General features: G+C 41.7%; 77 protein-coding genes, 1 tRNA gene and 1 pseudogene. 6 read left to right on the top strand and 73 right to left on the bottom strand.

Annotated elements, in window-relative coordinates; genetic code table 11:
* Positions 1–79: 79 nt before the first annotated feature.
* From lanM to ACTNES_RS01730, 3 genes are all read right to left on the bottom strand, one after another.
* A complete protein-coding gene (gene lanM, locus ACTNES_RS01740; RefSeq protein WP_441038404.1) occupies positions 80–2,431 on the bottom strand; it encodes a type 2 lanthipeptide synthetase LanM in 2,352 nt (783 codons plus the stop codon).
* A gap of 433 nt (positions 2,432–2,864) precedes the next feature.
* A complete protein-coding gene (locus ACTNES_RS01735; protein WP_441038403.1) occupies positions 2,865–3,038 on the bottom strand; it encodes a two-peptide bacteriocin subunit PneA2 in 174 nt (57 codons plus the stop codon).
* A gap of 10 nt (positions 3,039–3,048) precedes the next feature.
* Positions 3,049–3,282 carry a two-peptide bacteriocin subunit PneA1 gene (locus ACTNES_RS01730; RefSeq protein WP_441038402.1) on the bottom strand — a complete coding sequence of 78 codons (234 nt, stop codon included), beginning with the start codon at positions 3,280–3,282 and terminating at the stop codon, positions 3,049–3,051.
* A gap of 368 nt (positions 3,283–3,650) precedes the next feature.
* Between ACTNES_RS01730 and ACTNES_RS01725 the strand changes: the two genes are divergently transcribed.
* Positions 3,651–4,088 carry a plasmid mobilization protein gene (locus ACTNES_RS01725; protein ID WP_441038401.1) on the top strand — a complete coding sequence of 146 codons (438 nt, stop codon included), beginning with the start codon at positions 3,651–3,653 and terminating at the stop codon, positions 4,086–4,088.
* Positions 4,060–5,712, top strand: coding sequence for a relaxase/mobilization nuclease domain-containing protein (locus ACTNES_RS01720; RefSeq protein WP_441038400.1), 1,653 nt, complete (start codon positions 4,060–4,062; stop codon positions 5,710–5,712). The genes ACTNES_RS01725 and ACTNES_RS01720 overlap by 29 nt, the downstream gene beginning before the upstream one ends.
* Positions 5,713–5,784: 72 nt before the next feature.
* Here the strand turns inward: ACTNES_RS01720 and ACTNES_RS01715 are convergent, their stop codons facing one another.
* Together ACTNES_RS01715 and ACTNES_RS01710 are read right to left on the bottom strand one after the other, a co-directional pair.
* On the bottom strand, positions 5,785–6,414 hold the full coding sequence (locus tag ACTNES_RS01715) for a hypothetical protein (protein WP_441038399.1): 630 nt from the start codon (positions 6,412–6,414) through the stop codon (positions 5,785–5,787).
* Positions 6,415–6,437: 23 nt separating this feature from the next.
* Positions 6,438–6,680, bottom strand: coding sequence for a hypothetical protein (locus ACTNES_RS01710; protein WP_441038398.1), 243 nt, complete (start codon positions 6,678–6,680; stop codon positions 6,438–6,440).
* A gap of 241 nt (positions 6,681–6,921) precedes the next feature.
* Between ACTNES_RS01710 and ACTNES_RS01705 the strand changes: the two genes are divergently transcribed.
* Entirely contained in the window at positions 6,922–7,863 is a 942-nt protein-coding gene (locus ACTNES_RS01705) for a hypothetical protein (protein WP_441038397.1), read from the top strand.
* 52 nt (positions 7,864–7,915) lie between these two features.
* On the opposite strand, the gene ACTNES_RS01700 is transcribed toward ACTNES_RS01705, so the two are convergent.
* The 60 genes and pseudogenes from ACTNES_RS01700 to ACTNES_RS01405 all read right to left on the bottom strand — a co-directional run bounded on the left by ACTNES_RS01700 (position 7,916) and on the right by ACTNES_RS01405 (position 79,864).
* Positions 7,916–8,773: a YodL domain-containing protein gene (locus ACTNES_RS01700; protein WP_441038396.1), complete on the bottom strand. Its 858-nt coding sequence runs from the start codon at positions 8,771–8,773 to the stop codon at positions 7,916–7,918.
* The gene (locus ACTNES_RS01695; RefSeq protein ID WP_441038395.1) at positions 8,770–9,000 is read right to left on the bottom strand and encodes a transposon-transfer assisting family protein; all 231 of its coding nucleotides are present in this window, start codon (positions 8,998–9,000) and stop codon (positions 8,770–8,772) included. Before ACTNES_RS01695 ends, ACTNES_RS01700 begins: the two co-directional genes overlap by 4 nt.
* Positions 8,997–14,171 (bottom strand): DUF3849 domain-containing protein, encoded by a 5,175-nt coding sequence (locus tag ACTNES_RS01690; RefSeq protein WP_441038408.1) that lies wholly within the window; start codon positions 14,169–14,171, stop codon positions 8,997–8,999. Before ACTNES_RS01690 ends, ACTNES_RS01695 begins: the two co-directional genes overlap by 4 nt.
* A 66-nt stretch (positions 14,172–14,237) precedes the next feature.
* Positions 14,238–22,409, bottom strand: a complete 8,172-nt coding sequence (locus tag ACTNES_RS01685; RefSeq protein WP_441038394.1) for a DEAD/DEAH box helicase family protein — start codon at positions 22,407–22,409, stop codon at positions 14,238–14,240.
* A gap of 18 nt (positions 22,410–22,427) precedes the next feature.
* Entirely contained in the window at positions 22,428–24,557 is a 2,130-nt protein-coding gene (locus ACTNES_RS01680) for a DNA topoisomerase 3 (protein WP_441038393.1), read from the bottom strand.
* Positions 24,558–24,652: 95 nt separating this feature from the next.
* Complete coding sequence (locus tag ACTNES_RS01675) at positions 24,653–25,315, bottom strand: CD1107 family mobile element protein (RefSeq protein ID WP_441038392.1); 663 nt, start codon at positions 25,313–25,315, stop codon at positions 24,653–24,655.
* Positions 25,302–25,646: a DUF4315 family protein gene (locus ACTNES_RS01670; RefSeq protein WP_441038391.1), complete on the bottom strand. Its 345-nt coding sequence runs from the start codon at positions 25,644–25,646 to the stop codon at positions 25,302–25,304. Before ACTNES_RS01670 ends, ACTNES_RS01675 begins: the two co-directional genes overlap by 14 nt.
* 17 nt (positions 25,647–25,663) lie before the next feature.
* Complete coding sequence (locus ACTNES_RS01665; protein WP_441038390.1) at positions 25,664–28,114, bottom strand: CD1108 family mobile element protein; 2,451 nt, start codon at positions 28,112–28,114, stop codon at positions 25,664–25,666.
* Positions 28,115–28,141: 27 nt separating this feature from the next.
* The gene (locus ACTNES_RS01660; protein ID WP_441038389.1) at positions 28,142–28,426 is read right to left on the bottom strand and encodes a hypothetical protein; all 285 of its coding nucleotides are present in this window, start codon (positions 28,424–28,426) and stop codon (positions 28,142–28,144) included.
* A 16-nt stretch (positions 28,427–28,442) separates the two neighbouring features.
* Positions 28,443–29,225: a class B sortase gene (gene srtB / locus ACTNES_RS01655; RefSeq protein WP_441038388.1), complete on the bottom strand. Its 783-nt coding sequence runs from the start codon at positions 29,223–29,225 to the stop codon at positions 28,443–28,445.
* Positions 29,222–31,759 carry a VirB4-like conjugal transfer ATPase, CD1110 family gene (locus ACTNES_RS01650; protein WP_441038407.1) on the bottom strand — a complete coding sequence of 846 codons (2,538 nt, stop codon included), beginning with the start codon at positions 31,757–31,759 and terminating at the stop codon, positions 29,222–29,224. The genes srtB and ACTNES_RS01650 overlap by 4 nt, the downstream gene beginning before the upstream one ends.
* A gap of 175 nt (positions 31,760–31,934) precedes the next feature.
* A complete protein-coding gene (locus tag ACTNES_RS01645; RefSeq protein ID WP_441038387.1) occupies positions 31,935–32,315 on the bottom strand; it encodes a PrgI family protein in 381 nt (126 codons plus the stop codon).
* 17 nt (positions 32,316–32,332) lie between these two features.
* Positions 32,333–33,205: a VirB6/TrbL-like conjugal transfer protein, CD1112 family gene (locus ACTNES_RS01640; protein ID WP_441038386.1), complete on the bottom strand. Its 873-nt coding sequence runs from the start codon at positions 33,203–33,205 to the stop codon at positions 32,333–32,335.
* 18 nt (positions 33,206–33,223) lie between these two features.
* Entirely contained in the window at positions 33,224–33,439 is a 216-nt protein-coding gene (locus ACTNES_RS01635; protein ID WP_441038385.1) for a Maff2 family mobile element protein, read from the bottom strand.
* A gap of 8 nt (positions 33,440–33,447) precedes the next feature.
* Entirely contained in the window at positions 33,448–33,792 is a 345-nt protein-coding gene (locus tag ACTNES_RS01630; protein WP_441038384.1) for a hypothetical protein, read from the bottom strand.
* Positions 33,793–33,866: 74 nt separating this feature from the next.
* Complete coding sequence (locus tag ACTNES_RS01625; protein ID WP_441038406.1) at positions 33,867–35,729, bottom strand: VirD4-like conjugal transfer protein, CD1115 family; 1,863 nt, start codon at positions 35,727–35,729, stop codon at positions 33,867–33,869.
* Positions 35,730–35,806: 77 nt separating this feature from the next.
* The gene (locus ACTNES_RS01620; RefSeq protein ID WP_441038383.1) at positions 35,807–36,325 is read right to left on the bottom strand and encodes a PcfB family protein; all 519 of its coding nucleotides are present in this window, start codon (positions 36,323–36,325) and stop codon (positions 35,807–35,809) included.
* Between the two features lie 23 nt (positions 36,326–36,348).
* Positions 36,349–36,498 carry a hypothetical protein gene (locus ACTNES_RS01615; protein ID WP_441038382.1) on the bottom strand — a complete coding sequence of 50 codons (150 nt, stop codon included), beginning with the start codon at positions 36,496–36,498 and terminating at the stop codon, positions 36,349–36,351.
* A 95-nt stretch (positions 36,499–36,593) separates the two neighbouring features.
* The gene (locus tag ACTNES_RS01610; protein ID WP_441038381.1) at positions 36,594–42,578 is read right to left on the bottom strand and encodes a SpaA isopeptide-forming pilin-related protein; all 5,985 of its coding nucleotides are present in this window, start codon (positions 42,576–42,578) and stop codon (positions 36,594–36,596) included.
* 79 nt (positions 42,579–42,657) lie between these two features.
* Entirely contained in the window at positions 42,658–42,783 is a 126-nt protein-coding gene (locus tag ACTNES_RS01605; RefSeq protein ID WP_441038380.1) for a hypothetical protein, read from the bottom strand.
* 346 nt (positions 42,784–43,129) lie between these two features.
* Positions 43,130–45,598 (bottom strand): hypothetical protein, encoded by a 2,469-nt coding sequence (locus ACTNES_RS01600; protein ID WP_441038379.1) that lies wholly within the window; start codon positions 45,596–45,598, stop codon positions 43,130–43,132.
* Between the two features lie 119 nt (positions 45,599–45,717).
* Positions 45,718–46,140: an RNA polymerase sigma factor gene (locus tag ACTNES_RS01595; RefSeq protein ID WP_441038378.1), complete on the bottom strand. Its 423-nt coding sequence runs from the start codon at positions 46,138–46,140 to the stop codon at positions 45,718–45,720.
* Positions 46,130–46,795 (bottom strand): sigma-70 family RNA polymerase sigma factor, encoded by a 666-nt coding sequence (locus tag ACTNES_RS01590; protein WP_441038377.1) that lies wholly within the window; start codon positions 46,793–46,795, stop codon positions 46,130–46,132. Before ACTNES_RS01590 ends, ACTNES_RS01595 begins: the two co-directional genes overlap by 11 nt.
* 160 nt (positions 46,796–46,955) lie before the next feature.
* Entirely contained in the window at positions 46,956–47,108 is a 153-nt protein-coding gene (locus tag ACTNES_RS01585; protein WP_441038376.1) for a hypothetical protein, read from the bottom strand.
* Between the two features lie 134 nt (positions 47,109–47,242).
* Positions 47,243–47,602, bottom strand: a complete 360-nt coding sequence (locus ACTNES_RS01580) for a helix-turn-helix domain-containing protein (protein ID WP_441038375.1) — start codon at positions 47,600–47,602, stop codon at positions 47,243–47,245.
* 157 nt (positions 47,603–47,759) lie between these two features.
* Positions 47,760–48,104: a DUF6050 family protein gene (locus ACTNES_RS01575; protein ID WP_441038374.1), complete on the bottom strand. Its 345-nt coding sequence runs from the start codon at positions 48,102–48,104 to the stop codon at positions 47,760–47,762.
* 1 nt (position 48,105) lies between these two features.
* The gene (locus tag ACTNES_RS01570; protein WP_441038373.1) at positions 48,106–49,314 is read right to left on the bottom strand and encodes a DUF6017 domain-containing protein; all 1,209 of its coding nucleotides are present in this window, start codon (positions 49,312–49,314) and stop codon (positions 48,106–48,108) included.
* Complete coding sequence (locus tag ACTNES_RS01565; protein ID WP_441038405.1) at positions 49,295–50,203, bottom strand: ParB/RepB/Spo0J family partition protein; 909 nt, start codon at positions 50,201–50,203, stop codon at positions 49,295–49,297. The genes ACTNES_RS01570 and ACTNES_RS01565 overlap by 20 nt, the downstream gene beginning before the upstream one ends.
* Complete coding sequence (locus ACTNES_RS01560) at positions 50,193–50,978, bottom strand: ParA family protein (protein ID WP_370810060.1); 786 nt, start codon at positions 50,976–50,978, stop codon at positions 50,193–50,195. Before ACTNES_RS01560 ends, ACTNES_RS01565 begins: the two co-directional genes overlap by 11 nt.
* Positions 50,979–50,994: 16 nt before the next feature.
* Positions 50,995–51,162 carry a hypothetical protein gene (locus ACTNES_RS01555; protein ID WP_441038372.1) on the bottom strand — a complete coding sequence of 56 codons (168 nt, stop codon included), beginning with the start codon at positions 51,160–51,162 and terminating at the stop codon, positions 50,995–50,997.
* Complete coding sequence (locus ACTNES_RS01550) at positions 51,149–51,616, bottom strand: DUF6075 family protein (RefSeq protein ID WP_441038371.1); 468 nt, start codon at positions 51,614–51,616, stop codon at positions 51,149–51,151. Before ACTNES_RS01550 ends, ACTNES_RS01555 begins: the two co-directional genes overlap by 14 nt.
* 224 nt (positions 51,617–51,840) lie before the next feature.
* The gene (gene lysS, locus ACTNES_RS01545; RefSeq protein WP_441038370.1) at positions 51,841–53,439 is read right to left on the bottom strand and encodes a lysine--tRNA ligase; all 1,599 of its coding nucleotides are present in this window, start codon (positions 53,437–53,439) and stop codon (positions 51,841–51,843) included.
* Between the two features lie 374 nt (positions 53,440–53,813).
* Complete coding sequence (gene greA / locus ACTNES_RS01540; protein WP_117676877.1) at positions 53,814–54,296, bottom strand: transcription elongation factor GreA; 483 nt, start codon at positions 54,294–54,296, stop codon at positions 53,814–53,816.
* Positions 54,297–54,562: 266 nt separating this feature from the next.
* Entirely contained in the window at positions 54,563–55,522 is a 960-nt protein-coding gene (gene dusB / locus ACTNES_RS01535) for a tRNA dihydrouridine synthase DusB (RefSeq protein WP_334303478.1), read from the bottom strand.
* 52 nt (positions 55,523–55,574) lie between these two features.
* On the bottom strand, positions 55,575–55,940 hold the full coding sequence (locus ACTNES_RS01530; RefSeq protein WP_291814615.1) for a DUF6145 family protein: 366 nt from the start codon (positions 55,938–55,940) through the stop codon (positions 55,575–55,577).
* Between the two features lie 38 nt (positions 55,941–55,978).
* Positions 55,979–56,782 carry a biotin--[acetyl-CoA-carboxylase] ligase gene (locus ACTNES_RS01525; protein WP_441038369.1) on the bottom strand — a complete coding sequence of 268 codons (804 nt, stop codon included), beginning with the start codon at positions 56,780–56,782 and terminating at the stop codon, positions 55,979–55,981.
* The gene (argF, locus tag ACTNES_RS01520) at positions 56,782–57,783 is read right to left on the bottom strand and encodes an ornithine carbamoyltransferase (RefSeq protein WP_441038368.1); all 1,002 of its coding nucleotides are present in this window, start codon (positions 57,781–57,783) and stop codon (positions 56,782–56,784) included. The genes ACTNES_RS01525 and argF overlap by 1 nt, the downstream gene beginning before the upstream one ends.
* A 36-nt stretch (positions 57,784–57,819) precedes the next feature.
* Positions 57,820–58,761 carry an SPFH domain-containing protein gene (locus ACTNES_RS01515; protein ID WP_441038367.1) on the bottom strand — a complete coding sequence of 314 codons (942 nt, stop codon included), beginning with the start codon at positions 58,759–58,761 and terminating at the stop codon, positions 57,820–57,822.
* A 2-nt stretch (positions 58,762–58,763) separates the two neighbouring features.
* Positions 58,764–59,198, bottom strand: a complete 435-nt coding sequence (locus ACTNES_RS01510) for an NfeD family protein (RefSeq protein ID WP_008707795.1) — start codon at positions 59,196–59,198, stop codon at positions 58,764–58,766.
* Between the two features lie 20 nt (positions 59,199–59,218).
* On the bottom strand, positions 59,219–59,992 hold the full coding sequence (locus tag ACTNES_RS01505) for a TrmH family RNA methyltransferase (protein ID WP_441038366.1): 774 nt from the start codon (positions 59,990–59,992) through the stop codon (positions 59,219–59,221).
* Positions 59,993–60,001: 9 nt separating this feature from the next.
* Entirely contained in the window at positions 60,002–60,655 is a 654-nt protein-coding gene (locus tag ACTNES_RS01500; RefSeq protein ID WP_022380134.1) for a potassium channel family protein, read from the bottom strand.
* Between the two features lie 74 nt (positions 60,656–60,729).
* Positions 60,730–62,124 carry a TrkH family potassium uptake protein gene (locus ACTNES_RS01495; RefSeq protein WP_441038365.1) on the bottom strand — a complete coding sequence of 465 codons (1,395 nt, stop codon included), beginning with the start codon at positions 62,122–62,124 and terminating at the stop codon, positions 60,730–60,732.
* Between the two features lie 3 nt (positions 62,125–62,127).
* Positions 62,128–63,126, bottom strand: coding sequence for a 6-phosphofructokinase (gene pfkA / locus ACTNES_RS01490; protein WP_441038364.1), 999 nt, complete (start codon positions 63,124–63,126; stop codon positions 62,128–62,130).
* A 74-nt stretch (positions 63,127–63,200) separates the two neighbouring features.
* The gene (locus tag ACTNES_RS01485; RefSeq protein ID WP_291807799.1) at positions 63,201–66,668 is read right to left on the bottom strand and encodes a DNA polymerase III subunit alpha; all 3,468 of its coding nucleotides are present in this window, start codon (positions 66,666–66,668) and stop codon (positions 63,201–63,203) included.
* Between the two features lie 138 nt (positions 66,669–66,806).
* Entirely contained in the window at positions 66,807–67,646 is an 840-nt protein-coding gene (locus tag ACTNES_RS01480) for a CvfB family protein (RefSeq protein ID WP_216460827.1), read from the bottom strand.
* Positions 67,647–67,670: 24 nt separating this feature from the next.
* Positions 67,671–68,075, bottom strand: a complete 405-nt coding sequence (locus tag ACTNES_RS01475) for an HI0074 family nucleotidyltransferase substrate-binding subunit (protein ID WP_216460828.1) — start codon at positions 68,073–68,075, stop codon at positions 67,671–67,673.
* Positions 68,062–68,364, bottom strand: coding sequence for a nucleotidyltransferase family protein (locus ACTNES_RS01470; RefSeq protein WP_216460829.1), 303 nt, complete (start codon positions 68,362–68,364; stop codon positions 68,062–68,064). The genes ACTNES_RS01475 and ACTNES_RS01470 overlap by 14 nt, the downstream gene beginning before the upstream one ends.
* A gap of 145 nt (positions 68,365–68,509) precedes the next feature.
* A complete protein-coding gene (locus tag ACTNES_RS01465; RefSeq protein WP_291807798.1) occupies positions 68,510–69,331 on the bottom strand; it encodes an alpha/beta hydrolase in 822 nt (273 codons plus the stop codon).
* A 129-nt stretch (positions 69,332–69,460) separates the two neighbouring features.
* Complete coding sequence (locus ACTNES_RS01460) at positions 69,461–70,153, bottom strand: L-ribulose-5-phosphate 4-epimerase (protein ID WP_291807797.1); 693 nt, start codon at positions 70,151–70,153, stop codon at positions 69,461–69,463.
* Between the two features lie 239 nt (positions 70,154–70,392).
* A complete protein-coding gene (locus ACTNES_RS01455; protein WP_291807796.1) occupies positions 70,393–71,103 on the bottom strand; it encodes an acyl-[acyl-carrier-protein] thioesterase in 711 nt (236 codons plus the stop codon).
* A gap of 74 nt (positions 71,104–71,177) precedes the next feature.
* Positions 71,178–71,858, bottom strand: coding sequence for a response regulator transcription factor (locus ACTNES_RS01450; protein WP_291814624.1), 681 nt, complete (start codon positions 71,856–71,858; stop codon positions 71,178–71,180).
* 164 nt (positions 71,859–72,022) lie between these two features.
* Positions 72,023–72,235, bottom strand: coding sequence for a hypothetical protein (locus tag ACTNES_RS01445; RefSeq protein WP_291808672.1), 213 nt, complete (start codon positions 72,233–72,235; stop codon positions 72,023–72,025).
* 130 nt (positions 72,236–72,365) lie between these two features.
* Entirely contained in the window at positions 72,366–72,521 is a 156-nt protein-coding gene (locus ACTNES_RS01440) for a hypothetical protein (protein WP_300334522.1), read from the bottom strand.
* A gap of 50 nt (positions 72,522–72,571) precedes the next feature.
* A pseudogene (locus ACTNES_RS01435) lies at positions 72,572–72,817 on the bottom strand (aspartate aminotransferase); the annotation flags it as partial.
* A gap of 220 nt (positions 72,818–73,037) precedes the next feature.
* Positions 73,038–73,292 (bottom strand): hypothetical protein, encoded by a 255-nt coding sequence (locus ACTNES_RS01430; RefSeq protein ID WP_441038363.1) that lies wholly within the window; start codon positions 73,290–73,292, stop codon positions 73,038–73,040.
* Positions 73,293–73,385: 93 nt separating this feature from the next.
* Positions 73,386–76,280 (bottom strand): MFS transporter, encoded by a 2,895-nt coding sequence (locus tag ACTNES_RS01425; RefSeq protein ID WP_441038362.1) that lies wholly within the window; start codon positions 76,278–76,280, stop codon positions 73,386–73,388.
* Positions 76,277–77,380 carry a hypothetical protein gene (locus ACTNES_RS01420; RefSeq protein WP_291808669.1) on the bottom strand — a complete coding sequence of 368 codons (1,104 nt, stop codon included), beginning with the start codon at positions 77,378–77,380 and terminating at the stop codon, positions 76,277–76,279. Before ACTNES_RS01420 ends, ACTNES_RS01425 begins: the two co-directional genes overlap by 4 nt.
* Positions 77,377–79,017 (bottom strand): PP2C family protein-serine/threonine phosphatase, encoded by a 1,641-nt coding sequence (locus tag ACTNES_RS01415; protein ID WP_291808667.1) that lies wholly within the window; start codon positions 79,015–79,017, stop codon positions 77,377–77,379. Before ACTNES_RS01415 ends, ACTNES_RS01420 begins: the two co-directional genes overlap by 4 nt.
* Before the next feature lie 65 nt (positions 79,018–79,082).
* Entirely contained in the window at positions 79,083–79,496 is a 414-nt protein-coding gene (locus ACTNES_RS01410) for an ATP-binding protein (protein WP_441038361.1), read from the bottom strand.
* Between the two features lie 65 nt (positions 79,497–79,561).
* The gene (locus ACTNES_RS01405; RefSeq protein WP_291808663.1) at positions 79,562–79,864 is read right to left on the bottom strand and encodes an STAS domain-containing protein; all 303 of its coding nucleotides are present in this window, start codon (positions 79,862–79,864) and stop codon (positions 79,562–79,564) included.
* Positions 79,865–80,149: 285 nt separating this feature from the next.
* On the opposite strand from ACTNES_RS01405, the gene ACTNES_RS01400 reads away from it, so the two are divergent.
* Positions 80,150–80,794: an orotate phosphoribosyltransferase gene (locus tag ACTNES_RS01400; RefSeq protein ID WP_216460842.1), complete on the top strand. Its 645-nt coding sequence runs from the start codon at positions 80,150–80,152 to the stop codon at positions 80,792–80,794.
* Between the two features lie 289 nt (positions 80,795–81,083).
* Here ACTNES_RS01400 and ACTNES_RS01395 read toward each other — a convergent pair.
* Positions 81,084–81,155, bottom strand: a tRNA-Gln gene (locus tag ACTNES_RS01395).
* Between the two features lie 438 nt (positions 81,156–81,593).
* On the opposite strand from ACTNES_RS01395, the gene ACTNES_RS01390 reads away from it, so the two are divergent.
* Positions 81,594–83,057, top strand: a complete 1,464-nt coding sequence (locus ACTNES_RS01390; protein WP_441038360.1) for a nicotinate phosphoribosyltransferase — start codon at positions 81,594–81,596, stop codon at positions 83,055–83,057.
* A 64-nt stretch (positions 83,058–83,121) separates the two neighbouring features.
* Positions 83,122–83,694: a M15 family metallopeptidase gene (locus ACTNES_RS01385; RefSeq protein WP_291808658.1), complete on the top strand. Its 573-nt coding sequence runs from the start codon at positions 83,122–83,124 to the stop codon at positions 83,692–83,694.
* Between the two features lie 81 nt (positions 83,695–83,775).
* Here the strand turns inward: ACTNES_RS01385 and ACTNES_RS01380 are convergent, their stop codons facing one another.
* The 7 genes from ACTNES_RS01380 to ACTNES_RS01350 form a co-directional block, all read right to left on the bottom strand.
* Positions 83,776–84,978: a metallophosphoesterase gene (locus ACTNES_RS01380; protein WP_291808656.1), complete on the bottom strand. Its 1,203-nt coding sequence runs from the start codon at positions 84,976–84,978 to the stop codon at positions 83,776–83,778.
* Positions 84,975–85,268: a putative ABC transporter permease gene (locus ACTNES_RS01375; protein WP_291808655.1), complete on the bottom strand. Its 294-nt coding sequence runs from the start codon at positions 85,266–85,268 to the stop codon at positions 84,975–84,977. Before ACTNES_RS01375 ends, ACTNES_RS01380 begins: the two co-directional genes overlap by 4 nt.
* Positions 85,234–85,545 carry a hypothetical protein gene (locus tag ACTNES_RS01370; protein ID WP_291808652.1) on the bottom strand — a complete coding sequence of 104 codons (312 nt, stop codon included), beginning with the start codon at positions 85,543–85,545 and terminating at the stop codon, positions 85,234–85,236. Before ACTNES_RS01370 ends, ACTNES_RS01375 begins: the two co-directional genes overlap by 35 nt.
* 11 nt (positions 85,546–85,556) lie before the next feature.
* Positions 85,557–85,805: a hypothetical protein gene (locus ACTNES_RS01365; protein ID WP_441038359.1), complete on the bottom strand. Its 249-nt coding sequence runs from the start codon at positions 85,803–85,805 to the stop codon at positions 85,557–85,559.
* A gap of 241 nt (positions 85,806–86,046) precedes the next feature.
* Positions 86,047–86,595 carry a stage V sporulation protein T gene (spoVT, locus tag ACTNES_RS01360; protein WP_216460847.1) on the bottom strand — a complete coding sequence of 183 codons (549 nt, stop codon included), beginning with the start codon at positions 86,593–86,595 and terminating at the stop codon, positions 86,047–86,049.
* 156 nt (positions 86,596–86,751) lie between these two features.
* Positions 86,752–90,093, bottom strand: coding sequence for an SNF2 helicase associated domain-containing protein (locus ACTNES_RS01355; protein WP_441038358.1), 3,342 nt, complete (start codon positions 90,091–90,093; stop codon positions 86,752–86,754).
* A gap of 104 nt (positions 90,094–90,197) precedes the next feature.
* The gene (locus ACTNES_RS01350; protein WP_441038357.1) at positions 90,198–92,222 is read right to left on the bottom strand and encodes a beta-galactosidase; all 2,025 of its coding nucleotides are present in this window, start codon (positions 92,220–92,222) and stop codon (positions 90,198–90,200) included.
* Positions 92,223–92,482: the final 260 nt, after the last annotated feature.

Genomic DNA, 92,482 nt, shown 5'->3' with positions numbered 1-92,482 from the left:
TTGTTTTTGACAATTCAATTATACCACATGCAAGTGATTTATGCCTTTTTTATGGGTTAAAATATTGATTTTTCAAGGTTTAGCACACCAAATGGTGTGGGAAGTTTGAGTTATTTATCATTTGCTCCAAAACATTATAAAAAAATTCAATAAGTTTATCGATTCTTGGCTGATTAATATATTCTTCTTTCATAAAAGATAGCGTATGGAAAATCCCAAATGCACCACCCAATCCTACATTTCTTTGTTTTACATAAAAGTCAAGCATGTCTGGTTTGCACCTTGACTCCATTATCTTTATAAGGTCATCTTGAAATTTTTTATCTTTTTCATAATAATGAGCAATCAGAGTAATCCCACCTATCCCATCATACAAATCAGTATCCACTAAGTCATAATTCCATTTGCCAAAATTGTTAAGAACCGGAGCAAACCACGTATATTCTTTAGCGATTTTAACTGCATAATTTTTAGCTTTCTCTAAATATGTAAAAACACAATGTTCGTTTTGCATATCAATTTCTTTATAAGCAATGTAACTGCCAATACATTTTCCATCTAAAATTAAGTTTTGATAATCCAATGCTAAATGAATAAAGGATTTTTGCCTCTCCCTACCATTAATACTTAAATTTTCGATGTTCTTTATCAATTTGCTATATGCGTTACATTCAAAATAATTGCTCTTTTCTTGGTCCATGTCATTATATATAGAATTACTGTCAGTATACCTATAAAAAAAGGGTATATCATTTCTTCGCATTCCATTTACTTCACTGAGCACTACAAACTCAGCATAGGCACTACTACTCCACATGTTTTCTAATATCTTTTCTCGATCTAACATGTCTGTTAAGTGTTCTGGGTGCGTAGAATGTTTCAAAATAGTATCATATTGATCTGTATTTCTTATAATATGTCTTACCCGAATACCAGCAAACTGCTTTATTATATTTTTGAAGGAAATGTCATCTTTAAATTCCAAAAACAGATCGTACACCTTTGAAAATCCCAATAAGATTTCATTAACATAATTTTTAATGTCTCTGGAATCTTCTTCTAAGAAAGGCAAATTTTTTGCTCCTTTAACTTGAACTCTTTGTTTTTCATACCGTGCCATATCAGTATACATATTTATTGGCAGTAAAATATCATCTACCACATATCCTTGTCCATTAATTGCACTAATATCTACACCTTCACTAACTTCATTTTGCCGAAGCCGACTCTCCAAAAGCAATGTTCTTTTTACGCTATCAAATTCATAATTAATTTTCTCATTTATAATTTCATCGTTAAAATTATTAGGCTGTTGTATGAAAGTCTCTAAGTCAATTAATACCGGATATTCTCCATGTGCTATTAAGTTTTCCATATGTAAGTCCGTAGCATTCAATATATATGAAAGTGCCAATATTTCTCCAAATCTTATATAAAAACAGTGTAGTTCATATTCTGTTTCACATACATTATGGTCTAAAAATTCTTCATAACCATGATCTTTAAAAGAAATACTTTTTAAACTCTTTAAAATCTCTAATTTTCCGGTCTTATTAAGAAAATCAATAAGACTATTATACACTTCATTGATTTTCAAATTTTTGGGTTTATAAACTATTTTTTTGCTATTAGCAAACTCAAGTATAGTAACTGTTTTACCAAAATTATGCGTGTCACCTATTCCCATAGACACCTTGTATAACACAAAATTCTTATTACTGATTCCAAATTTCTCTTTAAGAATTTCTTTATCGCTTCTTATATCAGCCCAAATTTTATTAATGTTATTTATAAATAATATTGATAGTTCTGTATAAAGCCTTGCAAGCACTATATATTTTTCAAAAAATTCTTCAAGAAACTCTATATTATCAAACAATGAAACAAAATATTTAAATCTCTCTGCGGAAGTGTTACCTTTTAGCTTTTGAGATTCTCTAAAATGATTTAGTTCCATTATCATTGCTTTATTTCCTAAATCCACTAGTTTTAATGTGAATTGATGCAAAATTCCGTTCAAGCAATCTTTTGTAAATTTAATTCCTGTTAAAGACTCCATTAATTTTTTTTCTACATATTTCACAAAATGTCTAACAATATAGTTAAACCCTTTGTCTTGACTCCAGAACGACTCTTCTTCATAAGGAATATCAGTATTTAATATTTCCCAATAGGCCCTGCGCCATGGATGGTTTTGTTCACTTTTTTCATACATTTCTACTATATCCTCATCCGGTTCTCTTACTACTGCATGAGAAAAAATTTTTCTGTCATATTGATTATATTGCATCATCTTTTGAAACTGCTCTTCTGACAAAAGACTCATGTCATTGCGCCACTGAATAAGCGCATCAGTATTTTCCTTTTCAACGATTCCATTTCCTTTTAAAATATTGTATCTTTCATTTATTGTTAATGATTTGTAAAACATTATTTCTCTCCTTTATCTTTTTATATGAACATTTATCAAAAGCAAAATCCCATTGATTTTATCGAACCTATCACTTCTGTATGATTCCCTGTATCCAATAAGCTTCCCTGAAATGAAGTTATATTTTCAATAAAAGAACCCGTATTGAAAGAGCAATTAGCCACTTCAAGACCAATATGTGTATTACCAATAAAAGAACCAGAAGGCACGCCAATCCAAAAACAAATATGATTTGTCCAAAATTACCAACCAGTTCACAGTTATTGTTTTCTATCAAATATACTGATAAAATCCAGTGTTTATTTGAATAATAGCTTTTGTTCTCCTTACCTATATGAAGTAGATTTCGCTTATCTGATTTTTATAAAAAGAACATGTCTAAATTTACTTAAACTTTAAACATGTTCTTTCATCAGCAAGCACTTAGTTTTTATTATTCTTTACACAAAATTGCTGTAGTCAAATATGAGCCAACGGCTGAAAATAAGGCACTACAAATAAATGTAGACTGAGGTGATATGCCCGAATCATCCCCACCATATATTTCATTCAGCTCGAAATATGAAAGTTCTCTCATACTTTCTCCTACTATATTTTTTTCACTCATTGCATGCCTCCTATCCCAAACACTCTTTATTATAAGAGACGATACCTGAAATTGCGGATAATGAAGCGCCAATACAAACTTTTGAACTATTTACCACTGACTTTGAAACCATTGAAATTGATTTAACAACCGAACAAGGAATGCCGGACATAGGTTCTGCCGTATCTGCTCCATAAATATTTTCTAATTCTTCCATTGATAATTCTCTCATACTGTTTCCACATGGATTAATCTTCTTAGCCATATAAATCCTCCCAAAAAATCATTTAAGTGCTTGCAGTAGTATTATATCCTATTGTTTAAAACAATTTCGATTTATGTAAGAATACCTTGTATTATTGTAATTTTTCCCGAAAGAGCAAGATTCGCCAGCGTAACTCAAAACTCACTTTGTGATTTTTGCTTACCCGGCAATCTTGATGGGGATTCCGCTCCCCATACCCTCAGATGACGCACATTTTTACAAATGTGCAAATTGGCTCCTGTCAAGAACAGTCGCAGCGTGATTGTAAGTATCACGAAAAATTCCAAAATATCTGTATTTTGTTACCAATGAGCATCTCCAAATCGGCTTATATATGAATACATTTCTTTTTTGAAAGGGATTATAAAATGGCAAGACCAAAGAAAGACAAAGAACTACGACACACTCATCACATCATGCTCCGTCTCACAGATACGGAATATGAAATTGTGGAAGAAAATGCAAAAGCCGCAAATCTTCCATTAGCCCAATATGCCCGTAAGCAGATAATGAATAAAAAAGTACTTGCAAAATATGAGATTGTGGCAGATCTGCCGGAACTAAAAAAACTGATTGCCGAATTTGGAAAAATCGGCAGCAATCTAAACCAGATTGCCCGTCACTTTAATACTGGCGGTATTCACTCACAGGAAATGAGAAAAACAATCAATCAGGGCATTGCTGATATTTATGAAATGAAATATGAAGTGCTGAAACTGGCCGGAGATTTTACCTCTGCCGCTGGAAATAGTAAAAATAAAACTGGAGAAAAATCAGATGGCAATACTGAAACACATAGCAAGTAAAAATGCAGATTACGGAGAAGCGCAGCGTTATCTGATGTTCCAATATGACGAGTACATGGGTAAGCCAATCCTTGATACAAATGGCAGACTAATTCCCCGTGAAGAATATTACCTGGACGGGATAAACTGTGATCCGTTCACTTTCGATATAGAATGTAAGGAACTGAACGCACAGTATCGTAAAAACCAAACATACGATGAAATCAAATCCCATCACTACATCCTCAGCTTCGATCCGAAAGACGCAGAAGAAAATGGATTGACTGGAGAGCAGGCACAGCAGCTCGGATTAGAATATGCAAAAAAAAATTTCCCTGGACATCAAGCACTTGTCTGTACCCACACAGACGGAAATAATGAAAGCGGAAACATCCATGTACATATCGTGATTAACAGTCTGCGGAAATTTGATGTGGAACGTCAGCCCTTCATGGAACGGTTATGCGATTCCCGTGCCGGATATAAGCATCACTTAACAAAAGATTATCTGATTCACCTAAAACAGTCCGTCATGGATATGTGCCATCGGGAGCATCTGAATCAGATTGATTTACTTACGCCTGCAGAAAAGAAAATAACCGACCGGGAATACCATGCAAACCGCAGAGGGCAGAAAAAATTTGATGAACGCAACAAAAAAATGCTTTCAGAGGGTATCACTCCACGGAAAACCAAATTCCAGACACAGAAGGACTTTCTCCGTACAGCGATTGAAGATTCCGCCGCTTCTGCCCACAATCTGAAAGAATTTCAGAAGCTGCTTATAGAAAGATATCATATTACCCTCAAAGTCAGCCGTGGCCGATTCAGTTATCTCCACCCGGATCGCAACAAACCAATTACAGGACGAAATCTCGGTACTTGTTATGAGGAAAACTATCTGTTCTCACTGTTTGAGAAAAATACAGAACGCCAAACATCTGGTAGTGCCGCAGAGCCGCCATTACCAGCCAATGACACATCTTCTGCTCCACTATTCTCTGAACTGGAAATCGAAGCAGAAATTCCGGATTTTATTTTTATCAAATCCGACCTACGTCTTGTCACAGATCTGCAACAATGCGTGAAAGCACAGCATAGTCAGGCTTATGCCCAAAGGTTAAAGCTGTCCAACTTACAGCAGATGGCAAAGACTGTCGCCTATGTGCAGGAACACGGATACAATACACCGGATGATTTACAGACAGCCTTCTCCGAAGCACAAACGCAGATGGCTGATATACGAAAAGCCCTGCGCTCCACAGAGCAGCGTCTAAAAGATATTAACGAGCAAATTCATTACACCGGACAATATCTGGCATACAAATCTGTTTACAATCAGTTTTTAAAATCTAAAAACAAGAAGCAATTCCGGCAGGAACACCAATCGGAAATTGTTCTTTATGAAACCGCCCGTAAAATTTTGAAAGAACGATCCGGCGGTGCAAAACTACCATCCATGAAATCACTAAAAGCAGAAAAAGAAAAGCTGGCAATCTTAAAGGACAGCCAATATAATATCTTCCAGAATCTGCGTTGCTACCAGAATGAATTAAAAACAGTCTGTGCCAATGTAGATATGATTTTAGGGAAGTTCCCTTCAAGACAGCAAACAGAAAAAGAAAAAAGTCAGGATATTTCTTAACCATCTCTCAAAAACAGCCGGAAAATATATCTTACCCCGGCTTTTTTTGTTAACATTATTAAATTCATTTCTTTACGGTAACGGCTGTGCTTCTGGAATTATGTTTATACCCTTGCTCTTTTCATTAACAACCTGGCACATTTCTTCAAATTTATGGTCTATGTACTTTTTCATTTCCTCTCTTGCCGATTCCATTGGTTCAAAAGAATAATAGGCTGGCTGTGCATCCTCTTCTCTGAACGGGCAGGGGAAAATATAAAGTTTCTTTGCTTCCGGCATATCTGTAAATAGCTGGAATATTTCATACGGCAGAATCTCCCCGCATACCAATACATCTCCTATATCTTCATAATAAATATAACCTTTATATACAGGCTCCCCCATTGCCGCAAACTGTCTTAACGCATTCATCCTGACTGCCTCAATTTGCGTACGGCATCCTACACGCCACCTTGTTTGCGGTGCAAGTTTTCTGTATATGCTGACAGCTTTCTCATCCTCATAAATATCATCGTTATAGTCATATTTATAATTTTCTGCCTTTATTTGTCCATACACGATAAGACTCGTAAAAAGTGCAAGGGAATCCAGATCAATATATACGGATTGATGTCCTCGTCCATGATAAGAACACAAAATTTCCCCAAGCCTGTCCATAACCTTCTTCATGATCTCAAATTTATCGTTGGTCTCTTTCCCCACTCTGCTACTACACTCCCCTGCTTTTACTCAATTTCATAATCTTCACTGTCATCCGCTTCCCCTGTCGTGCAGGTAAAACAGCGGTTCAATCCTGTAATTGCACTGCCGGCAGCCCAGATTGGAGCACCACAGACCATGCACTTTGCCCCGTTCTTTTTAGCCTCCAACGTCTCACGAAGATCTCTGACCAGCTCTTTTCTTTTATATCCTTTATTATTTTTGATTACCATGTCCGCAAATTTTTCAACAGAAATTGGCTGAAGCATACCACCACTCCTTCTCATTTGAATTTTATCTGTATCCGAAATCTGTAAACCTTGAATACAACATTATATTGCCAGAACCACATGGAAGTGTCAATCCCAAAACAGTTTTTCAAAACCATGGAATCCTTCCGAAAACTATGCTAAAATATAAGTACAGTATACAGGATATTCATTATCTCTTCCTTGTATTTTTTTCTTAACTGACTTATACTGAATCTATCATATATAGGGTGGTGGCTAAGTGAACATAGAAACAACGATCTCTAAAAATATCCGTACTGCTGGAAACAACTCAGATTATGATGCCGCCTGCAAGCGGCTGTTGTCCGAAAAGGTGATTCTCGCATGGATTATGAAGAATTGTCTGGAAGAATACCAGAATTGCGGTATAACCGAAATTGTAGATAAATATATTGAAGGAGAACCACAGGTTGCAGAAGTACCTGTTGCACCGGATGAAACAAATGCTGCGGAAAGCTCCATGATTAAGGGAACGCAGACCGAAGATAAAACCATGACAGAAGGAACCGTAACATACGACATCCGCTTTTTTGCCACAGCCCCAAGATCAGGGGAACTTATCCGTCTAATTATTAACGTGGAGGCACAAAACGATTTTTATCCCGGTTATCCACTGATCAAACGTGGCATATATTATTGCAGCCGTATGATTTCATCCCAGTATGGAACCGAATTTACTTCATCCCATTACAAAAACATTAAAAAAGTATATTCCATATGGATCTGCATGAATCCTCCAAAGTACAGGGAAAATACGATTACAGAGTATTCCATTACAGAAAAGAACCTGGTAGGCAATGCCAAAGAAAAAACCGAAAACTATGATTTAATGTCCGCTGTCATGATCTGTCTCGGCGGACCGGACAGCGAAAATTATACTGGTGTATTAAAATTACTTGATGTCCTGCTTTCCTCTGAAAAAGCCCCGGACGAAAAGAAAGAAATTCTCCATAACGATTTCAATATCGAAATGTCAAAAAATATGGAAAGAGAGGTGTCGCTCATGTGTAATTTAAGCCAAGGCGTTGTAGACCGTACTTTATTAGATGCTATACGCAATTTAATGGAAACAATGAAATTAACTGTTGAACAGGCTATGGCCGCACTGAAAATACCGGAAACAGAACAGCCTAAATATGCCTCTATGCTAAAAAATGAGTAACCGCAAAAGGGAAACCTGACCAATTAATGCCATCAGGTTTCCCTTTTTTATTTTATTTTCGTCTATGCTCCATATCCTCTGCCATATTCATCTGTGGCACAGACTTTCCACTGTGCTTTGCTATTTCTGCCTGCTTCAAATGCAGCCGATCTAACACAGAAATGCGCTGACCAATCTTTCTCGGTTTTGATGGCAGGTTATTCATTCTTCCATCAATCATGTTATAATTCTGTTCTTCCGTTATCTCTGCACTTCGCAGATACTCTCCGTTCTCATAAGACTTCTGCCAGTTTTCAAGAGGTGGCTTTTCCTGTTTTTGTGGTTCTGCTATGATTTGTACCGGATTCAGATATTCTTTAATCTGCTTTTGGACAGCCTCGTCAAAACCATTATATACATTGTCCACCACCAGTTTCCCATCTTCATCCAATACGACCCATGCTGCGTCGGAACCATAAGTAGTATGCTCCATCAGGAAGAATTCTTTTCCGTCTATGATGATACTGTCAAAGGCAAGCCAGCTTCCCTCTTTTCCTTCGATATGAAAATCTGTGGTATCAAAGGATATTAAAGCACTGGAAGAACCGTTTCGGAAAAATCCGGCTATCACAATAAAACCTTCCTTCTCCACATAATAAGATGTGATGACTCCCTCCTTGTTCAATACCAGCACATCACTGACACTAATGGAATGACCTTTAAAAGAACGGGGCGTCTGCTTCTGAAACTTCTGTTTTATACTTTCCGGTGTATCGTCCGGGTGAATTCGCCCAAGATATTTCTGCTCATAATTTTCATACCGAATCTGAATCTTATTTTTCTGCAATGTTTTATAAGAGCGAAAACGTATGTCCCGGTTTTCCTGCACTTCTTTTAGTTGATACAATGCAAATTGATTGATATCCATCATTCGTCCTCCGCTGATTCCTGTTTATACGGTTCCAAATCCAGTAAGGCGAACTCCTCATCAGACAGCTTCTCCATTTTTGCAAGTGTACTGTTCACAAGCGAAAGCATCTCTGCATCATCTTTCAGAAATGGAACCGCACTACGGATTTCCCTCATAGTCTGTTGTCGGTTCTCCATCTGGAACATAGCCATAATTAAATATTCATTCTCCTCAAACTTCACCATCATAATTCCTGTTCTCCCTTCTTATGCCCTTTCGATTTCTGCTCATCTTTATCCTGATTCTGTTCCATTAACCTTGCTCGACGCTCTCTTAGTGCTTTCAGGACAGATTCTTTTTTTCCTGTTCCTTTGGACGTAGAACTGTCCTTTTCCGGTGCTTTTTCCGGTGTTTTCTCCTGTTTTATTGGCTGCTCCTGAGATATTTCAGACACAACCTCCTTTTCAGCCATCTGCTGCTTTTGAGAAAGGATCTCTTCCAAATCAGAAATGGCTCCTTGTACTAATGGATGGTCTTTGTAATAGGGAACCAAGTCTATCAGATCTTTGGAAATCTTGTCTCCGGACATCAGCTCATATTCCCCATCATACATACTTCCATCCTCCAGACAAAAACCTATACCTTTCACACCATTCATTCTTTCGGATGGAATTTTCTCATATAACTCTACAGCTTCCTGCAGTGTCAGATTATCATGGTATTCACCCAGCACCGGAAATTCCATACATTCTGCCACATAGAAGGTGATTTTTGCATCTACTTTTTCCGTCTCATGCGCGATCTCTGCCCTGCCCTTTTCCTGTGCCTGTTCGATTCTTGCCAACAGTTTTTTTGCTTCCTCTACTACTTCCGGAAGATCGTCATTCTCGTCTGAAGCAATCTCTGCGACCCATTCCCGAATAGAATCTGCCTGTCCAGAAATAAGGTCAGAATAAATCTGTCTCACATTTTCTTTCCTGTCCTCAACAGAATCTCGATATTCATACAAATCATACTCCGATGAAAACTGGTCTATATCGGATGCCAGTTGCTGCAGTTCTTTATCATCCAAATACTTTTCCGCATCTTCCATAAATTTCTCCAATGTACCGGTCTTTTCTATAGATATGGGATTCACATCAACCGACAGTCCCGTAATCTTCATGCCGCTCTCATGCAGAATGTTGAAGAAGTCATCCTCCCGAATATTTCCGGTATAAGAAAGGACTACATCCACATCTGATGTTTCCTGATACAGACCTTCTCGTGTACGGCTGCCATAAACACGAGCGCCGAGCAGCCTGACTTCCTCTGAAAGTCCCATTTCTTCAATCTGTGCCTGGGCAAAGCAAAGTACCATTTCCTCTATATCATGTCTGCACTGCCTATTCAGCGAAGCTTCCCTTATACTGATCTGGGAAGTGGGTGTTATCTGATCTTCTTTCAGTCTTTCTTTTGCCGCCTGCAAAACATGTTTTTCCAGCTCATCATAGATAATCGGCTCACAATCCAATTTTCCCAGATCTTCATCCTTAAAGAGCCACCCTACAGCTTCTTCCATTGAAACATTCGTAACATCGTAGAACCTTCCCCCGATTTCGCGCCAATCACTATCATATACAACACTGTTGTATCCGTCCTGCACTTTTTGTATAGAAGCATATCCATATCCCGTTTTAAATGCAATCTTATCCTCTCCACTATTCATCAACCCTTTTAAAGCTTCAAAAGATTTCTGTGGGAAATATTCTGCCCGCTCTACTGTTTCCAAAAATCCCTCACATTCGATCACTTCGCAGGCATCCACGTAAGAACGCAGTTCATCTTCAAGAATCTCCTGCAAAGCATTTCGGAAAGAAAGTTCTGGATCTGAATATACCCCGCCATCCAACTCCTGGTATTCTTTATCGTAGATGGTATAATCATAACCATCCGATACCGTCTGGACAAAAAGATATTTTTCCTCATTAGCTATCCAGTAGACAACTTCCCTGTCATAACCTTCCAGATATAATTCTGCTCTTTCTAATGCTTTATTTGTTTCGGGGTTTACCCATTTCCCACTTAAAGAATTAAATGTAATATCCTCCAATTCCTCAATTCCGTTTTTGCAGGAGATCAATGTCATTCTTGACGGTGGCTGCTCTGTGCTTTCCATGCCGATCTGTTTATCCAGATGGTTCGGGAGCTGATGATATGCACTGATTGCTTCGTCTATATCATCAAAATATTGATAACTTCGTTCAGCTTTCACTCCATAGGCATCATTTACAACATAATACTGTGCAATAAAAGGCTGCTCTTTTTCTGATGCAATTTCTAATTCTGCTATCCTTTCTCTTGCCAGATCAATAAATCCGTCTAATACCGCAGGATGGCTTTCCACCACATAATCCAGATTGGCATCCACTCCCCGGTTCACATTTTCCGGAATGGGAATGTTCTTTGCCCATTCCTTATTTACTTGGGAGAACCGACCATCCCATGACTTCTCCTGCAAGGTACAGGCAAGAACAAAAGAAAGCCTTTCTGAACCATATTCTTCAAGAACCGGATTCACTGCATCATGGTTCAGGTGCATCCCATCAAAATTATTACTGATTGCCTCCTGAATAGCATTTTTACAGTCAATGTTCAGCTTACGGGAATCAAGGTATGCATCTGCTTCTCCATGTTCCATCGCATAGGTAAGATTATGTTGATACACTGGAAGAAAAGATTTCATCTCTTCATTCATTTCTTGCCTTTCCGGTCTCCATTCAATTCCCTTGCCAGCCAGAAACTCCCGGATTGCTTCCATTGCCCCCTGGTCAAATCCATGCTCCAGTTCCTGTGCCACCAACTCTCCATCTGAATTTAAAATGACAGCAGCAACGGAATCGCCAAATTCATTGTGACGCATCAGATAGAAAATTTCATTTTCTATTTCCATTTTGTCTACTGTGTGCCAGAGACCCTCATGCTGCTCAATCTCTACTCCCGTAGTATCAAGAGTAATGAGCGAATCTTCCCTTTTACGGTTCATCTCTGCCTCATGCATTCGCTGACGGACAAAATCCGGTAATTCACGGAATCCAAAGCTGTCCACATAGTATGCTTTTGTCTGGTTGTCTTTCTGGAGAATAACTACATCGCTGACAGAAAGGGAGTGTCCATAATATCCCTCCGGATGGTAAAGGTTAAACTTTTCATACAGGCTATCCAATGTGTCTGTCTCAGTGAGTTTCCCGCCATAAATAAAGGCGTAATCGCCACCATCGACCTCCATTCCATGTGAATTAACAAAATCCATACCCATAAACAGATACTCCCTGCCTTTTGTACTATCCTGAATCTGATAAATTCCATAGTATTCCTTGTCTCCCGAAAGAAGAATATCTTCATTTTCTCTAATGACAGCACTTTCCATGATCTCCAAATCTGTTTCTCTGTCTCTTTCCTGCATTTCATTCCGGTATTCCCGAATGGTCTGCATACCTCCAGAAAAATCAAGTCCAACACCCAAACGTAAAGAACCCTGTCCCGGTATTTCCATTGGATATGCTGTTAAAATTGTTCCTGCATGATTGACACCAACAGATTCTTTCACATAGAGCGGATAGCCCGGATCATAGCTTGCTCCCTGAAGCTCATAACGGTAAATCCCTTCCGGTAATGATGAAATGTCCACCCTTCCATTGGAAAAGAGTGCCGGTACATCAAAGAAATCCACTCCTTGGTATTTTTCTGCATCCTGCAGGTTTTCCAGTCCCTTTTCTCTTTCCTGCTGACGGTATCTATCCCATGTTTCTTTCTCAATGCCATAGAACTCATCCACAGTATCAAAATCTGCTTCATCATCCACGACTGCCTCAGTATCATCTGAATACAGATGGAATACTTCGCATCCATCCCGGAATAACTCCAAAGCCCTGTCTTTCGTCAATGGAAGCATAAGATTACTGGTATAACCAAACTCATACATTTCAGAAATGCCTACCATGCTGTCCGGAAGGGCATTTATCTCTTTCTGGGCAACACGCATGACATCATTCACTGCACGTAAATCCGGTGCTTCTATTGCTTCATGCATTTCAGAAATCAGTATCTTCGTGTCTTCCATGTTATTCAATTTAAAAGCATGATTCATTATCAATTTTCTTTCTTCCTCATTAAACAACATGGTCTCGCCATATTCTTCCCTTTTAATCAGCATCTCTGCCTGCTTTATTGCTGATAATTGCGAAGCTACCGTAACCCCGGTATCATAATCATATTCCAGATCATAAAAGTCTACCGGATACTCTGCTTCATACCCAATGGAATCATACCATGGGATAAGAACTGCATCTTTTTCCGAAAGGAAAGTCTCAATACCTGTTTTGTCCTGTTCGGGAATCTGATGATACTCCTCCAGTGCCTCCAATAACTGCTCTGCAGTCAAATTTGTGACAACATGATAACTGTACTCACTTCCCATCGACCCGGATATTTTTAAGATCAAATCATCTTGTTCCAGATGACTCTTTTCCTGACTAAGCTCTTTTTTCAATGAACGAAGCTGTTCTGTCATATCTTCGATAAAATCTCCCGCTGTCTTCCGGATAATATCCATAGATGCACGAAGTTCTTTCATTTCCTTTCCACTGCTCCAACCAGCAATATACGGGAAAGAATATTCTGATGAATCAAGACCAAAATGCTGGCACACCGTATAAGCGACACTCTCCGCTTCTACCTCTTTTGTCAGCCGGTCCTTTTCGATCCCCTGCTCCTGCATCAGTTCCCGGTCATGCAGCATCGCATGGGTGACTTCGTGGATTGCTGTTTTCATCGTCTGGCTTTCACTCATGCCATCCTTAATCACAATCTCTTTATCTACATTGTGATAATACCCATGTGATTCCCCTTCGATCTCTGCAAAACGGATGGGAACAGGGGAAACATTACGGATTGCTTCCATAAAAATATCAAAATCCGGAACACTCTCCGTCAGATCTTCTCCTCCCAAATCCGGTAAAGGTTCTCCGTCTGTCTGCGATATATCAAATACTGTAGCCACTTTAAATCTCGGAATAATATGCTCGATAATCTCCGTTTCAGGCTGTCCGTTCTCTTTCAGTATTGGCTCATTGGTCTCCGGATCAATCTTCTCCACCTCTTCTTTTTCTTTAATCGGTGCAGGAGAGATAATCTGAATCCCCTTCTCCCCACGCAAGACATGACGGTTGAATTTCTTCTGCCATGCCTGATACCCGGCAACCAATGTGGCATCCGGTTTCTGTAATGCAATCAGGAGAGTATTATTAAAACTGTAATTATGGAACTTTGCCATCGTCTTTAAATACTCCGTATAACGTTCAGACGTAAACAGTTCCTGCACTCCCTGTTCCAGCCGTTCGGTAATCTCCTTCAGCTGTTCTTCACGTTTATTTGCCATCATCTTTTCCTCCTTTTTTGAAAATATCCCGTCACATATACAGCCTGTGACGGGATAAATGTTGGTTTATAATTCCTGTTCTTTTGATTTTGCTTTCGTTTTTTTATGCTCCCTTTGTGACACTTCCGCCTGTTTTTCCCTTAATTTCATAAGGGCAGATGGTTTTTTCCTTTCGTCAGAAAGTCTGGACGCATCGGAAACTCTGCCCGCCAGATTGGAATAAGCTCTTGGTGCATCTGCAACCGCTGTTTCATCATCCATTCCCAGGGTTTCCGATGTCCCTTTTTCATCCATATTCAGCAAGGCATTTAATTCTGAAAGACGTTCCAGCTTCACAGCCAGTTCCTCTTCCTGTGCAAAAGGACGGGTTACTTCCTCTTTTGCTGTGGCAAGCTGTTCCTGTAATGTTTCCAGTTTCAACTGTGCCTCAGCAAGCTTCTTTTCAATACTTCCCAATGCATTCTGGATTCTGAGGATATTACCGGAAGCATCCTTTCCCATTTCAATGGTATGGCTGCACTGTCCTTTGATTGTCAGTTTGTACTGCTGATAGAAGGTATCATAACTTGAAACAAGGGAAAATCCCTGATATTCGCCAACCACACCCTCTGTATTGACCGCTTTTAGCCCTGCACAGGCAGCAATCAATGCAGTTCCGGCTTCTTTCCTGTCAGTGAAAGTCTTGCCACTGATCACCATGGAAAAATCTTCTTTGTCCTTTTCCAGAATAGGCTTTGCAGCCGCCATATCAGCTGTCAGACCGGCGATACGTTCTTTTGTAGATACGATCTGCATTGGATATGTCTTTGCAATATCTGTCTCCAGACGATAGATCTGACTGGTATGGTTTGCCTTCATCAGCTTTAACTTGCTGACCTGTATATCCAGATCCATCTTTTCCTTGATGTAAGGGTTTCCGGTAGCCAGTGCTTTAATCTCCGCATAAGAAAGTGCCGCATCATCTACATCTTCACAGGCTCGTACCGGGGATTTACTGGTCATGATCTGTGAAATGAATTTCTGCTTATTCTCTAAAATCTGCCACATGTACGAATCGAATGTATTTTCTGTCACATAACGAAAAATCTTTACCTTCGGATTCTGGTTCCCTTGCCTTAGAATACGTCCTTCCTGCTGTTCCAGATCAGACGGTTTCCATGGGCAGTCCAGATGGTGGAGGGCAATGAGCCTGTCCTGGATATTGGTACCGGCACCCAGCTTCGGTGTGGAACCCAAGAGAATACGCACTTCACCAGCTCTGACCTTTGCAAATAATTCTGCTTTTTTTGCTTCGGTTGATGCTTCATGAATAAATTTAATCTCTTCCCGTGGAATCCCTTTCTCCACTAATTTCTCCCTTACATCATCATAGACATTGAAGGAACCGTCGTTTTTTGGTGTCGATAAATCACAGAAAATGAGCTGCGTAGATTTCTGGTCGGATGTTTCCTGCCATATCTCAAACGCATTTGTTACACACCGGTTCACCTTGCTGTCATCATCATCCGGAAGCATATCATTCAAAAGCCTCTGGTCTAACGCACACTTTCTTCCGTCGTTGGTGATTTTGAGCATATTGTCTACTGTGGCATCTACACCCCCGTTCCGGACGATTTCTGCCCTTTCTGCAAAACCGCTCACCATCTCCTGCTGAATCTCACTCGGCTTTAATACTTCATTGATATATTCTGCTTCCGGTACAGGAAGGTTAAGCATATCTGTGGTCTGCACATCTGCTGTTTCCTTAAACAACGAAATAAGCTCCGGAAGATTATAAAAACGGGCAAACCGTGTTTTAGCACGATAGCCCGTCCCTTCTGGTGACAGTTCAATCGCTGTGACAGTTTCACCGAAAGAAGCTGCCCAGGCATCAAAATGTCCAAGTCCCATTTTTTGAAGTGTCCCATACTGCAGATAACGCATGATGGTATATAACTCCGTCATACTATTCGATATTGGTGTGCCGGTTGCAAACGTAACACCTTTACCTCCGGTAATCTCATCCAGATACTGGCATTTCATAAACATATCACTGCTCTTTTGTGCATCCGTCTGGGAAATACCCGCAACGTTTCTCATCTTTGTATACAGAAAAAGATTTTTGTAATAATGAGATTCATCTACAAACAGCCGGTCAACACCCAGCTGCTCAAAGGTCACTACATCATCCTTTCTCGTCTGGTCGTTTAATTTTTCGAGTTTGACTAACAGTGTTTTTTTCGTTTTTTCCATCTGTTTGACCGTAAAATGGGTGCCATCCTCATTAGCTGCATCCTCGATTGCAAATGTAATGTCTTCTATCTGGCGGTTGATTGTCTGGATCTGACGTTCTTTTGAAAGAGGAATCCTTTCAAACTGGCTGTGCCCTATGATGATGGCATCATACTCCCCGGTCGCGATTCTGGAACAGAACTTTTTCCGGTTGGCAGGTTCAAAATCTTTTTTTGTTGCAACAAGGACATTCGCTCCCGGATAAAGGCGTAAGAAATCATTTCCCCACTGCTCCGTCAGGTGGTTTGGCACGACATACAGACACTTCTGTGCTAAACCCAAACGTTTACTCTCCATACCGGCAGCGATCATCTCAAAAGTCTTTCCAGCTCCTACACAATGGGCAAGCAAGGTATTATCCCCATACAAAATATGGGCAATGGCATTTTTCTGGTGGGGCATCAGGGTGATCTCTGGTGTCATTCCCACAAACTGGATATGGTTTCCATCATATTCCCTTGGACGGATACTGTTGAACAATTCATTGTATGTCCTGCAGATGTCCTCCCTTCGTTCCATATCCTTAAAAATCCATTCTTTGTACGCATCCTTGATCATTTCCTGTTTCTGCTGTGCCAGCATCGTTTCTTTTTTATTCAGGACACGTTTTTCTTTCCCATCCTCTTCGACAGTATCATAGATTTTGGTATCCTTTAAATTTAGGGCATCTTCCAGAAGGCGGTAGGCATTTGCCCTTCCCGTACCATATGTAGAAGTAATAAGGGGATTTCCAAAATCCTGTGTCTTACCGGAAATATTCCATTGCCCGTTGATCTCCACATAAGTTACATTAATTGTCTTACCAAGGCGGTATCCCGGTGTATGAAAGATCTCACCCATAAACTGGTTGATGTACTCCGGCTTTATCCACGTTGCTCCCAGACGCACTTCAATCTCTGACGCATCCAGATCTTTTGGCTGTACCCGTTTTAATGCTTCGACATTGATTGCATAGGACTGGTCATTTGCTGCGGATGCCTCTGCCATTTGAAGCTTTTCACGCACATTCCCGGAAAGGTATTCATCTGCTGTTTCCCATACTCCATTCAGCGGATTTTTAAAAATGACTCCTGCCAGTTCTTCGGTAACTTTATCCTCCGTACTGTCCATGAGCTGTGCCATAAACGTAAGGTCAACCCTTGCCTTCTCCCCGATACAGACAGCAAGGGCTTCACTAGCTGTATCAACGGATGTGACCGGCTCTGCTTTTTTAATCGTTCTTTTTGTAAAGATGTCTGCTTTCCGTTCCAGATTTCCCTTATCATCCAGAATCTCAAGGGAAGATAACAGGCAATAACTGCTGTCCTGATTAAATGCCCTGCGGTTTGCATTGCTGCTGATCAGACCATACTGTGCGGTAAAGCTGTCATATACCTTGTTCAGTCTTCCCTGTACAGTACGGATTTCTTCCATACTTCCGTCATTCAACTGCAGGTTGATCAATTCCTGTGTGACATTCCGGATCTCTATCATGCCAAGTACACGTTCCGCTGTGACCTTTGGAAGCTCCACCAGATTCATTCTGGAATTTTCCCGGTAATACACTTTCCCTTCCACGTTTGTAAAACTAAAGTTCTTTACTGCCGGGTCAGCGGGAATTGACTGTATCACGTCCTCCAATTCCGAATCTTCAAGCTCCCATTCTTCAATGGTTCCGTGGATATGGCTCACAGCTTCTTTTAACTGGTCTGCCAGATTCACACCGGGAATTGCCTTTACTGTCACTTCCTGCTTTCCATACTGAGTACTTTCCGTTGTAAATTCTCCCAGCACCATCTCCGGATGTTTTGCGAAATAAGAATTGACCGTATAGCCTTCCGGTGTAGTTCCAAGTTCCACCCAATCCGGCTTTTCCAGTGAAATCCGGTCACGTTTCTGGAAAAACAGAATATCAGCAACCACCCCTGTATTTGCATTCCGTAAAAACGCATTGTTTGGAAGCCTTATCGCCCCAAGCAGGTCAGCCCGGTTTGCAAGATATTCCCTCACCGCAGGGTTTTGTTTATCCATCGTCCCACTGGAAGTCACTACTGCAACCACACCGCCCGGCCGTACAAGGTCAATGGATTTTGCGAGGAAATAATCATGGATCATAAAATTGTGGCGGTCATATTTCCGGTCAGTTACTTTATATGCCCCAAAAGGGACATTTCCAATCACGCAGTCAAAGAAACTCTCCGGATAATCCATTGTTTCAAATCCCTGCACCGCAATCTCGTTTTTCTGATAGAGCTGTTTCGCAATCCTTCCTGAAATGCTGTCCAACTCCACACCATACATTTTGGAAGCTGCCATACTATCCGGTATAAGTCCCATAAAATTTCCCACTCCACAGGACGGTTCCAGAATATTACCCTGCTTTAATCCCATATTCTCAAGGGCTTCATACATCGCATTGATTACGGTTGGTGAAGTATAAAACGCATTCAGGGTAGAAGACCTTGCAGCATCGTATTCTTCCGGCGTAAGAGTGTCATACAGTTCCTTGTATTCAGATGCCCAATCTGCATTATTTTTATCAAAAGCATTGGGAATACCACCCCAGCCCACATACCGTGATAAAATCTCCTGTTCCTGTGGTGTCGCAAGCCGGTGTTCTTCCTCCAGTTGTTTCAAAAGATGGATTGCATCCATATTTGCCCTGAATTTTGCTTTTGGTCCGCCTGCTCCAAGGTCAGTATCTGTAATACGGAAATTGACCCTCTCCCCTTCTTCCTGATGGATTTCAGTATCATTGGTTACCGGTGTATCTTCCTGTGGTTCTTCCGGAACCTCTTCCATTCCTTCTGAAAAATCTTCTAAAGGCAGATTCCGTTCCCTTCTCTGTACATTGATTTCCTCCGGTGTCATAACTGTTGCTGTCAGTTCATCTATTTCCCGCTGAAACCAATGTTTTTCATTGGCAGACATACGCTCCATGACATCTGAAATAAGCTGCATCTGTTCCGGGCTGAATGATGGATTCAACATCGGCTCAAGAGCCAGCTCTTTCTCTGCCGCAGTACGGATCACATCCAACTGATCAGCAGAGAAATCATCTCTGGTGACTCCTGTCATATCCATTGCTTCGGTAATTGCCCTTCCGGTTTCACTGGACAGCACATAATCCTCATAGATAAATCCATCCTCCCAGAGTTCTTTCGCCTCCTCAAATCTCCTCTGTTCTTCTTCCCCTTCCTGTTCCTGCTGTTTCAAATTCGGGGCATCCTTTTCCTGAACATTTTCATTTACACCAGGCTCAGAAACCTCAAATGTCTGTTCATTGGAATTAGAAAAAGCGGAAGTATCAAGAAAATCAAACAGGGATAACTGTCTTGTTTCTTTTACTTCCGCTTCTTTGTTTCTTGGTGGGAATAACGTATAGGTTCCTTCTGCATATCCATGGAGTTCCATAAGGAGCTGAGTTTTTTTCTCATAATCCTCAAAGTCCAAAGGTAGTTCCGACAAAGCTACATCCATTTTCCCCAGCAATTCTTCGGTTTTTTGTTCATCTTCCAACATAGGTACAATGTCTTTTCTTGACTCTTCCCAAAAGAAGTCCTCTTTAAATGGTCTTTCAATGTCTTTTGGAAGACGGACATAAAAGCTGATGACCTTGGATGCCATTTTTTCTCTTTCATAGGATGGCATTCTGGAATAATCCTTTGCTTTCAGGAAACTGTCATTATCAATCAGATACTGCACCCTTTTTGATACTGCAGGCCATTTCAAAAGCACCTCAGCATCCGGTTTTCCATAGCTTCCACGGGATAATTTCAAGCCTTTGGCACTGTAATCTGCATTGGAACGATCTGCCCCAGACAGTGCATGGCTCTGACCTCCTGTTCCATAGTGTTCTTTGAGAAAATCCGCTTTTTCTTTATCTGACTTGTCCTGGATAAAATAGGCATAAATGGTAAGCCTTCCATCAGAATAAGAACCTCCTCTTGCAAGGTAAGCATCTATTTCATCCTGTGTAATAAAAATCTCCTGTTCCTTCCACTGGAAACCTTCCCTTGCCTGATAGGGAATGGCTTCTTTTGCAAACTTTTGGAACCGTGCCAGAACTTTATCAGGACGATACATATGAAACCGCATAACGGAAGGGTCTGTTTCATATGCTTCCGCAAGTCCTTCCAGTCGCTCATTCAGTTCATCCAGATATTCCGGTTGCGTAATCAGTTTTTCGATCTTATCTGTCTTTTCCGGATAAACATAGCCAAAATCATTTTCTTCTCCAAAGACGATCTCTGCCACACCTTCCGCCATATCCCCATGCATATAAGCAAGTACCTGGGCATGTTCTTTTACTGCATTATCCCTTGCTGCATCCAGAACACTCTGCGGGGCATATTCTCCCTGATCCAAAAGCTGTTTCACTCTCGTGCTAATATCTTCCCAAGATAAAAAGGCTTTATCCAGTATCTGGTCATGTACTGTGTGTCCTACTGCTATCTGCATTCCCAGTTCATCAAACCAGACGGAATACTCTGTTCCATCAATCTTAAAGCCTTTCCCACCAGTGCCATACTCATTTTTCAAAAATTCCACGTAGTCTTCCAGCTCCTGTTCAATCATATAATTATAAATGATACGGAGCTGGCTTCTGTCTCTGTTGCTTCCGGTACGGAGCACTTCATCCACCACATCTGCAGGAATCGGTATCTCTCCTGCATAAAGTGCTGCAGCTCTCTCTTCTATGGAACGAATCTGCCCTTCAACAGACGGTAATTCGGGCAAAGATAAAGCAGAGGCTATATTCTCCTCTGCTTCGCTCAAATCCGGTTCTTCCTCTGTTAGCTGTATACCAATTCCTTCAGCACGCTTTCTTCTGCCATCGCTGTCAGATTGTTCATGTGTGCTGTCCATGCCATCTGGTCTGTCCTCTTGTCCGGAGCCGGGTATTTCTCCAGTAACCCTGTCATCAGAATCTCCATTCTCTCCTCTGCTGCTTTCTCGATCTCCAGCAGATGGCTGTTCAGTTTCCCCGTCAGCATCATGCTCTGATACCAGTTCTTCTTGTTCTCCTTCAGATATGTCCTCCGAAGCATCCCGTATTTCCCGATTGTCATCGGTTCTTCCTGTATGGTCAGGTTCGGGAACAGGTAATCCCCTTTTCGATGATATGTCAGTTCCATGTTCCGTTCCTCCTTCATTCTTTTCGCTTTCACGAATTAACGTGTTAAATTTATTATAAGGCATCCCTATGTCATTTGCAACCGTTTTCTGAATCTCTTCCATAGAAAACCTGCGGATTGTCCGCCCAATGTCCCGAAGCACCGGCTCAACGATCTGGCTGGTGGCATTCCCTAAAAACGTAAGAACAGACAAGGAATTAAAATCCGTGATACCGAAAAAATCCTCTTCCTCCAGATATTCCATAGGATCAAGTCCGCACCGTCTTGACAGGGTATAGAAAGCACTGTTCATCAGGAGATTGCGGAACTCTACACGGATGGTATCCTCATCCAGTCCTTCCAGAAAAGAATTTTCCAGTTCATACTCCAGCCCCTCTATAGCTTCTTCCAGATTTTCATCCGCCATATCAGCTGAGATCGACAGCAAAGCATTCTGAATGTCTGCACTGTCATCCCCCTCCAGACCATAAGTGTCGGTCAGATGGTCAAGAAGCGGCACTCTGTGCTGATCCTGTATCTGCCAAAGATAGGGTGTCCTGCCGCCACGCACCGGATGGGTGTCCGAAATATCAAATACATACCGTAGCCTTCTTCTCGGTCCGCTATCGTCTATTAGAGCGATTCCCTTTGCGCCACGGTTAACCCATCGGTTCATCTTCTCGTTCCATAATTCCAATTCAGCACAGGCTACGGCATCCGGGCGCTGTGCATGGATCAAGAGTGTATCAGAAAAAGAATACCGATATAACTTCGATGCTGTATCCAGATACTTCATCCAGTCCTGCGGAGAACGGCTGATTTCCTTTGCCTCATACTCAGCAAGACCAAGTATGTCATGTATTTTCGCCATAATAAAACCTCCCTGCTTTTATTTCCGGTTTCCTCTGCCGTACTTTCCTTTTGCTCTGCTTCCCTTATCTGGTGGGAACTCCAGCTTAAAGCTGATACGTCCGTCCACAATCTCCATCAAAAGGTCTGCTGTAAAGGTTTTCCCTGTTTTCTGCGAATAAAAATCTGTCACATGGGTACGCCCATCCTGTAGCAAATCCTCTGCCATCGGCTTATCTATCTCTTTCCGCATTCCAGAAAGATAGCGGTTCTCTTTCCATAGGGTAAAGGAACACTCCTGATTTCCACAGTAAAAATTCTTTTTCCCCTCATAGACCATACTTCCACAAACCGGGCAGATACCAATACTTTCTCTCGGATGAAAGCGGCTTCTCTCTTCTCCTGATATGGCATCGCATTCGGACAGCATCTGTTGTATCAGTTCTACAATTCCCTGCATAAATGCATGGCTGTCAAGCTCTCCTTTCTCTATCAGAAGCAGTTTATTTTCCCATTCCGCAGTCATAGCTGCAGATTTTAAATACTCCGGTAATACCCCTACCAGGTCAACACCATCCACAGTTGGCAGGATCTGTTTTCCTTTTCGGGCAGCGTATCCGGAAGATACCAGTTTCTCAATAATACTTGCCCTTGTTGCAGGCGTTCCCAGTCCTTTTTTCTCCGTATCCGCATCAAATTCTTTGTTTCCGGCTGTCTCCATGGCAGACAGAAGCGTATCCTCACTATAAGGCTTTGGAGGTGATGTGAAGTGCCGGCTCTTTTTTGCCCTGACAGGTGTAATCTCCATTCCCTCCGTCAGCCCTTTGGGTATGACAATTCCTTCTGTATTTTCCTCTTTTTCCGGTTCAGCAGACTTTTGAATGGATTTTTGGAAAGCACTGGCACATTTCTTGAAACCATGCTGGATGGTCACTTTTCCTTTCGCAGAAAATTTCTGACCTTCACATTCCACCGTAACTTCCGTTTCCTCATAAATGCAGTCCGGTGACACTGCCTGTGCCAGACGCTGGCCAATCAGGCGAAAAATATTCTGCTGCTTTACGGAAAGATTTCCAAATCCCTGTTTTATAATCTCCTTTGTCGGAAGAAGTGCATGGTGGTCAGAAACCCGGTCATTGTCAATGATTCTTTCTACATCCCTTCCTATCGAATCCTCATCCAAAAAAGGCAGCATCTCCGGCAGTTCATCCAAAAGCTCCCATACAGTCTGTTCCATGTCCGATGTGATATACTGGCTGTCAGTTCTCGGATAGGTCACCAGCTTATCTTCATACAATTCCTGCAGTTCATTTAAAGTCTCCTGTGCCGTATATCCGAAAAATCGGTTTGCTTCCCTCTGCAGAGTGGTTAAATCATACAACTTCGGTGGAGATTCCTTCTTCCTTTTCTTTTCCACCTTTGTCACTATCGCTGTTTTCCCTTGACATTTTTCTGCCAGTGCGTCAGCTTCTGCTTCCGAAGCAATACTCCCCGATACCACTAAAAGCCCATTGCCTTCCAGTGTCACCTTATAAAAGGCTTCTTTGACAAATTCGTCAATCTTTTTCTGACGCTCTACCAGCATGGCAAGTGTTGGTGTCTGCACACGCCCCACCACCAGACGCTTATAATATTTCGTGGTAAAGGCTCTGGTAGCATTCATCCCGATCAGCCAATCCGCTTTTGCCCTGCAGACCGCAGCTTTACAAAGATTTTCATATGCCCTTCCATTCTCTAAATGTTCAAAACCTTCCTGTATAGCACTATCCTCCATAGAACTGATCCATAAACGTTTTACTGGGAGCTTACTGCCAGACAAATCATATACCCGCTTAAAAATCAGCTCTCCTTCACGCCCGGCATCACACCCATTGACTATATACTCCACATCACTGCGGTTCAGGAGCATTTTCAGCACGTTAAACTGGTCTCTTTTTCCCTTTGCAACCGCAAGTTGCCACTGTTCCGGCAGGATGGGAAGGTCTGAAAATTCCCACTTCTCATATTTTTCATCATAAGCCTCTGGTGGAACATATTCTGCCAAATGCCCAAGGCACCAGCTTACGATCCATCCGTTTCCTTCCAAATACCCGTTCTTCCTCTTCCTTGCACCCAAAACCTTTGCCAGTGCTTGTGCCACACTGGGTTTTTCTCCTAATACTAAATACATCCTGTTCTCCTTTCTTCCTGATATGGAAAAAGACAGCCGGAATGTACCGACTGCCTTTTCCTGTTAATCTGTCTCCTCCAGCCATTTCACAGGCTTTATTCCTCTTCATCCTTGTCTGAATCTGATTCCTGATCCTCATTGATGTACGCACCGCCATCATAAAATTCCAGATCTTCTCCTTCCGCTTCTTCTTCCTCTTTCTTCGGTTTTACAACTTTGAAGTAATAGCCTGCGCCAATACCTCCGGCAAGTAAAAGGAAAACTGCGAGAAGAACACTTGTGTTCATACCACTGTTTTCTTTCTGCGGCTCTGTCTCCGTCTCTGGTTCTGTCTGTGCAGGTACCGTTTCTGTCTCAGGAATGACTACCTGCGGTGTCTCTGTCTCCGCTTCTGTTTCTGTCTCTCCAATGAACTCTGCCAGATCATTCTCATCAATCATGGACAGCATATATACATTTTCTGTATTGCTGGAACGGTCTAATACAAGAAAAAATGTATTTCCATTCTTTGTCTGGATAGTCAGAAACTGCTTCGTATCATCGTCCGTTTTATCATCTACAAGCTGCCCGTTTCCCGGCACAGAAAACGGCGTTGCTTCCGTCTGGGGCTGCATCTCCTCGACCACGGGTGCTTCTGTCTCTGGTACTGCCTCTGTCTGGGCAGATTCGTCCACATAGGCAAATGCTGTCATAGTTCCGGTAGATAAAATCCCAACTGTCACCATAAACAGCGCAAGCCACTTTTTAATTTTCTTCATCGTTCCTATCCTCACTTTCCGGTGCCCTGTCATACGGCACCTCTATATGTCCTGCCATATCCGGCAGTTCTTCTTCCCTGTTGATTTCTGCCGCAGTGCCGGGAGTATCCTCCCCGGCATACTGGAAGGACACGCTTCCATTCTGGATTCCGCTTAAAATATCCAGCATCCTGCGGCTGTCGAGCTTCATGGAACGAATGGATTTAATAATTTCCTGATTCTCCAACTGTTCCCGAAGCAAATTCAATTCTTTTAAATGCTCCTGCCATACGGCAATCTTTTCCTCGGTTTTCTGGATTTCATCCAGAACCCTGCTTAACTTCCTGCTCAATATTCCTGCCTCCATTTCTAATGAATCCTTCCAAATGCCATGAAATGCTGTTGCCAGTACGAAGAAGAAATACTTGTATACTGGATCGGATTTCCGCAATGAATCATCATATTGTTACCCACGTAAATTCCCACATGGCTGGCTCCCGGCGTATTATAGGTGCCCTGGAAGAAAATCAGGTCTCCCGGTTTCGCCTCTGACGGTGAAACATAGGAACAGCATCCCCGCAGACCGTCTGCAGTCTGTCTGCCCACGTTCCATCCATTTCCACAGTTATTGATCACCCAGCTCACAAAACCGGAACAGTCAAAACTGGTAGAAGGTGACGAACCGCCCCATACATACGGATACCCAAGATATTTCTCCGCTTCCCGGATCATATTGGCAAATTTCCGGTCTGACAATGCTTCTGCAGGAATGTCATAACCAAATCCACCGCCTCCATAAGAAGGCACATTGTCAAACAGGTAATCCCTGTTTCCAAGGGTAATGTTATAAATGTCGTACCGCTTTTCTTCATTTTCATCCATGCGACTCCGAAGCACTGCATCCAGATTGTGGTTCGTAAGTGACACATCAAGACGATTGACCTCATGGGTACTGGTCACTTCAACTTCTTGGCTTCCATTGCTGTCTGCTATGTATGCTTCCCATGTCTGGTGACCATGTGCGGACGCAGAAGCATGGTCTCCATAATAAACATCAAACTGCACACCGTACCGTGCAAAGTTCCCTGTGTCCTCCACTACATACTCCACACCGTTCATGATGATTTTCGTGCCCATCGGAACAAAAGGATTCGCAGCATCCACAGCGATGGTATGGTTTGCTGTCGGATACACACCGCTGGCCGTCGGACCTCCAGACCACACTCCACAACAGATGGCGCAGTTACAATATCCGCTGGTCACTACCTGCCCCAGAGATTCCCCTACCCGCACAGTCCTTGTTTCCGTTACGGTTTCCCTTGTACTCTCGGTGGAGATTCCATATTGCTGGCGAAAGATTTCTTCGACTTCATCCTTTACCTGTTCATAAGTAAACTCTCCATATTTTGCTGTAAAATAGGAGATCAGATGATAAGGATTATGGGATATTTCATCCACCTGATAACGGTACTCATCATATCCTGGATGTCTGGATTCCATGCTGTTGATCTGGGCATTGAGTGCATTTTCCAGAGTCTTGTAGGCATTTTCCACTGCATAAATGTCCTCATCCGTACTGGGATAGGTTGTCCCGACCACTGTAGTTGTACCTCCCTGTAGAAATGCAGAACAGCTTGAAAGGCTGGTAGCCGCCAACACAAACAGCAGGATTACTACTGTAGCCGTACCAAGAAGGCTCCGGTTCCGGCGGATGACCGCTTCCACCGCTTTTTTTGTTTTTACAAGGAAAGTCTGCGACGTCTGGATAGAAATCTGTGTTGCCTGCTCTCCCTCTTTTGCCGCCTGATATGCTTTTTTGTATCTCTGCTTCTGCCAGAAACGACGGATTGCACGTTTTTTCTCCTGTTCGATCTGAGCAGCTTGCTTTCCTGTGCTTTTCCCTGCCTCCTGTACAGTTTCATATTGCAGCCTGCTTTTTTGAGCCGCTTCTATGGAATCCTCCTGAAGACGTAAACCTTTTCTGTGAAGCCCACGGTTTGTCCTGTGTAAGGTATACCGTAGGGCATTTTCTGCCATCAGTTCCGCTTTGTGGGAGCCTTCCACCGCAGCATTGTCCTGTTCTGCTTCATGCCCTTTTCCATGCAAGTATACCGAGGCAGTACCAGCCGCCATGGATACAGCTTTTTTAGCCATGCCCGCTCCGGCTCCACGCACCATACCTCCTTCTTCATCACCGAAAGAAAGTCTTGATACTTTTTTCTGCTGTTCTTTCCGAAGCTGTTCCCGCCTCGTCTTTTGCTTTATTTCCTCACGGAATCCGTCCAGTGACTGTTCTGCCGCCTGCTGGTTCTCGCGGTATCTGCCACTTTCCTTCCTGCTGTCAGCTTCTTTGCCCTGCACTGCAGCCTGATTTTCCTTTTCTTTCCGTGCGAAAGTCTGCACCTGCTGTTTCTTTCGGTTATGGCTGATTTCTGCGGCAGCCTGTGCATACTGACTTCCCGACGGGTGTCCCCGGATTCCTTCCATCCGTGCGGAATGATCGGAAATTCCTCTCGGTGCTTCTGTTTCCTTATCATCTTCACCTGCGGACTGTTCCTGCATCCGGTTATCTTGATCTGTTTTTTTCAAATCCGAAACATACAACCTTCTCCTTGTCTGGGCTTCTGGCTCTTCTTTACGATGATTCCGGGAACTTTGAAAATCAATAGAATCAACTGCCTGTCCTGGCAGTGTCAGGCTTTCCCGCTCCCTCTGGCTGACCATGACAGATTCACGGCTTTGCAGATTTTCTTCCATAAGCCCTTCCCGGCTCATTTTCTTTACGGTTTTATCCCGTGCCCGGTATTCATGTTCTTGCATTGTCACCAACTCCTTTGATGCCCTGCATTACACCATCGGCTGTGCATACACTTCCCACTTTGCCAATGTTTCATCTGCCATCTCTCTGACTGTTTCCGAAAAGCAGTCGAATCCTGTCGGGAGCTTGCCGCCCTGCAGTTTTGCAATACGAAGGAAATCACACTGCAGATCTATGAGTGCTGCCAGATACAGCATATCGTCCATCAGATAACCGAACACTTCCTCGCCGTTTCCATCCTTTCCCATATCCAGAAGTATCTTTAATTCCTCCGGAAGATCTTTTTCATCAATATTTACAGTACAAATCTTCATGACAAATTCATCCTTTCTATGCTTTGATTTTTTTTGCTACCACTACCATCCGTCCATTTTTCTGTGAATACTCGCAGGTGGATAAAGTCAGGAGCTTATCCCCATAAACCGCTGTGATTCCGGTATCATAAATTGACCGTTTCCTTACAGCATCCACAAAGGACTGATACTCTTTCTCATTCTCTGCCTCCGCAAAAGCGTAATAAGCAAAATCTTTTCCCGTGTAAACGGGTGTACAAAATGCCGCCATGACCTGGTACGTCTCTTCCCCATGCAAGGTGTTATAAATGATCAGCGGATGTTCCTCATAAAAGTCTTGTTCTTTGTATCCTTCCAGTGCAGCAAACATCTTTCCGCTGTTCATGTGGTGTCCATAGATAATCAGGTTATCGCAGTTATCTGGATTGCAGGCTTCCGAGATAAAAAGACAGCCATTGGCGTTGTACTCTCCGTTAAAATCCCGTTTTAGATAATAATTTTCTTCCTCCGGGTGATACATGACCGGATAATCAATCATTGTTCCTTCAATGGTCAGCCATCCAATACAGTCCGGATTATCTTCGTGCAGTGCAAGAAGCCCTGCATCTACAACAGGAAAAGCAGAGCCACCACCGGGGATCTTCTTATTCTCCGGCAGCCGCCCTGCTTCATCACTTTCCTCTTCATAGATTTCTCTTAACTGCTCCTGCAGTGCATCATCCTTCTTTTCCTGTAATAACATCCCCATCAGTGAATAAAAGCTGATGGTAAAAAGGACAATGGAAAACATCATCAATATGCCTGCACCAAATCGTCTCATACTTGTCCTCTCCGATTTCCATTCGTTTCGTTTTTCTGCCCATTTTCCATCTCGGAAGGCTTCGTAGTCATCAGTTTATACAGACGCAAGGATTTATCAAATTTATCTTTGAATGGAATGATGGTGCTTCCATAAAAAATCAATCCTTCACCTTCTCCGCTGTTGGTCACATAGGACAACTGATGTGGGGAGATATTGAGCTGCTTCGCCAAAATCTGCCGGTCACCTGCAGCCTGATTGAGCATATAGATGAAATCAGAGTTTTCAAAAATATTTTCGATTTCCCGGCTTGCCAATAAATCTTTGATATTCTGGGTAATGCCCGTCGGGATACCGCCCCATTTTCTAAACCGCTTCCAGATTTCCACGGAATATGCTGCCGTCTGTTCTTCTTTTAAGAGCAGATGGAACTCATCTATGTAGTATCTGGTAGACTTATGAGCAGCACGATTGATGGTCACACGGTTCCACACCTGATCCTGGACAATGAGCATTCCCAGCTTTTTAAGCTGTTTTCCCAAGTCCTTAATATCAAAGCATACGATCCGGTTATTCAGCTCCACGTTAGTTCTATGGTTAAATACTTTTAAAGAACCATTTACATAGATTTCCAATGCAGTTGCAATACGTTGTGCCTGTACCTCCTTCTGCGCCCGCAAGCACTGGTATAAATCTCCAAGCACCGGCATATTTTCCGGCACTGGATTTTCAAAATATTTTTGGTACACAATCGGCAGGCATCGGTCAATTACTGACTTTTCTTCTGCTTCAATCCCGTTTCTGGAACCCATGATAAGTTCACACAGGGATAGGATAAAATCACTTTTAAAGCCCAGCGGATTATCATCATCCGAATAATCCAGATTGATGTCCATCGGATTGATATAGTCATGACTTGTGGGAGAAATATGGATAACCTGACCGCCAAGGGCATTGACCAGAGGATAATACTCTCCTTCCGGATCTCCGATGATAATATCGTCCTGCGTAGCAAAAAAGGCATTGGTGATCTCCCTTTTAGCCGAGAAGGATTTTCCGGAACCGGGGGTACCTAAGATCAGACCATTTGGATTTTTTAGCTTCTTCCGGTCAACCATAATCATGTTGTTACTGAGGGCATTCAGTCCGTAATACAGTGATTCCCCTGCCATGAAAAGTTCCTGTGTGGTAAATGGAACAAATATTGCCGTAGATGTAGTGGTTAGTGCCCGTTTAATCGGAATCAGGTTCAAGCCAAGCGGAATGCTGCTCATAAGTCCCTGTTCCTGCATGTAATCAAGACGGCGCAGGGAACAGTTATATTTCTGTGCGATACCCGATGTCTGGAACACCGCATTATCCAACTCCTGCTTTGTCCTTGCCGTATTCAGGAAAAGAACGGTCACAAGAAACATTCTTTCATTTCTCGACTGCAAATCTTCCAACAGCCTCTTTGCTTCTCCTCCGTATGTATTCAGGTCTGACGGGATAATGTCCATATCATATCCGGAACGTACCGCTTTCTTCTGTTCCTCTATTTTCATACGGTTAATATCTGTCACCTTGCTTTTTACAAGCTTGATCGCTTTCATCTGGTCTAAGGACTGGATATGCAGGTTCACAATCAGATTCCTGTCCATATCCAGAAACTCTGCCAACATCTTATCGGTCAGCTCCGGTGCCAGTATCTGCAGATAAGACACTGCACCGATGGTATTTCCCATCATAAAGTCCTTGCCGTTTTTAAATACAAAACTGGTAGGAGCAATAAAGTCCTTCGTTCCCAATCCGGTACGCAACACCTGATCATAAGAAAACTGAAACGGTACTTTTTCTTCCGGATTAAAGGTTTCATACAATACCTGCAGACGTTCCTCTCCATTCAGAGGATAAGCAGATACACCAAGTATCTTGAAATTGTTCAATATATCCGCCTCTATACGCTCCAGTTTCGGTTTTGCTTCCCTGATGTTGTCCGCTTCAATTCCAAACGTAATGTATTTCGTCCGAACCAGACCATTGTTTCCCTTTGCAAGCTGATTTTTCAGCATCTGTGCATACTCCATACGCACATCATCAAAAGCATCATTCTGTGGCTTGATCTGGATCACTGACTCAAATTCTTTCATGCTGCTGCGATGGTTGACAAAGGAAATCTGAAAGTGAATGGTACTGTCAAAGTAATTCAGAAAATCACACCAGTTCTCAAAAATCGCATTTTTATCCTCATTTTGCGCCAACTGATAATTAATATCGTAAAAACGGATGGTTTTGGAATAATATTTATCCTGAACCCTGCAGATGCCGTCTCTCGCCATTTCCCGGTAAGGAATGGACTTTTGTGCAGACAGCCGTTTTTCCTTTGCTTTCTTTTCCTCTGCCTTTGATTGCTGTCTGGGTCCGGAATTTTCTTTCACGGGGACACTTCTGGTTCCTTTTCCCGAACTTGAAGCACCCGGAACTGACTTTTTCTTCTTTGCTGCTTTCTTTTGTTCCCGGAGATTCTTTTTTTCTTCACGAGTCTCCCTCTTTTCAGCTTTTTTAGCAGCTTTTATCTCAGCCTTTTCCTGTTTTTTTCTTAGCTTCTCTGCTTTTTTCAAAGCTCTTTTTTCCCGTCGGGTAAGTTTCCGCTCTGGTCTGCGTACTCCTCTGCTCCTCTCCAAAACCTCATACCCCGATACCACAGGCAACTGCATATCTTCGGATGGCTGGGACTTTGCCCTGTCCTCCTCACTGTTTCTTTTTCTTTGCACGTCGATTTCCTCCTTTCTTTCCCTTTGGAATAGATTGTTTTTCCTGCATTTCATACAGATTTTCCAGTTCATACCTGCGGATAGATGGTTTCAGAAATTTTACGTTGATAATGTTCCAAAGTATTTTTTCCAGCGGCAGACCATCTTTTTCATACATGGCAAACATAAATGCAGGGAGCATAAGAATCACCATGCCAGTTGCCGCATTGCTTGTCCCGATATATCCTTTTGTCAGGAAATAAAAAGGCAGCCCAACAGCCGCCGCAATTACCAGGCAGATAATCTGCCTTTTGGTAAGGTTTAACACAACCTTGTTCTTCACTTTTGTTAAATCTTTTGGTACGGATACAAAAGCCAAGGCAAATCCCTCCTTCCTTAATGGGCATTAAAGATGGATTTCGACAGATTTCCCGTTTTCATCAAGCTGAAACAAAGAATTACGGTATATGCTGCCACTCCAAATAATGCCGAGTGCATATTGTCTGATATTTCAATGGTAGATATCAGCACTGCATAAATGCCGACGCACACCATCATAAAAAATCCCTGAAATCCGAGAGCCAGAAGCCCACGGAAGTAATTGTTTCCCACCTGCCCCCATTCCCGGTTGGACATGGTTGCAAAAGGGATCGGTGCAACCGATGTGTAGAGGTATATTTCAATCATACGTCCATAGAGAATGACTGTGATCAGCACGGACATGATTTTCATGCAAAGGCTGACCAGCAAAGTCTCCAGTGCCAGTATGACCAGCTCCCCGATCTCCATGGACTCCATCGCCGTGTTCATGGCATCCACCATGGAATCCACGTTGATAGCTGTCTGCGAGTTAATGACACCACCTGCCGCATTGACTACATGCTGACCAACATCAAAGACCGCCATCGCTATGGTAAAGGTATTGGTCACAAGATAGACCGCCACCCACATCTTGAAGAAATATTTGAAGAACATCCATGTATCAATCTCATGCATATTGTTCTTTTCTGTCAGCATGGTAATCAGCTCATAACACAAGACAAACGTGATAATCATACCTGCGATTGGCACAATGACCGAGTTCGACAGATTCTGTATCAGACTGAATATACTGCCGTTCCACCCCTGCGGGGTTTGTCCAACCTGTGTTGCGATCTCCCCTGTCTTTTCATTGACATCCGTGAACATCGTTGTCAGATTGGACGTTACCATCCCCGTCAGAAGCTCCCTCATCCACTCCTCGATTGCTTCAAAAATGCCATCGAACATGAGCGAATCCCCCTATCTTTATCCGAATAGTCCTCCGAGCAGGGGAACGAGCTGTGTTCCGATCAAAACAACACCGCCGCCCGCCATGAGCTGCTTGATTCCCTGTGACTTAGCACCGGGATTGTCATTACCATATCCTTCCAAAAGGTTGATTACACCCCACACAGCAAGTCCGGCACCAATTGCTACTACAAGCGTCTGCAAAATGTTGATTGCTGAAGTAAAAAACGCCATATTAAATGTTAAAACCCATAGCAGAAAACAGAAGAAAATCCCTCTGTCGCACAAATAAAAAAAGCCGCCGGATATTGCTCCGACGGTCCGCCATTTCTGTATGTAGTTTTTCTCCTTTCCGATTTTTTATAAATTTTAACTGTGCGATTGGCTGATTCCTCTGTCTGTACCGGTTCTGCCCGGATTGGTGGCCGGAAATATTTCCGACCAGCTATATGACCGAATCTTTCTACCTGATTTTGCGGCAGAATGGCAGTTTTTGACCAGCCTTCTGTCTGGTGAAAATAGTTTTTTCCATAAATGGCTTTCGTAAGTGTCCTTAACACCCATACTGCCTCCGTAAAAAAATCCATACACTCTCCTTTCCGACTTTGCGACATTGTGTCGCAAAGATCTTATACTTTACAGGCACCAAAAAAGAGCATTGCTACATGCCCTCACTGTTTTCGCCCATATCCTCATTTTCGCTTCCATCCACTTCAAACAGGTCAAACTCCTCTTTCATTCTGAGTTGAAGCTGATGCTTCATGTATGCCTCCACATCAAAGGCATTTCTCTTGTCATAATCCGATAGTTGTTTATATCGTTTATGACGGGTAATATCAAATTTGTCACTAAAAAACGGACGCACTCCTCGAAGCTGGAGGATACACTTATTTCCATCCATGACCGCCAGTTCATCCCTGCTCATCAGTTCTTTTCCCGTTTTCTGGTAATTCAGTCCATAAGAACGACTCTGCCCACGGGTATCAGAAGTATTGTATAAATCAATAGTTTCCTTTCCAAGCGTCTCTGAAATCTCCTTTAAGGTAGAACCTTCCTTTCCTCCAAGAAACAGCATGGTGTCGCAATTCCCCAATATGGTTTCTGCCGCATCCTTATAAATCGTCTTTAACTGGCTCTGGGACTGTAGAATAATAGAAGCGGATATTTCCCTGCTTCGTATGGTTGCAATCAGCTTGTCAAATTTGGGTATCTGTCCGATGTTGGCAAACTCATCAGCCAGGATCCGGACGTGGTAGGGAAGCCTCCCTCCATGTACATCATCCGCACGGTCACACAGCAGGTTGAATAACTGACTATACATGATCGCTACGATAAAGTTGAAAGTATCATCCGTATCAGAGATAATGACAAACATGGCTGTCCTCTGGTCTCCCAGCATATCCAGCTCCATCTCATCATAGCTTGTCAGCTCCCGCAGTTCTGCAATGTCAAATGGAGCAAGTCTTGCACCGCAGCTGATCAGGATTGATTTTGCTGTCTTTCCTGCCGCCAGCTTATATTTTTTATACTGACGCACCGCAAAATGTTCCGGCTTATCCTTTTCCAGTTCTTCAAACAGTTCATCCACCGCATTTTTAAATTCTTCATCGTCCTCCCTTGCTTCAGAAGCATTGATAAATTCAAGCAGGGTAGCGAAATTCTGTTCTTCCTCCGGAGCTTCATAATAGATGTAACCAATTAGTGCGCAATACAGAAGCCTTTCGGCTTTCACCCAGAAATCCTCGGAAGATTTTTCTCCTTCCCCTTTTGTATTGGCAATAATTGTATTGACCAGTTTCAAAATATCTTTTTCAGAACGTATATACATGAACGGATTATAATGCATACTTTTTTTGAAGTTAATGGTATTGAGAACCTTAATTTTATACGGTTCATACACAATCTTCCCATCCTTATCCCGTACTGGTTTCCCGTCTTTCATCTTTGGGGTACCTCTCTGCAGCATCTTTCCGCATTCCACCAAAATCGTCCCCTTCGGATCAGTGACCACATAACTGACATTCGGTGTCATCTGCATCAGGTTCGGCTTCACATAAAATCTCGTTTTACCAGAACCAGAACCGCCAATCACAATGACATTTTTATTTCTTGCATACTTTGGCTGCTTCGGGCGGCTGTTCATAGTCAATCGTTCCGTCTGTGTCAGAAGGATATTATTTTCAAATACAGGATCAATGAATGGTGCAATATCCTTCGGATTGCCCCACCGGGCAGAACCATACTCTTCCCCCTGCCGGTATTTCTTTGCATTCTTGCCTTTAAAATACACCAACAGCCTGACCAGCACAGTTCCAAGAACACCCGCCCCAAGGTCATACAGATGAAGACTGGGAACAGGATTTGCAAAAGCCAGTTGAAAATTCAAAAATAATACTCCAACTTTCTCAACCAGCGAATCTCCCATACAGTGACGGTATAACCACGCTACCCTATCCACCAGATAAAATACGATCAGATATGGGATATTTACCATTAACAGCCGCTTTTTATCTATCGGGGGCATCCTTCCTCTTATCTCAGAAAGCACTTTCTTAAATAAATCCGGGAATACGGCATCTCGTTCTTTTTTCTTCTTTTCGCTCAATGCTCCGGCCCCCGTTCTTTCTGTTTGGTCTTTTCCCTTTCTCTGTGTTTCGCCACACGTTCCTTAGCCAGTGCCAATCTCTTACGGATAGACGGCTTTTTGCTCTTTTGCAGTTGTTTCCCTGTATATTCTTTAAAAGCTGCGGTCATTACATCCACATCCTTCGCCTTAAAAAACACAAAATACCGGGGTGGAGAAACAGATGTATCTTTTTTCAGGCTAAAATCAATACTGTATTTCCGGGCATATTTTTCAAAGGATTTGATATTCCCATCCGTAATCTCTATATTGGAAAGCTGGCAGTTCTGCTTCATCAGCTTCTCCATGCTCTGTTTTCCGTGATAAACAGCTTCATTCTTTTCTTGCCTTTTATCTGCTGTCTTTTGCTGTGCCCTCCTGGTCTCCTGTTCCATTTTTGCAAGTGCCTTCAGCATTGCATTTTTTAATATTCTGGCGGAAATCTTCCCACCTGTGATACAGAGGGATACGATTTTCTCATTTACTTCATCCTGCATGATCATCACCTTCTTTCCTGTGATTATCTGCCTGCCTTTTCTCCATCATCCTTACCTTTCCGGTACAGTTCCTCCAGTCTCCTGTCCTCCTGTGCCCCTGAGAGGATACAGCAATACAAACCAAAAGACAGCACGGCAGCAAAAATTCCTATCCCAATCAATAATATTTTCATCAGTTCCACCTCTTTCATCTAAAAAGGGCATTCATGGAATACAACTGCAGACCACAAACACCCTTTTGATCAATTTTGATTACACTAATTCTTTCCTATTTTTTCTTCTTGCGAAGCAGTACAGCAGAACTGGCAAAACTGCAAAGTGCCAGTCCAGCCAGAATAAGCCACAGCATCATATGGCTTTCGTCTCCTGTTTTTGGTGTATCCGTTGTCGGTGTAGATGGAGTCTCGGATGGCTTTGCTTCATCCTTCATCACAACCTTCTGGATTTCCCCGGTATCTTTTACTTCAAATTTTACATCTTCTGCAATCAGATACCCTTCCGGAGCGGATTCCTCACGGAGCGTATATTCCCCGATTGGAAGCATTTCAATATAATGCGGCTTATCTGTGGAAGTCCAGCTTTCCACTACCTTACCATCTTTATCAAAAATTGTCAGTTTCGCACCCGGCAGCTCTTTCCCGGAAATATCCGTTTTGGAAATCTCGACTTTGGTCACATCGTCTTTCATTTCTACCTTCTGAACCTCTGCAGAATCTTCCACTGTGAATACAATGCTTTCGGCTGTCACATACCCGGCTGCTGGAAGAGTCTCTGTCATTGTGTATTTTTTGCCTGCCACAAGTTCTTTAATGATATGCGGCTCTTTACCGGAAACCCACTCGTCCACAATCTTTCCATTTTCATCTGTAACCTGCAGCTTCGCACCTTCCACTTCTTTTCCATCTGTCAAAGAAGTCTTTGTAAACTCGAACACCGTAGGTTCATCTTCAAAGGTAAATTCATAAGAAACCGTTTCTTTTTCTGCATCCTCATAGGTGAAGGTAAATTCCTGCACCTCATCGGTTGTAGCAAAGCCCGGTGCAGGTGCCGTTTCTTTTACCAAATAGGAAAAACCAATCGGAAGGTCTGCTTCAAATACCAGATTTCCATTTTTATCTGTCGCTTTCTCCTCAATCACTGTTCCTGCTTCCATGATCACCTTACCGTCTTTATTGGTAATATCATCCTTTGCACAGAGCGCAAATACTGCCCCTTCCAGTACACGGTCAGAATCCTTTTCTTTTTTCAGGACAGACACTTCCGCTTTCTGACGGTTGTTCTGCCAATCCGTGGAATAAGTAACCTCTGCCGTATCCTGGTCACGATAAGTCAGGTCAATCTCACGGATTTCCCCATCCAGCACATAACCTTCGGCAGTTTCTTTCTCTTTCACATAGTATTTTCCAAGAGGAAGTTCGCCAAGTGTAGCATATCCTGTATCGTCCGTAGTAATCGTAGCAACCAGATCATCTTTTTTATAATAATCTGCGCTCTCACCATCCGCAGCATGAATGTCTTCCAGAGCATATACCTCAAAGGTCACATCCTTCAGGGAACCGGAAACATATTCAAACAGATGTGAAATCCATCCTCCAACAGAATCCAGTACAGATACCTTGTCCAAAAATTCTCCTTTCTTATTAATGATAAGAAGTCCTGTCGGAACATCGTCCTTCATTTCTACTTTCTGGACGTTAGGTGTATCTTCCACCGTAAATGTGATCTCCTCTGCCTGCAGGTATCCATACGGAGCCAGTTCCTCACGCAAAATATAAGTCTCTCCTACCGCCAAACGTTTGATGATGTGTTCCTCACCTTTTACAGATTTCCATGTATCCACTACATTTCCATCTTTATCAAATACAGTCAGGGTTGCACCAGAAAGTTCCACTCCAGTAGTAATATCTGCCTTTATCACAGAAATCGTTGTCGGTTCATTTTTATACTCAGACATAAGGGAAACTACTTTTACATCCTGCCCCTGATAAGCTGCTACTACCTCAACTGTCTCACCAGAAGATACATAGCCTGCCGGAGCTTTCTGCTCCCTGATATAATATTTCCCGAACGGAACATCCAGAGCAAAGACCGCTTTTCCGCCTTTCCCTGTCACTGCCTCTCCAAGAAGCGTATCTGCCTTTACGATCATTTCGCCATGTGCCTGAATATCTTCTTTTGCGTAAAGACCAAACTCTGCGCCTTCTACCGTAACTTCTGTTTCCGCATCTTTTTTTACCACGGAAATTTCCACCTTTTGGCGGTCATTTTCAAAAACTGCTGTCTGTTTCACCACAGGAGTTTCCTGATCCGCATAAACAAAAGTCACAATCTGTGGGGTTTCATTCAATACAAAACCTTCCGGAGCTTTGCTCTCCACGATTTTATAGGAGCCAAGCGGCAGATTCTTTAACATAGCTTCCCCGTTCTGATCTGTGGTCAGTGTTTCCACCAGAGCATCTTCTGCATATTCCAGAATCCTGTTTCCTTCACTGTCTTTCTGGAAATCTGCCGTATAAATATCTTCTGCAGCATACACTTCAAAAACTGCACCTTCCAGATTTTCTGTTTTGTAACTGAAATCATTTTTAAATCCATCCAGCACTTCGCCCTGCTTCACAATCTGCAGTTCTCCCTTAACCGGATGGTTCTCATAAATAACTTCAATGATGGCATCCCCTGAAATCTCATCCATCTGGTACAGGGTATTGGAATCTACTGCCACCTCATAATAACTTTCATTCAAAGTATATCCATATGGTGCATGGACTTCCTCAATACGGTAATGACCAATCTTCAGGTTCTGCGGCAGCACCAGATACCCCTGTTCATCTGTAAAATAGGATTTATGTACAACTGTAGTCGGATAGGTAGTTACCTGCTCTACATATTTCCCATTATCCAGATCATAGACCTTAAATTCCGTATTTTTTGCCAGAACCGGCTTTTTCGTCTCATCATCCTGCTTTACGATTTTCAGCTTAGCTTCAAACTCATCATCCAGAAGGACTCTCCATACCTGCGGTGTGTTCGGCTTATGCTCTGTGATACGCACGATAAAATCGTCTACCGGAGTATAATTATGCGGTGTAGTTGTCTCACGGACAAGATAAGTGCCATATGGCAATGGGATACTGCAGGCATAACCTTTTTCATCCGTAAATATCTCAGTTGCCCCGTTTTCACCAATCACTACAGGAACTGCAGAAGCAAAATCATAACTTCCATCTTCCTTTGTATCGAGGCTGCTTACCTGATATGCAGTAAATCCCGCCCCTTCAAGAAGATCTGCGTCTGTCTTGCCGTTATTAGCTGCTTTGATAAGCTGGAACGGCTGCTTTTTCACCTGTTCCGGGGAAGTACAGCTTCTCTCCACCGTTGCCACAAGGTCCCCCTCATAACTGCAGGCCAGGTCATACTCTAATTCATCTGCCAGATACCCGACAGGAGGTGTGATCTCTTTCACATAATAATTGCCAAGATAAAGATTCTCCACAAATGCTGTACCATTTTCATCTGTAGTCAGTGTTGCTACTTTTTCTCCGGCTTTATAAACCACTCCAGTAGCCCCATCAGGATGTACGATGTCATTACGGGCATACAGACCGTAAACCGCTTTTTCCAGTGTTGCATCTCCCTGTGGTGTGTTCGTATTGGTTTCCTTATCTTTCTTCTGCAATGAAATCTTCGCATTGACACGTTTGTTGGTAAACGTATGGGAAAAAGCTACCACAGGCTCTTTGTCGTTGGTATAATCAAACCGGAAGGAATACACATCAGTGGTATTTCTCAAATACCCTTCCGGAGCCTGTTCTTCTTTTACCTCATATCCGAATCCAATCGGAAGGTCTGCAGTAAATGCTGCTGTTCCATCTTCTCCTGTCACCGCCTTTTCGATCAATGTACCCTTTTTGACGATGACCGTGCCATCCCATGCAGTAATATCACTGCCTGCATACATTCCAAAGATACCGCCATCCAAAGGATTCCGTGTATCCTGATCCAGCTTTTGTACAGTTACCTTTGCTTTCTGTCTGTCATTGGTAAAAGTTGTTTCTGAGAAAACCACCTCTACATTCTGTCCGGCATAGGACAGTGTAATTTTCTTTTCTTCTCCGGAATTATAAAAATTCTTCGGTGCCTGTGTTTCACGCACAAGGTAAGTTCCAAGATGCAGGTTTTTAAGAATCACTGCACCATTAGAATCTGTAGTCAGGTTTCCGTTTACCAGATCACCCTTCTCGTAAACCTGAGCACCGTATGCGGTATAAATATCCTCTCCGGCATAAACATCATAGACAGCTCCTTCCTGTCTACGGTTCTCATACCGGAATGTCACTCCGGCGTCTGTCACATCTGCTCCAGTCAGAACCTGTCCCTCTTTATAAACCGTCAGTTCTCCCAACTGTTCCTCATCGGGAACGGTTGTTGTTGCTGTCTGATTTGCCACCAGCTTTACATTATAAGCAGTGGTATTGATACGGTATCCTTTCGGAGCTGTAATCTCTTTTAAATAGACAGTATCCTGCGTTTTGACAATTTCAACAACGGATGCTCCGCTATTATCCGTTGCAGGCATCTGTGTAATAAGCTGTGTACAGTTTTTGTCACTGTAAATTCCAAACACCGCACCGGACAGCTTTGCATCCTGATGCTTAGAATCTACTTTGACTACTCCTACTTTTGCCAGTTCCAGCCATTTCACAGAAAAATCTACATATTTCTCATCTGCCACACCTTCACCAAATACCAGTGCCAGATCCTGTGTGGAACTTCCGGTTGTGATCTTATATGCAGAATAATCCTTTGTGATACTTCCTTTCATGGTAGCTGACCAGGAACCGGACACATCAGCAGTCTGTGTCAGCGGGGCAGAAAGATAAAACTTTGTACCACCGGATACTTCCACGTCCGCACCTGCTTTGCTTGTCTTTCCTGTTGTGACATTATGGAATTTCACACCAGCCGGCAGTTTCATGGTAATGGTCTGCAGTGTATCTGCCTGAAAGGTGATTACCTCTGTCCTCTGTTCATTCCCTTCCACATATGCAGTTACGTTAGCATTTGAAAAGGACATTGCTACATCCGGAATTTCCGGCTGATTTACACAATAATTATACAATTCCATTGCCAAAGACTGTCCTGTGCTGTTGGTTCCGGAAAAAGCATCACTGCTCCCATTTGCGTATGATGCCGCAAGATGCGTGATAATAAATCTCTTTCCTGTTGAAAAATCCGGGTGTTTCTCTGCGAAAAATCCCTCATCACCGGATGCCTTTGTTCCGTAGTAACAAACCTTTGCCAATGTTTTACCATCTGCAAGTTTTGTGATGGTATAATTTCCATCATCTGGTCCTGGTTTCGATGGCTGCACACAATAAGCAGTAGCTGTGACATTTCCAAATGTAACCGTATACGGAGCTGTCAAATAAGTGCCAAGCCCATAATCCGCATAATAATACCAGGAACCTCGGGTTACTGTCACATTCTGGGCAGCCCTTGCTGAGAACAGAGCCGGAGCTTGTGCTGTAAAGGTTACTGTCTCCCCTTCTTCCATCTCCAAAAGATCAACGCCCTGCTCTACAGCCTGCAGCATCACATTTCCAAGGGAAAGACCGCTTTCTTCATCCACGGTATCCTGCTCCTCCGCAGCTTCCAGAGCCGCATCCAATTCTGCTTCTGATAATGTTTCTGTTTCATTTTCCGCCTGCACAGTTTCAGGTTCTGTTACTTCTGTTTCTGATTGAATCTCCGAATGTGCTTCGGAATCTTCTTCACTTTCGGATTCCCCAGTCTGTCTACTATTACCGCCAGAATCAGAAGATCTTTCTGTCTGTGCTTCGGTAGTCGGCTCTTTCACAATGATCTTTCTGGTTACATGATAGGACGGGTTTTTGCTGAACGGCTCCACAAAATAGACTGCTTTGTAGGAATCCACATGATTCACATCAAAATCCTGTCCGCTTTCATTTTTAGCCTCATGTAAAGTCACTTTGACCTTTTCTGAATTAATCTTCATTCCAGAAAAGTCCGTCTTTACATCAAAACTGCTTCCCACTTCTACCTCATAATCCTGTACCTGAACCACTTCTTCCTCCCCCAGGTTATCCTTTACCTTTTCCAGTGCCGGATATTCAGCCTCATAAGCTGCAGGCTCTGTTTCCGCCGCATAAATAGTGATCGGCTGTATAATGGAAGTCATGATCGTCATTACCGAAAGCATCCCGGAAAGAATCCTTTTTACTTTTCCTTTCATTCTTTGCATACCTCACTTTCGTTATTTGTGCAGTCTGATAACTGCTGTTTGATGGTTCTATCCCCGTATTACTAAGTTTTCATAATGGTTCGTCCCCTTTCTTTGATTTTGCACTGTCCCCAAATAACAGCACATGAATGCAGGAAAGCCCCAGAAGACTTCCCTGCACAGCATCTACTGTCATCCAGTAATCTACTGGAATCATAATTTGAGCGTTTTGCCTGTTCTCTTTCCCGAACCCGTTCCAGCTATGGTTTTCCAAGTCCTTAGCGTTCTCTCCGGCAAGGTGCGCAGAATGCACACTCAAATGCCGGGTATCCATCCAGGCAGGCGATGAAATTGTCAAGGTACGATGAAAGGGGAATTTGATTTAGAATAAAAAGAAATGTGCCCCTTCACTAATCGCATGTTTGAAGGGGCAAAAATTAACCTGTGAGAGAAATTTTTAGAAAAATACATTTACTTAATAAAAAAAGAACCTTTGAATCTACTCAAAAGTTCTTAACTTGATTTAAAAAAGACCGCAAGTCGTTCCTGCGGTCTTACATATGCTATGCATGTTGAAAATATATAACATCTTTCGGAGAAAATTTTAAATACAATTTAAATACACATTCATCTATATGATATTTTGATTTCACACATTTTACTGCTCTTGCTTTATCCAATAAAACACCATCCACATAATAGAATTCACGATATTTTTTCATTTTTTCAACAGCTTCCACACATTCATCATTCGTTAATGATCTATGTACAATTTGCGATAGTTTTATTGAAAATTTGAATTTCTCATCAATCGTAAATATATGTTCGTTTAATGTTGGCATAAGAACCATATTGATTTTATTTTCAGCGGTTTGTAATTGCTCATATATATCCGTATCTTTATATTTTAAAAGCGCCCAGTCCTCTATATAAGAAAAGTTTTTTGTATCAAATGCACCTTGTCGAATAAGAGAAAGCATATCACGAATTCCATCTTCATCATACGATAATCTATGACATTCTGCTTTTTGTTTAATAAAACTATTAACAGCTGATAAAATTCCTGTTTTTATTAAATCTGCCATTTCTCTCTCTGGATTATTGGAATTTCTAGATAATTGGCTAAGCCCATACTTAATATATGTTTCTTCCTCTAATAACGGATGCCAACCATAAATCTTATTTCGTATCATAAGTTCATTTAGTTCTTCTTCAACTTTTTGACGATTTAACTCTACAACCTCCATTTCCGTATTTATTTCTACATCAATAATCTTTTGCTGTGTTTGAACAATATGATTAAACAACTTTTCCTGTGCCACATCACCCATCCTAATGGAATGTTCATAAAATTCTCCCATTACTTTACATTCTTTGATAAACTCATCAGAGAATTTTCCCGTTTCCATATCAAATATTTTCAAAATCTCTTCTAAAATATTCTTTTGTTCCCGTGCTTCTATTGAATCCCACGCCAGAAAATCTAACGGATCATAAAACCCCACTTGATCATTGTATACGCAATACAACATAATAAAAAATCTTATATTTCTATCTTCTGCCCAAACTACAGATTTAGCAACAAGAAAATCTGCATAAGCCTCAAAACTTTTAGCTTGCTTAATATCTTCTGGAATTCTATATTTAAAAGCTGATAGAACTCCTTTAATATTATATTCCAAAAAGCTGGATGCTTTCAGACCGGATACAGATATATCAGAGATTTCTGTTTGAAACAAATCTTTAATTCGCTTCCTGTATTCCTTTGTTACTATTTCTATCTCTTCAAAAGCATATTTGTAAAAAGCTTCATAAAAAATTGAAAGAAACACAAAATACTGTTCTGAAGAGCAATACCTATTATGAACTACAATATTTCTAAATAATCTTTCAAAAATATACTTTTGATTTTCATGATTATCGGTTTTCAAAATGCAATATTTTAGAATTCTTAATGTAGCTTCCTGTTCATTTGTCAACGGTTTCCCACTATGATCATCATGGAAATTCACTAATTCGGAAATATATCGTTCCAATATCTGACTTTTCACACTCTGACTACATACATTATTATTTACTATGGATACAAAAAATGTAAATAATATACTCTGCCATACATCTTCTGTTATTTTCCCGTTTTTGTAGATATCCATTAAACATATTTCTAATACTTGATTTGTATAATTTCTTTCAACAATTTGCTTATCATTATAATAAGCTATATTTTTCAGCGGTTCTAAATACAAATCAACCATGAGATAATCCCATTCATCTGTATCAGGAAAAATGTATGTAACATCCTTAAGCATTTCCTCATATCCAAAAACAATGCTCATTTTTTCGCAATTTCTTTGAAGTTTTACTTTTATATACCCAATTGCCTCCCAATTATTTTCTTTATTACCAAGCACAGATTTTATAAGAATCTTATATAAATCACAAATTGCATTTTTATCCATTATATTTCCACTATCAACCGCTTCATTTAGCGCCAACGAAATTGTGTCAATGTGGTGATTTATATTTAAAGTCCTCGCCTGTTTTTCTAAACTTAATGATTCATATTTTTCTGATATAACTTGAAATGCAGTTTTATCATCCACCATCATATCAAATGTAAAGTGCGAAATACAGCCTGCTGAAAATAAAGCAGACATCATCAGAAAAAACAAACTATTAACACAACTAATCAAAAACGATAATGCTAATAATAGCGCTGCCAAAGCTATTTGAACAAGCGCAACGACAATATATTTTTTGAAATTAATTTTTTTCTTTAGAGAGGAGAAATTTAATATCTCACTCAACTTATATCCATAGTATTTTTTCTGCATTATGCCAGCAATCAAAGCAATAACTGAAAAACTAATGAGTCCTATAGATACTATTGCAGCAAAAATATAGTCCAAAAAGGACTCAGATACTAAAAACACATATTCTCCAGTAATCCCTACGCCAACATCCATTATTATTCCAATAGCAAATATAGCTAAAGAAATTTCTAACCAATGTTGATAAATCTTTTCTCTCATTTGTAGTTCTCCATATTTTTGTATATACTTTTCCCAATAGGCCTTTTCTTAATTTTACTACATATACATCTAAATATCTATCAACAAAAATGACTTGAATGAATATTAAGCTAAAAAAATTATTCCTTAATCATATAACAAAGTTTATTCAAAATTTTTTTACGCCTATTTTGGATAGTTTTCCGGCTACACCCACAAATCTGTGCTGCCTCTTTTACCGTAATTTCCTCAAAGAACAAAAGATAGATCAAATAAGCATCTTGCTCTGGCAGATTCTCCATAGCTTCTCGAAGCTTATCTATGTATATTTTTTTGAAAACTTCTTCTTCTGGAGAAATATCAGACTGTACAGAGAAACAGCCATTTTCTTCTAGTCCTTCAAGACTACATACTCCATACTTCTGCATTTTCTCATTCTGATAACGCTCCCTGCGCCTTGATTGATACCATTCCAGATAGACCTCTCTGGTCACTTCCACAAGGGTTCCATTTTCTACACGCAGTACATAACTTTTTCTCTCTTTTGGTTTTTTACCACGCATGACTGTTTCCCCCTTTTCCGGCTGTCGTATCCGCACTCTCAGAACTACGCCCAATTCTATTTTTCCGCATCCGCTGGATTGCCTGTGAAAGCATTTTTGACACTGCAGGAGCAGAGATTCCAAGTTCATCAGAAATCTCTCTTTGTGATTTTCGTTGAAAATAAAATTGACAGATTACAGTACGCTGACGTTCTGTCAGAAGGCTCAACAATTCCTCTATCGTTTCCTCAAGAACTACCTGTTCAAGAGGACACAGTCTCTTATCCACCAGAACAAACCATTCTTCGGAAACAGCACTATATGAAATGCAATTTTTATGTTCAAGTACCTCCCGGTTCCGGTTTAACCGATCCTCACCTTCCAATATCAGGCGCACATACCATGGCTGATTGTCAAAAAACGATTCCCCGATACTGATTTCTGCATTCTCTGATTCATACAGATATTTTCTGCACTGGAAAAGCGAAAAAACCGTTGCACGGCTACATACTCGATACAGAGCATAACCACTTTTGTAAACAGTAATATGCGTATCCGTATCTAATCTCCGGACTGCAACAACAGTATCATGTCTTTCCAGATACTTTGCGCTTGGAGTTTTATCGCTTTGTTCCGGTCTGCCTGTTATCTGTTTCAATTCCTGCAATGTCAGCATAAATACCACCCTTCTTCCAAATAGCTACGGGTGAGCCAAAAGCAGAAGCATGAGTGGCATCCATTCTGACAAAAAGGCAGTAAAAAACAGCTTCCGGTACACCCGTTTTTTTTAACGGGAGCCTGAAACTCTTTTACCGCCTGTTACAAATTTCTATATTTTATTTCACCTGCTTAATTGATATATCCGGCTTTGATTGCCCCAAATCTGTTTGATTACCCTTTTCCTTATCACTATCAAGAAAAACAGTGTAATCACCCATAGCATCATACGGACAGCTTCTTCGATAAACCAGGCTTTCTTCTCTTGTCATTCCCGCTTTCTTCCCTTCTGCTTGCTGCCATCACTATGCTTCTCTGTTATCCAGTTTAACAACAGAACAACAAATTGACCTCGGCAAATATGGGGATATTTTCAAATCTGTGCCCCATATTTGTGTAAATTGATTTATCTGTATTTACAAATCCCATCTATCAGGCTATCTACAGTCTGAAAAACAATTTTCTGATCTTTCCTGCTTAAATTCTGAATGCGGCAAATCAACTCATAAATCTGACTTTTTTCTTCTGATCCAGTCACATTTTTTCCTAATAAGCCATTCGCATCTGTTTCAAGTATTTCAATCATTTTTCTGAAAATCTCAATGGACATTGCCGTTTGACCTCCCTCAACCCGGCTGACCGTGTTAATGCTGATACCGGCTTTTTCTGCAAGAGCTTCCTGTGATAAATTCATTTCCTGTCTGCGTTTTCTAATACGTTCCCCAAGTTCAATCAACTCTGGTGATGTTGCACGGCTGCCCAACACGGCACCTCCTTCCACATAGATTTTCAAATTTTGCCACTTCACGACATCGTGTCGCAAAGTTTCCCCTTATAAGTCAGAAAAAAGCAGCCAAATATAATACTTAGCTGCTTTTACGAACTGTTATTAAATTTTCTCATCATCTTTTTATTCATCATTCCTATCTGGCTGCTATCTTTCTGACAATCCATAACGTAAGTGACATCATGCTTTCAATCAGATAATAAATTGCCAAGATCAAGTGCCAAATGAGAATGACACCGCCAATCATACCGCCAACCAGAAAATTAAACGCCCAGACACCCACAGTTCCTCCAATATCAAATCCTTTAGGTATAACCCAGACAAACATTCTATGTATCCCAAACGGAATGCCCATCAAAATCCATAATTTCAGATAATCACACCCACCATTGTTCACACACAATGGGTAGAATAAGGCAAATAATAATATCGTTGCCACAATCGGAATAGTTACTTTTTTGATGAAATCGTTCACTCTCATTTTAGCCTCCTCCATACATATCATGGTTCACTTCTGCCTGATAATAATTACTGATTGTCAATGGCGCATTGTAAAGCGTTGTCAGAAGATATGCTTTGATATTCCCGACTTTTGTTGTGTTCCTGTGCAAACAGAAAAGCACATATTCAATATGCGAATAATTGAGTTTCATAAAACGATTCTTTACAAGTGCCACAGGCTTGTCCACACCAGCAATCCGGATGGTACTGTCATCGGGCATCATCATCACTTCGACCATCAGTTCCACCAGTTCGTCAACATCTTCCTGATCATGATATTTATATTCGATGCGTTCTTGAATCAATTCCCGGTAAATTTTCATCTCCTCAATCACATCCCTCTTATCATGTGAAACAAGGCTCCCTGATTGGATTTGATAAGATTGGATAATATCAGTCTCACTAAAATCAGTCTTGTTAATATCAGTCTTATTAGATTGTGATTTTGGAAACTCTTGAATTTCCATTTTCATCATTCCAGAGTTTTGATTTTCATAATTGTTGAATTGTGATTCTGGAAATTCTTGATTTGTGGTTTTCATCATTCCTGAATTGTGATTTTCACTATTCTTGAATTGTGATTCTGATAATTCCTGATTTGTGATTTTCACAATCTTTGAATGATGATTTTCACAATTCTGTGAAATCGCAGATTTTCCCCTCTGTTCTTCTTGCTTTTGCAAATTTGCAATTTCTTCCTGAAAATTACATTCCGATTGCATATCTGCAATTTTCCCGGCATTTTCTCCCATTACAGTCTCTTCTGTAAAATACTCTTCCTGCTTCTGGACATTATCCGTTTTCATTAACTGGTTTGGGATTTCCTTTATCATAAAGTTTTTGACATAGATTACATTGGGTTTGCCAAGCCCCAGCCGCTTCTTTTCAATCAATCCTATGCCATTGCTGGTGTCCAGTTCCTTGATCAGCTTCACTGCCTTCTGTGTGCCACAGTTCATCAGTTCCGCAATTTCATCCACTGTAAAAATGATATATACCCGATCCTCATCGTCAAACCATCTGTTTTTTATACTAAGGCTCATACGGTCTAACATGAGACCGTATAAAACCTTTGCTTCACAGGAGAGAGATTTAAAGCATTCTGCAGTAAATAACACTTTTGGTACACGGTAAAAGCTATACTGCTCCGCTTCCATCCCTCTAAAGTAATCAAACTGTATTTTCTGCATCTGCCAATCCCCCCTCTCTTTCTTCCTTCTTCCATTTATCCAGAAGCATGTAAATAACTTCCTCTATCTGTGCCTTTGTATAAGTTGGTGGGAAATAATCATTGATTTTCTTTGCAGAAATCGTCACATTAACCTTTCCATTTTCTTTTCTCACCAGAATCGCATATATGCCGCCCTCTGTCAGTTCTCCAGACTCACTGTTTTGTTTTAGCTGCTCTGCCTGTATTTTAGATGGGAACATACCGCTGTTTGTAATCGCATTCACAAGCCATAATTGCTCCTGATGTTTCAGATAAGACAGCTTTTCTCCGATAACCATCGGAATCTTTTTCGCATCCACATAATCAAGTAATTCCTGAACCAGTTCCGTAAGCCGTATGTATCTCTGAACCGTCCTTCCACTGTCACCTGCTGTTTCACCGACCAGATCTGCCGTATTTTTTTCAGCTTTACTTCCCTGATGCTTCATTGCCTCATATTTCATTTTATACGCATAAGCCTTTTCACTGGGCAGAATGTCCTCTCGTTGGATGTTCGTATCCACCATAATCACAGTTGCGGCATCATCATCCAAGTCCCTGACAATAACAGGCATCTCATCCAATCCAGCCAGTTCACAGGCTCTCCACCTGCGATGTCCAGCTATCACTTCATATCCATTTTCAGGATGTGGACGGACAATTCCCGGCATCAGAATCCCATACTTCTTGACACTTTCCACAGTTTCCTGCATCTTCTCATCATCAACCACTCGAAATGGATGGTCTTTAAAGGCATGGAAAAGGTTAATAGGAACGGAGGTTACTACTTCGCCTGATGGCTGCTCATTTGTTCGAAATAAATCATCATAGGAAGTCAGCTTAATCTTCTGTGCGCTCTTACTCTTCATCATCAAGCACCTCCCCGGTCAGATAACGGTATCCTTCCGCCACAATACCTTTGGGATCATGGAGAAAGATGCTTTTGCCTTCTGCGGTAGTTTCTGCCGCCCTCACAGATAACGGTATACAATTTGCAAAAATATGAATCTGATTACCATAGACCTCTCTGATCTGTCCAGCAATATCTCTTGCAAAATTCGTTCTACGGTCTACTTTTGTGAATAAAATTCCCATAATAGAAAGTTGCGGGTTTAACTTTCTATGTACCCGACCTATTGTTTTAATTAACTGCTGCAATCCTTTGACTGGAAGATATGCTGCTTCTACAGGAATCAGGACACTATCAGCCGCCACAAGGGCATTGATCGTAATCATCCCCAAGGATGGCATACAATCAATCAAAATGTAATCATACTGCTCTTTTACACTGCATAAATACTGTCTCAGTATCATTTCACGGCTCATCACATTTACAAGAGCTGTCTCTAAACCTGCCAATTCAATATTTGCCGGGATAAAATCAATTCCTTCCTCATGGTGGATAATTCCCTCGCCTGGTTCCAAATCCTCATCATTGATGACCTTCTCCATAATATTTACAAGTGTTACATCCAATTCGTCCGGTTCTCTGATTCCAAGGCTGACCGCCATGCTTCCCTGTGCATCCGCCTCTACAAGCAACACTTTTTTACCTTCTCTTGCCAGACCGATACCTAAATTAACACAAGTTGTTGTTTTTCCGACTCCACCTTTTTGATTTGCGATTGCGATTACTCTGCACATATACTTTCCTCCTGCTTTACTTTTCTTCTTTTTCTACTTCTGCATAAACACGAAAATATTTATTGGTTCCTTTGTTGGCGAAAGGCTCTGAAACCTCCTGAACATTCACTTCTTCATGCCGTTGCAGAATCCCCTTAAACCATCGAATATCCCTTAGTGTGCCTTGAAGTCTAATTTTCAGCATACATATCCTCCCAATCTACATATGAGCAATACTCTGGATAACGGATTTTGATAGCTTCCCAGAAATATCTTGCATATCCACAGCAGAATAAATCTTCAACAGTATAACACCGGCATTCCTTCACCTGTTCTTCTGCATTATCATAATCATTAACGCTGGGAGTTCCATTACAATAAAGATTAAATGCCATCCGGACAATCTTTTCACTGCCACTGGTCTGCCAACCTTCCTGCAGGCACTCTGTTTTCACATAACCTGTTTTAAAATCATAAATCCTGTTGGCATTTTCCCTTGTGTCTCTGTCAATCCCAAGACAATATACCAATGCCTTATGGTATACATCCTGGTATCTGCACTTCGACAGGTATTCCATATAAAATTTTTCGTGTTCCTTGTTTTTGAAAGTAATTGTGCAAAAATTGTTTTTCTCTGCTCTTGTCGCTGTGTTTGCCATTTGATTTTCCTCCAATCTTCATTTTGCTTTTGACCATAACAAAAAAGGACACTTTCCTAAAATTTCTTTTAGAAAAATGTCCTTAAAGTACAAAACTTATTTAGTTGGCTCATGCCCCAATCAACGCATTATTGCACATTATCACGCATTATACGTTGTAAATTTGTTGCAATTTTGTTGCAAAATCTGAATCGAAGTACCGCAAACCCGCATAAATACTGGCTTTATTTGTCCAAAGACTTCATCGTCGGAAACAGAAGTACGTCACGGATTGCCTGGCTGTCTGTAAGCAGCATAACCAGACGGTCGATTCCGTATCCGATACCACCTGTAGGCGGCATACCGATCTCCAGTGCATTCAGGAAATCTTCATCTGTGTGGTTAGCTTCCTCATCTCCTGCGTCAGCAAGAGCATCCTGTGCTTTGAAACGCTCTCTCTGATCGATCGGATCATTAAGCTCGGAATATGCGTTACACATTTCCCATGTATTAATGAACAGCTCGAAACGTTCTACCTTATTCGGGTCAGAAGGTTTCTTCTTTGTCAGCGGAGAAATCTCGATCGGATGATCCATGATAAATGTCGGCTGGATCAGTTCTTTCTCACAGTATTCCTCGAAGAACAGGTTGATGATATCACCCTTCTTATGACGTTCTTCATATTCAATATGATGCTCATCTGCAAGCTTCTTAGCTGCTTCATCATCTGCAACTTCATCAAAGTCAATTCCTGCGTATTTCTTGATCGCATCGTTCATGGTCAGACGTTCAAAAGGTTTGCTGAGGTCGATCTCGATACCATTGTAGGAAATCTTCGCAGAACCACAAACCTTCTCTGCCAGATAACGGAACATAGACTCAGTCAGTTCCATCATACCTTCATAATCTGTATATGCCTGATAAAGCTCCATCAGAGTGAACTCCGGATTATGACGGGTATCTACACCTTCATTACGGAATACACGTCCGATCTCATAAACTCTCTCAAGACCACCAACGATCAGTCTCTTCAGATAAAGCTCAAGAGAAATACGAAGCTTAACATCTTCGTTCAGTGCATTATAATGAGTCTCAAACGGTCTCGCCGCAGCACCGCCTGCATTTGCAACCAGCATCGGGGTTTCCACTTCCATGAAGTCACGGTCTGCAAGGAAGTTTCGGATCTCTTTCAGGATCTGGGAACGTTTGATAAATACGTTCTTGCTGTCCTGGTTCATGATCAGGTCTACGTATCTCTGACGATAACGTGTATCTGTATCTGTCAGTCCATGGAATTTCTCAGGAAGGATCTGTAAGCTCTTGGAAAGAAGAGTCATCTTCTCTGCGTGAATAGAAATCTCACCTGTTCTTGTTCTGAATGCAAAGCCTTCCAGTCCGAAGATATCACCGATATCAGATTTCTTGAAATCCGCATAAGAATCTGCTCCGATCGCATCTCTTGCTACATATACCTGGATATTTCCCTGTAAATCCTGGATGTTGCAGAAAGAAGCTTTTCCCATGACTCTCTTGAACATCATACGGCCTGCGATCGATACATGGATCGGGCTTGCGTCCATGATTTCTCTTCTCTCTTCGTAATCTTTCTTAACAGCTTCCTTTGCCTGTTCTTCATCAAGACCTGTTACATCTACTTCTGCACGATCTTTGAGAAGTTCTGCCTCATGTGCTTCGTAAAGATTCTTCACTTCCATTGAGTGATGAGTCTGATTAAACTTTGTGATCTGAAATGGGTCTTTTCCATTAGCCTGAAGATCTGCAAGTTTCTCGCGACGTACCTTCAGTAACTGGTTTAAATCCTGTTCCTGCTTCTGCTGTGCCACCTTGGTTCCTCCTTGTATTCTTAAAAATGATTAATTATTTTACATTTCCAGATATCAGATACTGTTTCTGATTACGCGAATTCACGTTTATTCCGAAACCGTATTACTGGTATCATTTTATGTAACTGTTCAGTACCTTCACATTTACGAGTCAAAATCCATTAACAATCGCCTTTGGCAATGGGATTTTGACTTGTATGTCTCGGGATTTTGGCATCTTCATGCCAAAACACCTCGTGGAATAGTGGACTGCTGAATAGTTACCATTTTATTTAATATACAGATTTATTCTATCTGCTTATATAGTCAGAGAAAGGTGCGCGTCATGCTTTTTTGCATGGTAAATGTTTACGCGCACCTCAGTCATCTGTCTCTTATACGTTTCTCTGGATCTCCAGAACTTTGTATTTCATGATTCCTGCTGGCATTTCTACCTCTACTACGTCACCTGTGTGAGCACCCATAAGTGCTTTTCCAACAGGAGATTCGTTGGAGATCTTGCCTTCAAGGCTGTTCGCCTCTGTGGAACCTACGATCTTCAGTTCGATGTCTTCTTCGAATTCAAAATCGTGTACTTTAACCTTACATCCAACGCTGATCTTGTCCAGGTCTACTTCGTCCTCTACAACTACTTCAGCATTCTTTAAGATCTTCTCGATTTCTTCGATACGTGCTTCAATGTCTCTCTGTTCGTCTTTCGCTGCATCGTATTCCGCATTCTCTGATAAGTCGCCCTGTTCTCTGGCTTCCTTAATTTTCTCTGCTACTTCTTTTCTCTTTACTACCTTTAAATCATGCAGCTCTTCTTCTAATTTTTTAAGTCCTGCATAAGTTAGTAAGTTCTTCTTTTCTTCCATAACAACCTTACTCCCTTCATCCGGTATCATCTTTGGTGTGTCCTGCACACCCCGGATCACTACATGGATTTATGTGCTTCCTGATACATCATACCTGAAAAAGGGCAGACTTATTCTAGGATATTCACAATTCCTGTATTATACATAAAAGCGCCCGGATTGTCAAGCATTCCGGGCACCTTTACTACTGTTTATATTTCTCATTTCAGCAGATACAAAATAACTTACAAACTATGATTCTTCAGCATTTTCTATCGTCTGAAGTTCTATCCCAGTCTGGACAAAAGCTGCTCCAGAGCTTCATAGCTTTCAATGGTATTGGATTCCCTTCGAAGTCCGGCACTGTGGCGCATGCCTGCAGTATACCAGGCAACGTGCTTGCGCATTTCGCGGATTCCTACGAATTCACCTTTCAATTCAATCTGCTTTCTGGCATGACGCAGGATCATCTCACGGATTTCCTCTACAGATGGGCGTTCCAGCAATTCTCCTGTCTGGAAGTAATGATTCAGTTCGCGGAATAACCATGGATTTCCTCTTACTGCACGGCCAACCATAACGGCGTCGCATCCAGTCTGTTTCACCAGCGCTTCTGCTTTCAGCGGAGAATCTACATCTCCGTTGCCAATCACTGGAATGCTAATCGCTTTTTTCACTCTGCGGATAGTATCCCAGTCTGCTGTACCTGAATAGTACTGCTGTCTGGTGCGTCCATGCACTGCAAGTGCTGCTGCTCCCGCATCCTCGATGCGTTTCGCAATCTCAACAATATCTATCGGTTCATTTTCAAATCCTATACGCACCTTGACAGTTAATGGCTTACTGATAGCAGATGATACTTTTCGAACAATTTCTTCGATCAGGTTAGGATTCTTCAGCAATGCAGAACCCTCACCATTATTGACTACTTTCGGCACCGGGCATCCCATGTTGATGTCCAGGATATCAAATTCCCTGTCCTCAATGGATTTCGCAACCTCTGCCATGAGGTCCGGTTCACTACCGAAAAGCTGCATGGATACCGGATGTTCGCACGGATCGATTTCCATCAGGGCAATAGTATTCTTATTGTGAAAAGAAATCGCTTTGGCACTGATCATTTCCATACAGATCAGACCGGCCCCCTGCGCCTTGCAGAGAGTTCTAAATGGAAGATCTGTTACACCCGCCATTGGTGCAAGGACAAATGGATTGTCAATCTGCACATTTCCAATTTTCCACTGCATCTTCATGAATGGTTCTTTTGCCTGTACCGACTCATTCTTTGTCTGCATGGATTCAATCCTCACTGCCCGGTGTTTTCTTCAGTTCTTCTTCCGGGATGTCTCCGAGAAAGAATACTTTATAATACATTTCCAGAGATTCCAGAAGTTCTTTCTTGTCCTGCTGAAGCTGTTTGATCTTCAGTCCGCTTCCGATCTCATCGTAGCGGGCATCTGCTTCCAGAGCTTCTGTTTTAAACTGAAGTCTGCCGTTTTCGTCAAATTCCAGAGTCAGGATTCCTCCTACATCCTCTGTGTAAAGAACACACATGATCTGAAGCTCTTTCTTCACATGATCCGGAAGTGCATTGAAGTCCTGATTAAAATAAAATTTCTTCTCATAGGCACTTGCGCCGCAGAGAGTAATGTTGTCCTGATACATAAATTACTGTTTCCCTCTTTCGAAATTATTCAGAATCTTTATACATAGCTGTAAAGCCCACGCACTGAAACCTCTCCTGCGCTGACTTTCACAACTTCTTTATTCTGCCTTTCCACAAGCAGTTCACCTTTTTCATCAATCCCCCTGCAGATTCCTTCGAAACTTCTGTCACCATCGATCACTCTGACCAGCTGGTTCAGATTTGCAAGGATTCTGTGGTAATCATCCAGCAGATGAGTAAAATCACAGGTCTGGATAAATTTCTCATAGTTGATCTCGAAATATTTCATCACCAGTGCGATCACCTGATTTCTGTCATATTCATGACCGCCCTCCAGAATCAGTGAAGTCGCTTTGTCCTGCATTTCTTCCGGAAATTCTTTCAGGTTTACATTGATTCCTACTCCGATGAGAACATAATTGATCTTCACACCATTTGTTCCCATCTCGGTCAGGATACCACAGATTTTCTTCTTAGAGATCACAATATCATTGGGCCATTTAATACTTACGTTAAACCCCAGTTCCTCTGCTGCCTGTGCCACTGCCATTCCCATAACCAGTGTCAGCATAGACGCATACTGCGGTGAAAATTCCGGACGTAGGAGCAGTGTCATCATAATAGAGCTGCCCTCCGGCGCTTCCCATCTTCTGTCAAAACGTCCTCTTCCCGCAGACTGGAATTCCGCAACTGCCAGAGTTCCATGCTCTGCGCCTTCTTTTGCCAGACGCTTGATCCATGAATTCGTAGAATCCATTTCTTTTGCAAAATGGACGGTTTTGCCCGCCCATTTTGTGTTTATTGCCTGTGAAATTGTTTCTTCATTATACAGATGTGCCATTATTTGTTCTCCGGCTCTCCTAATGTTGCTACCATAACAGCTTTGATGGTATGCATACGGTTCTCTGCCTCATCAAATACTTTGGACTGCTCAGATTCAAATACTTCATCTGTCACTTCCATATCTGTCAGATTGAATCTCTCGCCCATTTCCTTTCCGATCTTTGTCTTAAGGTCATGGAATGCTGGCAGGCAATGAAGGAAGATTGCTTTCTCGCCTGCGTTCTTCATAACGTCTTTTGTTACTTTGTATGGTGTCAGGTCATGGATTCTCTCTGTCCATACTTCGTCCGGCTCACCCATGGATACCCATACGTCTGTGTAGATAACATCTGCATCTTTGGTTCCTGCCTGAACATCCTCTGTCAGAGTGATGCTTCCGCCGGATGCTTTTGCATATTCCTCGCACTGAGCAACTAACTCTGCGTTCGGGAAATATTTCTTGGTTGTGCATGCTACGAAGTGAATACCAAGTTTTGTACACGCAATCATCAGGGAGTTACCCATGTTGTAACGGGCATCACCCATGTATACAAGTTTACGTCCTTTTAAATCTCCGAAATGCTCACGGATCGTCAGCATATCTGCGATCATCTGTGTCGGATGATATTCGTTTGTAAGACCATTCCATACCGGAACACCTGCATGTTTTGCAAGTTCTTCTACAACTTCCTGACCAAATCCACGATATTCAATACCATCATACATTCTACCAAGAACTCTTGCTGTATCTGCGATGCTCTCTTTCTTGCCGATCTGGGAGCCTGTCGGATCCAGGTATGTGCTTCCCATTCCGAGATCATGAGCAGCTACTTCGAAAGAGCAGCGTGTTCTTGTACTTGTTTTTTCAAAAATAAGTGCAATATTTTTGCCTCTGTAATATTCGTGAAGCTCGCCGGCTTTCTTCTTTGCTTTAAGTTCTGCGGATAAATCAATAAGATATGTTATCTCCTCCGGTGTAAAGTCTTTCAGTGTCAGAAAGTTTCTTCCTTTTAAGTTCATAATAATTCTCTCCCCGATGTCATTTATTCTCTTTTGTTATTTGTCTGTCTCCGCTTTCGGATCAGTGACGATCTCTTTCAGCGAACTTGCCAGACCTGCGATTCCCTGAATATCCGACGGAATAATGATCTTGGTTGCCTTACCGTCTGCTGCCCTGGCAAATGCTTCCAGACTCTTCAGTGTCAGAACTGCCTCATCTGCTCCTGCCTCTCTGATCATACGGATACCCTCTGCATTGGCATTCTGAACTTTCAGAACTGCCTCAGCCTGTCCTTCTGCCTCCTTGATCATACGCTCTTTCTGAGCCTCTGCGCGGAGGATTGCTGCCTGTTTCTCAGCTTCTGCATCCAGAATTGCAGACTGCTTCTTACCTTCTGCAACAAGGATCGTAGATTTCTTCTGACCTTCTGCGATCAGGATTGCTTCACGACGTTCACGCTCAGCTTTCATCTGTTTCTCCATCGCATCCTGAATAGCTGCCGGAGGAATAATATTCTTTAATTCCACACGATTGACCTTGATTCCCCATGGATCAGTAGCTTCATCAAGAGAAGCTCTCATCTTGGTATTGATCGTCTCACGTGATGTAAGTGTCTCATCCAGTTCCATGTCACCGATAATATTTCTTAAGGTTGTTGCGGACAGATTCTCGATTGCCATGATCGGATTCTCCACACCGTAAGTATAAAGCTTCGGATCTGTGATCTGAAAGAATACGACAGTATCAATCTGCATGGTTACGTTATCCTTTGTGATAACCGGCTGCGGTGGAAAATCCACTACCTGTTCCTTCAGATTTACCTTTCTGGCTACTCGTTCAATAAACGGAACCTTGAAGTGAATCCCTGTACTCCAGGTTGCCTGATAAGCTCCCAGACGTTCCAGGATTACTGCATATGCCTGTGGTACAATGCGGACGCAGGATGCAAGGACCCATACCGCAATAACAATAATAACTATCAGAAAAAACACGCCCATAACTAATCCTCCTTATTCTGTTTTACGATAAGTTTCACACCTCGGATCTCTTCAATCGTTACAACGGTGCCTTCGCCGATTTTTTCGTCATCAGCAGAACGTGCAGTCCATTCAATGTCATTGATACGAACCTGGCCTGTCTGCGCCAGATTGTCAATCTCCTGAATCACAACTGCTTTCTTTCCAATCAGACTGTTTGCATTGGTCTGTATGGTTTCTTTGTTGAAGTACTTCATTGCCAGTGGTCTGGTAAAGATGAGAAGTACCAATGAAACACACAGAAACAGCAATATCTGTACAGTGAGGTTCGCTCCTGCATAACATGCAATAGCAGCGACCAGTGCGCCGCCGGCAAACCAGATGGTGGTCAGTCCTGCCGTAATTGCCTCTACAACAAGCAATAACGCAAGAATCCCAAGCCAGATCAAAGGCTGCATGAAACTCCTCCTTTCGTCTGCTATCGTCTCTGACGAGCAGCTTCATACATGAGAATTCCGGATGCCATGGCAGCATTCAGAGATTCTACTTTTCCACACATAGGAATCCGTATCAGACAATCAGCACTGTCTGCCGCTTCATCTGTCAGTCCTTTTCCCTCATTGCCGATCAGGAAAGCAGTTCCTCCTGTGTAGGATTCCTGATCATAAGAGTTCTTACCATGCAGATGCGCCGCAAATGTGCGGATATTTCTGTCTTTCAGTTCCTGTGCTAATGATACCACACTTTCCACATATAGGAAAGGCATTCTGTAGACAGAACCCATGGTTGATCGTATAACCTTCGGGTTTGTGATATCCACGCAGGTCTTTGTCAGAAGAACCCCGCTTACTCCGGCGCCCTCTCCTGTACGGAGAATAGTTCCCGCATTTCCCGGATCCTGCAGATCCTCCAGAATCATAACCAGCGGATTTTTCCCGCCGAGAATATCTTCTATTGTATAGGAAGGTTTCTTAAGCACTGTCATAATTCCCTGCGGCGTCTGCGTATCGCTCATCTGTCGAAAAACAGAATCTGCTACTATCTCATATGGAAGTTTCTCCACCTGAGCCATCAGTTCTGCATCACCGCTGAGAGCTTCTGATACATACACCTTCGAAATCCAATCCCTAGGTGCTTCGCCGAACATTTTTCTTCCTTCTGCAACAAAAAGCCCTTGTTCTCTGCGGGCTTTTGTTTTCTGGTTCAGCTGTATGATATTTTTTACCTGTCCGTTATTTACACTGGTGATCATATCTTATCCTCAATTTTCCGAAACCTTATTCAGGTCACTGTTTGCTCCTGCTGCAACAACTGTGCAGTCTGCCGGAAACACTTCATCCGGCGCCACATTCATATTCATCTTATCGCCATGCTTCAGACCGATCAGATTGATGTTATACTTTTCCCTGACCTTCAGCTCCCGAAGTGTTTTTCCTATCCATTCCCGCGGGATCTTAAATTCTGCCATACTGAAATCAGAAGAAAGCTCAAACATATCGACAAATCCACTGGAGAGAAGATTTCTTGCAACTCTGATACCCATGGAATGTTCAGGATAAATCACCTTATCTGCCCCTATTTTCTCCAGTATCCTGCCATGAAGAGAATTCATTGCCTTCGCCATGACAAAAGGAACTCCAAGTTCTTTCACCTGCATGGTTGCTGTAATACTGGCCTCCATATTCTCGGCTACTGCGATGACCGCAACATCTACATTCTGAACTCCAAGCGATTCCAGAATTCCCGGATCACGCACATCTGCCTTGACAGCATAGGAAACTTTCTCTGCAATATCCTGCACATTATCGTCTTTATCGTCAATGGCAAGTACATCGCAGTTCGCCTCTGCCAGAGTAAGGGCTACCGTCATCCCGAACTGCCCAAGACCGATCACTGCATAAGATTTGTTCTTCATTTTCTTCCTCATTTCTCTTTCTGAACATGTATTCGTTATCCTCTGCGAATATCCGCCTGACTGCCGAACCGTTACTATCCGATCATAATATCTTCTTCTGCCAGATGTGAATCTGCCGGCATTTTCTGTGTACGTACAGTCACTGCAGTTCCCAGAGTCAGCGGACCGATTCTTCCCAGATACATAGTCAGGATCACGATCCATTTGCCTGCTGTATTCAGGCAGGGTGTCAGCCCTCTGCTAAGTCCTACCGTTGCAACCGCAGATGTAATTTCATAAACAACATCTTCTATGGGTGCTTCCGGCATGGCAGCACACAACAGCATACTCATGAAAATAAGTACTGTAAGTACCATACCTGTCACTACGATCGCAGAACGGATGTAGCTGTCTCTGATTCTCCTGTGGTGTACTTCCACATCCCGTTTTCCCTGAAGATTGGATTTCAGACTCAGCAGAAGGACCGCAACTGTTGTTGTCTTAATTCCACCTGCTGTTCCCATAGGGGAACCACCGATCAGCATCAATATCAGGCACAGCATATAAGTTGCATTGGAAAACCGCTCCTGGCTTACAGTGAAAAATCCGGCTGTTCTTGTGGTAACTGACTGGAACAAAGATGCCATCCACTTCGTTCCCGGCGAATATGTCCCGATACTTTCCGGATTTCCATGATCAAACAGAAAGATCAGTACTGTACCGCCCACAACAAGTGTCAGCGTCATCATCAGCACAATCTTACTGTGAAGACGGAGATTTTTAAACATACGTCCCACCGGAAGTTTCCCTCTGATGACTCGTTTGATCTTATCCCAGATATCCCACCAGACCACAAATCCAAGTCCTGACATAATGATCAGTCCTACACTTGTAAAGTTTACGATCGGATCAGCAACATATTGAGCCAGGCTGTCCTCTCCCAGCAGATCAATACCTGCATTACAGAATGCAGATACTGCCGTAAAAACAGAATATCCCAGACCTTTTGCCAGACCGAACTGCGGAATAAATCGAACTGCATAACACACTGCACCGATTCCTTCTGCTCCAAACACACAGATCAGAACTTTCTTCACCAGCCTGACCATCCCACCCATTCTATCCATATTATAGGACTCCTGGATAACACGCCGGTTCCTCAGCGATATTTTCTTTCTCAGACTTATAAAAATAATACTGCCCAGGGAAATCAGTCCCACACCTCCGATCTGGATCAGGACAAGAATAATAATCTTGCCTGCCAGAGTCCAGTGAGTTGCCGTAACAACTGTCACAAGCCCTGTTACACATATACTTGTGGTTGCGGTAAACATGGCATCTGTAAAAGATGTGTGGTATCCGGGTGCCGTACAAAACGGCAGCCACAGAAGTAATCCCCCTAAGATAATCACTCCCGCAAAACCGAGGGTAATTATCTGAGCAGTATTTAATTTATGCAGTCTGTTATATAACTGCATCTTTTTATTCATTTGTTATTTGTTGTTTTTATCATAGTTATGAGAAAGTGACTGGCATACTTCCCACTGATAGTCAGAGATACCTTTCTGCATAGCAAGTGCTTCATTGATATCGAAGTCTACGAATTCACCGTGACGATATCCAACAACACGGCATGTCTTGCCTGCAACAAGAAGATCTACAGCCAGAGCACCCATCATAGATGCATATACACGGTCTTTACATGTCGGGCTTCCACCACGCTGCATGTGTCCAAGGATTGTAGCACGTGTTTCAATACCTGTGGCAGCTTCGATACGTTTTGCCATTGCTTCAGAATGGCCAATACCCTCTGCATTGATGATGATGTGATGCTTTTTGCCTTTCTTACGGCTCTCGATGATGTTGTTGATCAGCTTCTGCTCATCATAATCATATTTCTCTGGGATCAGAACGTCCTCAGCACCGTTAGCAATACCACACCACAGGGCAAGATATCCTGCACCACGGCCCATAACCTCGATGATACTGCATCTCTCATGAGAAGTAGAAGTATCACGTACTTTATCGATTGCTTCCATTGCTGTGTTTACAGCTGTATCAAAACCGATTGTATATTCTGTACATGCAATATCAAGGTCAATTGTTCCCGGAAGACCAATTGTATTAATTCCAAGGTTTGCAAGTTTCTGAGCACCTGCAAAAGATCCGTCACCACCGATAACAACAAGTCCGTCGATACCATGTTTTCTACAGATCTCTGCACCACGCTGCTGTCCTTCCGGTGTACGGAATTCTGCACAACGTGCTGTGTAAAGGACTGTACCACCACGCTCGATCGTATCAGATACATCTTTTGCGCTCATGTCAATGATCTCTTCATTTAACAGACCATTGTATCCTTTCAGAATACCTTTTACCTTCAATCCTGCGCTTAAACCTCTTCTGACAACTGCACGGATTGCAGCGTTCATTCCCGGTGCGTCACCACCGCTGGTAAGGACACCAATGGTTTTTATCTTCTTTTCTGCCATCTTTTCTTCCTCCATCTTATGAATCTATCTCATCTTTTTACTATACACATATTCGGGTATAGTTTAGCGCATTTTTATAAGTTTTTCAATCCTCTTTCTACAACTTTAACATTGGTTTGACCATATTTTTCGTACATGTAATTCATCCATGAGTCCTGTATTTGTGCATGATAACCAACTGGAAGCTTCTTTATGGCCTTTACATCTTTCAGATAGATCACAACAGTACTGTCACCAGGTGATCTTCGAATATCTGAGAGTAATTCCTGGGACAGTTGTGCATAGGCTTCTTTGTTGTCAAACTGGATCCAGATTTCTCTTGGCATGTTGTCAAACGGACAGATTTTCTCGAGGATCAGTTTGCTGGCACGGTCATCTTCTGCAGATACTCTTCCCTGGATAAACACTCTGGCATCTTCATTCAGAAACTGCTGGCTTTTTTCATAATCACGCGGGAATACAACTACTTCTACTGTTCCTACCAGATCTTCTACTGTCAGAAATGCCATGACCTTGTTAGTCTTTGTATATTTGATGGTTTTATCCGTAATCATTCCGCCAATGATCACTTTCTGACCGTCCATGACTTTCGGAAGATTTGTCTCTTCATCCTGCTGGAAATCAGAAGTCTTTGCGGAGATGGTTTTCTCCATCATTGTACGGTAATTCTCAAGAGGATGTCCACTGAGATAAATTCCCAGAACTTCTTTTTCATAACCGAGAAGTTCTTCCTTGCCAAATTCCTCTACGTTCGGCATGCGGATTTCGAATTCTTTCTTGTCTTCCTCACTGACCAGGTCAAAAAGACTCATCTGTCCCACAAGACTGTTCTTCCGCTCCTGGCTGATGTTATCTGCAATCTGCTGGTAGACCATCATCTTCTGACGGCGGTTGCCTTCCAGACAATCCAGCGCACCGGCTTTGATGAAGTTTTCTACTGCACGCTTATTCATCTGCTGTGTATTTCGCTCCATGAAATCCTTCAGTGAACGATACAGTCCGTTCTGTTGACGTTCACTTACCAGACTCTCGATGACCGGACGACCTACACTTTTAATCGCTGAAAGTCCGTATCGGATCGCACCGTTATCTACAGAAAAACCATACATTCCGCAATTGATATCCGGTGGAAGGATCTTGATTCCCATCTGGCGGCATACCAAGAAATACTCTGCTACTTTTGTCGGGAAATCAATAACTGAGGTCATCAGAGCTGCCATAAATTCTACCGGATAATAATATTTCAGATATGCAGTCTGATAGGAAACAACTGCATAAGCTGCTGCATGAGATTTATTAAACGCATACTTCGCGAAATCGATCATTTCATCGTAAATCTTATTGGCTGTTGCTTCATCGATCCCATTAGCAATACATCCCGGAACTCCTTCTGCTTCATTTCCATATACAAAGTTCTGGCGTTCTTTTTCCATGACTGCCGCTTTCTTTTTGGACATGGCACGACGTACAAGATCGCTTCGTCCAAGCGTATAACCGGCCAGGTTACGAACGATCTGCATAACCTGCTCCTGATATACAATACAACCATAAGTCGGCTTAAGGATCGGTTCCAGCTGAGGGCAGTCATATTTAATGGTATCCGGACGGTTTTTGCCACGGATATACTGTGGAATAAAATCCATCGGACCCGGACGGTAAAGGGAAATTCCCGCGATTACATCTTCAAGGCTCTGCGGTTTCAGTTCTTTCATGAAGTTCTTCATTCCTGCGCTTTCAAGCTGGAACACGCCATCGGAACGGCCGGTGCCGAGGGAGTCGAGAACTTTCTTATCATCATAATTTATTTTCTGCATGTCCAGAGTGACACCTGCATCCTTCTGGATCAGCTTTACTGCATTCTGGATCACAGTCAGGGTACGAAGTCCCAGGAAGTCCATTTTCAGAAGTCCCAGTTCTTCCAGTGTTGTCATAGTGAACTGAGTAACAATGGAACCGTCCTGTGCTCTGGAAAGAGGTACATATTCGGATACGTCTTTCTGGCTGATAACCACACCTGCCGCATGCATGGAAGTATGTCTTGGAAGACCTTCCAGGCGTCTCGCCATATCGATCAAATAATGAACATCATCCTGTTCTTCGTATGCTTTCTTCAGCTCCGGATTCATTTTCAGAGCTTTGTCGATGGTGATGTTCAGCTCCTGCGGGATCATCTTTGCAATGGAGTCCACCTGTGCATAAGGCATGTCCAGTACACGGCCAACGTCACGGATTACACCGCGGGCTGCCAGAGTACCAAAAGTAACGATCTGAACGACGCAGTCATCACCGTATTTGCGGCGCACATATTCAATTACTTCCTGTCTTCTCTCGAAGCAAAAGTCAACGTCAATATCAGGCATGGAAACTCGTTCCGGATTCAGGAATCGCTCAAAAAGCAGATCATAACGAATCGGATCAAGCTGTGTGATTCCCAAAGTATAAGCAACGAGACTTCCTGCTGCAGAACCTCGTCCGGGACCTACCATAATCTCATGGTCACGAGCATATTTGATGAAATCCCATACGATAAGGAAGTAATCCACGTAACCCATGTTCTTGATAGTAGATAATTCGTATGTCAGACGGGATTTTAATTCCTCTGTAACCGGATGATAGCGCTCTTCCAGCCCTTCGAAACAAAGTTTATTCAGGTATTCCCAGGATGTAAAACCATCCGGTACATCGAATCGCGGCAGCTTGGTTACACCGAATTCAATCTCTACATGACATCTCTGAGCAATCTTATGAGTGTTCTCCAAAGCTTCCAGAGCATATGGGAAAAGCTGTGCCATTTCTTCAGGGGATTTCACATAATACTGCCCACCTTCATACCGCATTCGATCCTCATCTGCAAGTTTCTTGTTAGTCTGCAGACAGAGAAGGATATCGTGCGGTGCAGCATCCTCTGCCATTGTGTAATGCACGTCGTTGGTTGCTACCAGGTCAATTCCTGTTTCTTCGTGCATACGCAGAAGTTCCTGATTAACTACCTGCTGTGCAGGAATTCCGTGATCCTGTAATTCCAGGAAGAAGTTTCCCTTTCCAAAAATGTCCTGATAACGGAGAGCTGCTGCCTTTGCATCTTCGTACATTCCTCTCTGAAGATATCTGGCAACCTCACCTGCAAGGCAGGCACTTAATGCAATAATACCTTCATGGTATTCTCTCAACAGTGACAGGTCTACTCGAGGTTTATAATAAAATCCCTCTGTGAAACCTTTCGATACAATTTTCATCAGGTTTGCGTATCCCTGATTATTCTCTGCCAGAAGAACCAGATGGTAATATCTGTCTTCTCCGCTTCCTGCTTCACGGTCAAATCGGGAGCCGGGAGCTACATAAACCTCACATCCCAGGATCGGATTGATTCCCTCGGCCCTTGCTGCACGGTAAAAATCGATCACACCGTACATGACTCCGTGGTCTGTGATCGCCGCGCTGTCCATGCCAAGTTCCTTGACACGAGCTACATATTCTTTTATTTTATTGGAACCATCCAGCAGACTGTATTCTGTATGGACGTGAAGATGTGTAAACTCCAACTTTGTATCTCTCCTGTTCTTATGCTTTAACTATTATATTGGTTATATTATCTGCAATTATTTTGCAAAAAATTTTTCGTCCGGCAGATTATTGAATCTGCCAGACTATACTATTTTTCTATGTTTATGCAGTTCTTTTTACTTCGCATAGATTCTCTTATCTTTAATTTCTACTTTGCCTTCCTTCATCAGATGTCCGATGGCACGTTTGAATGCACCTTTGCTCAGGCCAAATTCTCTCTGGATGACTTCCGGTGATGCTTTATCATCGAATGGAAGAACACCGGCAAATTCATTGATAACTTCAAGAACATTCTCTGCATCCTCATTGATCTGCAGATATGCTTTCTGGCGGTCTGTAACGTTCATTTTTCCGTCTTCTTTTACTTCGCTGACACGCAGTTCCAGAATCTTGCCCGGACGGTATTTTCCCTTTGCTTCTCGTGCAGGGATCAGTGCGGAATATTTGTCATCAACAGCTACGAATACACCGAATTTGTCGCTGATTTCATAGACACGCCCCTTTACCATATCTCCTACTACATAAGGAGTTCTGGTGGAAAGGTAGTGATAAACCTTCATAGTTGCGCAAAGGCGGCTGCTCTTGTCGATATAGAGCGCTACCAGTACATCTTCGCCTTCTCTTACTTTCAGAGTCTGCTCATGATATGGAAGCAGGAGGTCTTTTTCCAGTCCCCAGTCAAGGAAAGCACCGATTCTGGTTACCTGAGATACTTTCAGAACTGCTGTCTGGCCTACCTGAAGTTTTGGCTCTTTTGTTGTTGCAATGAGACGGTCCTGAGAATCTTTGTAAATAAATGCTTCGATGCTGTCGCCCTCTTTTGTTCCTTCCGGAACCTGTTTGGACGGAAGAAGTACACGGTTCTTTGCATCCGCATGCATATCCTCACCAAGATATACACCAAAATCTACGGACTTTACTACTGTTAATTTCTGTTTTTTTCCTAACTCTATCATATAATCTCCATTTCTGTTGTGTTATTAAAGAGAATCTAAAACTGTGCCATACTGTTTCAGAACATTTTCCTTCATCTTTTGAAAGCAGGGAATATACTCTTTCAAAATTATCTTTACCAAATCTTCAGCTGCTTTTTTATCATATATATGTGTCATATCATTGCGGGATTTCAGCATAGAAAGCCATGTGTCCTCATCAATAAAATCATATACAAAATACGCTGCTTTTAAAATCTCTCTTGGGGAACCTGTATTCGCTACGCTGTTTCCTTCATATTTGAGAAGTTCCTTTAGAACTTTCCATCCCAACTCAAATTGAATGGAAAATTTATCAATAATTCCACTTACAATAAACTCATTATTGATATCTTCATCTTTCGCTCTTTCTAAAACATTCAGATGTGAAACAAAGTTATCAAACTTTTTCATAAAGAACGATCCCCTCTTTCTTAATCGACAGCAGCAATTTTTCATCTATCTGCTTACCCAGATCCACAATATCAAAATCCAATAATGTAGAAGTAGTATCTTTGACATCTAAGGTAAAACCTGTAATATTCCCATCTTTAACCGCCAGATCAATATCACTGGCACGATAAAAATCACCTCTTGCTCTTGATCCAAACAAAATCACCTTTTTTACCTGATATTTATCTGCAAGATTTCTGATCTCATCAATTACGATTGGCTTTATTCCTGTTTTTTCCAACTTTTCCATTTATTATCTTACCTTTCTGTCAGGTAGTTTTTTCTACTCTATCATGTATTATTTTGAAATACTATAATACTGAAGCTTTTCATTTCAGTATAACACAAATAATAAAGGCGGCACAATGCCGCCTTTGTATTTTTATTATCTTATTTTACTTCATACTTTCTATCCATTTGCACGCCAGCTCCATCCATGACTGACATTCTTTTTGTATACATCCTCCATCTACATGGCTTGTCTCTTCGCTTGCCAGACTAAGACCATGTCCACCTACCGGATAAAGGTGCATTTCCACCGAAACTTTAAATTTCCGCAGTGCATTGAAAAACAATAAAGAATTTTCTACAGGAACGCAGTCATCTGTTACTGTATGCCATAAGAATGTCTGTGGCGTATCTGCAGATACCTGAAGTTCCAGAGACTGTTCTTTTCTCTTATCCGCATCATTATAATCATCTCCTAACAGGCATTCAAAAGATCCTGTATGTGCAAATTCCCCGGAAGTAATAACCGGATAGCTTAAGATCATACCGTTTGGTTTTACCATCTCAGAAGTTACCCCAAGTGTCTCTGCAATAAAGCTTTTCTTCCAGAAAACACCAAGACTTGCAGCAAGATGTCCTCCTGCTGAAAATCCCTGCAAAATAATCTTGTCTGTATTAATATGAAATTCTTCTGCATGTTTTCTCAAAAATGCTACTGTTTTTGCCAGCTGCAAAAGTGCCAGCGGATATCTGGCAGGCTCTACGCTATAACGCAGGATCACTGCATGATATCCCTTTGCCAGATATTGCATGGCAATTGGTTCTGCTTCTCTGTCGGAAGTCATGGAATAGCCACCACCCGGGCAGATCACAACTACCGGACGCTTTCTGTTAATATGCATTTCAATGGAATTATCCAGAAAATATGTATACAGGTCTGCTGTTTGTTTATATCCGGTTATAGATATTTCTATTTTTTTATATATCATAAGTTCCTCCATATTTATGAAAAGGGAAGAACTTACTTCAGGTTCTTCCCTTTTCATATCTCTTATTTATATTTCATTGTTAAGTAGATAAAATCATCCGCTTCAATACCTGCTTGATCCGATTAATTCTTATTTATTTCCCTGACCATAATATGCATTTGCACCATGCTTTCTGTAGTAGTGCTTATCCTGCAGATCCTGTGGAGCAGGTTTTACCTGTGGGTTGATCATCTCGCAACGTGCTGCCATTTTTGCAACTTCTTCAAGAACTACTGCGTTATGTACTGCTTCGTGCGCATCTTTGCCCCATGCAAATGGTCCGTGGTTTTTGCAAAGCACTGCAGGTACTGCTTCATAATCTTTATCTTTGAACACATCTACGATCAGGAGTCCTGTGTTCTTCTCATATTCATCAAATTCTTTGCCTTCCAGACAACGTGCACATGGAATTTCTCCATACATGTAGTCTGCATGTGTGGTTCCATAGCATGGAATTCCTCTTCCTGCCTGTGCCCAGCTTGTTGCCCATGAGGAATGTGTATGTACCACTCCACCGATATTCGGGAATGCTTTGTACAATTCCAGATGAGTTGCTGTATCAGAGGATGGGTTATATCTTCCTTCTACTTTATTTCCCTCCAGATCCATAACGACCATGTCATCCGGTGTAAGTAAATCATAGTCTACTCCACTTGGTTTGATAACAAAAAGTCCTTTTTCTCTGTCGATTCCGCTGACATTACCCCATGTAAATGTAACAAGTCCGTATTTCGGAAGATCCATATTTGCTTTGTAAACTTCCTCTTTTAATTTTTCCAGCATAGTTTCCTTCTCCTTTTGCTTTTTCAATTATATTTTCTGCAACGATTTTCATATTCTTCCAGTTCTGTATTCCTGCACAATATCTCAACCGGAAAATATCCTGCTGTTACTTGCATTATATCACTTGTACGGTACATGTACCAACTTGTATCTTGCTATAAACATAACGAAATAAATGTTACTGTACACTCCGTGCACAGTAACAAATAAATACCGGGGTATCATTCCTACAAATTTCCTTATTTCTCCGCAAGCTCCACAATTGCATACGGCTTCCCCTTCTCATCATCCAGAGATACAACGACTTTCCCTGATTCCACTTTCGCCTTCGGCCAGATCATATCACCCAGCTTTGCCTGCATCTTATACTCTGCACGCATCTGATATACTTTGAAATCTTCCGGCAGGAAATCTTCTGCCATACAGATATACTGACAGTTGTTTACATGATGATTGGTATCAAGGTGATGCTTCTGCACTGTGAATGATTCCTGTGAAATCATATCATCCGGCAGTTTGATTTTTCTCGGTGCATAATCCATTTCCAGCTTTTCACTGAGTATGTAATTGTCTGTATCTGCAGGTGTCAGTCTCGCCGGAATTCCTGTACTGATGGCCAGATGTGTCCAGTTGGAGTTCGCCCAGGCAAGCTTCTTCCCATCCATTGTTTCTATGGTGAAATTACGCATACCCATGAATCCTTTGAAATCATAAGGTGCTGTCGTGATCCTGATTTCTGTTCCCATAGCAGGATATTCATCCACAATTACCTGCCAGGAAGAAAGAACCCACGCTCTGTCTCTTGCCTTCAGCACGTCTCCTCCAAGCCCGACCGACTCCGCATGAAATGTACAGCAATCCTGAAAATAATTCAAAACACCCGGTAATGTCAGTTTACCGTTCTCACCTGTCTCACTGTATCTGACTCTGCTGTTAAAACTGTAATTCATTTTTTATGTCCTCTTTTCTTATGAATCATTATGGTGTATTTATCTCTTGCATATCATCGTTATTACATGTAAAATTATACTATCAAAACACAGGAAACCTTCAGGTATCTTGGTTCTCTTGGATTAATCTCAATTTTTTCTCTGATATGCCGGATATGCACTGCCACTGTATTATCTGCTGCAACTGCTTCCTCATTCCAGATATTTTCATAGATCTGATTAATGGAAAACACCCTTCCCTGATTCTTCATCAGCAGAAGAAGGATATTGTACTCAATCGGTGTCAGCTTCACCACATCACCGTCTACCCTGACTTCCTTCAGGTCATCGTTTATGCTCAGACCTCCTGTCTCGTAGATATGATCATTCTCCACAGGCACTGCTGCTCCCAGTCTTGTGTATCTTCGAAGCTGTGATTTCACTCTTGCAACCAGTTCCAGTGGATTAAAGGGCTTTGTCACATAATCATCAGCTCCCACATTTAATCCCAGGATCTTATCCGCATCTTCTGATTTTGCAGAAAGAATAATGATCGGAAGAGGATTCTCTTCTCTTATTTTTAAAGTAGCCCGGATGCCATCCAGCTTCGGCATCATAATATCTATGATCAGCAGATCCACCGGCTGACTGCGCAATGTATTGATTGCTTCCAGACCGTCATACGCTTTGAAAATCGTATATCCTTCCTGTTCCAGATAAATACTGATTGCCTCCACGATGTCTTTATCATCATCGCAGACCAGAATATTTGTCACTTTTTGCACCTCCCTCTTTGCCAGAATACCTGTTATATTTTCCATAACTTTATAAATCCGCTACTTCATTTCAGGTTCTTTTGGCTGTTTATTTGTTTTACTGATATTAGAATAATCTTTGCATCTTAATATGAAAGGGACAAATTCTTAAGATTTTCTTATGATTATTCTGTTACCTTTACCAAACTGCGTTCTGGATCCAGTTCTACCCTGTCTCCTTCATCAATCTCATGCGCGTACAGCCAGTCATCCTCCACTTTTATGGATTCTTCCTCACCGTTATCTCCTTGCAGAATTACACGAACCATATCTTTCATTCCTTCAGGTCTGCCTTCGCAGCCAAAATCCAGTTCTTCGATTCGTTCTACTGTATACATTCTCATTACCGCCTTACTCTATATCATTTACTCAGGTAAATGTCCTGTCATCAGAAACTTTCTATTTATACCAAAAATATCATCCTGCTTACCATGTTTCTCACTTAAACCAGTTACTTGTCCAATCCTGTTATTTTTCTGTATTGAACACATATTTATCCAGTCTGTCGAATGCTTCCTGTACTCTGCTGAACGGTAATGCCAGATTCATTCTGATCGCACACGGATGCAGGAACATTCTTCCATCCTGCCATGCAACACCAACATCCCATCCGGCTTTCTGCACTTCATCAATGCTCTTTCCATGTTCTTCACACCATTTCGTTTTGCCTGTCAGTCAATGATGGACTGGAAATATTCTTCTCTTGGTGCGAAATATCCATATGCCGGATGCTTCGCACGCTCGATGATTGCTTCCGGAATGGTCGGTACTGTAGGAAAATTCATATCTGCTACCCACATTGGAATAATGTCAAATCCCTCTTTCGGTTTTGCCGGACTCATTTCTCCGGTACCTAACCCATCTACTGCAATCGCATCCATATTGTGTCTGTCTATGATTGATGTAAAATCGTATTTCATGTTCTTTGTAAATCCTCCCAAATAATTTAAAAGTCCGGATCATTCGACCCGGACTTTATTATATCATTCTGCATATGTAACTTCTATCTGAAAATTTCACATAGTCTCTCAAACGAATTTCTCTACATTCACTGCTTGTTTATAACTGAATCGCTGCTTTACAGTTTATCAGAAAATATTTAATCTCTCTGATATAAGTAAATCCCCAACCCAAAGTCAGTTATGCCACAATCAACGACATCAGATAGAATGGAGTTTTATCTTTTGTATCTGTGTCCTCAACGATAATCTCTACTTTATGTTTCTTATGGATCCCATGATGCAGGATTGGCTGCAGATACAGGCAGTCACCCCAGTCTTCATCGAAATTACTGTCTAACAGGATTGGATTTTTATCATCCTCATCAAAGATCAATGTCGCTTTTACTGCTGGACGTCTGATTGTTTTTCGATACTGAACAGCAATGCATCTCAATTTCGCTTTCGTGATTATGCTGTATTTTTTCTCTCTGTTTTTGTTAAAAATTCACGCAAAAAGACACCTCTTTCGAAGTGCCTTTTCCATAAATCATTTTTTTCTGTTGATCAGGTAATACAATCCTCCCATTCCTGTAACTATCATACAGAGCGGCAGAACTCCCCTTGCCAGCGGCGAAATAAACATGATCTGTCCCATAACAACCGGTCCCAGGGACTCGCCTATATTTTCCGTAAAATTATAAATACCGATAGACTTGTCTTCCCCGTATTCTTTTACAGACTCCAGATCCAGGAAGTACATCTGCTGGACAGGTTTTCCAAAGCATGCACTGATTCCCATAAGGATCAGCGCCAGGATCATTCCCGGTAATTTCGGATAAACCAAAAAGACAAGCAGTGCCAGAACATTTAATCCACATGCCAGATACATGGAAGAATTTTTCATTCTCTCAATCGTCCACTGTGTCATTTTATTTCCAAGGATTACCGGAATCTCCGCATACAGAAGAAGCAACAATGTAGACGTTAATTCCGAAAATCCCGCATTGTCGCAAAACAGCGGTACATAATAAAATATAAAACTTCCAAAGATAATATACGGATTCTGGATCAGGACAAAGAAGCTGCTAACTGCCTTATCTGCCAGAAATTTTCCTGCACCGATTTTATCGGAAGTTTCATTTTCTTCCTCTTCTTCAGCAGAGTCCCTATCCAACATCGCACCAATTGCTATGATCACAACCACAAGAAGAACCCATGTTGTTGAAACAAAGATAAAAACATTTCTCTGTCCAAACTGTACAGCCAGAAGACTTCCAAGCATAATGCCAAAATTCAGACCTGCAAGGTACGCGCTGTTATAAACAGCCAGTCCCTCCATCCTGCTCTGAGGATCAACAATCCTGCTGATCAGGATATAAACTGCATTCGTCATAAATCCTACGCCAATTCCATCTAAGATCAGACCCACAACGATCAGAATATAGGACGGCGCTGTAAAAAGCATCAGATTTCCTGCAAAAGAACATAAACCGCTCAAAATGGCAAGCTTTCTGATTCCCAGTTTTACTGTAAGCTTCTGGCATATCAGTGATGTCACTCCTATCACAAAGATATTAATGGTAACAGGCAGAGACGCCGCCAGTTCTGTATTGTGAAAATGAGCATTCTGAACATAACGCATCAGATATACCGGAAGAAAAGATGCTGTCATGTTATAAGCTGCAAATACGCCAAATATGATCAGCCTGATCCAGTGACATGGGAAAATACCACTCTCCTGTTTCTCTCTTTCCTGAAATTTTCTCTTATCTTCCAGAAAAGCCAGTACCTCCTCAAAGAAGATACAGAACAGTAAAACAAGTACTGCCAGTACTGCCACAATACTTTTAATAATGTCCGTTAATATCTGGTCCAGTACGATCAGCTCTGTTCCAACTGCAACCACACCGGTAACTTCGCCGGACGCATTTTTTACGGGAACTTTTATGTAAGTATAAGTTCCGGCAATATCATCTTTTCCCTTATTCCATACTGCCTTTCCTGTTTCATATACCTGCTGCACTTCCTCGGTTTCCACTTCATCCAGAGGAAAATAATTTCCAATAGACTGGTCAAGATATACAACCGCATACGCTTCTTTCTGCTCATCCAGCACCAGAATATTGCAATAAATATTCTGATAGAATTCGATATCTGTCGGAAAGCTTTCCGTCATAATGCGACTGACATTCTGAAAAGCTTTTCCGTCGTAATCCGCTGCTGTTTTTATTGAACTTATATCTTCATTCTTCAACTGTTCTGCTTCCATATAAGCAGCAATTTCAATCTGTTCTTCTACTTTTCCCTTATAACTGCTCCGAAATTCCCGAAGCAGCATTCCGGATACAGTTGCGGCTACCAGGATCAGCATGGCTCCGATCAGAAGTCCCAGTCGTTTCGTACCCGACAGAGCATAAGCATATTTTCTGATCAGCATGAGCAGAAAATAGATACATCCCATTGCCCCTGTGCAGAGCAATCCTGCAGAAATGATCCACAAAACCTCAGGTATTATTTCCGTGTGAATCTCTGTCAGAACATCTAACTTCGTTCCATCCATCTGCCAGATTTCCCCGGATTCTGCACCTGTCAGGAAGATCATATCTGCATTTTCTTTTCCCGGAAAAACAGTAAGTGTATCTGTGTCCTCTACTATCGTAACTGCAGTGTTATCCGATCGTACCAGCATCACCATGCGGTTACGGATATCTGTATAAAACAGTTCTCCAGCCGATGAAATTCCTAATCTGTAAGGAATTCCATCTGAATATTCGCACTGATTTACATCAAATATTTCACGCACCTCTGTCTGCTGCGCAACATTTTCTGCTTTATATATTTTTCCATCTTTATCCAGTACAAAGAGACTGTCCTCAAAGAAAACACAATCACTGATCCGGGTTTCAGCATCACTGTAATTGAGCTCTGTTTTCTGATCCCGTTCTACTTCTATCTGATCTTTATTTAGAATCACATACTGCAATTTCCCATGCTGCAAAGACAATCCATAAATCCTGTGTTTATAAACCCACTCTGAACTGTAATCCCACTGTCTGACCACTTTCTGATTTCTTCCATGCGAGTCATAACTCAGAATGATTTCCTCCGACAAATGCATTCCATCCCAGCAGCTTGCCTGAAGATAAAGATTTCCTGATTCATCTGCGCAGAAATCATCAATATATAAAGTCTGCTTCTGGTCATCCTGAGGATTCTCCATACTGTACAGCAGTTTATTCTGCTGATCCATGCATAACAATCGCTCATGTCCCTGATCCAGAAGATATCGTCTGCCATCCTCTCCCTCTTTGAATGAATATGCCTGACTGATCGTCACTTTTCCCGGATACGCGAATCCGGTAAAGTATAAATAAAGAAATCCCAGCAGGATCATTACAGGAAAAATGGCGAGTAATTTCACATTCCATTTTCTTTTTTTCATAAATAATCCTTATACTCCTGCTCTGCGTGATAAACGGTATTTCTGCCGTCAGCACTCAGTTTCTCAGGATACAAAATACAGCTTAAATTTAAAATTCCTTTATGTGCTCTTGCGCATTTTCGATAAGAATCTGTCTCATCCACACTGTCAATTTCCAGAATGTCCTTAATCCCCAGCAGATAAAAAGGCAATGCCGGCATAGAAATATAATCCTTTACAGATTCCTTTCTATTCGGCATAGCAGTTATCATGCGAAGTATTTTATTTCGTTCTATATGAGGAACCCTCTCCTCAAAAAAACGCTCACATAGTTCTGTATCTCTCTCATGTACAACCAGACACCTGACATTCGGGTAGCTTTTTTCCAGAGAATAGATCAGATCCAGATAAAGCTCACTGATCCTCCAGGATACTTTTCTGAAATCTTTTAAAATCTGCTCCTTTTTATCCTCCGGCATTTCAGAGATCACTGCTGAAAGGTACTTTACATAAGACATATCCGGAAGTGGGATCACCGCCACTGCATGCAATGCTTCTGCTGCCTCAAAAACATAAAGAATACTCTCATATTCCTGATGTGTAAGTCCTTTCTTTTTATCATGAAAAATAACTCTTTCGATGCTTTGTGCATGATCTTTAATGAAAGACTCCATATCTGTTTCCAGAAATCCTGTACTCTCACCGTATCTTTTTCCTGTACAATAATCAAAAATGCAGGTATCTCCATCCTGCAGCATAACCTCTACCTCTACTTCGTGAGCACCAAACAGGCAGGGGCCTCCCTCTACAGCTACCGGACGGTTCTGTTCCAGTGCTTCCTGCAGTTTACTCAAATTAGCTGTAAAATACGGTGTCTGTTCTCTGTCCGGAAATTTTACTTCCGACAACTCTGGTACCTTTCGAGCAATTCTCTGGAAAACTGATACATCTACCGTATTTTTAAACCGGATTTCTTTTTCTCCGGGATTATCTCCGGTGATCTCATAAAAATCACCGGAAACAATTGGATAATCAAACAGTTCTTTCTGCTCTGCACAATAAGAAGTTTCTTCGATCAGGGTATGTTTATTCTCTAATATGTTTCTTAAACTTGTTATCATTTGAATTCCTTAAACTCCATACACAACATTGTAATATCGTCAAACTGCTCTGCCCCATCTGCGAATTTATCTACATCCGCACGTATATTCTTAAGCATCTGATCCAGTTCCGTAGTCTTATTTTCCTGCAGTATCTGCACAAGACGATCCATTCCATACTGTTCTTTCAGAGGATTAACCGCCTCCGGAATACCATCTGTATACAGGAGCAGTCTGTCACCTTTTTTCAGATTCATTGTTCCTGATTGATACTGTATTCCCTCAAGTCCTGCCAGTACAAAACCAGCCCGGGTCTGATATACTTCCCATGAATCTTTATCCTTATGATAAACAATCGGCTTTTCATGTCCTGCATTTACAAACTCCATCTCACCGGTCCGAAGATCGATCACTCCCTCAAAAGCAGTGATAAACAATTCTTCTTTATTGGATTCACACAATAGATCATTTACCTTTGTAAATACTTCTCCCAAGGAACCACCAAAGTTTGAATAATCCTTGATCAGTGTCTTTCCAATTACCATAAACAAAGCTGCCGGCACTCCCTTACCTGATACATCTGCCATAACAACTGCCAGGTGATTTTCGTCGATCATAAAGAAATCATAAAAATCACCGCCAACTTCTTTTGCAGGGGACATACTTGCGTAAATATCAAACTCCGAAACATTTGGAAACGGAGGGAAAATACATGGCAGCATACTTGCCTGTATTTCGGTAGCAATACTTAATTCTGATTCGATCCGTTCCTTTTCCTTTGTTTCACGAAGCAGAGTGTTCATATAACTTTTCAGGTCATTAGATAAAGTGATCAGCGAGTCTGACAAGGTCTGTATCTCATCTCCTGAATGAATTTCAGGATCCGTAAATTCCAGTTCTGACGGCAACAAACTTTCATGGCTTTTTTTTACAAAATCATTTGCTGCATCATCCAGTTTCTGGATCGGCACAACAACTCTGCGGCGTATCCAGCGATATAACGCAATGAAGAAAATCACCGCAATAATAATTCCCGCTGCTGCAATGCTCTGAATGTATCTTGTGAGTACATCAACCATTTCTTTTATGGAAACATCCACTGCCAGAACAGCTATCGCTTCGCCTTTGCTGTTTCTGACTGCTTCCAGTCCACTGTACATATATCCAAAAGTAGTTTTATTTGCATAATAAGTAATGCCTTCGCTGGACATAGCTGAAATATAATATTCAGCTACTTTCTCGCTATATTCCGACCCTGAAAGTTTTCCTAAATAGGCATTGTCTGTATCATTCATTTCTTCTTTACTGATACCGGATATTACATACATCATATTATCCGGTTCTTCCACCTTCAGAGGCTTAACCATGTAGATATACTCAATATCGTAACTGTCTCTGATCTGATTTAATAATTTTTGTCTGTTTTTATATTTTTCAGATTCTGTCAGCGTGTTTATACACTGTTCCAGATCATCTCCATCCAGATCTCCGGCTGCCATAGTAAGTATACCTGATATGTATTTTTTATAGTGATTTATGGTACTTTTATAATAAATAGCAATACCAATACATCCCATACCAATGCAAATACATAATGAAAAAATGATACTGATGATCATCAGATTCGTTCCCAGATGTTTCTTCTTTTTTTCATTCATATTTAATTGTTTCCTTTACTTAAATTTTTTCTGATACTTGTTGTCAGGCGAGTCAAACATACAAATTATAAATCTTTTATCAGTTTCAAAATATTCTGTCCGTCTACATATTCATATAAAACTTCATCCATCATTTCCTTAACCAGAAAAATCCCCAATCCACCAATTTTTCTTTCTTCTATATCCAGGGTAACATCCGGATCTTTATTTTCTAACGGATTATAAGGAATACCTCTGTCTATAAAAACCAGTTCCAGTCTCTTTGGAGAATCTTCTATCTCAACCTGTACCGTTGCCTCTCCACTTCCTGGTGCATAAGCATAATACGCAATATTGCTGAATATCTCATCTATCACAATATCAATCTCCATCTGCACTTTCATAGAGCATTCATTTTTTTCCAATATAGAATTCACAAAATCAGTAACTAACGCTATATTTTCTATTTTGGCTTCTGCTGTAATACTTTTCAAATTCACTTCTCCTCCTTCACAATATTCTAAAAAAGGATTCTGTTATAACTCCAGAATCCCCTTTTTTGTATTTATTCGATTGTCAGTATGTCTACAAAACCTGTGATCTCAAACACTTCCTGTATAACATCACTGACATGGATCAATTTCATACTTCCTTTTGCATTCATAAGTTTCTGTATCTTCAGAATGACACGCAGACCAGCCGATGAAATATATTCAAGCCCTGCAAAATCAAGTACAAGCTCCTGCGTATTCGCTAATTCTTTCCCGGCAAAAGCATCCAGTTCCGGAGCTGTTGCTGTATCTAATCTTCCGGTCAGAAATACTGTATCCTTTGTTCCTTCATTTTTCTTTTCGATTGTTAAGCTCATTGTTTCTCCCTCCATTTTCAGATAATTGAGCAATTATAATTTCTTATAATACTTGTTCTAACTATATCATTTATATATTAAATCTGAAAAGTACTTTTTATTATTATTTAGAGTTTCTCATTTGCATTTTCTCAATATTTTGGTAATTATTTAACAATTTCCGCAAATACTTTATATTTTCTTATTTATTTCATACAATATTATTTATTTTTTCCACATGTAATGGTACAATACAAAAAAAGCTAATGTACGGAAAGTACCATGCTTTACAAGGGAGGTTTTATTATGAATCAGGAAAACATGACAAAAGTCTATGCCAACAGCGACAGTCGTATTCAGCTTAAGGTAATTCCAGGACATTTCGTAACATCTCAGTCCCATATCACGCATTACCTTGATCTCACAACCATGAAATCAAGAACTGCTGAAGCCCAGCGTATTGCACACGAACTTGCTTCCAATTATGAAGTTTCTACTCCAATTGATACTATCATCTGCATGGACGGACTGGAAGTAATTGGTGCATATCTTTCAGAAGAACTTACCAAAGCCGGAATCTTCTCCATGAACGCACACCAGACAATTTACGTGATCACACCTGAATTCGGTAATTCCGGACAACTTATCTTCCGTGATAATTATCAGCCAATGATCAAGGGTAAAAATATCCTGATCCTGAACGGTTCTATCACCACTGGTTCTACTTTATCCAAGACAATTGAAAGTGTCCTTTATTATGGTGGAATTATCCGTGGTGTTGCAGCTATTTTCAGCAGAGTAGAAAGCGTTGCTTCTCTCCCTGTACATGCCATTTTCAACGCCAAAGATGTACCGAATTACCATTCCTATCCATCCAACAACTGTCCAATGTGCCAGAAAAAACAGAAAATTGACGCACTGGTCAGCGGTTATGGATATTCTGCATTGTAGAAAAACATCCTAAAACAGAATTTGTTTCTTAAAAATAAAACTATCCTGAACAAGCAACAAAGCCAAACAGCCTTGTACTTGTCAGGATAGTTTCTTTCTTATATTTTATTTCTTTATCGTGCCATTCGGTAAATCTCCGCCATATCACTCTGACAAAGCACTTTTGCAGATCCCAGGCAAGGCGAGTAACCCATAACATACTTTATCTTTTCTACAATTTGAATATAAATTACAAGCATTTTTCTTTCTATACGCCAAAAAGCACCTCTTATTGAGGTGCCTCATGTAGCAGGGCTACAAGGATTCGAACCTTGAACTGACGGAGTCAGAGTCCGTTGCCTTACCGTTTGGCGATAGCCCTTTATATTTTGTTTTCGCTACTTCGTTCGCGACAATGAGTATTATATATTAGTCTTCCGGAAAATGCAACCCCTTTTTTGAAATTTTTTTAATTTTTTTTATTTTTCTTCAAAAAAGCGAAAATACCGCCTATTTCAGGGACTTTTTTTATGTATTCCGGGTAAAATTATGCTATAATCAAGAAAACCTTGCTGCATTCACTTAGGATTAACAATTCATCATTCTATGATGACCATAGAACTGCAGCCGAAATTCTTCAGTGCTTCATTCCCTGACTGGTTCCGCGATATAATACGGTTTCCCCAACCTTATTAGTTGAAGTGCTGACACTCATTCTCGTCTGCGTACAAAAAACGACGAAAATATAAAAAAAGAAATTTTAATAATAATACACTCTTTACAATGAGACATTATTATTAACAAAAAAGGAGAGCTTATTATGAGAGCAAATAACCTTACTCTGCTCACAGACCTTTATGAACTTACTATGATGCAGGGCTACTTTAAGAATCCGACAAATCAGACCGTTATCTTTGATATGTTCTATCGTATCAACCCATGCGGCGGCGCATTCGCCATCACTGCCGGACTGGAACAGATGATCGAATATATTGAGAATCTCCATTTCACAGACGAAGATATCGAATATCTGAGAAGCCTGAATATTTTTGCGGATGACTTCCTTGAATATTTAAGAAACTTCGAATTCACAGGTGATATCTATGCAATCCCTGAAGGAACTGTTGTATTCCCAAGAGAACCTCTTGTAAAAGTTGTTGCGCCGATCATGGAAGCACAGCTTGTAGAAACTGCCATTCTGAACATCATCAACCACCAGAGCCTTATCGCCACCAAAGCAGCCCGTGCCTGCCACGCAGCAAAAGGCGATGCGATCATGGAATTTGGTCTTCGACGTGCTCAGGGACCGGATGCCGGTATCTTTGGCGCCCGTGCCGCAGTCATCGGCGGATGTGCCGGTACTTCCTGCGTTCTCACAGGCAAAATGTTCGATGTACCGGTTCTTGGAACTCACGCACACAGCTGGATCATGAGCTTCCCGGATGAATATACCGCATTCAAAACCTATGCAAAACTTTATCCAAACGCATGCACCTTACTGGTAGACACTTACGATGTTCTGAAATCCGGTGTTCCGAATGCGATCCGCGTATTCGAAGAAATGCGAGAAGAGGGTATTCCACTTACCAGATACGGCATCCGTATCGACAGTGGTGACCTTGCTTACCTTTCCAAAGAAGCATACAAGATGCTTGCTGCTGCCGGATTTGACGATGCGATCATCTCCGCTTCCAGTGATCTGGATGAATACCTGATCGACAGCCTGAAAGCTCAGGATGCCAAGATCAACTCCTGGGGTGTCGGAACTAAACTTATCACTTCCGATGATAACCCGGCATTTGGCGGTGTATACAAACTTGCTGCAGTTAAAGATGCCGACAGCACAGAATTCACACCTAAGATCAAACTTTCCGAGAATACTGAAAAAGTTACCAACCCTGGAAATAAAACCGTATACCGTCTCTACAGCAAGAAAACCGGCAAGATCAAAGCGGACCTTATCTGCCTTACTGATGAGAAATTAGATGCGGACGAGAATATGGTTCTCTTTGACCCGATCGATACATGGAAAAAGACCAAAGTTCTGGGTGGAACTTATGAAATCCGTGAACTTCTCGTTCCGGTTATCAAAAAGGGTAAACGTGTCTACGAATCTCCATCTGTTATGGAACTCCGTGACTACTGCCAGAAAGAGCAGAATACTCTCTGGGATGAATCCAGACGTTTCGCAAATCCGCAGAAAGTCTATGTAGACCTGTCCCAGAAACTATGGGAACTGAAAAAAGACCTGCTTGAAGAAATGAGTGAGAAATCTCTCGACTGATAAAATAATCCACATAAAAGCCCCCATTCCCTCATAGACATAAAAGAGAAAGGGGGCTTTTCTTATGAATCTGTATACTCGTCTGATCAACAAAGACCATCCTCTGCCACCAGACTATGTTCCTGAAAATCTGACTGACATCGGAATTCCATTTGATGCACCCTGCGGAGATTCCAAACGGCTTCTGGAAATCCGCACCGCCCATGCAGTGCTTACACTGATACAGGCAGCACAGAAAGAGTCTCTGGTCATTACCGGAGTCTCCGGCTACCGTTCCTACAAACGCCAGCAGAAACTCTCCACCGGGAATCCTTACATCGCAGCTCCGGGCACCAGTGAGCACCAAAGCGGACTCGCACTGGACGTCTCATGTCCATCAATTCAATACCAGCTCATCCCGGAATTTGCTGAAACCCCTGAGGGAAAATGGCTCAAACGAAATGCTTCTCTCTACGGCTTCATTATCCGCTACCCTGCAAACAAAGAATCCGTCACAGGTATCCCCTGGGAACCTTGGCATATCCGCTATGTAACCCGCCCACTTGCCGGGTGCCTCACACTGACCGGACTTACTCTTGAAGAATACTACTCTACTTTTGGTGCTCCTTTACAAAATCCCGAACCAAAACTTCCATAAATCAAAAGCTACGATTTCTATTCTTTGTCATGACTTAACTACTATAATTATCAATTTACTCCGGCAATCTTTTTCACACGATCACTTAAAATGTATCATAATATCACAGATCTCGCTTTTCGTGCCAACACGCATGTTTGGTCCGAAAAGCCCTACCCCGGAGGTAACAATACTGTGCATATTATCTTTTTTCAAATATCCACATGCATTCTCCCACATCAGCTTAATCGTAAGATTTCCCGGGAAAAGCTGTCCGTCATGGGTATGTCCACACAGATCCGCATCCACGCCTGCATCCGCCAGCTCCTGCAGTTCTCTCGGCTCATGATCGATCACCAGCACTGGCAATGACAGATCCATATCTGCCGTAATCTCCTGCGGACTCTTTCTCTCATCAATCCCACGTCCCGGTCTCTCATAATCCGGTCTTCCATACAGATAAAAAGAATTATCAATCAACGTATACTCATCTCTGAGAAGTGTAATTCCTGCTTTCTCCAGAAACTTATCCATCTTCACAGAGCTCTCTTTCTTCTCCTTACCGCCAAAAGTAAATCCCGCCAGAATTTTCTCCTGAATATCATGATTTCCATAACATGCATATACACCATACTTTGACTGAATCCCTCTCAGGATCGCCGCCAGTCTGTCCGGATTCTCCAGTGCCTCATATTCATTGTCAAAAATATCTCCGGCAACCACGACCAGATCCGGGTTCTGCGCATTGATCTTCTCCACCATCTTCTCCATATGGCGGCAGCCGATATTATATCCCAGATGAAGATCTGCGATCAGCACCACATTCAGCGAGTCCAGATTCCCCGCTTTCTTATCAATGGAAATATCATACTTCGTTGTCTGTATATTTCCTGCATTGATCATTCCATAAATACTGACCGTCGTAATGATCACCGCACAGACCACTCCCACTACAGCAGTTCCCACATTTCCAAAAAGCAATGCTCTGCCCGGAAAATTCAGATTCTTCAGAGGATACTTCAATAATAATCTCAAACCATCCGCAATTCCCACCGTCATGATCGTATATACCAGCACGCCGAGCCAGTAGTTACTCAGAAGCTTCATAAATCTCCGAAATCCCGAAGCCGGCGCCATAAACGCAATCAATATACTGAACACTACAAACAAATAGATAAGTCCAATTCCTCTGCATACCCACACATTCTGGAAAACGACGTGCAATACCCGTATCCAGTTCAGGGTTCTCAGCAGAATATAGATACACACCAGCAGATAAACCGGTGCCAGATAGATTGCTATCATATATTCATTTCTCCTCTCCGTTGTTCTTTACCAGGCAGATACCACGCATAACTTGTGATACCTTCCCCTGTATTTGGATTTTTTGATGAATAAATCTGATCAGCCATAAATATGATCAGCAATGCCGCACACAATGGAACAGCAATTCTGTAACTGATCTTTCTGAACAGATTATCCATCAATGGTGCCGCAATGTATACAAAAGCCATTCCGCCCACGCCAAATACCAGCAGTCCTTCTGCACAGATCCTGCCATTAAGATTCAGAAAATATCCACTGTAATCCCACAAAGGAAAATGCAAAGAACAGCAGAATCAGTGATGTGATCGAATATCTGCGAAGATAATGCAGATAATCCAGTTTATGGTTCTTTTCACTTTCAGAAATTGTAAACAATCTTGATGGATATTCTTCCCCACGGATCATTGCCCACATGGAGTCGATCTTCATCTTACGTTCTTCATCAGCTACATACAACTCTTCGTCTTTTCTGTTGAACACTGTAATTCCAAACATTTTTGCCAGAAAAGCCCTGATACCAGTTAAAGGCACCCTATGTTCCGGCATGTTCTCCAATTCTACCACATCCGCATAAGCAGTCTGTAATGTCTCAAGTCTGGCAAATACCCCTCTGCGCCTTCCTGTGTTTCACCTTCCAAAGCTTTGTCTACCGCAGTTGTTGCCCTCTCTCTGTAAATGCTTGGCATGAAATTCATGGTAAACTCCTCCCCGATAAAGGATGCCAGCATACACACTGCCAAAAGCAGAATATAATGCTTCTTCACAATCTGCCAGGCATTTTTCTTCATTTCTTTTCTCGTTTTCATGATATCTCCTCAACGTATAAATCATTTTGAAAACAATTCATCAACTTTATAACTGTTCCTTTATTATACAAAAAAGAATCTCCAGTTGCTACCATTCGCTCCTGAAGATTCTCTTAATTTATTATGAAGATTTATACTCATTTACATCTATTCTGCAATATTTTTGATATGATCATATTCGAGCTTTAAAGTAACTTCTACTTATCCTTCTGTTTCATATAAACCATATATTGCAACGCACTTACTGTTCCATCTGCCGTCCCAGAAAACCACTTGCAGTCCTGATCAGCATTTTTTCTGATTCACCCATCACATCTCTCTCGTTCTTCCCCAGAAGAAGTACTGATCCCACAGCGTCCCCTGCACTGATGATCGGCTGCATGATCTGGGAATACAGCGGTTCTCTCTGCTCCTGCGTCACCGGAATCCTGCTTCTGTCATTCCCATTGGCAAACACTGAACCTCTCTCTGAAATCGTTTCCTCAAGAGCCTTACTGATCGGCTTTCCCACATATTCTCTGCTTCCCTGTCCTGCTGCCGCAACTACCTGATCATGATCCGTAATGCAGGCCACCATCCCACTGGACTGTGCCAGCGCCTCCGCATATTCCTTTGCAAAAACATTCAGCTCCCCGATAGGTGAATACTTTTTCAGAATAATCTCACCCTCCCGGTCTGTAAAAATCTCCAGCGGAGTTCCTTCTTTTATCCGTAATGTTCTTCTGATTTCCTTAGGAATGACCACACGTCCCAGGTCATCAATACGCCGAACGATTCCTGTAGCTTTCATGCACTTTTCTTCCTCCTGTTTTTCTTTTTATCGAAGTTTACTGTCTTTGTATCCTTCAGTTTCCATATCATGTGTTGTATGGTTATTATGTGGAAAAACAGGGAGAATATACATCTCTGTATTTACAAAAAATGCCATTTAACAGCAGCCAAGCAGCTATTTTCCGGAAAGTAATTCCATCAGTTCCTCTCTGGTGAAACTGCCACCGTTCAGTCCTTCGCCCTCCAGGATCTGATCCGCCAGTTCACGTTTCTTTTCCTGCAGCTTCAGGATATTTTCTTCAATCGTATCTTTCACGATCAACTTGTATACATTTACCACATTCTTCTGCCCGATTCTGTGTGCCCGGTCCGTTGCCTGATTCTGCACTGCCAGGTTCCACCACGGGTCAAAATGGATTACAATATCCGCTGCCGTCAGATTCAGACCGGTTCCTCCTGCTTTCAGAGAAATGCAGAATACCTGCGTCTCGTCTTTGTTAAAGTTCTCTACCATCTGGGCACGTTTCTCCTTGCTTGTAGAACCAGTCAGCATATAATAGCTGATCTTCTCCTCTTCAAGACGCTTTGCAAGATGGTCAAGCATTGTCGTAAACTGCGAAAACAACAGAATCTTATGTCCACTCTCCACTGCATTGCTGATCATATTCAGACACATGTCCACTTTTGCAGAATCGGCTTTGTAATCTGCGAAAACAAGCGACGGATCACAACAGATCTGGCGCAGTTTTGTCAGCTCTGCCAGGATCGTAATCTTCGAAGTTTTAAACTCTTCTTCCGACTGCTTATCCAGCATCAGCATCATACGCTTTACATGTGCATCATAAAGCTTCTGCTGCTCTCCGGTAAACTGTACAAACATATTCTCTTCCAACTTATCCGGCAGATCTGTAAGTACTTCTTTCTTCAATCTTCGAAGTACAAACGGCCGGATCATTTTCTGCAGACGTTTCATGGCGTCTTCATCTGAATTCTGAACTGCCGGAATTTCCACTTCTTCACGGAACTTCTTATAACTGTAAAGAAAACCAGGCATCAGATAATCAAAAATACTCCACAGCTCACTCAGACGATTCTCCACCGGAGTTCCGGTAAGTGCCAGTCTGAAGTCTGCCTGAACTTCTTTTACCGCTTTCGCAGCCTGTGTATTTGCATTCTTAATGTACTGAGCTTCATCAATAATTTCACATCTGAACTTATATCCCTCATATTCACTAATATCTCTTTTCAGCAGATCATATGAGGTAAGAAGTATATCTTCAGTACCCGCTTCTGCCAGAATCTTTTTTCTTTCTGCCGCAGTTCCAGTTACCATCTTCGCTGTCAGTTTCGGTGCAAATCGCTGAATCTCACTGCTCCAGTTATAAACCAGTGATGCCGGTGCTACAACCAAAGCATTTCTCTGCTTCTTTTTATACTGTTCATTTACATCTCCTACTGTTTCATTTTTCAGTCCGGCTTTATTCTCCGTCACATAAACATCTCTTTCCAGAAATTCCGACAGCAGAAATGCAATCACCTGCAGCGTTTTTCCAAGTCCCATGTCATCCGCAAGGATACCACCAAACCCATTATAATTCAGCGTCTTGATCCACAGAAATCCTCTCTTCTGATACTCCCGCAAAACTTTATCCAGAGTCTCCGGCACTTCGAAATCATTGTCCTCAATGGTCTTCATATTTCTGACCAGAGACTTAAACGATTTATCTTTCACTGCAGAAACAACCGGGTTCTCTTTCAACTGTGCATCCAGATACAATGCACGGTATTTCTGTACTTCAATTTTATCCTGCTTCATCTGCTTATCAGTCAACTGAAGTCCTGCTCTAAGTTCTTCAACCGTATCCAGACCTGACTCCGCAGCATTCACAAAAGCTCCGTTTTTCAGACGGTAGAACTTTTTCTTCTTATTGTATCTGGAAAGAATATCGATCAGTTCTTCCCTGGACATATCACCTGCTGTCATGCTCAGTTCCAGTAGATTTCCACTTAAGGAAACGCCAACTGTAACCTTCGGTGAATTCCTCACTTCAATTCTTTTCAGTGCATCAGAAATAAATACCTCGCCCACTGCCTGCAGTGCCGGAATTCCTTCTATCAGGAACTCATATTCTGATTCTTCATCATCAGCAATTACCGCACACTGTTCAAATGGATTAAATGCATTCGAATATTTATGGATCATATTTCTGACAATTGTTTCCTTATTCATATCGCGTGTCGCAATATCGTCCGTCGTATATAAGGAAAATTCCCTATCACCATATTTGACTGTAGCCTTACATGTAACCATATTTGACTGCGGTGCATCCAGATAAAACTGAAACTCCGGCTTGATCATTCCATAATTCTCCGGATGAAATTCAACCATCCTGCATTTAAAGAACTCCTGGATCACCGGTAAAAGTTCCTGACAAAACGCCGGCACATCCTTATTTTCTATGAACGCTTTCTCACCTGACATCGAGTCCAGACTGTCCAGAAAATCCTTAACCGGCAAAAGTTCTTCTACATTCTCAATATAAATCTTTTTATCATAAAAACAGATTTTATACTGTCCTGTATTTGCTGCACATACAAATTTGCTTACCTTCAGCTCAATTCCCTGTTTTGCACCTGTGATCGTTATTTTTCTTGGGAGATGTTCTCTGGTTATTTCCCATGTTTTATTTTTGGTTCCTATTGCCTCTCCATACAGTGTTTTTCCTTCCATCAAAAGCATAAACTCTGCCAGTTCATTCCCGGACAGATCCAGATGCCTTACTTTTTCCAGGCCTCCCATATAGTATCCATAGTAAGAAGAGGCTCTGTGAAACTGTCTGTTATTATTTACCCATTTACAGATAAATTTTGCAAGCGATTTAGATTCTTCGTCAAAAGATTCTATTGTATGAACAAACTGAAGATTTTTTCCATATTTGTAATCATCCTGATTTGCGATATGAGCATCAAAAGAAATTGCATCTTTCAACACATACATTTTATTTATTCCTATTTTAAATTCTACAGTAAATGTCCTTCCGTCAAAATCAAAATACGGTTCCAGCCTTACCTTTCCATAGGTGCTCCCTTGGATCAGTGGAAGAGACTTTGCAACTGCCTGCTTCTGCAGAAGCTGTGCCAGTTCAGGTGTAGTATGCATAGTGACTCCCTTTTTTACACCCTTTATATTATCCAGACTTTTCTCATCTATCTGCGACCACGTTGCCCGTTCCTTATATTCCAGTAAAACCGCCACACAATGTTTACAAAGTCCGTCATATTCTCCATATGCAGGACAGTCACAATAGAAACCATCTACTGTATCGTTTTCTTTATCTACAGAAACATCTACCTCGTAAATATTTCTTCCGCTCCCTTTTACAGAAGCTATGATCTCATCACTTGTGCCACAATCCTGAACATCCATGTCCAGAACTTTCCCCTCCAGATAAACGCTCTCTCCTCTTGCATAAACTCCGGCACCCGCCATATATTTTATCTGCGCATTTGTAATCATAATTTTGTTACCTCTTCCAGCCTTTGTAAAAAAAGAACCCCTCCACCAGGCAGCCTCAATCTCTGCTTAAAGTGAAGGGATTTCCTCATCCATCGCTATTTATTTTACACGATAACCTTTGCAACTGCAAGACCATAAACTTTAAATTCATCGCTTCCATTGCCATAGATCCAGCTTACCTCGCCTTCCGGTACCGGAAGTTCTGCGCTTTCTGTTCCGAAGTTCTGGTAAATATAGTATTTTGCATTTTCATTCTCTCTCACTGTGATCTCCAGTGCATCCGGGATTTCTCCTTTGATTCCACTGGAAACGCCGCTGTCTTTCAGCACTTTTCCAAGGAAGTCACTGTAGAACTCTTTATCAGCATCTGCTGCCACATACCATGCTTTACCCTTGCCATATTCATTCACCGTCAGGCAGGAAGTTCCTTCATAGAAATCACTTCCGTAAGTCATTAATGTACGTGCTCCGCGAAGCTCCACAAGATCACACAGATACTTACATGTATAAGTCTTATCCAGACCAAGTTCATTACTCTCTACAGGAACAAAAGAGTTCTCTTCCCAGTCATAAAGACCATCAATCTCAGCACTTCTGATTCCCAGTACATCCATCAGGCCATGTGGTGTTCCTTCCAGATAGCATCTGTCTGTGTCATCTGCGATTCCTGACCAGTAACTTGTGATCAGTGTACCGCCGTTTTCTACAAACGCACGAACCTTTTCTGCAAAACCTTCCTTAAACATATAAACCATCGGCAGAGCCAGTACTTTATATTTGTCCAGATCACAGGTCATATCGATCAAATCTACGTTAACACCCTGTTTACGGAAACCTCTGTAGAATTTCAGCATGGCTTCCAGATAATGAAGGCCTTTATTTCTCGGTCCCTGGCTGTCCTCCATAGCCCACTGGCTATCCCAGTCATAGATCATAGCCACCTGACTGCTCATAGTTGTTCCTGTCAGTTCCTGCAATTCTTTTAAAGCTGCTCCAACTTCAGAAACCTCTTTAAATACTCTTGTATCCTTCCCGCCGTAATGGTCGATCACTGCTCCGTGGAACTTCTCGGAAGCACCTCTGCTCTGACGAATCTGGAAGTAAAGAGATGCATCGCTTCCGTGTGCAATTGCCTGCATAGACTGTGCGAAAAGCATTCCCGGTTTCTTCAACTTACTGACGCTCTGCCAGTTAGTAGAACTCGGGCAGGACTCCATCTGTAAAAATGGCTTGTCCTTCAGGGAACGCATCAGGTCATGGCACATACCATTGTCATAAGCAGTATCGATCAGTGCTTCTTTATGCCACGTCGGATAAGTATCCCAGGAAACCACATCAATTTCTTTCGCAATCTTAAAGTAATCCAGACCGCCAAAATAATGCATCAGATTTGCAGTTGTCGGCAGCTCACTTCCGCCATCTCTCAGTGCTGCGATTTCATGGTGAATAAAGTCTGCTGTCTGATGAGTGACAAATCTCTTCCAGTCCAGATTCAGTGCATGAAGCTGAGTCTCACCAATCTTAGACGGACTTTCAATCTGGTCAAAGCTGTTATAAGTATGGCTCCAGAAAGTGGTACACCACTGATCATTCAGATTCTCAATAGTCTGATATTTCTCTCTCAGCCAGTTACGGAATGCCTCCTGACAAAGCGGGCAGTGGCATTCTCCACCGTACTCATTGGAAATATGCCACAGGATCACACCCGGATGTGTAGCAATTTCCTCTGCCATTTTTTTGTTAATGATATGGATCTTCTCTCTGTAAACCGGAGAAGTATAGCAGTGATTATGTCTGAATCCAAACAGTGCTCTGTGGCGTGTCTCATCTACACGAAGTACTTCCGGATATTTATCAGCCATCCATTTCGGTCTTGCACCAGATGGTGTAGACAGGATTGTGGAAATTCCTCTCTTATAAAGTTTATCAATGATCTCCTGCAGCCATCCAAAGTTAAATACGCCTTCTTCCGGTTCCAGTGTAGACCAGGAAAACATTCCCACACTTACTACATTGCAGCCGGATTCTTCCAGCATCTCAATATCTTTTTCCAGAATGTCCGGTCTCTTTAACCACTGCTCAGGATTGTAGTCGCCGCCATGGAGCAGCTTGTCAGTTCTAAAGTCCATACTTGTTCTCCTCTTTAAATCTCTATTCTCAGTCGTTTTCTCAGTCGTTTTCTCTTTCGTTATCATATTTAAGATTATTACTCACTCCATTTACCCAATGTCAGGATATTGATTTGTGAACAATAACCGTATAAGTTCAAGTATTCATTAACCTAGATTATTCACGGCACAGTCGTGAAAGTGGCTGAAAACCACATAGTTTCTATATTTTAACTGAATATTGCTTTTCACCTATCAGATGAATGAAAAAAGAGCATCCA

The organism is Blautia sp. HCP3S3_D9, assembly GCF_052063845.1.
Taxonomy (GTDB): Bacteria; Bacillota; Clostridia; order Lachnospirales; family Lachnospiraceae; genus Blautia_A.
Note: the sequence above shows the minus strand (reverse complement) of the source record. Positions and strands in the feature narration are given on the sequence as shown.

Excerpts from the sequence above, each read along its gene's own strand:
- lanM (WP_441038404.1), bottom strand. The coding sequence starts at position 2,431 with ATGTTTTACAAATCATTAACAATAAATGAAAGATACAATATTTTAAAA.
- ACTNES_RS01735 (WP_441038403.1), bottom strand. The coding sequence starts at position 3,038 with ATGAGTGAAAAAAATATAGTAGGAGAAAGTATGAGAGAACTTTCATAT.
- ACTNES_RS01730 (WP_441038402.1), bottom strand. The coding sequence starts at position 3,282 with ATGGCTAAGAAGATTAATCCATGTGGAAACAGTATGAGAGAATTATCA.
- ACTNES_RS01725 (WP_441038401.1), top strand. The coding sequence starts at position 3,651 with ATGGCAAGACCAAAGAAAGACAAAGAACTACGACACACTCATCACATC.
- ACTNES_RS01720 (WP_441038400.1), top strand. The coding sequence starts at position 4,060 with ATGGCAATACTGAAACACATAGCAAGTAAAAATGCAGATTACGGAGAA.
- ACTNES_RS01710 (WP_441038398.1), bottom strand. The coding sequence starts at position 6,680 with ATGCTTCAGCCAATTTCTGTTGAAAAATTTGCGGACATGGTAATCAAA.
- ACTNES_RS01700 (WP_441038396.1), bottom strand. The coding sequence starts at position 8,773 with ATGATGGATATCAATCAATTTGCATTGTATCAACTAAAAGAAGTGCAG.
- ACTNES_RS01695 (WP_441038395.1), bottom strand. The coding sequence starts at position 9,000 with ATGATGGTGAAGTTTGAGGAGAATGAATATTTAATTATGGCTATGTTC.
- ACTNES_RS01690 (WP_441038408.1), bottom strand. The coding sequence starts at position 14,171 with ATGGCAAATAAACGTGAAGAACAGCTGAAGGAGATTACCGAACGGCTG.
- ACTNES_RS01685 (WP_441038394.1), bottom strand. The coding sequence starts at position 22,409 with ATGGCGAAAATACATGACATACTTGGTCTTGCTGAGTATGAGGCAAAG.
- ACTNES_RS01680 (WP_441038393.1), bottom strand. The coding sequence starts at position 24,557 with ATGTATTTAGTATTAGGAGAAAAACCCAGTGTGGCACAAGCACTGGCA.
- ACTNES_RS01675 (WP_441038392.1), bottom strand. The coding sequence starts at position 25,315 with ATGAAGAAAATTAAAAAGTGGCTTGCGCTGTTTATGGTGACAGTTGGG.
- ACTNES_RS01665 (WP_441038390.1), bottom strand. The coding sequence starts at position 28,114 with ATGCAAGAACATGAATACCGGGCACGGGATAAAACCGTAAAGAAAATG.
- ACTNES_RS01660 (WP_441038389.1), bottom strand. The coding sequence starts at position 28,426 with ATGAAGATTTGTACTGTAAATATTGATGAAAAAGATCTTCCGGAGGAA.
- srtB (WP_441038388.1), bottom strand. The coding sequence starts at position 29,225 with ATGAGACGATTTGGTGCAGGCATATTGATGATGTTTTCCATTGTCCTT.
- ACTNES_RS01640 (WP_441038386.1), bottom strand. The coding sequence starts at position 33,205 with ATGTTCGATGGCATTTTTGAAGCAATCGAGGAGTGGATGAGGGAGCTT.
- ACTNES_RS01635 (WP_441038385.1), bottom strand. The coding sequence starts at position 33,439 with ATGGCGTTTTTTACTTCAGCAATCAACATTTTGCAGACGCTTGTAGTA.
- ACTNES_RS01630 (WP_441038384.1), bottom strand. The coding sequence starts at position 33,792 with ATGGATTTTTTTACGGAGGCAGTATGGGTGTTAAGGACACTTACGAAA.
- ACTNES_RS01625 (WP_441038406.1), bottom strand. The coding sequence starts at position 35,729 with ATGCCCCCGATAGATAAAAAGCGGCTGTTAATGGTAAATATCCCATAT.
- ACTNES_RS01620 (WP_441038383.1), bottom strand. The coding sequence starts at position 36,325 with ATGCAGGATGAAGTAAATGAGAAAATCGTATCCCTCTGTATCACAGGT.
- ACTNES_RS01615 (WP_441038382.1), bottom strand. The coding sequence starts at position 36,498 with ATGAAAATATTATTGATTGGGATAGGAATTTTTGCTGCCGTGCTGTCT.
- ACTNES_RS01610 (WP_441038381.1), bottom strand. The coding sequence starts at position 42,578 with ATGAAAGGAAAAGTAAAAAGGATTCTTTCCGGGATGCTTTCGGTAATG.
- ACTNES_RS01605 (WP_441038380.1), bottom strand. The coding sequence starts at position 42,783 with ATGATTCCAGTAGATTACTGGATGACAGTAGATGCTGTGCAGGGAAGT.
- ACTNES_RS01600 (WP_441038379.1), bottom strand. The coding sequence starts at position 45,598 with ATGAGAGAAAAGATTTATCAACATTGGTTAGAAATTTCTTTAGCTATA.
- ACTNES_RS01595 (WP_441038378.1), bottom strand. The coding sequence starts at position 46,140 with ATGCGTGGTAAAAAACCAAAAGAGAGAAAAAGTTATGTACTGCGTGTA.
- ACTNES_RS01590 (WP_441038377.1), bottom strand. The coding sequence starts at position 46,795 with ATGCTGACATTGCAGGAATTGAAACAGATAACAGGCAGACCGGAACAA.
- ACTNES_RS01585 (WP_441038376.1), bottom strand. The coding sequence starts at position 47,108 with ATGACAAGAGAAGAAAGCCTGGTTTATCGAAGAAGCTGTCCGTATGAT.
- ACTNES_RS01575 (WP_441038374.1), bottom strand. The coding sequence starts at position 48,104 with ATGAGAGTGAACGATTTCATCAAAAAAGTAACTATTCCGATTGTGGCA.
- ACTNES_RS01570 (WP_441038373.1), bottom strand. The coding sequence starts at position 49,314 with ATGCAGAAAATACAGTTTGATTACTTTAGAGGGATGGAAGCGGAGCAG.
- ACTNES_RS01565 (WP_441038405.1), bottom strand. The coding sequence starts at position 50,203 with ATGAAGAGTAAGAGCGCACAGAAGATTAAGCTGACTTCCTATGATGAT.
- ACTNES_RS01560 (WP_370810060.1), bottom strand. The coding sequence starts at position 50,978 with ATGTGCAGAGTAATCGCAATCGCAAATCAAAAAGGTGGAGTCGGAAAA.
- ACTNES_RS01555 (WP_441038372.1), bottom strand. The coding sequence starts at position 51,162 with ATGCTGAAAATTAGACTTCAAGGCACACTAAGGGATATTCGATGGTTT.
- ACTNES_RS01550 (WP_441038371.1), bottom strand. The coding sequence starts at position 51,616 with ATGGCAAACACAGCGACAAGAGCAGAGAAAAACAATTTTTGCACAATT.
- greA (WP_117676877.1), bottom strand. The coding sequence starts at position 54,296 with ATGGAAGAAAAGAAGAACTTACTAACTTATGCAGGACTTAAAAAATTA.
- dusB (WP_334303478.1), bottom strand. The coding sequence starts at position 55,522 with ATGCAGTGGAAAATTGGAAATGTGCAGATTGACAATCCATTTGTCCTT.
- ACTNES_RS01530 (WP_291814615.1), bottom strand. The coding sequence starts at position 55,940 with ATGTATCAGGACAACATTACTCTCTGCGGCGCAAGTGCCTATGAGAAG.
- ACTNES_RS01525 (WP_441038369.1), bottom strand. The coding sequence starts at position 56,782 with ATGGCACATCTGTATAATGAAGAAACAATTTCACAGGCAATAAACACA.
- argF (WP_441038368.1), bottom strand. The coding sequence starts at position 57,783 with ATGAACTTAAAAGGAAGAAACTTTCTGACACTGAAAGACTTTACACCG.
- ACTNES_RS01515 (WP_441038367.1), bottom strand. The coding sequence starts at position 58,761 with ATGGGCGTGTTTTTTCTGATAGTTATTATTGTTATTGCGGTATGGGTC.
- ACTNES_RS01510 (WP_008707795.1), bottom strand. The coding sequence starts at position 59,198 with ATGCAGCCTTTGATCTGGCTTGGGATTCTTGCGTTATTGCTTGTTGTA.
- ACTNES_RS01505 (WP_441038366.1), bottom strand. The coding sequence starts at position 59,992 with ATGATCACCAGTGTAAATAACGGACAGGTAAAAAATATCATACAGCTG.
- ACTNES_RS01500 (WP_022380134.1), bottom strand. The coding sequence starts at position 60,655 with ATGAAGAACAAATCTTATGCAGTGATCGGTCTTGGGCAGTTCGGGATG.
- ACTNES_RS01495 (WP_441038365.1), bottom strand. The coding sequence starts at position 62,124 with ATGAATAAAAAGATGCAGTTATATAACAGACTGCATAAATTAAATACT.
- pfkA (WP_441038364.1), bottom strand. The coding sequence starts at position 63,126 with ATGGCAGAAAAGAAGATAAAAACCATTGGTGTCCTTACCAGCGGTGGT.
- ACTNES_RS01480 (WP_216460827.1), bottom strand. The coding sequence starts at position 67,646 with ATGATAGAGTTAGGAAAAAAACAGAAATTAACAGTAGTAAAGTCCGTA.
- ACTNES_RS01475 (WP_216460828.1), bottom strand. The coding sequence starts at position 68,075 with ATGAAAAAGTTTGATAACTTTGTTTCACATCTGAATGTTTTAGAAAGA.
- ACTNES_RS01470 (WP_216460829.1), bottom strand. The coding sequence starts at position 68,364 with ATGGAAAAGTTGGAAAAAACAGGAATAAAGCCAATCGTAATTGATGAG.
- ACTNES_RS01465 (WP_291807798.1), bottom strand. The coding sequence starts at position 69,331 with ATGATATATAAAAAAATAGAAATATCTATAACCGGATATAAACAAACA.
- ACTNES_RS01460 (WP_291807797.1), bottom strand. The coding sequence starts at position 70,153 with ATGCTGGAAAAATTAAAAGAGGAAGTTTACAAAGCAAATATGGATCTT.
- ACTNES_RS01455 (WP_291807796.1), bottom strand. The coding sequence starts at position 71,103 with ATGAATTACAGTTTTAACAGCAGAGTCAGATACAGTGAGACAGGTGAG.
- ACTNES_RS01445 (WP_291808672.1), bottom strand. The coding sequence starts at position 72,235 with ATGTATACAGTAGAACGAATCGAAGAACTGGATTTTGGCTGCGAAGGC.
- ACTNES_RS01425 (WP_441038362.1), bottom strand. The coding sequence starts at position 76,280 with ATGAAAAAAAGAAAATGGAATGTGAAATTACTCGCCATTTTTCCTGTA.
- ACTNES_RS01420 (WP_291808669.1), bottom strand. The coding sequence starts at position 77,380 with ATGATAACAAGTTTAAGAAACATATTAGAGAATAAACATACCCTGATC.
- ACTNES_RS01415 (WP_291808667.1), bottom strand. The coding sequence starts at position 79,017 with ATGAATGAAAAAAAGAAGAAACATCTGGGAACGAATCTGATGATCATC.
- ACTNES_RS01405 (WP_291808663.1), bottom strand. The coding sequence starts at position 79,864 with ATGAGCTTAACAATCGAAAAGAAAAATGAAGGAACAAAGGATACAGTA.
- ACTNES_RS01400 (WP_216460842.1), top strand. The coding sequence starts at position 80,150 with ATGAATCAGGAAAACATGACAAAAGTCTATGCCAACAGCGACAGTCGT.
- ACTNES_RS01390 (WP_441038360.1), top strand. The coding sequence starts at position 81,594 with ATGAGAGCAAATAACCTTACTCTGCTCACAGACCTTTATGAACTTACT.
- ACTNES_RS01385 (WP_291808658.1), top strand. The coding sequence starts at position 83,122 with ATGAATCTGTATACTCGTCTGATCAACAAAGACCATCCTCTGCCACCA.
- ACTNES_RS01380 (WP_291808656.1), bottom strand. The coding sequence starts at position 84,978 with ATGATAGCAATCTATCTGGCACCGGTTTATCTGCTGGTGTGTATCTAT.
- ACTNES_RS01370 (WP_291808652.1), bottom strand. The coding sequence starts at position 85,545 with ATGCCGGAACATAGGGTGCCTTTAACTGGTATCAGGGCTTTTCTGGCA.
- ACTNES_RS01365 (WP_441038359.1), bottom strand. The coding sequence starts at position 85,805 with ATGAAAACGAGAAAAGAAATGAAGAAAAATGCCTGGCAGATTGTGAAG.
- spoVT (WP_216460847.1), bottom strand. The coding sequence starts at position 86,595 with ATGAAAGCTACAGGAATCGTTCGGCGTATTGATGACCTGGGACGTGTG.
- ACTNES_RS01355 (WP_441038358.1), bottom strand. The coding sequence starts at position 90,093 with ATGATTACAAATGCGCAGATAAAATATATGGCGGGTGCCGGAGTTTAT.
- ACTNES_RS01350 (WP_441038357.1), bottom strand. The coding sequence starts at position 92,222 with ATGGACTTTAGAACTGACAAGCTGCTCCATGGCGGCGACTACAATCCT.